This is a genomic window from Streptomyces sp. NPDC058685, assembly GCF_042714725.1.
In the GTDB taxonomy this organism is placed as follows: domain Bacteria; phylum Actinomycetota; class Actinomycetes; order Streptomycetales; family Streptomycetaceae; genus Streptomyces.
The window spans coordinates 1-96,338 of record NZ_JBHXSL010000009.1; the positions used below are offsets into that span (position 1 = coordinate 1).

The window sequence follows — 96,338 nt, forward strand, 5'->3', positions numbered from 1 at the left end:
CCCTTTGTCGAGGCCCTCGACGTCACCGTGCTGGACACGCCGTTCCACTCCGAGGGGAACATCGCCACGGCGGGCGGCTGCCTGGCGTCCCAGTATCTTGCGACGTGGGTGATGACGCGAACGGTCGGGGAGGACGTGGCACGTGGTGTCCTCGACTACGTGGCCCCGGTCGGCGAGAACCAGGAAACGGTGGAGCGGGCGCTGCGGGCCGTGCACGCGGGCGAGGTGGCGGTGCACTGAGCGCCGGCGTGGTGCGCGGGCGGGAGGTGGGACGTCGTGGCGTACCGGCCATCGTCCCAACCGGCGCGTGAGCGCATGCAACACCCCCTGTTCTTCGGCTACTCGGCCCCATGGCGTACCTGCCGTCGCAAGGCCTGTCCATCGCCCCTCCACGGCACAGGGCCCGGACGGCTCACACGATCGCCCAACGCATCGCCGCCACGCCGGCTCCCGACCACCGATCCCCGACTTCGGCCAGGGGGGCGCCCCAGGGACACCCATCGGCGGCGTGCGGCTTAGTCTCCTCGGATGGACGAGTCCCCTTGCTTCTGCCTCCTGTGTGCCCCGACCGAATGGGGCGGCCCCGTGTCGGAGGTACGCGATCGCCATATCGCGAAGAACGTCGCCGACTACGGTTGGCACGTCATGGGTGTGGCCGGCGGTGACTCTCCTGGTGACTGGGGCTACTCCATCGGCCTCTGGCACACACTGCGCAGCCCCGAAATAGGCGTGTTCGGCCTTCCCTCGCAGACTGCGATGCGCGTGGTGAACGCCGCCGGGGCAGCTGTCCGGGACGGCGATCCTCTCGCGCTCGACCAGCGCCGGGGAGACGTCCTGAACGGCCACGACGTGGTCATCCGGCCCGTGGACCCAAGCTGGTACCACGACTTCTTCGGTGCAGGTATCGACTTCTACCAGAGCCCTCCCCTGCCGATCGCGCAGCTCTTTTGGCCGGACAAGGCAGGACGGTTCCCCTGGGACGACGGAGTGAACGAGCACTGCCGCGCGAGCCAACCGCTGCTCTGGGTTCCGAAAAACGAGACCGAGGGCCCATGGGCGGAGATCACATGAGGTCTGGAAGAGACTTCGGGCGGGAGCTGCCATGGGGCGAGCGATCGGGGGCACGTCACGTGATATTCGCCGCCTCGGCTGCCCGGTCGGTCATGCGGTTCGTCCGGGCATCACCGCCGGACGATCAGTCGCCGAAGTAGGCCTTCGCGACGGCGTAGGTGTCCTCGTAGAGGTGGTAGCGGGTGATCCGCCCGTCCTGGACCGTGGTGTGCAGGGCGAACCCGGTGTCGATGTCCCGGCCCGTCTTCTTGACCTCGGAGACCATGTGCCCGATGAACACCACGTCGTCGCCCTGAGAGATGACGTGGAGAAGGTCGAACTCCTTGGGCTGTACATGGGTCTGCAAGAGCTCGAAGAAGGTCCGCATACCTTCCGCCGAGTCGACCTCCGGCACCCAGGGAATGCCCGGCGGATGCGGGATCGAGAACGACACCGAGTCGGCGAACAGCGCCGCCGCCTCGTCTGTCTTCCCCTCGCCTAGCAGCGGGAACAAGCGTTGCACGGTCTGGGCCGGCGACTCTGCTGTCATGTGTGTCGATGCTAGCGGGGAGGACGCATCCGGAACATAACCGGACGCATCGGCCCGGGACCAGAACACGGCCGCTCACATCGATGAGCCGATCCGCCGAGTTCGGCCGGCCGCTCCCCGGGGACCCCGACGCGCCCTCTGGCATGTCAGCGGCACTGGAGGCCGAGCACGCTTGCTCTGGTCTGTACCTCGCACAGCACAGCAACCAAGCGGGCCTTCATGGGAGCCGCTCTCACCGTGCTGGCGGCGGATTGGCACCCAGGGACGGATCCCACCTGAGGCGCTGCCCAGAATTTCGGAGTCCTGCGGTCCGCGGATGTCGAGAACGTGCCACCAGCTCCGTCCCAGGGACATCAGCGGCCATCACCGGCCGCACGAGGAAGGAGAATCCAGCATGGCGATTCAGCGGATGGACAACGTCGGCATCGTCGTCGAGGACATGGATGCCGCCATCGCGTTCTTCGTGGAACTCGGTATGGAGCTGGAGGGCAGGGCGGAGGTCGAGGGCCGCGTCGCCGACCAGTGCACCGGACTTGACGGCGTCCACTGTGACATCGCGATGGTCCGGACCCCCGACGGTCACAGCCGGCTCGAGCTGGCGAAGTACCGCAGCCCCGCCGTGATCAGCGACGGACCGCGCAACCGGCCGCACAACATTCTGGGCACGCACCGCGTCATGTTCGCCGTCGACGATCTCGAGGACACCGTTGCCCGCCTGCGCCCCCACGGCGCCGAACTCGTCGGCGAGATCGCCCGGTTCGAGGACAGCTATGTGCTCTGCTACCTCCGCGGCCCGGAGGGCATCATCGTCGGACTGGCCGAGCAACTGCGCTGAGAAAGAGAAGCCGAACCAGGCAGCCGAAAGGAAGCCATGTACCGGTCACTCTGGCACGGATCTGGCACGACCCCGTCGGCAGGCCGGCCAACTGGGCTAGTTTCTGGGGGTGGATTGGATATCTCCGTTGAGCACCTTGGCCGGTGCCATCGTCGGTGTGAGTTCTGCATTGATCGCTGAACGGATCCGGTGGCGTCGTGACAACGAGAAGGAGACCGCGCAGACCCGCAGAGGCGTTTACTCCGAGTTCCTCATGGCTCTCAGCCAGAGTCACTCGGACATGAGGTCCGTGATCCTCCAAGGTGATGCGTCGTCGACTGAGGTCCGTTACGGCCTCCTCCACCAGGCGCTAGATGGCTCAGGCGTGTGGAGACTCCGTCAAAGCCTGTCGTTGACTGCGCCGGCCGAGATTATTCAATTGGCGGTGAGCACCTGCGATGCGCTTACGGCCATGAGAGACGTGCTCATCGAAATCCCTGACGTGAGGAACGATGCCTACCTGCGTTCCAGGGCAGAGCTCTGGCGCACGAACGCCAACCTCCGCGAGACCATGCGTCGAGATCTAGGCATGGACGGCCCGCCGGACCCAGAGGTCGGTCTGTACCGCTTTCCGGCTCCTCCGTGAACAGGTGGTGCCGGCAGACCGGACAGGGCTCCGGACACGGTGCCACAGCCTTCCCGTGCTTCCCGGTACTGCCGCGCACGCCAGTTGACGGTGGCTATCTGCTCCATCCTGCACGGGGCAGCGCCGACACCTGTCTTGTAAGTTCACCCGGACCTCTGCCACCCCGGGTCGCACCCTCGACGACGCGGCTGCGGCCAGCCTCCCGTTGTTGCTCCTGTTCACCGTCGTCGACGTCTGGTTCGAGGCCGCATAAAGCGCGTCGAAGCTGAGCTGTTCACGGACGGTGGGAACCGCCCAGGTGCTGACCTGGGCAACGCTGGCTTTGTGTCCATGGCGTCCCAGAGCCCCGGCTGGCAGCCGCCGTTCCCCGTGAGTCCCCCGCTCCATCTGGCACGCTGTGGCCCGGCTGACCCTCTTGATGGGAGCCATCGGCGGGGCCAATATGCGGCGGCGCAGCACCGTGGTTGCAGTATGTCCAATCCGTTGTGCAGAAGATCACGTCGCGCCAGACTTCATATATGGACGCAGGGTTGGCAGCCGTGTTGGGGGCAAGTGTGGGCGCTATAGGGACTGGAGGGGCAGCTGTTACAGCGGCGTTGCTCACGCGCTCACAGGCGCGTATGCAGCTCCACGCCGAGCATCTACGAGCACTTCGGGAACCTCGGAAGAGCGCGTATGTCGCCTACGCCGAGTGCTGGAAGAAGCGGTTCAACCTCATCGAGCAGTCCTGGAGCGACCTGTATGTAGCTGACCGACATCCCGGTACCCAGGTCGCTGAAGGCTTGTTGGTGTCGGCGGCCGCTACCCGTAGCGAAGCCATAGACATGTCGGCAGCCATGGGGCCCGTGCAAGCGGTCGTCTATGTCGAGGGCCCTCGCGAAGTTACGCATGCATCAGTTACTGCTTCGTCGAGGCTTGTTGACCTGATCAGCCTTGTGCGTGACTCCAGTGCAGCTGTTCAGAATGGCGAGCCCGCAGAGGAGCATGCAGCTTCTTTCGAACCCGCACGCAACGCTGCATACAACAGCTACCTTGATTTTCTGTATGCGGCATCGGATGCGCTGGGGTCCGACCTGTTGCCTTCCACGTCGTGAGTGGCAGAGCTGCTTTGGCCAGGAGCTGCCACGGGGCGAGAGGTCAGAGCCCATAGGCGTTCAGCGCCTCGGGCAGTCTGTGGACCTGTCTGCTGAAGCCCGATGTGGGCCCCGATCTTCGAGGCTCGCCAATGGCGGCTGCCGAAAGCCGCAGAGCCGACCGCCCCAGCCACAGCGGGTGTTCCCCGACGTTCGCCCGCATGCACACAGCGGGGCGGCGAGCCCGGCCAGCCGGGGCGGAGAGACATGAAGCACGCCGGACCTCTGGGCAGCCCGCGCCCGCGCCGTGCGCCGGCCTTGAACCCGTAGAGAAGATCTCTACTCACTGCCTCCGCGGGCCCATGGCTACGTCGAGCCGCAGCGACTCAGTCTCAGTCATGGTGCCCGCTTCTTCATCCCGCGGTATGTCTTTGCCGCTGTGCCCTAGAGATCCCGCCTCCCAGGCGTGCACGTCGCACGGGCATCCCCGGGACGGTTGATGTGGACTCGATCTGGCATGACGCCCGGCCTCCGCCCTCGCGGCTGAGGAACGAGGAAGGCCCAGGCTCCCGGTTCAGTACCGGTGACCTGGGCCTTTATCGTGCTTCCTGCTGGTGGGCGCGGACGGTTTCGAACCGCCGACATCTGCTTTGTAAGAGCAGCGCTCTACCCCTGAGCTACGCACCCGTGGATGAGTGAACAGGGTACATGGCCCACTGGCCCGCCCCGCAAACCCGTTTCCCGCCCGGCACCGCCTCCGCCCGGCACCACCTCCGCCCCGCGCCACGGGCCCTCGCCGGCCCGCCCACGGGGGCTACCCCCACCCCCGACCCGGTGGTCGGCCGGATCGTACGCGTCGCCCCCTCGCTCCTACCGTGAGAGCGCGTCGGCGGCGCGCAGTCGAGCGCACCGCGCCGCACGACACGCATCGCACGCACCGCACCGCACCGCATCCACAGGGGGAATGATCACCATGGCCGCTCACACCGGTACCCGCGTCACCACCGCTCGCGCCTCCGCGCGGCGTCGTCTCCGGGCCGCCGTCGTCGGGGGTGGGGTCGCCGGGTTGGTCGTCGTGCTGGCGGGGTGTGGGGGTGCCGAGGCCGAGGATGCTCCCGTCGAGAGCAAGAAGTTTCCCCTCGCCGGGAAGACCCTCACCGTCGACAGCGACGACTCCCGTATCGACCTCGTCGCCGCCGATGTGAAGGACGTCGAGGTGACCCGGCAGGTCGACGGGTGGGTCTTCCTCGGGAGCGGGCCCGAGGCGACGTGGAAGATGAAGGGGGACAGGCTCACCCTGCGGGTCAAGTGCGCTGCCGTCGCGAGTGACTGCGAGGCCCGGCACACCGTGAAGGTGCCGCGGGATGTCGCGGTGACCGTGGAGGACGACAACGGGGGTGTCCGCGCCGGCGGGTTCCGTACGCCGCTCACCATCCGGTCCGACAACGGGGCCGTCGAGGTGCGGGACTCCAGTGGGGCGCTGGATCTCGTGAGCGACAACGGCAAGGTCGTCGCGCAGGGCGTCACCGCGCGGACCGTGAAGGCGCGGTCGGAGAACGGAGGGGTGGAGCTCGGGCTCGCCGCCGTGCCGGACACCGTGGAGACCGTCAGTGACAACGGGCGGGTCGTCATCGAGCTGCCGCGCTCCGGGGCGCCGTACGCCGTGACCGCCAAGAGCGACAACGGCGGGGTCGATGTGGACGTGCCCACCGACGCCGGCAGCTCCCATGTCGTGAAGGCTCGCAGCGACAACGGCAAAGTGACGGTGCGAAGCGCGAACTAACCGACCCGTGTGTTCGTCACTACCTGGTGGGAGAATGAACCGGGTACGGCGACACGGCACGGGAGAGGGATGTGACGGCGACACACGCGCAGCCGCACGAAAGAGCGAAAGCGAGTGCCGTCCGGGATGTCCTCGCCCTGGTGCTGCTGCCTGTGCCGATGGTGGCCGTGGCGCTGTCGGGTGTGATGTCGGGATCGTTCGCCGGCGGGGGTACGCGGCGCTGGTTCGGCGGGCGCGGGGAGAGTCAGCGGGCCGACGCGCAGGCCGCGAAGGACGCCGCAGCCGCCGCCTTCTACGAGCTGGACACCGCGCAGCGCGATCTGCGGATCTCCATCGAGACGATCACGGCCGTGGACAGTTCGCCCGGGGCCCGTCGGACGGTGGACGACTTCGCCGCCCTCGGGCGGCGTATCGATGAGGTGAGCCAGCTCTACATCACCGCCGTCGACGCCCATGACCTCGATCGCGACGATCTCGAACCCTCCGTCGCCTCGCAGGCGCGCGGGGAGCTGAACCGTGCGAAGGACGAGCTGGTACGGGTCAAGGGCGAACTCGACCGGTTCGCCGCGGGGCTCGGGCCGCTGCTCGACAAGGCCGAGACACAGCTGGCCCGGCTCGCCCCCGCCGTGGAGCGCGCGCGACAGGCGCTCCTTTCTGCGAGCAATGCTCTCGATTCGGTGCGCGGCTCCGGTCTGCGAGCGGAGGATCTGGCCGCCCGGCTCGCCGCCCTCGCCCCCGAGCTGACCATGCTCAACCAGGGTGCCGGGCGCCACGGCGTCGCCGAGACCCTCCAGCGCGCCGACCGGGTGATGCGCGACGCCGAGGCCGTACGGGCCGAGGCCGAGCGGCTGCCCGAGCTCGCCGCGGAGATCGACAAGCGCCTGGTGTCACTGCGTACGCGCGCCCAGGCCCTCACCACCCGTGCCGGCACCGTCGACCCCGTCCTCAGCGAGCTGCGGCGCCGTTTCTCCGCCGCCTGCTGGCAGGACCTCCAGCCGGTGCCCGACCAGGCCGCGAACAGTGTGCGGCAGGCCGAGGAGAGGCTCCGCGAGGCGGCGAAGGCACGCGAGGAGCAGCGCTGGCCGGACGCGACCGCCCTCCTCAGCACGGTCCGCGCCCTCCTGAACAGCACCGACGAGGCGGTCTCGGCCGCCGGTGACCGGCTCCAGCGGCTGAACGCCGTGTCCAAGGACCCGCAGCACGAGATCGACCGCACGCGCTTCGCCATTCGCGATGCCCAGCGGCTCGCGATGGCCGGGCGCAACACGCCCGATCCCCGTCATGCCCGGCCGCTGGACGACGCGGTCGCCCGGCTGGACCGTGCCGTCACCGGCCTCGAAGGGCGTCACCCCGACTACTGGCACTTTCTGATGGAGACGGAAGCCGTACGGCGTACGGCGGCCCGCGTGGTCGACCAGATCCGGGAGGACCGGGGCGCCCACAGCGGCTGACCGGCGGATCGGGCCCTGCACCTCCGCCGGGCCCCGAGGCGTTCCCTGTGCCCGCCGGGCCGCGCCCGCCCTCCGTACCGCCCCCCGACCGGCCCAGTGGGCCCCCGCTGGCACCCGGCCCCACCGGCCCGCCCTCCGTACCGCCCCCCGACCGGCCCAGTGGGCCCCCGCTGGCACCCGGCCCCACCCACCAGCCCCAGGCGCCCCCGCCCCCGGCCGCACCCACGCGCCCCCGGCCCACTGAGTTGAAGCCCTCCGGTCGCAGGCGGATGCTGGAAGAACGCGTACGTCCTCAAGGAGGCCGGACATGGCCGCTCACGTGCTGCACGGCAGAAGCCGGAACACGTCCGGAGGCAAGCACCTCCGGTTCGACGATCACCTTCCTGTCGACCACCGCCTCAGCCGCGTCTACCGCGTCGGTGCCGGACTGATGGGGCTGATCCTGATCGCCTTCGGCATCCTCGGGCTGATCGACAAGATCGGCTTCTTCGACACCGACGGTGACAAGGTCGCCGGTCTGAGCACGAACGGCGCGCTGAGCGTCCTCTCCATCTGCGTGGGAGCGCTGCTCCTCGTCGGCATGGTCATCGGCGGCAATGTCGCCTCGACGCTGAACATGGTCCTCGGCGTCCTCTTCGTCGCGAGCGGCTTCATCAATCTCGCCCTGCTGGACACCGACTTCAACCCACTCGCCTTCGAGATCCAGAACGTGCTGTTCAGCTTTGTGGTGGGGCTGATGCTGATGACGTTCGGGATGTACGGCAGGGTCAGCTCGACGTTGCCGCACGACAACCCGTACTGGCGCGCGCGGCATCCCGAAGAGGCCGCGCGGGAACTCCACGCCGGTCGCCGGGCCGAAGCGAGGGCGGTGCAGGGGAAGGGGACGGAGCGGGAGCCGGCCGGCCTCGCCACCGGCACCCGTCAGGGACCGGCCACCACCGGCACCCGTCAGGGACCGGCCACCACCGCCACCACCGGTACACCCGGAACCACCCGCACTCCCGGCACCACCGGTACGCACGGCGGCGCCCAGGACTCCGCCCCCGGAGCCCCCGGAGCCCCCGGAGCCTCCGAGTCCCGGCGGGACCCGCCGGGCCCGCGGCCGACCGCGTAGCCTGAGGCCATGCCCCGTTACGAATACCGCTGCCGCAGCTGCGGCGACACCTTCGAGGTCAGCCGGCCGATGGCCCGGTCCGCCGATCCGGCGAGTTGCCCGGCCGGCCACGAGGACACCGTGAAGCTGCTGTCCACCGTCGCCGTCGGCGGTACGAAGTCCTCGTCACCCGCGCCCGCTCCCAGCGGTGGCGGGGGTGGCGGCTGCTGCGGTGGCGGTTGCTGCGGCTGACGGACGACCACCCGGACGCGCCCGCGGACCACACCCCGCGGGCGCCCGGCACGTCCTGAGCACTCGGCGCACCGCATGAACCGGGACGACGCCCACCACCCCGCACCTCACGAACCCCGATGCCTCAGCACCCCACCTCACGAACCCAGATACCTCAGCACCGCCAGCACCCGACGTGAGTAGCCCGTCGTGCCCGTCAGGCCGAGCTTGTCGAAGATCGCGTTGATGTGTTTCTCCACCGCGCTCTGCGAGACATGGAGATGCGCGGCGATCGACGCGTTGGTGTGCCCCTGCGCCATCTCCCCCAGCACGTCACGCTCCCTCGCCGTCAGCCGGGACAGCGGGTCCGTACGGCTGCTGCGGGCCAGGAGCTGGCGGACCACCTCGGGGTCGAAGGCCGCCCGCCCCCGGCCCACCCGCTCCAACGCGTCCAGGAACTCGTCCACTTGGACCACCCGGTCCTTGAGGAGGTAGCCGACACCCTGATGGCCCGCGCCCTGACCCGCGCCCTGATGGCCCACGCCCCGATGGCCCACGCCCCGATCGCTCGCGCCCTGGTGCCCGGCCCGGTGGCCCGCTCCCTGACCCACGCCCTGAGGGCTCTCCGGGTCCGGGGTCAGCAGCTCGGTCGCGTACCGCTTCTCCACGGACTGCGACAGCACCAGAACACCCACCTCCGGCCGCCGTCGGCGGATCTCCAGGGCGGCGCGCAGGCCCTCGTCGGTGTGGGTCGGCGGCATCCGGACGTCCGCGACGACCACGTCCGGCGTGTGCGCCTCGACGGCCGCGAGCAGTTGTTCCGCGTCGCCGACCGCCGCGAGGACCTCGTGGCCCTCCTCCGCGAGCAGGCGTACGAGTCCCTCCCTCAGCAGGGTCGAGTCCTCGGCCAGGATTACGCGCACGGCAGCTCCGCGGTGATCTCGGTGGGTCCTCCGGCCGGGCTGTGCACCGCGAACCGGCCGTCGAGCGCGGCGACCCGGCCCGCGAGGCCGAGCAGTCCGCCGCCCGTCGGGTCGGCGCCGCCCGAGCCGTCGTCCTCGACGCGCAGCCGCAGCGTCCGGGCGCCGGGCTCACGTCGCAGGGTGACGGCGATACGCGTGGCGCCGGAGTGCTTGACCACGTTGGTGACGGCTTCGGAGACGACGAAGTAGGCGACGGTCTGGACCTGGCGGCCGGGAGGTTCGTCGACGGTGTAGTCCAGGTGCACGGGCAGCGGGGTGCGTTCCGCGACGGTCTCCAGGGCGGCGCGCAGTCCGGCTTCGTCCAGCACGGTCGGGTAGATGCGCCAGGCGACCTCGCGCAGCTCGGCCAGGGCGCGACGGCTCTCCTCGTGGGCCTGGAGCAGGAGTTGGCCGGCGCGTTCGGTGTCGCGGCTGCGCCGTGCGCGGCCGATGAGCATGCCGAGGGCGACGAGGCGTTGCTGGACGCCGTCGTGGAGGTCGCGCTCGATGCGACGGCGCTCGTCGTGGACGGCGTCCATCATCTCGGCCCGGCTGGTGGCGAGTTGGGTGATGCGCCGCTCCAACTCGTCCTGATGGCTGGGGCCGAGGAGACGCCCGGCCAGCTGCCCTTCCAGCAGGGCGGTGCCGAAGACGGCCTGGGCGGTGAGGAAGACGAGGAACAACCCGGCCAGACCGGTGGCGACGACCGCCCAGGGGTATTCGATGCCGTGGAAGAACCAGCCGAACAGACCGAATCCGACGTAGAGGATGCCGGTCGCCATGCAGAACAGCACGAGACCGCCGAGCAGCCCGAGGGGCCAGCGGGCCACGACGTAGCGCAGGGCGCGCCCGTCGTCGTAGGTGTCGGAGATCCGTACACCGAGGAAGCGGCTCAGGCGGCGCCGCTCGGTGTCCGCGATCCCCGCGGCGATCGCGCCGAGCCGTCGCAGCACGGCGCGGCGGCCGCGCGGCCATGCGAGGACGAGCAGCAGGGACAGGCCGGCCGGCAGGGCGAGGAGCAGTTCGGCGACGGCGGTCGCGGCCCCGAGGGCCAGCCCCACCGTGTACCGCGCTCCCCGTACCGCCACCGCCCTCATGATCGGTCACGCTAGCCGGTCAGGCACGGCTCGCACACTGCGGAAAACCGCAGGATGGTGTGCGGCGGCCTTCAGTCTCTCTTCAGCTTCGGCTGCCTAGCGTGGCCCGCATGGAAACCGCGATCGAAAGCAGCGCTCCGGGCTGGGTCAACGGCCTGATGGACACCCTGGGCGCCCCGGGGGCGGGCATCGCCATCGCCCTGGAGAACCTCTTCCCTCCGCTGCCCAGCGAGGTGATCCTGCCGCTGGCGGGCTTCGCGGCGAGCACCGGGCAGATGAACCTGATCGCGGCCCTTCTGTGGACGACGGCGGGCTCGGTGATCGGGGCGCTCGCGCTGTACGGGGTCGGCGCGCTGCTCGGCAGGGACCGTACGGTCGCCATCGCCGCGAAGCTGCCGTTGCTGAAGGTCGCCGACATCGAGCGGACGGAGGCGTGGTTCGCGCGGCACGGGGCGAAGGCGGTGTTCTTCGGAAGGATGATCCCGATCTTCCGGTCGCTGATCTCGGTTCCGGCCGGCGTGGAGCGGATGTCGCTGCCGCTGTTCCTGGGGCTGACGACGCTGGGCAGCGCGATCTGGAACACCGTCTTCATCCTCGCCGGCTACCTGCTCGGCGAGAACTGGCAGGACGTGACCGGCTATGTGTCCACCTACTCGACGGTCGTGCTGGTGGCCGCGGCGCTCGGGGTGGTGGCCTTCATCGGCGTACGCCTGCGCAAGCGGGGCACCGGGGTACGGCGCCGCTGACCGACCGGGCGGCGGGGGCGGCGGAACACCACCTCCCCCGCCCCGGTCAGGCCGCCGGCAGCGACGCCACCGGGCCGATCGCGCCGAGCAGCCGCCGCAGGATCTCCTCGCCCGCCGCGACGCCCGTCTCCTCCAGCACCTCGACGTTCGCCGCGCGCCAGCCGCTGTCGGCGAGTTCGCCGTGGCCGGGCCGCCAGCCGCGGTCCGCGGCGTGCAGCAGGTCGGCGTCGAGGAGGGAGTCCCCGGCGGCGAGGATCTGCTCGGCGCCGGTGCGCCGGGCGACCTCACGGACCGCCGCGCTCTTGGTGAGCGGTTGCGGTACGGCGTAGATCTTGCGGCCCTGGAGGGAGACGGCCCAGCCGTGGGGCGCCGCCCATTCGGCGAGCTCCTTGACCCAGCCGTCGGGCAGCAGGGCGCGCTCGACGACGAGATACGCGAAGAGATCCTCGGCGACGCGTTCCTTGAGCAGCCAGGCCGGATCCGACGCGGCGACGAGATGGGCGCGGACCTCGTCCAGCGAGGCGCACTCGTCGCCGAGGCGGGCGGCCACCTGCCGCTGCCAGTCGGGGTCGGAGACACCGTCGACGAGGATGTGCCCGCCGTTGGCGCAGATGGCGAACTGCGGTGTGGGGCCGGGGAGGTGGATCCGGCCGTACTGCTCGCGGGTACGGGTCGTGGTCGGCACGAAGACGCCGGCCGCGGCGAGTTCGGGCAGCAGCCCGGCGGCCGTCTCGGTGATGTACGACAGGGGCTTGCCGCCGTACACCTCCACGCAGAGCAGCCGGGGGGCGTCGGCGTCCGGCATCGTGAGCTGGAGCGCCGCGCTGGAGTAGATGAGTGTGCGGTCGAGGTCGCTGGCGACGAGGGTGGGCGCGGCGCTCACGGCGTCGTCACCGCCTTGCCGTCGGCGCCGGTCGCGCCGCGCGTGTACTGGGGGTGGATCAACCCGACACAGCTGTACGGCAGTTCGTCGACCTCCTCGACCGGTACGCCGCGGTGCTCGGCCAGCAGCCGTACATGGTCCAGGTCGGCGCCCGCGCCGCGCTTGGCGAGGATCTTCCAGGGGACGCGACGCAGCAGCACGCGGGTCGTCTCGCCCACGCCCGGCTTGACCAGGTTCACGTCGTGGATGCCGTACTCCTCGCTGATGCGCTCGACGGCCGCCCAGCCCTCCCAGGTCGGGGCGCGGTCGGCGGCCAGCAGCTCCTTGGCCTCGGCGTCGACCGCGCCGGCGACCTCGTCGAAGCGGGCGGCCACGGTGTCGAGGAAGTGGTTCGAGACGTCGGCGTCCGCGAGCTCGCGGTAGAACTTGGCGCCGTGGAAGTCGTCCGGGCCGACCAGGTCGGAGCGCAGGACGGTACGCGATATCAGGCCGGAGACCGTGGAGTTGAGGCACGCGGAGGGTATGAGGAAGTCCTCGCGGGTGCCGTAGGTGCGCACGCAGCCGCCGGGGTCGGCCAGTACGGCGATCTCCGGGTCGAAGCCCTCGAACTCGGCGACCGCGGTGGCCAGTTCGCGGGTGATCGCGCCCTTGCCGGTCCAGCCGTCGACGAACACGACGTCGGCGGGGTCGTGGTGCTGCTGGAGCCAGCGCAGGGCGTTGGCGTCGATGCCGCGGCCCCGCACGATGGACACGGCGTAGTGCGGCAGGTCGATGCCGTGCCGGTGCCGGGCCCAGCGGCGCATCAGCACCCCGACGGGGGTGCCGGCGCGGGCCAGCGACACCAGGACCGGGCGCGGGTGGGGGTCCGTCCCGCGCCGGCCGCGGCGCAGGGGGACCTCGGCGAGGACGGTCTCGGTGACGGTGCCGACGGCGCGGGCGATGCGGGCCGCGGAGGTGTCCAGCGCGGCTTTGAAGAGCTGCTGGTACTCGGCGCTCGGCTGGTACTCCACCGGCAGCGACTCGGCGTAGTGCGCGCCCCCGCTCTGGATGGCTTCCTCGCGCTCCTCGGTCGGCGCCTCCAGTGCGGCGTCCGAGAGGTCCTGGAGCAGCCAGCCGACCTCGTCGGGGGCGTAGGAGGAGAACGCGGGTCCGCGCAGGGGCTCGGGCAGCATGGACACCCTTCCGGGGGTGTGCGGGGTGTACGAGGTGTGCGGGGTGTACGAGGGCACGACGGCCAGCACGACGTGGGGCGTGTGGGCGGCCAGCTGTGCGAGCAGGCCGTCGGGGGCGTGCAGCCGGGGGGTGTCGGCCACGGAGTCCACGACCGCGACGACGGCGTCGAAGCCGCCGCCGGCGACGTTGTAGGCGTACCGCTCGCCGGGGCCGTCGGCCGGATCGTCGTGGGCGGGGAACACGAGCCGGGTGCGGATCGCGTAACCGGGGTCGTCGACGGCGAGGACGGGTGAGCGGGTGGTGGTGGAGTAGCGCACCTCGGCGTCGGCGATCCGCTCCAGGGCGGTGCCGAGACGCAGGGGCGCGTACATGAGCTCCTCGAACCCGAGAACGAGCACCCGCGGGCGCGGGCGTGCGGCGGCGCCATCCGCGGCCTCGGACGCCCCGGCCTCGGACGCCGACGGGAGGTCGAGAGCCCGCGCGATGCGGTGGGCCATCGCCGGGGCCTCGGCGTCCAGCCGGTCGCGGTGCTCGGGGGTGAAGCCGTGACGTCCGCCGTCGGGCACGCCCTCCGGCCACTCCAGCTCGACGCGCCGCACCTGACCGGACGGCCCCCCGGGAGTCTTTGGCGCCTCGCCGGTACGGGCCTCGTACTGCGCGACCAGGGCCTGCCCCTTCTCCAGCACGCCCTCCGGCAGGCTCACCGTCCCCGAGGCGAGCGGGACGAGGTCGACCCGCGCCCCGATCTCCCTCGCGAAGGACTCCAGCCGGGCCCTGTCCTGCTCCGTGCGCATGTCGACCAGCGCCACGATCACATAGCGGTCGCGCGGATAGCGTTCGTGCAGGTCACGGATGGTGTTGAGGACGGTGTTGCCCGTGGAGAACTCGTCGTCCACGAGGATCAGCGGTCCCTCGCCCGCCAGCAGGTCCGGATCCTCCGGCAGCAGCAGGTGCGAGGTGGCGTGGGAGTGGGACTCCTCGAAGCCTCCGGCGGGCTCCACACCCTCGACCGGGCGCCGGGTGGAGTGCAGATACGGCGCCAGAGCGACTCCGTCCGCCACCGAGTGACCGAGGCCGGTCGCCGTCTCCGCGTAGCCGAGGACGACCGCCCGGGCCGCTTCCTCGTCGCCCAGGAGCTTGCGCACCCGCTCACCGAGGCCGTACCCCGCGTCGTACACGACGGAGGGCGCCTGCGGCACATGCTTGCCCAGCACGTTCGACACGAGCAGATGTGCCCGCTTGGGATTGCGGCGCAGGGCCAGTCCCAGCAGGGCGGGCAGCTGCTCGTCTCCTCGGAGCCCGACGCCCAGCCGCTCCGCGACCCACGTTCCCGACCAGACCACGTCGACGTTCTCTTTCCTCGTCATTCAGCCGGCGAGCCCGGCCGCGAGCAGTTCCACGAAGCCGACCTCTTCCCGGGCGACCCCGAAGACCTCGGCGCGCAGCAGGGTGCGCTCGGCCCAGGCCCGGTGCGGCTTCACTTCGTTCATCTTGTTCGTATACGCGGAGCGCATCACTCCGCCTCCTTCCCGCTCCGGGCGAAGGATGTCCCGCGCATCGCTGAACTCCTCGTGACTGACAACCGACAGAGCGTGTACGGGCAGGACATGCGAGGGGTGGATGCAGGTCTTGCCCTGGAGGCCGTTGGCCCGGTCCAGCTCGATCTCGCGCAGCAGTCCGTCCAGGTCGTGCTCGATCAGCGCGGTGCGCAGCTCCTCCGCCCGGCCCTCCATGAAGGGGCTGCGGCGCAGCTGCGGCTTGAACATGCGCTCCTGGAGCCTGAAGTACTCCCACACCGGGCCGGTCACGGTGAATCCGGTGCCGTCGGCCCTTCCGAGGACGTTCACCACGTCGGCGATGACGGCGGCGACGATCTGTACGTCGTAGGCGGTCATGGCGGGTGCGCGGCGCAGCCCGTAGGCCGAGCAGAAGTCGGTGACGCCGAGCCGGAGCGCGAGGACGCGCTCGCGGTACTTGTCGACGGTGCGGGCGATCCCGGCGAGCGTCTCGGTGCGGGTCTCCAGATGGAGGAGTTCCGGGGATTCCAGGACGGGCATCGCGAAGAGCCGCTGTCCGGTGGCCGTCTCGGCGTCGGTGAGCGCCTCCAGGAAGGGCACTCCACGCTCATCCGTGAACTTGGGAAGTACGAATCCGGACAGATGCCGGACGGAGGAGCCGAGGCGCTGTGCCAGATCGGGGATCTGGCCGGGTTCCCGGACGCGGATGAAGAGGAGCGGGAGTTCGGCGCCGCGCTCGTCGAGGGCGGCGAACTGCCGGACCAGGTTGTCCTCGGCCGCCGGCACATCCGCGTCGTCGATGGAATCCTCCAGGCAGAGGACCATGGAGACCACTCCGTTGCCCGCCAGCTTGATCACGTCGTCGGCGAGGTTCGGACGGGTGGCCGGGCTGTAGAGCGTCGCGCCCAGCGCGGCCGCGAGCGTACGAGCGGGAGCGGCGGTGGTGAACTCGCACGGCTCCTGATGGAACAGACTGTCGCGTACGCCAGGCGGAAGGTGCCCGAAATGACGCATTGATTTCCCCCGTACTGCTCTGGCGGCCGAACTGGCGTGGCCGGTAATAGTACGTATGAATGTGTGTCAAAAGTTCCCCAAGCCTATGAACTCCAGGTAACCCGCTTGCACCATGCCCATGTCCTCGCCGGAGGACAAGGGGCCCCGCGTTGTCCGGGATGCCCCCGGGAGGGCAGGATGACGGGCATGACGCACGCGATGCTGAAGGGCTCGAACGTCCCTCTCGATGCCACGGCTGTACGGGCCGTGCTCCGCTGGACGCCGGGCGCCGGCGTCCCCGACGTGGACGCCTCGGCCCTGCTGCTCGGCCCGGACGCCCGTGTGCGCTCCGACGAGGACTTCGTCTTCTACAACCAGCCGCGCCATCCCTCGGGACTGGTGCGGCGGCTGCCGAAGAAGCGCGTCGCCGAGCATTTGACGGACACGGTCGAGGCGGATCTCTCCTCGCTCGACGCGTCGGTCGACCAGGTGGTGCTTGCCGCCTCCTCCGACGGCGACTCCTTCCAGCATGTACGCGATCTGCGGATACTGCTCTACGACGCCTCCCAGGCCGATGGTGAGCCGCTCGCCGTCTTCGATGTGAAGCCGGAGACCGGCGAGGAGACCGCGATCATCTGCGGTGAGCTGTACCGGCGCGGGGAACGGTGGAAGTTCCGCGCGGTGGGGCAGGGCTATCCGACCGGGCTGGTCGGCCTGGCCACCGATTTCGGCATCTCGGTGGACGAGGCCGAAGCGGCCGCGGACCCCTCGGCCCATCCCGCACCTCCGGCGCACCCGCCCGCGTACGGATTCCCGCAGCCCGCGGGCGCCCAGGCCCCCTACGGCTATCCGCAGCCGTCGTCGGGCCCGGCGCAGCCGGCGTACGGCTATCCGCAGCCGGCTCCCGCGGCCGCCTTCGCGCCCGATCCGAACTTCCGGCTGCCTCCGATGGGGCCGCAGTTCGTCCGTCCCTGACGCGGACGCCCGGGAACGGGAGACCGGCGGCGCTCCACGGAGCCCGTACGGACGGGCCCCGGACGGGCCCCTGCGCGCACGAGCCCGGTACGGGGGCGGCCTACACCCGCGTCTTGTAGCCGCGGCCCCACTGCAGTCCCCAGCCGTACAGCCGGTCGAGCTCCGCCTGGAAGCCGTAGACGAACTTCACCTCGCGGCGCACGATCAGCTCGCCCTTGATGTTCTCCATGGAGAACACCGCGCAGGAGCGGGCCTGCGGCGCCCGCTCGTCGAGCTCTATCTCGACCCGCGGCCCGTTGCTCGGGTAGAGCGTCACATGGGCGTGCGTGCGGTCGAAGGCGGGCGTCTGGTCGTAGATGTAGACGAAGAACAGCAGCCGCTTGATGGACTCGCGGTGGTCGAGGTTCACATAGACGGTCTCGCCCGAGGGGGAGCCGAACCGGTCGTCGCCGCTGAGCTTCACATAGGGCGCCTCGTTGATGGCGCCGAAGAAGCTGCCCAGCGGCTGCACCACGCCCTTGCTGCCGTCCACCAGCTCGTAGAGGCAGCCGAGATCGAGGTCCACATTGACCACGCCCTGGGTGTGGGCCTGGACCACATCGGGCTGGAAGAGCTTGAAGGGGTGGCGCAGCAGACGGCCGCTCTGCCGGGACCGGCCCTCGATGTCGGACGTCCGCATCCGCCAGGACAGGTTGACGCGCAGATTGCCGGTCGCGGCGCCCTGCTTGGTGAGTGACACCGACGGGTGCCGCTTGGTGAGTTCGATCGAGTTGGACGCGGCGCTGCCCGAGTCGAACTGCGCTGCCCTCCCCCGCCACAGACCGTCCCAGAAGGCCATACGTCCCACCCCAGTCGTATCGATGTGCCCCCGCTGCGTGACACGCAACGGGGCGGCGCCGAGGCCGGTGCCTCGAAGCCGCCCCGTTGAGAGCGTTCCTCAATCTCCGCCGGGTCACACCCCGGCGTCGACCGGCTCGCCCTTTTCCTCCTGGGCAGCGAGCGCCTTGTTGCGGCGCACCGAGGACCAGAAGGACGCGCCGATCAGGACGACGCCGATGAGACCGGTGATGATCTCGTTGATCTCGTACTGGATGGTGATGAGCAGGATCGCGGCGAGCGCGCCGATCGCGTAGTGCGCGCCGTGCTCCAGGTAGACGTAGTCGTCGAGCGTGCCCTGGCGGACCAGGTAGACGGTCAGCGACCGGACGTACATGGCGCCGATGCCGAGGCCCAGCGCCATGAGCACGATGTCGTTGGTGATGGCGAAGGCGCCGATGACGCCGTCGAACGAGAACGACGCGTCCAGGACCTCCAGGTAGAGGAACATGAAGAACGCGGCCTTGCCCGCGAGGACCACGGCGGACGGCTTCTTGCCGCTCGCCTTGGCCTTCTCCTCTTCCTCGTGTTCGCGCTCCTCCTCCTCTTCGAGCCTGTCCTCGAAGAAGCCGGAGAGTCCGCCGACGATGAGGTAGGTGATGAGGCCGGCGACGCCGGCGAGCAGCACCGTGGACGACTTGTCGACGTGGGTGCCGCCGTGCTGGTGGGCGTGGGTCGCGACGGTCACCGCGCTGATCGCCAGGACGATCAGGGCGATGCAGACCGACAGCATGTCGATCTTGCCGAGCTTGGCCAGCGGGCGCTCGAGCCAGCCGAGCCACTTGATGTCACGGTCCTCGAAGATGAAGTCGAGGAAGATCATGAGCAGGAACATGCCACCGAACGCGGCGATCGACGGATGTGCGTCGGTCACCAGCTGCTGGTACTGGTCCTTGTCATTGAGTGCGAGGTCGACCGCCTCGATGGGGCCGAGCTGGGCGCTGACGGCGACAATGACGACGGGGAAGACGAGTCGCATGCCGAAGACGGCGATGAGAATGCCGATGGTGAGGAAGATCTTCTGCCAGAAGGCACTCATCTTCTTCAGGATTCCGGCGTTGACCACCGCGTTGTCGAACGACAGCGAGATCTCGAGGACGGACAGGATCGCTACGACACCGAAGGCCGTCCACCCGCCGTAGAGCACCGCCGCGACCAGGCCGAGCGCGGTCACCGCGAACGACCAGCCGAAGGTTTTCAGAACCACTGGTACCCAATCGTGTAATGGGGGTTCCCCCGGGCGAACCTTGGGGGAGGTCTCCCACGCACCAAGGACAGGCTTTACCTGCTCCGTGCGCAGCTTTACGAAACGTTGACCCCGAAGTCTAGAGCGATGCCCCTCAGACCCGACGCGTACCCCTGCCCTACGGCCCGGAACTTCCACTCGCCGCCGTACCGGTACAGCTCGCCGAAGATCATCGCGGTCTCCGTGGACGCGTCCTCGCTGAGGTCGTAGCGCGCCAGCTCCTGGCCGTCGGCCTGGTTGACCACCCGGATGAAGGCGTTGCTGACCTGCCCGAAGGTCTGGCCGCGGTTCTCGGCCTCATGGATCGAGACCGGGAAGATGATCTTGTCGACGTTGGCCGGCACCTGGGGAAGGTTCACCAGCAGCGACTCGTCGTCGCCCTCGCCCTCACCCGTGAGGTTGTCACCGGTGTGCTCGACGGAGCCGTCGGGGCTCGTGAGGTTGTTGTAGAAGATGAAGTACTCGTCGCCCAGAACGCGTCCGCCGTTGCAGAGCAGCGCGCTCGCATCGAGGTCGAAGTCGGCTCCCGTGGTGGAGCGCGCGTCCCAACCGAGCCCCACCAGCACCTGCGTGAGATTCGGTGCGGCCTTGGAGAGGGAGACATTGCCTCCCTTGGCGAGCGTGACGCCCATGATCCTGGTCCTCCCCAGCTGACGATGTGGTGCAAGGCGCGTCCGGCGCCGCACTTCTCAGTGCGGCGCCGGACGGAATGCGGCCTGCTCAGACGTTGACGCCGAAGTCCTGCGCGATGCCGCGCAGGCCCGAGGCGTAGCCCTGGCCGATGGCACGGAACTTCCACTCCGCGCCGTTGCGGTACAGCTCGCCGAAGACCATCGCGGTCTCCGTCGACGCGTCCTCGCTCAGGTCGTACCGGGCGAGCTCGGTGTTGTCCGCCTGGTTGACCACGCGGATGAACGCGTTGCGCACCTGGCCGAAGGACTGCTGACGGCTCTCGGCCTCGTAGATCGAGACCGGGAACACGATCTTGTCGACGTCGGCCGGGACCGAGGCGAGGTTGACCTTGATCTGCTCGTCGTCGCCCTCGCCCTCACCGGTGAGGTTGTCACCGGTGTGCTCCACGGAGCCGTCGGGGCTCTTCAGGTTGTTGAAGAAGACGAAGTTCGAATCATTGGCGACCTTGCCCTCGGTGTTGGTCAGCAGGGCGCTGGCGTCGAGGTCGAAGTCGCCACCGGTGGTGGTTCGAGCGTCCCAGCCCAGACCGACGATGACCGCCGTCAGGTTGGGTGCGGCCTTGGTCAGCGAGACGTTGCCGCCCTTGCTGAGGCTGACTCCCACGAGTCCCTCCATTGGGTATCAGGGGCAGCGCCCCCGTCGTGCGTTGGTGTCGGATCAACGAGTGGATCCTAGTGACCGGTTCCCGCGCAAAACAGACTTTCGCGCGGTCGGTCGCCGGGTGTATCCGTGTGTGGCCGGGTGGAGTCGCGCTTGTCAGAGGGTTCGCAGCGCCTTGACGTACTCGTTCAGGTCGCGGGCGTCCGGAAGGCCGTTGACGACGGTCCAGCGGACGACACCCTCCTTGTCGATGATGAAGGTGCCGCGCACGGCGCACCCCTTCTCCTCGTCGAAGACGCCGTAGGCGCGCGAGACCTCACCGTGCGGCCAGAAGTCCGACAGCAGGGGGTACTCCAGACCCTCCTGCTCACCGAAGACGCGCAGGGTGTGGATGGAGTCGTTGGAGACCGCGAGCAGCTGGGTGTCGTCGTTGACGAACGAGGGCAGTTCGTCGCGCAGCGCGCACAGCTCACCGGTGCACACCCCGGTGAAGGCGAACGGATAGAAGAGGAGCACCACGTTCTTCTCGCCGCGGAATTCGGCGAGCGTCACGGTGCGCCCGTGGTTGTCCTTCAGCTCGAATTCCGGGGCCTCGGTGCCGACCTCGATCGCCATGTCGTGTGGATCCCTTCGGTGAGCCCGTTCGGGTGACGGGTCCACTCACCCTAAGGGCTGTCCCGTGATCCCCGGCGGATCAGCCCTCGCTCACGGCACGGGTACGCAGAAGGCCCCCTCCGACGTGGTCGGAGGGGGCCGGGGCCTGATGCTGGAGGTTCAGCGCTTCGACTTGGCCGCCTTGGGAGTCACCAGCCTGCTGCCGGTCCAGTCCTTGCCGGCACTGATGCTCTTGGTCTGGGAGAGACCCGCGGTCTGGGCGGCTTCGTTGATGTCGCTGGGCTCGACGTAGCCGTCACGGCCGGTCTTGGGAGTCATGAGCCACACGGCACCGCCCTCCTCGATGAGCCCGATGGCGTCCACCAGTGCGTCCGTCAGATCGCCGTCCTCGTCGCGGAACCAGAGGATGACGACGTCGGCGACGTCGTCATAGTCCTCGTCCACGAGTTCCTGGCCGATCACGGACTCAATGGCTTCTCGGAGCTCCATCTCGACGTCGTCGTCGTAGCCGATCTCCTGGACCACCTGTCCGGGCTCGAACCCCAGCCTGGTGGCCGGGTTGGTCCGCTCCTCCGCGTGGTCCGCGGTCGCGCTCACGGCTTGCCTCCTGATCATGTTCGGTAAGTGCTGCAGCCGCGCGCGTACGCGTGGCTTTGGCCGTAGTCCACACGGGCGGGACGGATCGCGCAAGTACCCGGCCGTCCAGACCGCCGAAACGGTGACGTTTGCGCCCGTCTCGACGCAAGCCCGGACACGCTCGGCCCGGGACCGCACCGGACACCCACCCGTTCCGCCATGTTTGCCACCATACGTCCAGTCACTGGGCCATTCGGAACCGAACAGCCAAACGGAACGCTTTGCCGCCTTGAGCGTAAGGTTGCGATTTGACCGGGCCCGAACGGGGCTCCGGACGGGTTCCGACCCTGTTCGGCGGCGAGCTCCGGTCAGGATGTCAGCCAGAGCTGGGGTTACCCCTCAGTAGAGATGACGTTTGCCGCCCCGCGGTCCACGATGGAGGCGGTGCGACACCGCGCAGACATCTTGTGTAGAGGCAGAACTCACCGAACAGCGAAGGAATAGCGTGGCTTCCGGATCAGATCGCAACCCGATCATCATTGGCGGCCTTCCCAGTCAGGTCCCGGACTTCGATCCCGAAGAGACCCAGGAATGGCTGGACTCCCTCGACGCCGCCGTCGACGAGCGGGGCCGGGAGCGCGCCCGCTACCTCATGCTCCGGCTGATCGAGCGGGCCCGCGAGAAGCGCGTGGCCGTGCCCGAGATGCGCAGCACGGACTACGTCAACACGATCGCCACCAAGGACGAGCCGTTCTTCCCGGGCAACGAGGAGATCGAGCGCAAGATCCTCAACGCGACCCGCTGGAACGCCGCGGTGATGGTCTCCCGCGCCCAGCGCCCCGGTATCGGGGTCGGTGGCCACATCGCGACCTTCGCCTCCTCGGCCTCGCTGTACGACGTGGGCTTCAACCACTTCTTCCGCGGCAAGGACGACGGCAAGGGCGGAGACCAGATCTTCTTCCAGGGCCATGCCTCTCCCGGCATCTACGCGCGCGCGTTCATGCTCGACCGGCTGAGCGAGGCGCAGCTCGACGCCTTCCGCCAGGAGAAGTCCAAGGCGCCCAACGGTCTGTCCAGCTACCCGCACCCGCGGCTGATGCCGGACTTCTGGGAGTTCCCGACCGTGTCGATGGGCCTCGGCCCCCTCGGCGCGATCTACCAGGCCCGGATGAACCGCTACATGGAGGCGCGCGGCATCGCCGACACCTCCGACTCGCATGTGTGGGCGTTCCTCGGCGACGGCGAGATGGACGAGCCCGAGTCGCTCGGCCAGCTGTCCATCGCCGCCCGTGAGGGCCTCGACAACCTCACCTTCGTGGTCAACTGCAACCTCCAGCGCCTCGACGGCCCGGTGCGCGGCAACGGCAAGATCATCCAGGAGCTGGAGTCGCAGTTCCGCGGCGCCGGCTGGAACGTCATCAAGCTGGTGTGGGACCGCTCCTGGGACCCGCTGCTCGCCCAGGACCGCGACGGTGTGCTGGTCAACCAGCTCAACACCACGCCGGACGGCCAGTTCCAGACGTACGCCACCGAGACCGGCGCGTACATCCGCGACCACTTCTTCGGTCACGACCACCGGCTGCGCGCCATGGTCGAGAACATGACCGACGACCAGATCCTGCACCTGGGCCGTGGTGGTCACGACCACAAGAAGGTCTACGCGGCCTTCTCGGCGGCCAAGGCGCACAAGGGCCAGCCGACCGTGGTCCTCGCCCAGACCGTCAAGGGCTGGACGCTCGGCCCGAACTTCGAGGGCCGCAACGCGACCCACCAGATGAAGAAGCTGACGGTCGACGACCTCAAGGGCTTCCGCGACCGCCTGCACATCCCGATCACGGACGACCAGCTGGAGAACGGCGCACCGCCGTACTACCACCCGGGCCGTGACTCGGAGGAGATCCAGTACATGCACGACCGGCGACAGGGTCTCGGCGGCTATGTGCCGACCCGTGTCGTGCGGTCGAAGCCGCTGGAGCTCCCGGGCGACAAGACGTACGCGGCTGTGAAGAAGGGTTCCGGCCAGCAGTCCATCGCCACCACCATGGCGTTCGTCCGGCTGCTCAAGGACCTCATGCGGGACAAGGAGATCGGCAAGCGCTTCGTGCTGATCGCGCCCGACGAGTACCGCACCTTCGGTATGGACTCCTTCTTCCCGAGCGCGAAGATCTACAACCCGCTCGGTCAGCAGTACGAGGCGGTGGACCGCGAGCTGCTGCTCGCGTACAAGGAGTCGCCGACCGGTCAGATGCTGCACGACGGCATCTCCGAGGCCGGCTGTACGGCATCGCTGATCGCGGCCGGCTCGGCCTACGCCACCCACGGCGAGCCGCTGATCCCGGTGTACGTCTTCTACTCGATGTTCGGCTTCCAGCGCACCGGCGACCAGTTCTGGCAGATGGCCGACCAGCTGGCGCGCGGCTTCGTCCTCGGCGCCACCGCCGGGCGCACGACGCTGACCGGTGAGGGCCTCCAGCACGCGGACGGCCACTCGCAGCTGCTGGCCTCGACGAACCCGGGCTGTGTCGCGTACGACCCGGCCTTCGGCTTCGAGATCGCCCACATCGTGCGGGACGGTCTGCGGCGGATGTACGGCTCCGACGAGGAGCACCCGCACGGCGAGGACGTCTTCTACTACCTCACCGTCTACAACGAGCCGATCCAGCACCCGGCCGAGCCGGAGAACGTGGACGTCGAGGGCATCCTCAAGGGCATCCACCGCTTCAAGGCCGGCGAGCAGGGCCGGATCCCGGCGCAGATCATGGCGTCCGGTGTGGCCGTGCCGTGGGCGATCGAGGCACAGCGGATTCTCGCGGAGGACTGGGACGTCAAGGCGGACGTCTGGTCGGCGACGTCCTGGAACGAGCTGCGCCGCGAGGCCGTCGAGGTCGAGCGGCACAACCTCCTGCACCCGGAGGAGGAGCAGCGCGTCCCGTACGTCACGCAGAAACTCCAGGGCTCCGAGGGACCGTTCGTGGCCGTGTCGGACTGGATGCGTTCCGTCCCCGACCAGATCTCGCGCTGGGTGCCGGGCACCTACCAGTCGCTGGGCGCCGACGGCTTCGGCTTCGCCGACACCCGTGGCGCGGCCCGCCGGTTCTTCCACATCGACGCCGAGTCGATCGTGCTGGGGGTCCTCACCGAGCTGGCCCGTGAGGGCAAGGTCGACCGCTCGGTGCTGAAGCAGGCCGTGGACCGCTACCAGCTGCTGGATGTCGCGGCGGCCGACCCGGGTCCCGCGGGCGGCGACGCGTAGCAGTCGCAGGGGTGCGGGGCGGCCGGGCTGGATCCGGCCGCCCCTCACTCGTTTCCCGGGCCCGTTCTACGATGCGCGGATGAAGCAGCGAACAGCCCAGGTCCGGTGGGAAGAGCGTATGCAGACGCCCCTGCTGGTGCTCGCCGCCGCGTTCGCGCTCGCGTACGCGGTGCCGATCGTGGCGCCCGGCGCCGACGGCTGGGTGCACACCCTGTGCACGGCCGTCGAGTGGGTGGTGTGGGGCGCGTTCGCCGTCGACTACCTGGTGCGGCTCGCGCTGGCGCCGAGCCGGTGGCTCTTCGTCCGCAGCCATCCGCTCGATCTGCTCGCCGTGGTGCTGCCGCTGCTGCGGCCGCTGCGCCTGCTCCGCGTCGTCTCCACCCTGCTGCTGGTGGGCCGGCGTGCGCGGATGGCGCCGCAGATCACGCTCACGACCTATGTGGCCGGCGCGGTGGTCGGGCTGATGATGTTCGGTTCACTGGCCGTGCTGCACGTCGAACGGGACGCGCCGGACGGGAACATCAAGACGCTGGGCGACGCGGTGTGGTGGTCGTTCACGACCATGACGACGGTCGGCTACGGGGACCACGCGCCGACGACGGGGCTCGGCCGGCTGCTCGCGGTCGGGCTCATGATCTCCGGTATCGCCCTGCTGGGTGTCGTCACGGCGAACATCGCGGCCTGGTTCATCTCCCGATTCGAGCGGGACGACGCGGAGGAGCGCCGGCAGACGGCCCTGCTGGAGGCGCTGACGGCCGAGGTGAAGGCGCTGCGCGCCCAGGTGACCGCGCTGTCGCAGTCCTCGGAGTCATCGGATTCAGGGGCGACAGGGGCGAGCGTGCCGACCGGCACGGCCGGCGAGGGAACGGGCGCGGCCGGGATGGGCTCTGTGCCCACCCCGGCCGGTCCGCCCGACGAGTCCGCGGTGCGAGGCTGATCACCACATCCCGCCGCCGGGAGCCGCGGCTCCCGCCAGCCAGACGATGGCCAGGACGGTGTCGATGGCACCGAGGACCAGCGCGACGAGCGCCGGTATGTGCTGCGTGCCGTTCCAGCTGCGGCCCATGGCGAGCCAGCCGCAGACGACGGCGATCGGGCCGAGGATGATCCCCAGCACGAAGAATCCGGTGATCGCACAGATCAGCCCGATGATTCCCAGTGCCGCGCGGTCCGGCCCGCTCCGCGACCACGTCCGGCCGCGTGAGCGAGGGTGCCTGCGCGATGTGTGTCCGAAGCCCGCCATCATCACTCCCTGAGTTCGACCGATTCGGGGCTACGCAGGCCCGGGTACCCCGGTTCAGCGCTCCCAGACCTTGAACGCCCTGACGCGGTACGGGGACTGGGGCAGCCAGGTGCCCGAACCGGGGTAGGTCTCGAACTCGCCCGTCTCCGCGCACTCCTGGCTCTGATAGGTCGTCACCGGCCGTCCGGTGCGGTTGACCAGGGACTCGGCGGCGGTGCCGGTCGGCAGCGGCACACAGCTGTCGATGTCGAGTCCGGCGAGCTCGTGCGTCTGGCGGGCGCCTTTGAAATCGGCCTTGGCCCAGAGGCAGAGCTGCCCGGCGCCGCAGCTCCCGAGGCGCGGCGGGCCGGCGGCGGTGGCGTGGGCCGGGAGGAGCGCGGTGACGGCCAGGGCGGCCGCGGCGAGCAGTGGTGTCGCACGCATGTCGGTGAACCCCCGTGTGGTGATTGATCGTGTGGTGCGACCACGTGGTGCATGACCGCGCGGTGCATGGCCATGTGATGCATGGCCGCGTGGTGACTGATCACTTGACCGGGAGCCTGGAGCACACGAAGACGCCCGCGGAAGGGGAACGGGCCGAGATCATCCGGATAGGCGACAGCCCCGCCGGAGTCGTCCGGCGGGGCTGTCGGTCACACGAGGTTGACGCCCGTCGAGGGCGGCGACGGCGTCAGATGTGGGCGCCGCCCATACCCGCGTCGGCGTTCGCACCGCGCTTGGTGAGCAGGGCGACGAACACCGCGACGGTCGCGACACCGGCGGCCACCAGGCAGGCGAGGCCCATGCCCGAGATGAAGGTGTCGTGGGCGACACCGACGATCTTCTCGGCCAGCTCGGGCGGTGTTCCCGGAGCGACCGGCGGCACACCCACCTGAACGGCTTCGGACGCCTGGTCCAACTGGGCCGGGCTGAGCGGCGGAAGCTGCGCGTCGGCCCAGTTGCCCGGCAGGTCGTTGTCGACCTTGGACGCCATGACCGCGCCGAGCACCGCCGTGCCGAGGCTGCCGCCGATCTGCATGGCGGCCTGCTGGAGACCGCCGGCGACGCCGGAGAGCTCCATCGGGGCGTTGCCCACGATGACCTCGGTCGCGCCGACCATGACCGGGGCCAGGCCGAGGCCGAGAAGGGCGAACCAGATGGACATCGGCAGGCTGCCGGTGTCGGTGTCGAGGGTCGACATGCCGAACATGGCGACCGCGGTGAGCACCATGCCGCCCGCGAGCGGGACGCGCGGGCCCGTCTTGGTGATCATGGCGCCGGCGAGCGGCGATCCGACGATCATCATGCCGGTCAGGGGCAGCAGGTGGAGTCCGCTGTCGACCGGGCTCATGCCGTGCACGTTCTGGAGGAAGAAGGTGACGAAGAACAGTCCGCCCAGGAAGGCGATGGCCATGAGCACCATCAGGACGGTGCCGGCCGCGAGCGGGACCGAGCGGAACAGCTTCAGCGGGATCAGCGGCTCGGCGACCCGGTTCTCCCAGTAGGCGAAGAACGCGAAGCAGACCACCGAGGCGGCGATGAAGCCCCAGGTCCGGCCGTCGCCCCAGCCCCACGCGGGGGCCTTGATGAGCGCCCAGACCAGGCAGAACATCGCGGTCGACAGCAGCAGGATGCCGAGGATGTCGAAGGACCTCGGGGCGTTCTCGGCGCGGTGGTCCCTGAGGATCAGCACACCGAGGACGAGCGCGATGACGCCGACCGGGACGTTGATGAAGAAGACCGACTGCCAGCTCACGTGCTCGACCAGCAGACCGCCGAGGATCGGGCCGCCCGCGGTGGAGGCGCCGATGACCATGCCCCAGATGCCGATCGCCATGTTCAGCTTCTCGGCGGGGAAGGTGGCGCGCAGCAGTCCGAGCGCCGCGGGCATCAGGAGCGCGCCGAACAGACCCTGGAGCACGCGGAAGGTGACCACCAGGGTGATGCTGTCGGAGAGGCCGATGGCCGCAGAGGCCGCGGCGAAGCCGACGACACCGATGAGGAACGTCTGCCGGTGGCCGAAGCGGTCACCGAGCTTGCCCGCGGTGATCAGCGTCACGGCGAGGGCGAGGAAGTAGCCGTTGGTGATCCACTGCACGTCGGCGAAGGTGGCGCCGAGGTCCTTCTGGATCGCGGGGTTGGCGATCGCGACGATGGTGCCGTCCAGTGCCACCATCATCACGCCGATGGCCACGGCGAACAGCGTCAGCCAGGGGTGGCCGCGGAGCCCCTTGACCTGGGCCGGTATGGGGTCCTGGGGATCCTTCGGCGCCTTTTCGACGGTGGTCTGACTAGTCATGCGTGGGAGGCTAATGTCAGTCGCTGACAGTTGACAAACCAATTCACAAGTCGGTAACTGTCACGTTGCTCACAGGTAGGCTGAGCTGGTCGAAAGCGTCGGAAAGAGGACCCAGGTAGTGACGGCCGAGCCGACCGGACTGCGCGCACGCAAGAAGCAGCTCACCCGTGACGCGCTGGTGCGCGCCGCGCTGGAGCTGTTCACCACGAAGGGGTACGAGCAGACGACCGTCGACGAGATCGCGGACACCGTCGACGTCTCGCAGCGCACCTTCTTCCGGTACTTCACCAGCAAGGAGGAGGTCGCCTTCGCCGTCCAGGAAGTGGTCGAGGCCCACTTCATCGAGGCGGTACGCGAACGGCCCGCGCAGGAAGGCCCGTTCGAGGCGATGCGCAACGCGGTGCTCGACGGCTGGAACACCATCGGCGAGGCGATCGCGGAGATCGTCCCGGTCGAACTGCACATGCGCAGCTATCTCATGATCGAGTCGACTCCCGCACTGCTGGCGGTGCATCTGCGCCGGTCGGCGGACCTGGAGGAGACGATCGCCCAACTGATCGCCGAGCGCGAGGGTCTGGACGTCGACGCCGACCCGCGTCCCCGGGTGGCGGTGGCGGCGCTCAGCGGTGTGATGCGCGTCACGGGACGACTGTGGGGGCAGGGCGAGGACTGGAGCCCGGAAGCGATCCGCAGCCTCACGGCCACCTATCTGGACCGTCTGAAGCCGGCGCTGGCGGACGACTGGCGCACGCAGCGGGCCCCGGAAGCGACGGCACGGAGTGACAGGCCGGAGTGACGAGGCGGACCGGCGCGCGCCGGTGGCGACGGCGCGTGACGAGTCGCAGTCACGCCGCGGGGGGCACGAAGCGGGTCGATGACACGCCGGAGTGCACTCCCCGGCGTGGCTCAAGTCACGGTTCTTCCCCGTAATTACGTTCTGAACACGTGATCTCCCTCACGGTCTTCGCGAGCCACCGCCGGCTTCTCCTAGGGTGTCTCTCAGTGACTTCCTTCGACTCCTCCCCCACCCCCGTCACCGTGCGCGCTTTCCTCGCGCTCACGGTCGTGTTCCTGATGCTGGCGACCACCGGTTGGACGGCCGTACGGCACCAGGGCGGCCCTCGTGACATCTACGAGGCCGAGCTCAGCGGCTGGGGCAAGGCGCGCATAGGAGCAAGGGCCCTGCCCGGCACCGACTCGTCACCGAAGAAGCTCACGGCCTTCTTCGCCTCGCTGCGGGGCGCGGAACGCATGCGGCTCGCCGACGAGTACCCGTACGTGGTCGGCAATCTCAACGGCGCTCCGGTCGCTCTGCGTTATCGGGCGAACCGCAAGGGCCTGGCGCGCGCACTGGAACTCGAACGCAAACGCTTCGCCACCGCCGACCTCACCGCGGACGGCCGGCGCATGGCGACCCGCCGGATCAACCGCTTCGAGTCCCTCATGGACCCCGAGCGGCAGATCCTCGCCTTCGACCCGTCCGGGCCCGGCAAGGTCGCCGAGGTGTTCGGTGATCTGAACCGCGCCGAACGCGTGTCCGTGGTCGTCCCCGGTGTGGACACCAATCTGCTCACCTTCCAGCGGACCGCCCGCAAGTACGCGGCGCCGGTCGGCATGGCCAAGTCGCTCTACGCGGCCGAGCGGGCGGCCTCGCCCCGGGCGCGTACGGCGGTCATCGCCTGGGCCGACTACACGGCCCCGGCGGGGCTCGGCGTCGACTCGGCCATAGGCAGGCTGGCGGAGAGCGGCGCCGTCCGGCTGACGGCGCTGACCGAGGCCCTGCCCGGCCCGGCCCGCGTCGCACTCTTCTGCCACAGCTACGGCTCCGTCGTCTGCGGCGTCGCCGCACGTCAACTGCCCGAGCGCGTCACCGACATCGCGGTGGCCGGCAGCCCGGGCATGCGCGCCGAGAACGCCGCGGCGCTGCACACGCGCGCCCGGGTGTGGGCGATGCGCGACAGCGACGACTGGATCCAGGACGTGCCGCATCTGGCGGTCGGCGGACTGGGGCACGGCGAGGACCCGGTGGCACCGGAGTTCGGCGCGCGGGTGATGTCGGCGGCGGACGCTGTCGGCCACACCGGCTATTTCGAGCCGGGCACGGAGAGCATCACCAACTTCGCGGAGATCGGCGTCGGTTCGTTCGACGGTGTCACCTGTGCGAGCGCCGATGACACATGCCGCAGTGGTATCTACGGCGAAGAAGCGGTCTGACGCGCGTAGAACTTCGTCAACCGGGCTCGGCACCGAGGGAAGACGTGCGGGCGCCCGCCGCCTACGATGAGGCGTATGGGTGACGAACTGGCCGGAATTCAAGCCACGTGGGAGTTCGAGACCGACTCCGTGATCATCCGCTTCGAACGGGGACACCGCGCGCCGAAGCTGTTCCAGACGCTCCGCGAACGCCGCATCCCTCACGAAGCGTTGGCGTCGGTGACACTTTCCCCGGGCAAGCGGGGCACGGTGGTGCTGCATGCGGCACCCAGACCCGGTGCCGATCCTCTGATGGAGGCAGCGGCCGGGCAGTTGAAGGAAGCGTGCGATCCGTACCGCCTGGTGCTGCCGGCCGACCGCGAGACCCTTGCCGAGTACTACGCCGACGAGTTGAGGGCCGTGCTGCCCTCGGACGCCGACCGTCCCGTCGACCGGTACGCCGTGGCCGCGCCCAGCGCGCCCCTGAACTTCAAGGCGTACGACGGCAAAGCCTCCTTCGACGGCTCCCGTGTCGACTTCCGCTGGTCGTGGGCGGGTGCGTCGTCCGCCAAGTGGAAGGCGGGCGACCAGTGTTTCCCGGTCGACGAGCTGAGCGGGGTGGAATGGCGCACGCCCGAGGCCCTCGACGGATATCTGCGGCTCGTCCGGCGCGCGAATCCGCCGGTCGACGACACGGCCCGGCCCGCGCTCGACAAGGACCCGGCCGCGCTGATGTTCGGGCTGAACAAGGGACAGGTGCACGAGTCGCTGCCGTTCGCGGCGGCGGTCCTCGAATCCGTGCAGAACTCCGGCTCGCCGCCCGCGATGGCCATGCAGGCGTGCCGTCGCGACCCGGCGGACATCGCCGAGCGGATCCGGCACCTGGGCGAACTGCATCTGGCGGGTCTGGTGACGGACGAGGAGTTCAGCTCGAAGAAGGCGCAGCTGCTGGCGGAGCTGTGAGCGGGCCGGAGCGGGCGGTGGTGTCATACCGGGGTATGACACCGCGCCCGGCCCCCGGGTATGACGCCCCGGGCCGGCCGGTCTGCCTACGCTGATCAGGCCATGTCCCAGTCTCCCCGGTCCTCCCCCTCGCGACGCTCCCGCGCGTTGCGCGGCGCCCAGGACAATCTGCGTCTCCTCGCCGCCGACCTCCGTACGCCGTCGTCGTCCACCGCCCCGCTCTTCGGCTCGGTCGAGAAGCGGTGGCTGCGGCTGACGCCGTACGTGGTGGTGTTCGCGTTCGTCGTGACTCTGCTGCCGGTCACGGTCAGTGTGCTCGTCAACGACTACCGGCTGAACGGAGCGGTCGCCGGTGCGCTGGCCACCGCCCAGACCGTGCCGCTGCTGCTGGCCCTCACCCGCCCGCTCCAGGCGTGGTGGATCGTGGCCGCGGCGGATGTCGCCGGCGCGTTCGCGCTGATGGGCGCCGCCGGGACCGTGGACCGGAGCTGGCCGTGGACGCCGATGGTGGTCATCGGGTACCTCGTCCTGATGGCCTGCCTCGGGCTGCGGGAGCCGCGCCGTACGCTGCTGGCCGTCTGGCTGGCGACCGGAGCGGTGGGGTGGCTGTTCGAACTGATCTCGCAGGACCGCAGCGACGGCATCCATCTGCTGCTGTTCGTCCTGAGCGGGGTGGTGCTGGTCGTCACCGGCGCGCTGCGCGAACGCGGCGACGCACAGCGCCGGCTGGTCGTGCAGGAAACCATCAGCGAGGCGGAGCGGGCGCAGCGCACGGTCCTGGAGGAGCGGGCGCGGATCGCGCGCGAGCTGCACGACGTCGTCGCCCACCACATGTCGCTGATCACGGTGCAGGCCGATTCCGCGCCGTACCGCATCGAGGGCCTGCCCGACGCGGCGCGCGAGGAGTTCGGGGCGATCGCCGCGGGCGCCCGTGAGTCGCTGACGGAGATGCGCCGGCTGCTGACGGTGCTGCGCAGCGAGGGCACGGAGGGCGAACTGACCCCGCAGCCCGGGCTCGACCGGGTGCAGCAGCTGGTGGAGGCGACCGTACGGGCGGGCGTGCCGGTGGAGTTGGCGCTCGGAGTGCCGGACGACCCGGTGCCGCAGGCGGTCGATCTGTCGGCGTACCGCATCGTGCAGGAGGCGCTCGCCAATGTGGTGCGGCACGCGCCCGGGGCGCCGACCCGGGTCTCGGTGACGTCCGACGGCACGGATCTGACCGTCCTCGTCGTCAACCTCCCGGCGGAGGAACGCACGTCACCGCTGGAGACCACCGGCACCGGACACGGTCTGGTCGGTATGCGGGAACGCGTACGGCTGACCGGCGGAACACTGGACACCGGCCCGCTGCCGGACGGCGGCTTCCGGGTGGCCGCGCGGCTTCCGCTGGCCACTCCCCCCACTTCGGAGGACCCTTCGTGACCATCCGCGTGATCATCGTCGACGACCAGGCCATGGTGCGGGCGGGCTTCGCCGCGCTGCTGGCCGCGCAGTCCGACATCGACGTGGTGGGCGAGGCGCCGGACGGCCGGGCGGGCGTGGACGTGGCGCGTTCCACGCACCCCGACGTGGTGCTGATGGACGTCCGGATGCCGGAGATGGACGGCCTGGCCGCCGCCCGCGAGATCCTCCACCCGCCGGTGGGAGTCGTGCATGTGCCCAAGGTGCTGATGCTGACCACCTTCGACGTGGACGACTACGTGTACGAGGCGCTGCGGGCGGGTGCGTCCGGATTCCTGCTGAAGGACGCGCCCCCGGCGGATCTGATCGCGGCGGTACGGGTGGTGGCGGCGGGCGAGGCGCTGCTGGCCCCCTCGGTCACCCGCCGGCTGATCGCCGAGTTCGCCTCCCAGCGGCAGGCGCCGCGGAAGGACCCCTCCCTGCGGCTGAACGGCCTGACCCCGCGCGAGACCGAGGTCCTGGAACTGATCGCGCGCGGTCTGTCCAACCAGGAGATCGCGGCCCATCTGGTGCTGGCGGAACAGACGGTGAAGACGCACATCGGCAGGGTCCTGTCGAAGCTGGCGCTGCGGGACCGGGCGCAGGCAGTGATCTTCGCGTACGAATCGGGCCTGGTCCGGCCCGGGGCGGCCGACTCCTGAGCCTGCGGGTGCGCCTGTTCCCGTGCCCGGACCTGCTGCCGGGCCTGCGTGTACACGTGCTTCCGGCAGCAGGTTCCTGAGCCTGCTTCCTGCTGCCCGTTCCTGAGGTTGCGGGTGCGCCTGTTCCCGCACTTGCTTCCGTATGTGCTTCCGGCAGCCGGTTCCGGCGGTCCGTTCCTGAGCCTGCTTCCTGCTGCCCGTTCCTGAGCCTTCAGGCGCACCTTCCCGCCCGCCCGTCTCCGCCCGCTCATACCCCGGTAGCACCTTCGACCTGGCTCCCCGGGGTGACGCCCCCTCACCCATCCCCTTCCTACCTTCCCTCCGTCACGCAGACGGACGAGCGAGAGGAAGGGCGGGAGCATGCGCCGCTACAAACGAACCCTGGTGGCTGTTGCGTTGGCGACGACCGTCGTCTCCGGGACCGCCGGCTGGGCCTCCGGGAGCGCGCAACGGCCGGTCACCGGTCCGCCGCCCGGGACCGCCGAGTGGAACGCCGACCGCTCCCTCGGCCGCGCCCTGCCCGACCCCGCCACCGCCGAGCCCACCCAAGTAGCGGACTTCTTCCGCACGTTGGACCCCGCCGCCCGGCAGCGTCTCGCCCACCGCCACCCGCTCGTCGTCGGCAATCTGGACGGCGCACCCGTCGCCCTGCGGTACGAGGCCAACTCCCGTGCCCTGCGCGGCACTCCGCTCGCACGACTGGCGGAGCCCGGGCGGCAGATACTCGCCTTCGACCCCCGCGGCCGCGGCCAGGTCGCCGAGGTCTACGGCGACCTGGAGCACGCCCGCCATGTGTCGGTGATCGTGCCGGGGTCCGACATGGACGCCGGGACCTTCGACCGCGCCAAGGACCCGTACGGCACGCCCGCCGGGATGGCCAACTCCCTCCGGGCGGCGACGGACCCCGGCACCGCCGTCATCGCGTGGACCGGCTACACCACCCCCGTCGGTGTCGGGCTGGACGCCGCCACCGGCGACCTGGCCGAGGCCGGCGCCGTACGCCTGACCCGCTTCGCCGACGGGCTGGCGGCGGTCGACGCACCGCGGCCGAGCCTGTTCTGCCACAGCTACGGCTCCGTCGTCTGCGGTCTCGCCGCCGGTGACCTTCGGGCCGCCGACATCGTCGTGCTCGGCTCCCCCGGGATGCGCGCCGGCTCCGTCCGCGAACTGCGCACCGACGCCCGGGTGTGGGCCGCCAAGGACGCGTCCGACTGGATCTCCAAGGTCCCGCACGTCGAACTCCTCGGGCTCGGCCACGGCAACGACCCCGCCTCACCCGCCTTCGGCGCACGCCCGGTTCCCGCCGAACGGGCCGAGGGGCACACCGGCTACTTCGCCCCCGGCACCGACTCGCTCCGGCACTTCGCCGCCATCGCGACCGGCCGTGCGGCGTCCGCGGGGCCCGCATCCGCGAGGCACGAAGGAGACGTCCGATGAGACTCGCCGAGAAGATCGAGGCCCGCACACCCGCCCACCGCGACCGTGCCGTCGACGGGCTGCGAGCGCTCGCCCTGCTCGCCGTGCCGACCGGGCACTGGCTGCTCGGCGGCTTCACCCTCGACGCCGACGGAGCCCTGCACAACGCCAGCCCGCTCGCGACGTTCGGCTTCTTCGCCCCGGTCAGCTGGGTGCTCCAGATGCTCGGGATCTTCTTCCTGGTCGGCGGCTACGCGTCCGTGCTCTCATACCACCGCCGCCCGGGCTCCACCGCCCAGTGGCTGAAGCAGCGCATCGCCCGCCTCGGTCGGCCGGTGCTCGGAGTCACCGCCGTCTGGGCCGCGATGATCCCCGTCCTGTACGCGCTCGGCGTGCCCGGCACGACGCTGCGCACCGGCTCGACGCTGGTCGTCCAACCCCTGTGGTTCGTGGGCGTGTACACCGTGGTGACGGCGCTGACCCCGTGGTGTGTGCGCCTCGCCCGCCGGCTCGGGGCGTGGGCGGCAGCGCCGCTGCTCGTGAGTGTCGCCGTCGTGGACGTCCTGCGCTACGGGCCGTACGCCGACGCCGTGCCGTCCTGGCTGAGCGTCCTCAACATCCTTCCGGGCTGGCTCTTCGCGTACCAGCTCGGCGTCAGCTGGGGCGAAGGGCGCCTCGGCCGCCGGCACGCCCGGGTCCTGCTCGTCGGCGGCGCGGCGCTCTTCGCCGTGCTGCTGCTGGTCTTCGACTACCCGGCGTCGATGGTCGGTGTGCCGGGCGAGACCCGTACCAACTCCCATCCGCCGTCGCTGCTGGTGCTCGCCCTGGCCTCGGTGCAGAGCGGCGCCGCGATCCTGCTCCGCGACCGGATCGCCCGGCTGCTGACGCGGCCGGCGCTCTGGGCCCCGGTCGTGGTCGTCAACCTGTCGGCGATGACGATCCTGTGCTGGCACCAGACGGCGATGCTGGCGGCGGCGGTCCCGGGAGCGTTCGCCGGTGCCGTACCCGGTCTGACGACCGCACCCGACTCGCTCGGCTGGATCCTCGCCCGGCTGGCGTGGCTGCCGCTGTTCGCCGGGCTGCTGGTCCTCATCGGCCGGTACGCGCGCCGGTTCGAGACCCCGTGGACGAAGACGACGAGAACCCGCCGCGCGGCAGCGGGGCTGCTCGCGGCGGGCTTCGCCGTCTTCGCACTGGGCCTCGCGTAGTCGGCTCAGGCTTCTGGGCTCAGGCGCGGGTCGTAGACGGCTCAGGCTTCTGGGCGCAGGCGCGGGTCCTACACCTCCCGCGCCGCCGACGTCGACGACATGTCCGGGTAGCGGTCGCCCGCCACCTGCCCGGCGATCGGCTCCAGCAGCGCCAGTTCCTCGTCGGTGAGCGTCAGCCTCGTCGCCCCGAGGTTCTCCCGGAGCCGGGACGCCTTGCGGGTGCCTGGGATCGGAACCACGGGCAGCCCGTGCACCCGGGACTGCTGCTGCACCCAGGCCAGTGCCACCTGGGCGAGGGTCGCGTCGTGCGCGTCGGCGATCTTGCGGACCGGTTCGAGCAGCGCCGCGTTGTTCCGGGCGTTGTCCCCGGTGAACCGGGGCTGGTACTGCCGGAAGTCGCTCTGCGACAGGTCCTTCGTGGCGTCGGCGAAGGCACCCGTCAGGAATCCGCGTCCGAGCGGGGAGTACGGCACCAGCGCGACACCCAGCTCGGCCGCCGCGCCCACCGCGCTGCGCTCCACGTCCCGGCTGAACAGCGACCACTCCGACTGGAGGGCCGCGATCGGGTGCACGGCGTGCGCCTCGCGCAGTTCGGGGCCGGTGACCTCGCTCAGCCCGAGGTGCCTGACCTTGCCGGCGGCGACCAGCTCGGCCATCGCGCCGACGGACTCGGCCAGCGGAACGCCCGGGTCACGGCGGTGCATGTAGTAGAGGTCGATCACTTCGGTCTTCAGCCGCGAGAGGCTCGCGTCGACGGCCTGGCGGATGTACGCGGGGTCGTTGCGCACAGCCCGGTACTGCGGGTCGTCGGTCCGCTCGATGGCGAACTTGGTGGCCAGGGTTATCTCGTCGCGGTGCGCGCCGAAGAAGGGTGCGAGGAACTCCTCGTTGGCGCCCCGCCCGTACACGTCGGCCGTGTCGAAGAGCGTGACACCTCCTTCCAGCGCCGCTTCCAGGGTTTCGCGGGCGGCCGTCTCGTCGGTGTCGCCGTAGAACTCGCTCATGCCCATGCAGCCGAGGCCCTGCACGCCGACCAGCGGGCCCCCGGTCCCGAGACGAACCTGTTCGATCTTGGTGGTGCTCATCAGGGTTCAGACCCTCTCCGGCGCCCGGTGGGCGCCCGCGTAGAACTCGATCTTGTGGTCCAGCACGGCGAGGGTGTCCTGGAGTTCCGCGATCCGCGCGAGAACGTCACGCCGGGTCTGCTCCAGCAGCTCCTGCCGGGCATCGAAGGTGTGCTCGCCGGCCCGCACCATCTCGGCGTACCGGACCATGTCCGCGACGGGCATTCCGGTCAGCCGCAACTTGCCGACGAAGGCGAGCCAGTCGAGGTCGCGATTGGTGAAGCGCCGCTGCCCGGTGTGCGACCTGTCGACATGCGGCATCAGCCCGATCCGCTCGTACCAGCGCAGGGTGTGCGCGGTGAGTCCGGTGAAGGCGGCGACCTCGCTGATCGTGTAGCGGTCCTGCCCCTCCGGGCGCGGGTGCGCGCGGGGAGCCGCTTTGCAGAGATCCGTCCGTACGGGAGTGCTCTCGATCAGCGTCATACCTCCACGCTAAAACCTTCGAGTGCACTCCAAGCAAGCAGAATCCGATGGCAGTTTTGCGGGTGCCCGCATTAGCGTCCCGCTCATGACTGCCGCCCGCCGGGCAACGCCCGAAGACGCCCTGGAACTGGTCCGCCTCCGCAAGGTCATGCAGGACTCGTGCCACGGCCCGAACCCCGACGTCAGCTGGCAGCCCGCGGCCGTCGCGACCCTGCGGGCCAGGCTCGCCGAGCCGGACGGCGATCTGACGGCGTTCGTCGTCGACCGGCCGGGCGGGCTCGCGGCCTGCGCGGTCGGCATCATCGAGCACCGGCTCGGCGGTCCGGGCAACCCGCGGGGTGTCAGCGGCTACGTGTTCAGTGTCGCGACCGACGCCGACATGCGTCGGAGGGGCCACTCCCGCGCCTGTATGGAAGCGCTGCTGGCCTGGTTCGAGGAACGCGGCGTACGCAAGATCGATCTGCGGGCCTCCTCCGAGGGCGAGCCGCTCTACACCTCGCTGGGCTTCGCCCGGACCCCCGACCCCGCGATGCGGCTCACCCTTTAGGGCTGCGGGGGCGCGGGCACGCGGTGTCGTCCCCGGCGGTACGGCCCGGCCGGGGCAAGATCGGGAGGTCCGCGGCACAGGCGCCGGGGCGAGACCGGAGACACCGTCAGGAGCCAGCCGTGCACGATGATCCGATGCCGCGACGGCTCCGGGGGCCCGGTCTGCGTTGACGGACTTCCGTGAGCGAGCCGTACTGGGGGCCCTGTCCCTGCTGTCCGTGACGACGGGCGCGGTCGACGCCCTCAGTTTCCTGGTCCTCGGCCATGTCTTCACCGCGCTGGCGACCGGGAACCTGCTGTTCCTGGCCTTCGCCCTCGGCGGCACGAGCGACATCCCGTCGGCCGTCCCCTCGACCGTGTCGCTGGCCGCGTTCGTCCTCGGTGTGGTCTGCGGCAGCGCGCTGATCAGACTGCTCCGTCGGCGCCGCCCGTTCTGGCTCCCCCATACGCTGGCGGCCGAAGCGGTCCTGCTGGCCGTGGCGGCGGTGGTGGCCCTCGGCTGGCCCGGGGACGGTTCCGTGTCCTCCGGGCAGCGCTACGCCGTGATCGGCCTGGTCGCCCTGGCGATGGGTCTGCGCAACATCGGGGTGGTGCGGGCCCCGATCACCGGGATGACGACGCTGCTCATCCAGATCCCCCTGGTCACCCTGATCGGCACCCTGCTGGTCCCCGGGACCACGGCATCCGGCGGGCGGGAGATCCGGTTCGTCCGGCCCGTCGCCACGGTGGCGGGCATGTTCCTGGGCGGGCTGGCCGGCACGCTGATGGTGCCCTGGGGTCCCTCGCCCGCGCTGTTCGTGCTGTCCGGCGTGGTGGCGCTCATCGCGGCCTCCGGCCTGCTGCTGTCCCCCGGCGACGCGGAAACGGTCGCCGGGCGGTCGGTGTGACGCCCGCCCGGCGGTCCCGGCTGACACGCGGCTAGGCTCGCAGGCATGCAGAGCCTGGCGAAGATCGAGAACTGGCCCGTACCGACCGCGGCTGCCGCCGTCGTCCGAGCGGACGGAACCGTCGCCGGCTCGCACGGCCCCGTCGCACAGCGCTTCCCGCTCGCCTCGGTCACCAAGCCGCTCGCCGCGTACGCGGTACTCGTGGCGTACGAGGAGGGCGCGGTCGAGCTGGACGAGCCCGCGGGTCCCGAGGGGTCCACGGTGCGCCACCTTCTCGCCCACACCTCCGGGCTCGCCTTCGACGAGCACAAGCAGACCTCGGCGCCCGGCACGCGCCGGATCTACTCCAACGCCGGCTTCGAGCAACTCGCCGACCATGTCGCCAAGGCCACCGAGATCCCCTTCCCGGAGTATCTGCGCCAGGCGGTGCTGGAGCCGCTGGGGATGACGGCGACGACGCTCGACGGCTCCCCGGCGAAGGACGGCACCTCGACCGTGGACGACCTGGTGCGCTTCGCCGCCGAGGTACAGGCGCCCCGGCTGCTGGACGCGCGGACCGTGCTGGAGGCGATGAGCGTCGTCCATCCGGGTCTGTCGGGCATCCTGCCCGGCTACGGGAACCAGAAGCCGAACGACTGGGGTCTCGGCTTCGAGATCCGCGACGGCAAGTCCCCGCACTGGACGGGCAGTTCGTCCTCACCCCGCACCTTCGGCCACTTCGGCCAGTCGGGCACGTTCCTGTGGATCGACCCGGACGCGCAGGCGGCGTGCGTGGTGCTCACCGACCGCGCCTTCGGGCCGTGGGCGATCGAGGCGTGGCCGCCGTTCACGGACGCGGTCCTGGCGGAGCTGCGGGGCTGAGCCGTCCCGGCCGGTCGTCCGGTGACGAGGCAAGGCACTCGAACCACACGGTCTTGCCCTGCCCGCCGGCATGCGGCTGCACGCCCCACCGGTCGGTGACCGCCTCGACCAGCAGTAACCCCCGTCCGCCGTCGGCCAGTTCGTCGCGTGCCGCCGGCTCGGGCAGCTTCGGACAGTCGTCGGCCACCTCCACGCGTACGCCGTCGGCCCGCAGAAGGATGCAGGTGCGGCAGCGGCGCCCGGGGACATGCCGTACGACGTTCGCGATCAGCTCGGTGAGCGCCAGCTCGGCCGCGTCGGCCACATCGAGCAGCCCGGAGCCTTCGAGGTAGAACCGCAGGATGCGCCGCAGGTGCCGGGCGGAATGGTCGGCCACCGCGAAGTCGGTGCGGTACCGGGCGGCGGCCTCGTTCACCTGCGGATCGGTTACGTGATTCATGTCACCAGCGTGCGATGCGCCGGTTACGCTCGGCTACGAACCGAAACGAACGCCGCGAGGCGTTGCAGGCCGGAGGTGCCCCCGTGGCCAACATCCAGTCACTCGACCCCAGCGCATCCCCGCTCGACTACTACGGCTGGGAGCTGCGCCGCCAGCGCGAGGCCCACGGGCTCAAACAGGGCCAGTTGGGCGAGATCATCTTCTGTACGGGCTCGCTCATCGGCCAGATCGAGACGACGAAGAAGGTCCCCACCCGCGACTTCTCCGAGCGGGTGGACGCGGCTCTCGGCACGGACGGGGTGTTCTCGCGCCTGGCCGGTCTGGTGCTGCGCAGCCAGCTGCCCCACTGGTTCCAGCCGTACGCGGAGATGGAGGCGAAGGCGGCGTACATCTCCACGTACCAGGCGCAGTTGGTGTACGGGCTGTTGCAGACGGAGGAGTACGCGCGGGCGGTGCTCGCGACGGGAATGCCGGACGACCTCGACGGGCTGGTGGCGGCCCGCGTGGAGCGCCAGCGCATCCTGGAGCGGGAACGGCCGCCGCTGGCCTGGGCGATCCTCGACGAGGCGGTGCTGCACCGGCCGATCGGCGGGCGTGAGGTGATGCGAAGGCAACTCGGGCGCTTGTTGGAGTTCGTGGGCCACCGCTGGATGCGGATTCAGGTGCTGCCGAATGCAGCTGGTGAACACACAGGTCTGGCGGGGTCGTTCAACCTGCTGCGCTTCGACGACGACCCGGACATCACCTACACCGAGGACATCGCCTCCGGCCATATGACGGCCAACCCCGAGACCCTCAGGGAAGCGGCCCGCCGTTACGCTCACTTGCAGGCCGCCGCCCTCTCCGTAGGGGATTCGGCGACTCTGATCAGGCGTGTGATGGAGGAGCGTTATGCAGACCGGTCCGGAGTTGAGCAACGCGCAGTGGCGCAAGTCCAGTTACAGCGGTAACACCGGTGGCGACTGCGTCGAGTGCACCGTCACCGGCGGCGCCACGTGGCGCACATCCACGTACAGCGGCACCAACGGCGGCGAATGCGTCGAGGTCGCCGACAACTGCCCCGCCGCCGTCCCCGTCCGTGACAGCAAGAACCCCTCCGGCCCCGTCCTGATCCTCGGCGCCGACGCCTGGCGGTCGTTCGTCAGCAGCCTGTGAAGCTCCCGTAGCATCCCCGGATGCGAGACATCGAGGCCCTGATCCCGCAGGCCGGACGCGAAGACGCCGCCGCCCTGCGCGAGTTCGACGCCGACGCGCTCGCGCGGTACGTGGCCGACCGGGCACACCCCTGGTGGCGGCGCAGGCCGTGCGCGCTCGCGCTGGCCGGGCGGGTGCCGGAGGCACGGGTGCCCACGCTGCTCGCGCGGGTCCGTGACTGCGGTGATGTGGGCGAGGTGCGCCGCGCGCTGCTGGACGTGCTCGCGGACCGGGACGAACTCCTGCCCTGGCTGCGGCACGAGGACCGGCGGACGGAGAAGTCGTTCGGCATGCCCGAGGCGTTCCTCCAGGCACGCGGCAGACTCGGCGACCGTACGGCCGTGCGGGAGCTGGCGACGCTCGCGGCCGACCCGTGGCCGCGGAACCAGGCCCTCGGCGAGGCCGGACTCGACGCACTCATCGACCGGTTCGGGCTCGACGCGGTGCTGCACGACCTCGGTGACGCGCGGCCCGAGGACCGTGCCTTCCGGGTCCGTATGCGGGCCCGCGCCGGTGAGGACGTGACCGACGCGCTCGCGGACCCCGACCGCCTTGTCGCTCATCTCGCCCAGTCGCTCGCCGACGACGCGGACCGGCTTCGGCTCTACCTCGATGAGGCCCCGACGACCGAGGCGAAGCTGTGGGCCGCGTACGCGCTGTACCGCCTGACCGAGGACGCCGCCGAGACGCGGGCGATCCACGAGGCGCTCGGCCGTCCCCGGGTCGAGGTCCCCGGTCTGGACGAGGAACTGCGCTCCGCGATCGTGCACGCGTACGCACCGGGCTGCCGTACACAGAGCGACCCGCGCTGGCGCGTCGAGGTGCTGTGCACCGAGCCTCCGCCCCGCGTCGACGTGGACGAACAGCTTCGCCGCGCCACCGCCGCTCTCACCGCGGCCGGGCTCGCACCCAGGAGACCGGTGAGCGCCGGCGAGCACCACCACCAGGGCGACGGCACCTATCACGTGATCGCGTACGGCGGCGGGAAGGAGCTGATGGTCAGTACGCTCGGGCGCTTCGCCACCGATCACGACTGCGACCCCGTTGCCCGCCGGGCCCTCGAATCGGCCGGCTTCCGCTGGATCGACGGGGCCACCGGCGCGATCCGCGTCACCGATCTGTGCGTCTACCACTTCGGCGACCGTGCCCCGCTCGACGTCGCCACGCTGCTGTTCTACTGGCAGGACTGAGGGGCCGGCCGCGCACTCAGCCCAGTTCCCAGACGAGGACCTCCGCCGCCCCCGCTCCCGCCGTCAGCTCCAGGTGCTCGGCGTCCGTGATCCGCGCCGAGTCGCCGGGGCCCAACTCCGCCTTCTCCAGGCGCACTTCACCGCGCACCACATGGACGTACACCGCCGCCGCGTCCGGGACCGCGCTGCGTTCCCCGGCGGACAGACGGCGCACATGCAGCATCGCGCCCGCCTCGGGCAGTGCGTACGGCGTCGAGTCGGCGATGCCGTGGACTATCTCGTACGACGGATCGCCTCCCGGTGCCAGCGGCGCGAGCCACATCTGTACGAAGACCAGGTCCTCGTCGCCGTCGTTGCGCTCCACGTGCCGCACCCCGCCCGCCGCGCTGAGCCGCTGCACGTCCCCGGGGCGTACGACCGTCGCGTGTCCCTGCGAGTCGCGGTGGGTCAGCTCGCCCGAGACGACCCAGGTGACGATCTCGGTGTGACTGTGCGGATGCTCGTCGAAGCCGGCGCCGGGCCGTAGCCGCTCCTCGTTGCACGCGAGGATCGCGCCGAAGCGGAGGTTGTCGGGGTCGTAGTGGCGCCCGAAGGAGAAGGCGTGCAGGGATTCGATGCCCGATCCGGGTGCGCCGCCGCGGTAGCGGTCGGCGGAGCGCCGTACGTCAATCACGAATCCACGGTAGCCCCGGCCCCAGGGCCTCCGGCGCAGGACAACGAACCCCGCCACTTAGCGCCCGCGTCCTGATAAGGCAGTCTTGTCCCGTGCCCGAACCTGCAGCGAACGCCCCTCATCCGCACTCCGCGACCCTGCGCCGACTGGAGCAGTCCTCCGGCCGGCTGGCCGGAGACGCCATCGCACGCATGGACGAGACGCTGCCGTGGTACCGGGCGATGCCGCCCGAGAACCGGTCGTGGATCGGTCTGGTCGCCCAGGCCGGTATCGCCGCTTTCACCGAGTGGTTCCGGCACCCGGAGACCCCGCAGGCCATCTCCACCGACGTCTTCGGCACCGCGCCGCGGGAGCTGACCCGGGCCATCACGCTCCGCCAGACCGTCGAGATGGTGCGCACCACCATCGAGGTCATGGAGACGGCGATCGAGGAGGTGGCCGCGCCGGGCGACGAGTCCGTGCTGCGCGAGGCGCTGCTCGTCTACGCCCGCGAGATCGCCTTCGCGACGGCCCAGGTGTACGCGCAGGCCGCCGAGGCGCGTGGCGCGTGGGACGCCCGGCTGGAGTCCCTCGTGGTCAACGCGGTGCTGTCCGGGGAGGCCGACGAGGGCGCAGTCTCCCGCGCGGCGGCGCTCGGCTGGAACTCGCCCGAGCATGTGTGCGTCATCCTCGGCACCGCGCCGGACGGTGACAGCGAACTGACCGTGGAGGCCATCCGCCGGGCCGCCCGGCACGCCAAGCTCCAGGTCCTCACCGGTGTCCTCGGTGACCGGCTCGTCGTCATCGCGGGCGGCAGCGACAACCCGCTCCAGGTCGCCAAGGCTCTGATCGGGCCTTATGCCGCCGGTCCGGTGGTCGCCGGGCCCGTCGTGCCCGACCTGCTGGCCGCGACCAGGTCCGCCCAGGCCGCCGCCGCGGGTCTCAAGGCGTGTTCCGCCTGGCAGGACGCGCCGCGCCCGGTGCTGGCGGACGATCTCCTGCCGGAGCGCGCGATCGCCTCCGACCCCGCCGCGCGCGAGCAGTTGGTGGAGGAGATCTACAGACCGCTGGAAGAAGCGGGCTCGGCACTTCTGGAAACTCTGAGTGTCTATCTGGAGCAGGCGAGTAGCCTCGAAGGCGCGGCGCGGATGTTGTTCGTCCACCCCAACACCGTCCGCTACCGGCTGCGACGTGTGACAGACGTCACCGGCTGGTCACCCTCCGATGTACGCTCCGCTTTCACACTGCGGATCGCACTCATCCTGGGGCGTCTGGCCGACGGGGATACCCAGTCCTAGACTTTTGTGGGACACCAACAATTCCCCTGACGGTTCTTCGTCCCTGTCCCCACGGGCGTCCGGAGCCGTATACAAGAGAGAGTGTGAGGGTGCTCGTACTCGTCGCTCCCGGCCAAGGCGCTCAGACGCCCGGCTTTCTGACCCCCTGGCTCGAACTCCCCGGCGCCGCCGACCGCATCGCGGCCTGGTCGGACGCCATCGGACTCGACCTCGTCCACTACGGCACGAAGGCCGACGCGGACGCGATCCGCGACACCGCCGTCGCCCAGCCGCTGCTGGTCGCCGCCGGTCTGCTGTCGGCGTCCGCGCTCGGTGACGTGGCGCCCGGCGCCGTCGCCGGCCACAGCGTCGGCGAGATCACCGCCGCGGTGTTCGCCGGTGTCCTCGACGACGTGGCCGCGCTCGGCTTCGTACGGACGCGTGGCCTGGCGATGGCGGATGCCGCGGCCATCACGAAGACCGGTATGTCGGCGCTGCTCGGCGGCGACCCCGAGGTCACCGTGCCGCACCTGGAGAGCCTCGGCCTGACCCCGGCGAACGTCAACGGCGGCGGTCAGATCGTGGCCGCCGGAACGATGGAGCAGCTCGCCGCGCTCGAGGCGGACAAGCCCGAGGGCGTCCGCCGCGTGGTGGCCCTCCAGGTCGCCGGTGCCTTCCACACGCTCCACATGGCCCCGGCGGTCGACAAGCTCGCCGAGGCGGCGAAGACGCTCACGGTGTCCGACCCGAAGCTGCCGTACGTCTCCAACCGTGACGGCGCGGTCGTCAGCTCGGGCGACGAGGTCGTCGAGCGGCTGGTCGGCCAGGTGGCCAACCCGGTCCGCTGGGACCTGTGCATGGAGACGTTCAAGGAGCGCGGTGTGACGGCGCTGATCGAGGTGTGCCCCGGCGGCACGCTCACCGGTCTGGCCAAGCGCGCGCTGCCGGGCGTGCAGACGCTCGCCCTCAAGACCCCAGACGATCTCGACGCGGCCCGCACGCTCGTCGCCGAGCACTCAGCAGCCTGACAAGGAGCCGTAGAGCATGTCGAAGATCAAGCCCAGCAAGGGCGCCCCGTACGCGCGGATCATGGGTGTCGGCGGCTACCGCCCCACCCGGATCGTGCCCAACGAGGTGATCCTCGAGACGATCGACTCCTCCGACGAGTGGATCCGCTCCCGCTCCGGCATCGCGACCCGGCACTGGGCCTCCGACGAGGAGACCGTCGCCGCGATGTCGATCGAGGCGTCCGGCAAGGCGATCGCGGACGCGGGGATCACCGCCGAGCAGATCGGCGCCGTGGTCGTCTCGACCGTCTCGCACTTCAGCCAGACCCCGGCCATCGCCACCGAGATCGCCGACCGGCTCGGCACGGCGAAGGCCGCGGCCTTCGACATCTCGGCGGGCTGCGCCGGCTTCGGCTACGGCCTCACGCTCGCCAAGGGCATGATCGTCGAAGGCTCCGCCCAGTACGTCCTGGTGATCGGCGTGGAGCGGCTCAGCGACCTGACCGACCTGGAGGACCGCGCGACGGCCTTCCTGTTCGGTGACGGCGCGGGCGCGGTCGTCGTGGGCCCCGCCGAGGAGCCGGAGATCGGTCCGACGGTCTGGGGTTCCGAGGGCGACAAGGCCGGGACGATCAAGCAGACCGTGACGTGGGACCGCTTCCACAACGGCGACGTGTCGCAGCTGCCGCTCGACTCCAAGGGCGAGATCAAGTTCCCCGCCATCACGCAGGAGGGCCAGGCGGTGTTCCGCTGGGCCGTGTTCGAGATGGCGAAGGTCGCCCAGCAGGCGCTGGACGCGGCCGGGATCACCTCGGCCGACCTGGACGTCTTCATCCCGCACCAGGCCAATATGCGGATCATCGACTCGATGGTGAAGACCCTCAAGCTGCCGGAGCACGTCACGGTCGCCCGTGACGTGGAGACCACCGGCAACACCTCGGCCGCCTCGATCCCGCTCGCCATGGAGCGGCTTCTGGCGACCGGGCAGGCCAAGAGCGGCGACACGGCGCTCGTCATCGGCTTCGGGGCGGGTCTCGTCTACGCAGCCACGGTCGTTACCCTCCCCTAGGCAACCGGATCTTCCGGGCACCGCCCAGATCAACCCTCTGATTAACACCGAAGGAGCGCCACATGGCCGCCACTCAGGACGAGATCGTTTCCGGTCTCGCGGAGATCGTCAACGAGATCGCCGGCATCCCGGTCGAGGACGTCCAGCTGGACAAGTCCTTCACCGATGACCTGGACGTCGACTCGCTGTCCATGGTCGAGGTCGTCGTCGCCGCCGAAGAGCGCTTCGACGTCAAGATCCCGGACGACGACGTCAAGAACCTGAAGACCGTCGGCGACGCCGCGGACTACATCGCGAAGCACCAGGCCTGAGCCTGAGACGCGCCTGTCGCCACCTGACCGTGGCGTCGTGAACATTCAGCACCCCCTACACGTGGAGAAAGAATTCCTGTGAGCTCGACCAATCGCACCGTGGTCGTCACCGGTATCGGCGCAACCACACCGTTGGGTGGCGACAGCGCATCGACCTGGGAAGGTCTGCTCGCCGGGCGCTCCGGAGTGAAGCCGCTCGAAGGCGAACGCTTCGCCGAACTCCCGGTCCGGATCGCCGCGCCCGCGGCGGTCGACCCCGGCGAGGTCCTGCCGCGCCCGCTCGCCCGCAAGCTGGACCGCTCCGCGCAGTTCGCGGTGATCGCGGCCCGCGAGGCGTGGGCGGACGCCGGCTTCACCGCTCAGGCGGGCGAGGACGAGAACATCGAACCCGCCCGGCTGGGCACCGTGATCGCCTCCGGCATCGGTGGCGTAACGACTCTGCTCGACCAGTACGACGTGCTCAAGGAGAAGGGCGTACGCCGCGTCTCCCCGCACACCGTGCCCATGCTCATGCCCAACGGCCCCTCCGCCAACGTCGGCCTGGAGGTGAACGCCCAGGCGGGCGTGCACACCCCGGTGTCCGCGTGCGCGTCCGGCGCCGAGGCGATCGGCTACGCCGTGGAGATGATCCGCACCGGCCGCGCCGACGTGGTGGTGGCCGGCGGCACCGAGGCTGCGATCCACCCGCTGCCCATCGCCGCGTTCGCCAACATGATGGCGATGTCCAAGAACAACGACGAGCCCGAGAAGGCGTCGCGTCCGTACGACACGGCCCGTGACGGCTTCGTCCTCGGCGAGGGCGCCGGCGTCGTCATCCTCGAGTCGGCGGAGCACGCCGCGAAGCGCGGCGCCAAGGTCTACTGCGAGGTGCTGGGCCAGGGTCTGTCCGCGGACAGCCACCACATCGCGCAGCCGGAGCCGACGGGCCGCGGCATCGCCGCCGCCATGCGCAACCTGCTGGAGACGACGGACCTCAAGCCCGCGGAGGTCGTGCACCTGAACGCGCACGCCACCTCGACGCCCCAGGGCGATGTGGCCGAGGTCAAGGCGCTGCGCCAGGTCCTCGGCGCGGACCTCGACCATGTGGCGGTCTCCGCCACGAAGTCGATGACCGGTCACCTGCTGGGCGGCGCCGGCGGCATCGAGACCGTCGCGACGGTCCTGGCGCTGTACCACCGCACGGCCCCGCCGACGATCAACGTCGACGACCTGGACGAGGCGGTGGACGCCGACATCGTGCGCGGCGAGCCGCGTGCGCTCCCTGAGGGCACGATCGCGGCGATCAACAACTCGTTCGGCTTCGGCGGCCACAACGTGGTCCTGGCGTTCCGCACCGTCTGACCGCCCGTCACAGCCAAGGGGCCCGGCCCCCCTCGGGGGGCCGGGCCTCGGTCGTTCTCGTGCGCGGGCGGCTCGGGGGCGCTCTCGCGCCGGGCGCGCGGGCCGTTCTCCCGCGCTGACGGGTGCCCTGCGGGCTCAGACCACCTGGTGCAGCCAGCGGACCGGGGCACCTTCGCCCGCGTACCGGAACGGCTCCAGCTCGTCGTCCCACGGCTTGCCCAGCAGCTTCGCGATCTCCGCCTCCAGATCCGTCTCCCCCTGGACGGATCGGGCGAGCGCGGCCCGCAGCCGGTCCTCGGGGATCAGGATGTCGCCGTGCATCCCGGTGACGGCGTGGAAGATGCCGAGGTCGGGTGTGGCGCTGTACCGCTCGCCCTCCGCCTTCGCGCACGGCTCGGCCGTGACCTCGAAGCGCAGCAGCTGCCAGCCCCGCAGCGCGGACGCCAGCTTGGATGCGGTGCCCACCTCGCCCTGCCAGGAGAACTCGGCTCTCCAGGTGCCGGGGGATGCGGGCTGTCTGATCCAGTCGAGCTGGACCCGTACACCGAGCACACCCGCGACCGCCCATTCGACGTGCGGGCACAGCGCACGGGGGCTTGAGTGAACGTACAGAACGCCACGTGTCGTCACCGGGACCTCCAGAGTGGGACGAGGATCGCCATTCCCAGCGGCCTCAGTAAACAGCATCAGGAGTTAATCTCCGCAAAAGGGACACCATGTGACGTGATGTAATTTACCGGGACCGATGGGCACGCGGCCTCTGGTCGACGGGGAAAAGCTACCGCGCGCGGGTGGCCGAGGGGTGACGTAATGTCGGTCCTGGGGGCCGTACGCACCAAGCTTTCACCCGCGAGGACGCCATGAACGGGTGATACGGAGGGGAAACGGGGATGCGCGAGACCGTACGAGGCCGCCGTGTGCGCACGGCGGCCGCGGCACTGACGGCCGTCGCGCTCCTGGCGACCGGCGCCCTGACGGGATGTGACTCCTCGTCGGACAACCGGGCGAACGGCTCACCCGCCAAACGGCGGCCCCCGCCCGCCCCGGTATGGGACCGCAGCCCGGACTCGATCGCCGCCGTCGGTGACTCCATCACCCGGGGCTTCGACGCCTGTGTGGTGCTCTCCGACTGCCCCGAGGTGTCCTGGGCGACCGGCTCCGACGCCACGGTGAACAGCCTCGCGCTGCGGCTGATGGGCGCGCCCGCCGTCGCCGAGCGTGCCTGGAACTACGCCCGGTCCGGCGCGGAGGTCTCCGATCTGCCCGCGCAGATGACCCAGGCGGCGGCCAGGAAGCCGGAACTGGTGACGGTGATGGTCGGCGCGAACGACGCCTGCGCGGACACCACCGCGAGCATGACGCCCGTCGAGGAGTTCCGTACGTCCTTCACGGGCGCCCTGCGGGAGCTGCGGCGCACCGCGCCCAAGTCCCAGGTCTACGTCTCCAGCGTGCCCGACCTGAAGCGGCTGTGGTCGACCGGGCGGGGCAATCCGCTGGGCCGGCAGATCTGGAAGCTGGGGATCTGCGCCACGATGCTGGGCGACGCCGAGGACGAGAGTGTGCGGGCGCAGCAGCGGCGGACCGAGGTGCAGGACCGGGTGAAGGCGTACAACGGCGTGCTGAGGGACGTGTGCGCCAAGGACCGGCGCTGCCGTTACGACGGCGGGGCGGTCTTCGACTACCGGTTCAGCGGCGACCAGTTGAGCCGCTGGGACTGGTTCCACCCGAGCAAGAACGGCCAGGGGCGGCTCGCCGAGATCGCGTACCGCAACATCACCGCGGTGCGTCCGCCGGTCTGACCGGCCGGAGGCACGACCTGTGGCTGTTGGGGCTGGTGCGGCCGGAATGAGGCGGTAGCCAGGGCGGCACTCCTGTGGTGGTATTTCCGCGACCCCCCGACGGAAGGATCGCCGTGTCCCGGATACGTGCGCGCGTGACCGTAGTTGGCGCCGCCGCCCTGACCCTCGCCCTCGCGGCTCCGCCGCTCGTCGCCGCCGAGCCGGGCGCTGCCGCGCCGGTCACCGTGGAGGAGGCCCGGCTCGACCGGGCCGTGCCCCAGGAGATTCTGCGGCGCAGCGGATTCGACACGGTGGCACCGGAGTTCGCCGGGGCGCTGGGCCACGCACGGAGCTACCGGCAGGCCGAGCGGGCCGTCGTACGGCATGCCTCCTCGCTCTGGGACCGTGCGGTCGACCGCGCGCAGGGGCGTGGGCCGGTACGCGGCGATCTGAGCCGGGACGACGACCGGCCGCTGTACTGGGCGCGGCTCACGATGACGCGTGAACTGCGGCAGTGGGAGCCCGGGTTCGGGCTGACGACCGCGCAGCGCGACCGGCTCGTCGACCGGCTGGAGCGCTCCTCGCGCGGCCAGGACTCGATGGACCTCCCGGCGGGCAAGGGCGTCAAGCGCATCGTGATGACGGGCTTCGACCCCTTCACGCTCGACCGGGACATCCGGATCAGCAACCCGTCCGGCGCGACGGCGCTCGCGCTGGACGGGACGTGGATCCGTACGGCGGACGGACCGGCCCGTATCGAGACGGCGGTCTTCCCGGTGCGCTGGCAGGACTTCGCGGACGGCACGGTCGAGCGCACCCTGCGCGAGCAGCTGCCGAAGGCGGACCTGTTCACCACGGTCAGCCAGGGGCGCGTGGGCCGTATCGACATCGAGCGGACCAACGGGGCGTGGCGGGGAGGCTTCGGCGACAACCTGAACGTCTCGCGCACCGAGACGGTGCCGGTGAGCGATCCGGCGACGCAGCCGCAGTGGACGACGACGACCCTGCCGTACGCGGCGATCGTGGCCGCGAGGACCGGGCCCTTCCCGGTCTTCGACAACACGGCGGTCACCGAGATCCCGGCGGGCTCCACGACACCCGTGGCCCGCCCGGACGGGCCGACGCCGGGCTCGACCGCGCGGGCGGGCGGCGGCGGCGACTACCTCTCGAACGAGATCGCCTACCGCGCGACGCTGCTGCGGGACAGGCTGGGGCTGAAGATCCCCGGCGGACATGTGCACACCCCGGTCCTCCAGTTCGACGCGGCCAACACGACGGAGATCACGGACCCGGTGTTCGTGAAGAACCGGCTGGAGATCATCGCGCAGGTGCGGGAGATCATCCGGGTCGCGGCCGACGCCTCCTGAGGCAGGGCTCCTCCCCCGCTCCGGCTGACGGGGCGGGGGCAGGCGCGGGGGCAGGCGCGGGGGCCGCGGGTGCGGGAAAGGCGTGGTGCGGGCTGCCGCCGGGCGGTGATGATGGCCGTATGAGGATTGCCGCCGCACAGTTCCGCTCCGCCCCCGGTGACATCGGCGCGAATGTGCGCGCCGTGCGTGACCTCGTCGACACGGCGTCCGGGCAGGGCGCACGGCTGGTCGTCTTCGCCGAGCTGGCGGTGACGGGGTACGAGCCGGATCTCATCGCCGCCGACCCCGCGCTGGTGCTCGCGGAGGACGACGCGCGGCTCGACCCGGTGCGGGAAGCGTGCCGGACGGGCGGCACGGCCGCCGTGCTCAACGCCGCGGTCCGTACGGCCGGCGGCAGGCCCGCCATCACCTCGCTGGTCATCGGGCCGGACGGCGAGCTGCTCGCCCGCTACGACAAGCAGCATGTGCACGGCACGGAGAACGACGTCTTCGACGCGGGCTCCGAGGACGGCCGGTTCACCCTCGACGGCATCGGCTTCGCGACGGCGGTGTGCTACGACAACCGCTTCCCGGAACTCGCCGAGCGGGCACGGGCGGACGGCTGCCGGGTGTACGTGGCGAGTTCGGCGCTGGAGATCGGCAACGACTCTTTCGCGACGGTCTATCCGGTCCGCGCGCGGGACAACGGTCTGTATGTGGTGCTCGCCAACGCGGTGGGCCGTTGCGGTGTCGGGGAGTGCCCGGGCGACAGTGCGGTGTGGGGCCCGGACGGCGCACTGCTGGCCACGGCGGCGTCGAGCGCTCCCGGGCTCGCGCTCGCCGAGCTGTCACCGGCGACGGTGGCGCCGTGAGCGCCGTACCGGTCCCGCCCGGCTCATGTGCCCTGTCGCGGACCACGGTGGACGGGGTGAGGATGCGGTGAGCCGCGCCGCGGAAGAGACCAACCGCCGCATGCTGCGGGCCCGGGACGCGATGGACCGCGCGTACGCACAGCCGCTGGACGTGCCGGCCCTGGCCAGGATCGCCCATGTGTCCCCGGCGCACTTCGCACGCACCTTCCGGGCCACGTTCGGCGAGACGCCGCACCGCTACCTCCAGCGCCGCCGTGTGGAGCGGGCGATGTATCTGCTGCGGGAGACCGACCGCAGCGTGACGGACATCTGCTTCGAGGTCGGCTTCGGCAGCCCGGGGACCTTCAGCCGTACGTTCCGTGACATCGTCGGCCGGCCGCCGAGGGCGTACCGCAAGGAGGCCGCGGCGGCGGACGTGCCGACGTGCTTCACGAAGGCGTGGACGCGGCCGGTCCTGTGAGCGGCGGCCCGCCCGGCGGTCCTGCGCGGACATCCCCGGACCGAGCAGTTCTGGATAAGTTTTCGTCCGCCGCGGCCCGTAGCGTGAGGGCCATGTTCAACGCCATCACGCACTCACAGATCTACGTCCTCGACCAGGACGAGGCCCTCGACTTCTATGTCGGCACGCTCGGCCTGGAGGTCGGCGCCGATGTCGACCTCGGCTTCATGCGCTGGCTGACCGTCAGCGTCCCCGGCCACCCGGAGCGGCAGATCCTGCTGGAGCGGCCAGGCCCTCCGGCGATGTCGGAGGAGACGGCCCAGCAGGTCCGCGAGCTGGTGACCAAGGGCGCCATGGGCGGCTCCCTCATCTTCAGCACGGACGACTGCCGCGGGACGTACAAGACGCTGCGGGACAAGGGCGTCGAGTTCACCGAGGAGCCCACCGAGCGCCCGTACGGCATCGACTGCGGCCTGCGGGACCCGTTCGGCAACAGCATCCGCTTCACCCAGCCGAAGACCTGAGGGCCGGAAGGAGCCGGGCGCGGAACCCGGAGGGGGCCGCGGCGATCAGGCGCGGAACCCGAGGCTCGCCGCCGTCAGGATCGGTACCCGCCCCGTCCGGCGTCGTTGAGGCCCCGGTCCTTGTCGAGGCTGTAAGGGGCCGGGGCCTGCGGTGACGGCTCGTCGGACTCCGTGCCCGCCAGGTCGCGCACCATCAGCGTCGCGCCGGCCACCGCGCCCGGCATCAGGAACACCGCGACGAGCGGCACGATGAACGCCAGCGTGAGCGGCACACCGAAGCCGAGGACCATCATCCGGCGGCCCCGCAGCAGGACGAGCCGCTCCTTCAGTTCGACGCCCCGGCGCTGGAGGGCCACGGCGGTGAGCTCCTCGGCGAGGAAGAAGCCGGAGACCGCGAAGCCGAGCGCGGGGACCACCGTCTGGCCGACGACCGGCAGGAAGCCGGCCGCGAACAGCAGAATCCCGTAGAACACCACACGCGCCACGACCCGCAGCGAATCGCGCGCGGAGATCCACAGCTCGCGCCAGAGGGGCAGCCCCGATCGGGGAACCCGGCCGCCCTCGGTGCGGTCGACCTGTTCGGAGAGCGACTCGTAGAAGGGCTGACCGATCAGCAGGGTCACGGCCGTGAAGGTGATCACCGCGACGAACAGGCCGAAGGTGAAGACGAGGGCGGTCAGAAAGCCGCGCAGCAGCCCGAGCCACGGCGAGGACCAGCCGTCGGCGAACGGTGTCGCCCAGCCCACCAGATTGTCGGCGCCGTAGCCGAGGCCGACGAGCGCGCCCGCGTACAGCACGAGGGTCACCAGGCCGGGCAGCAGCCCGAAGCCGAGCCAGCGGCCGTGTCCGGCGACCCAGCGCTGGCCCTTCATCAAATAGCCGAAGCCGACCACCAGATCACGCATACGCCCAGCCTAACGGGCCGCCGGGAGGGACAGGCCGGCCGGTCGGGGCGCGGCGAAGAGGGCGAACGGCCGATCTTCTTCCGGACATCTGTTGCCCCCGGCACGGCGACACGGTAGACCCTCCGTTCATGGCACTCCTCAGACCAGTCCTGTTCACCACCAGTACCGCCGTCCTCGGAGCCTTACTTCTCAGCCCGCTGTCCGCGTCCGCGGCACCGGGGCGCGACGAACCGCGGCCGCACCCCGTACGCGAAGGGGCCGGGCGGGACACCGCGCGGGACTCCACGCCCGTGGGAGCCGCTGCGCTGCGAGCGCTGGAGCGCGCGACGCCGGGGCTGCGGAAGGACGCCGGCTACCCGCGGCGCACCGTCCTCGACGCACCGCCCGTCAACGCCGCCGACAAGTCGATCAAGCTGGGGCTCGCCCCGTACCACTCGCTCGCACCGCGGCTCAACGCCCTCCAGAAGCTGGGCAACCGGGTGAGCGTGGAGGTCGCCGGGCACTCCGCCGGCGGGCACGAGCTCTACCTGGTGACCGTCACCGCGCCGGAGAGCTCCGGGCAGGCCCGCGACCAGGAACGCATGCGGGAGCGGATCGAGAACAGCCCGGCCGCGGCCGCCCGGGACAAGCACATCAAGGCCGCGTACAAGACGCCCCTGTTCATCAACAACAACATCCACGGCAATGAGTGGGAGGGCACGGACGCGGCCCTGAAGCTCATCGAGGAGCTGGCGAAGGCCAAGGACGCGAAGACCGCCGGGCTGCTCGCGAAGAACCGTGTCTATCTGAACGTGACCGCCAACCCGGACGGCCGGATCGCGGGCACCCGCGCCAACGCCAACGGCTTCGACCTGAACCGCGACTTCATCACCGCGACCCAGCCCGAGGCACGGGCGATCCGCCGGATCGCGATCGACAAGCAGCCCGCCGTGATGCTCGACCTGCACGGCTATGTCAACGGCACGCTCATCGAGCCCACGACACCGCCGCACGGCGAGAACTACGAGTACGACCTGTTCCTGAAGAACGCGTACGCCAACGCGCTCGGTATGGAGAAGGCCGTCAACGGCCTCGGCTACACCCCCGCCGCCGACGGCGTGCAGCCCGCCGTGATCCCCTTCCGGGACGAGAAGGAGGGCTGGGACGACTGGCCGCCCATCTTCACCCCGCAGTACATGCCCTTCCAGGGCGCGGTCGCCTCGCACACCATCGAGTTCCCGATGACCGTCAACAACGCCCAGTACGACAGCCTGCCGGTCGCCGAGCTGCGCCGCCGCGCGGTGATCAACACGGCGATCGCGGGTGCGGCGATGCGCGCGACGCTGGAGTACACGAACAGCCACCGCGCCTCGGTGATCGCCGACCAGATCGAGACGTTCCGGCGGGGCGCGGCCGGTGAGGCCCAGCGTCCGGTCTCGTCCGAGACGGTGCCCGGGGTGCCCGGTATCGGGCCGGAGGACGTCTACACGACGACGTTCCCGCGGGCGTATGTGATCCCGGCGGGCCGCGGACAGCGCTCGGCGGTCGCCGCGGGCCGTCTGGTGGACCACCTGGTCGCCAACGACGTCCGGGTGGAACGGGCCGTCCGCCCGTTCCGGCTGGCCGGCCGTAGCTACCCGGCGGGGTCGTACGTCGTCGATCTGCGGCAGCCCAAGCGCGGGATCGCCAATGTGATCCTGGCCGAGGGCAGGGACATCAGCGCCGACGTCTCCACCATGTACGACATCTCGGGGTGGAGCCTCGGGCTGCTGTGGGGCGCGACGGTGGACAAGGCCGCCCGGGGCGATCTGCACGTGGTCTCGCGGCCGGTCACCGCCGCCGCGCCCACGGGGTACGTCGCGCCGCGCGGTGATCTGAAGCTGCGGCTGGACGACCCGAAGGAGCTCGCGGCCGTCAACACCCTGCTGGCCCAGGGGGTCGCGGTGCGCCGGACGTCCGACGGCGCGGCGATCGTGCCGGGCTCTGCGCGCAAGGCGGCCGCCGTGCTCGCCGACCGGTTCGGCGTCGTCTTCTCGGCGACGAAGGAGCGCGGGACCGCGCCCCTCGCGCGCACCCGGGTCGCGGCCGCCGTGACGGCGGGCGAGCAGTTCGCGCTGCGCGAGATGGGCTTCGACGTGGTGCCGGTGTCGACCGCGATCCTGAACGCGGGCTTCGACTGGTCGCGTGCCGACGTCCTGTACGTGTCGACGGGCCTCGACCACGGCCGGCTGACGCCGGCCGCACGGGAGGCGTTCGCCGGGAGCGGTGTCGGCGTGGTCGGCCTCGGGTCGGCCGGTGCGGCCTTCAACGCGGCCGCCGGACTGATCCCGGCGACGGCGGCCGAGGGCAACGGCGACGCCAACGGTGTGGTGCGGGTGACCAACAGGGGCGGCGCGATCACCGGCGGCGCCCCGGCCCACACCTTCGTCTACTCCCCGCTCTGGTTCACCGGCCTCGGCGCCGGCGTCCGGGCGGAGCAGTCGTACGGCACCGGCAATCCGCTGGTGGCCGGCCACTGGCGGGCGGCGGAGGACGGCAGCGGCGGCCCGCAGGCGGCCGCGGGCCGGGCGTCGGTCGTCAGCGGTACGACGGCGAAGGGCGCGCCCGTCGTGCTGTTCGGCACGGAGCCGTTGTTCCGTGACCACCCGAAGGGTGTGTTCGCGCAGGTCGGCCGGGCACTGCTGACCCGCTGACCACGCACCGAGGGCCGCACCCCGGACGGGGTGCGGCCCTCAGTCGTGCGTACTGCTGGTGCCTCGGCCGTGCGTGCCTGAGGTGGGACTCAGACCGCGAGGTCGACCGTGATGTTGCCGCGGGTCGCCTTGGAGTACGGGCAGACCTGGTGGGCCTTCTCGATCAGGGCCTTGGCCGTGGCGGCGTCGACGTTCGGGATGGACGCCGTGATCTTGACGATGATCCCGAAGCCCTCGTCGTTCTTGCCGATGCCGACCTCGGCGGTGACCGTCGAGCCGGTGATGTCGGCGTTCTCCTGGCGGGCGACGACGCCCAGCGCACCCTGGAAGCAGGCGCTGTACCCGGCGGCGAAGAGCTGCTCCGGGTTGGTGCCCGCCCCGGAACCGCCCATCTCCTTCGGCGGGTTGACGACCACGTCGAGCTTGCCGTCATCGGTGGAGACGCGGCCGTCACGGCCGTTCTCCGCGGTGGCGACAGCGGTGTACAGGACGTCGGACTGCTGAATGGACATGAAGAGGTTTCCTCCTGTGGTTCGCCGCGACTCGCGCCCACGACCGCGACGGCTCGGCACGAGCCTAGCGTCTCCGCCGGACCGGCAGACATGGCCGGTCACGGCACTAGCGGGTGCACTAGCGGGTGAGGGAAACAATCATCTTTCCGGTGTTCTCACCGCGGAGCAGGCCGACGAAGGCGTCGTAGCCGTTCTCGATGCCCTCGACGACGGTCTCGTTGTACTTGAGCTCACCGGAGGCGATCCAGCCGGCGACGTCCTTCACGAACTGCGGCGCGAGGTCGTTGTGGTCGTTGACGAGCATGCCCTGGAGGCGCAGGCGCTTGCCGATGACCAGGGCGAGGTTGCGCGGGCCGGGGGCCGCCTCGGTGTTGTTGTACTGGGCGATCATGCCGCAGATGGTGGCGCGGCCGTGCACGTTGAACGAGGACAGCGCGGCTTCGAGGTGCTCGCCGCCGACGTTGTCGAAGTAGACGTCGATACCGTCGGGGGCGGCTTCCTTCAGCTGCTGGGCGACGGGGCCGTTCTTGTAGTTGAACGCGGCGTCGAAGCCGTACTCCTCGACGAGGAGCTTGACCTTCTCGTCGGAGCCCGCCGAGCCGATGACGCGGGAGGCGCCCTTGATCCGGGCCAGCTGGCCGACCTGGCTGCCCACCGCTCCGGCCGCGCCGGAGACGAAGACGGCGTCGCCCTCCTTGAAGGAGGCGACGTCGAAGAGACCGGCGTAGGCGGTGAGGCCGGGCATGCCGAGGACGCCGAGGTAGGCCGAGAGCGGGGCGACGGAGCCGTCGACCTTGGTGGCGTGCTTCGCGGGGACGTCCGCGTACTCGCGCCAGCCGAGGCCGTGCAGGACGTGGTCGCCGACGGAGAAGCCCTCGGCGTTCGAGGCGATGACCTCGCCGACCGCGCCGCCCTCCATGGGACGGTCGAGCTGGAAGGGCGGGGTGTACGACTTCACGTCGTTCATCCGGCCGCGCATGTACGGGTCGACCGAGAAGTACAGGTTGCGGACGAGGACGCGGCCCTCGCCCGGCTCCGACACCGGTACCTCACGCAGGGCGAAGTCCTCCGCCTTGGGCCAGCCGTGCGGGCGGGCGACGAGGTGCCATTCACGGCTGGTCTCCGGAAGTGCGGACATGCTGCGTTCCTCCTAGAAAAGCTTCACTACCTGAAACAACCATGCGCACCGATATTTCATGTTGTCAAGTAACCGGGTACCCTGGCGTGCATGGCCACCCCACGTACCGATCCCCTGACCGTCGAGGTCGTCGACCTCATCGGCTCCGTCGTGGCGCGGTACTACACGGAGTACGAGCAGGTCGCGGCCCAGCACTCGCTGACCGGCGCGCAGGCGCGCGTCCTCGGGCTGCTCACGCTGGAGCCCATGCCGATGCGGCGTATCGCCGTGAAGCTGAAGTGCGAGCCGTCGAACATCACCGGCATCGTCGACCGGCTGGAGAGCCGCGGGCTGGTGGAGCGCCGGCCGGACGCGCACGACCGCCGGGTCAAGCTCGCCGCGCCGACCGACGACGGTCTGGAGACGGCGCGGCGGCTGCGGGAGTCACTGGACTTCGCCCGTGAGCCGCTGGCGCAGCTGACGGACGAGGAGCGGACCGTCCTGCGGGACCTGCTCAGGCGGATGCTCGGCGAGGACGCCGCGGCGACGGGCTGAGCACGCGCCGGGCGGGCTCCCGGGGCGCTGATCCCCGGTGTGCGGAGTCGCGGGTCACGAAGACCCGGGACACGGAAACCGACGGAACGGAAGCCCGGGGCGTGGGATCGTGGTGCCCGGGCCCTGGCGCGCGGACGGCGCACGGGTCGCCGCCACCGGAATCCGGCCCACCGGGACCGGAACACGGCTCACAGGCACCAGAACAGGAAACGGTTGCAGGTCGGCGTAGGGGTCGGCGACGGCGTGGGGGCGCCGGGCGGAGGATTCGTGGGCGACCCGCCGGGGCCGGACGACTCGCTCGGCTGCGCGGAGGACGACGGCGACTCGTCGGGCTCGGACGGCTCGTCGGCGCGCGACGAGGGCGGCGGACCCTCCCCCTCGTCCGGACCCTCCGCGGCCGGACTACCGGTGCCGGCGGTCCCCGCGACGGTGACGGTGGAGGTGGGACGTCCGGACGTGGCCGTGGCCTCGACCGGCTGTTCGGTGACGCCGTCGGGACCCTCCGGGGTCTCGTTCGCCTCCGGAGGCTGCGGAGCGAACTCCGTCTCCTCGCTGTCCGCTTCCTTCACGGCCGTCGCCGCTCCGTCGTCGCCCGGGTTCTCCAGGGCCAGTTCGGCGAGGCTCAGCGCGCCGGCCGCGAGCACCAGTCCCACGACGCCGATGAGCACCTTGCGGCCACGCCGCTTGCGCCCCCGCCGGCCCGAGGACTTCGGACGCGGAGGGGCCTGGCGGCGCGAACGCCGATGCCCCGCCGGCGCGGACACCTCGTCCAACTCGAGGACGTGCTCCGCCGCGGGGGCGCTGGGGCTTCGATGCCTGAGCTCCTCGACGGGCGTGCCGCAGCCTGCACAGGCCAGGGCGCCGTTGAGGTGCCGTTGACACTGGTAGCAGTAATCCATGGCGCCCGCAGATTATGCGGCGGGGGTGGGCCAGAGGTGAATGAGACTGTGAGGATCTTGTGTGGAATCTTCACTTCCGCGGCGCGTCCGGTCGCCCGGTTGACGACGCGTCGTGTCCGGTCCGCGGGGCAGGATGTCGGACATGACCGCAGCCGCACCCTTCGGACCTCACGACTTCCAACTGGTCCTTCTGCGCCGGATGGCCGACCACCAGCCGGAGTTGGTGGAGGCCGCGCGCCGGGAACTGGGCGCGTCGATCGCCGACATGCGCGAGGCGAACCGCCGCTGGCAGGCGATGGTGCGCGCACCGCGCGGACGAGGCGCCCTCGCCCGCTACCGCTCGGTGCTCGGACCTGCCGAGCGCACCGAACGCCGCCGGATCGGCGACCTGGAGTGCGACGCCCTCCAGTGGCCCGTACCGCTCTGGCCGGATCTGCGCTTCGAGGTGATGGCGGCGGACGGCGGAGCGGTGTGGAACGAGTGGCTGGTCCGCGCTCCCGGCGCCCCGGGCCCCGAACTGCGGACCCTGGATGACCTCACGGCCTGGTCGTGCACGGTGGACGAGGCGGCTCGCGCGTTTCCCCCGGCCCTGCCGATGGAGGGATCGGCCCCGACCCGCTGGCAGCTGCGGCTGACGCTTCCTGACGGACAGACATGTGTGGCGGAGTTCTGCTGGGGGCTGCTCCAGCGCTTGCTCTAGAGGCCGTACCGACCGTCGGCGTACCACCCCGGACGCGCACCGCGGCCTGCCCCGGCCGTCGGCGTGCCGCCGCGGCCGTGCGACGACCCCTGCGCGCGGAGATCGCCCGGCCCGGCAACGCCCACCCCCCGAATGGCGGCACAGATCTGGCGGATCGTCAGTTTCGTACCCCCGACCGGCTCACCCAGCGCGCGCACTGCTCCCGACGATCGCACGATGCCATCACGAACCGCACTCGGGAGGATCTGCCGTGACCGTCAGTCTTGAGCAGTTGCGCCGTTGCCATGTCGCCGTCGACCTGGGAGCAGCACGGACCAGGGTCTTCGTGAAGGGCGCCGGACTCGTCGTCGACGAGCCGAGCGTCGCCGCCGTGAACACCCGTACGGGCGCGCTGATCGCGGTCGGCGCGCTCGCCGAGAAGATGACGGGCCGTACGCCCGACTACATCCGCGTCGTCCGGCCCGTCTCCGGCGGCACCGTCGTCGACATCGAGATGGCCCAGCGGATGCTCCGTCACCTCTTGGGCGAGAAGCTGCGCCGGCAGCTGCGCCGCAAGCCGCGGCTGCGTGCCGCCGCCTGCACACCGCACGACAGCGACCCGCTGGCGCAGCGCGCCGCGGTCGAGACCCTGGTCGGCCTCGGCGCCCGCCGGGTGGAGCTCGTCGACACCCTGATCGCGGCGGCCGTCGGCTGCGGGCTGCCCGTCGAGCAGCCGACCGCGAGCATGATCATCGTGTGCGGCGCGGCGACCACCCAGATCGCCGTGCTCTCGCTCGGCGCGATCGTCACCGCCGAACGGATCCCCGTGGGCGGCAACGCCATCGACTACGCGGTCATCCAGCACCTGCGCCACCAGCACGAGCTGATGCTGCCGAGCCAGTCGGTACGCCCCCTGCAACTCGCCCTGCGCGGCAACGGACTGACCCCCCAGGGGCCGACTTCGACCGAGATCCACGGGCGGGACGTGGCCACCGGCCTCGCGCGTTCCGTGCGGGTCGACACCGCCGCCGTGCGGGACGCCATCCACACGCCGCTGACCTCGGTGCTCGACGGGATCGGCAAGGTCCTGCGGGAATGCCCGCCCGACCTGGTCGCCGACCTGGCGGAGCGGGGCATCATGATGGTCGGCGGTTCGGCGCTGCTGCCGGGCCTGGACGAGATGCTGCACGAGGCCACGGGTATGCCGGTGCAGATCGCCGAACGCCCCGACATCTGTGCCGTGCTGGGCCTCGGCGCGATGCTGGAGGGCAAGGTCCAGCCGCTGGTCCTCAACCCGCTGGCCGAGGCCGAGGCCGGCTGAGGCAGGGAGCGGGACGAGGGGCGGCCCGCGGTGGGCGAGGCGGGGCCGGCACGGCGTCTCACGATGCTGCTGGAGGCCGTGCTCAGTGTCGGTACCGACCTCGAACTGCACACCACCCTCCAGCACATCGTCGACTCCGCGGCCGGCCTCACCCGGGCGGGCCACGGCGCTCTCGGGGTCCTCGACCCCGAGAGCGGAACGATCACCGAGCTCTACACCGCCGGCGCGGCCGCCCGGACGGAGGGCGACGAGGACTGCCTCTCCCCCGAAGACGGCCGGGCCGCCCCCCTGCCTGCCGGGGACGACGGCCTCATCAGCGCCTTCATGCGCGATCCGCGGCTGCTGAACCCCGACGGCCCCGACGACCCCGCCGGGGCGCCCTCGCCCGGCGCTCCCGGCGGCCGTCCCGGGACGTACACGTACCTCAGGGTTCCGATCCGGGTGCACACCCAGGACTTCGGGCTCCTGTGTCTGACCGAACGCCGCGACGGCTCCTTCACCGAGGACGACGTCGCACTGCTGCGGATGCTCGCCGCACAGGCGGGCATCGCGATCGGCAACGCCCGGCTGTACGAGAGCGCACGGCAGCGGGAGCGCTGGATCGAGGGCGCGGCCGCCGTCACGACCGCGCTGCTCACCGGCGAGAGTGCCCAGGACGCCCTGAAGACGGTGGCCGAACAGGCCCGCGTCCTCGCCGACGCCTCCGCGGGAGTCGTGCTCCAGCCCACCGAGGACGGCGGTATGGAGATCGTCGCCGCGTCCGCGGCCGACGACCCCGGTGACATCGTCGGCACCACCATCGCGCCCGGGTCGCCGGTGCTCGTCCAACTCCTCGGCGGCGAGCCGGTGTTCATCGACGACTCCGCGACCGATCCGCGGATGACCACGCATGTGCGCAGCCGGTTCGGACCGTCGATGATGCTGCCGTTGCAGAGCGGCGGTCGGCTGATCGGCACCCTCGCCCTGCCACGCAGGCGGCACGGCCCTCCCTACACGGCGGCCGAACGGCGGCTGGCGATCCGCTTCGCCTCGCACGCCGCGCTGGCGCTGGTCCTGGCGGACGCCCAGCACAACCGCCGGCAGCTCGCGGTCTACGAGGACCGCGACCGTATCGCCCGGGACCTGCACGATCTCGTCGTCCAACGGCTGTTCGCCACCGAGATGATGCTGGAGTCGACACGGCGGCGCGCACCGGGCGACGAGAGCGACGAGCTGCTCGGCCGGGCCGTGGACGAGCTGGACTCCACGATCCAGGAGGTCCGCACCACGATCTTCGCGCTCCAGCAGCCGCCCGCCGAAGCCCCGGCCGGTTTCCGTGACCGGGTGCTGCGGGAGACCGCGGGGGCGGCCGCGCTGCTCGGCTTCCAGCCGTCCGTGCAGTTCCGGGGCGCGGTCGACGCCCTCGTACGGGAGCCGGCGGACCAGCAGCTGCTGGCCGCGCTGCGCGGTGCGCTGGCGGCTGCGCACCGGCGACCGGACGTCACCGCGATCGACGTGGAGGTGGACGCGACCGTACTGCTGCCGGACGGCCGGCCCGGGGTTCGGCTGGTGGTCGCGGACGACGGGCGCCCCGGTGAAGGAGGGGACGGCGGGGGCGGCGGGCACCGCGAGGACGGCGAGGACCGCGGGCACGGCGAGGACGGCGAGGACCGCGGGCAGGGCACCACGGTCACCTGGCAGGCGCCCCGGTAGGGATACGGGGTACGGACGTCCGCGGCACCCGCGTCGCGCCGGCCGTCCGTACCGGTCAGGGGTGGCGTCCCGCCGCCCGTGCCGTGATCCGGCGGGGGACAATGGTGTGTGCGAGGACCGGCTTGTGTGCGGGCGGGTGCGACGGCGGACGTCGGGACGGCACCCGGCCCAGCGCGGCACAGACACGCTGCATCAGACGGAGGACGACGAGTGACTGACCTCTTCCCGGCGCTGACCGCCGGCTCGGACCGGCCCGCCCTGCGCTTCGGCGAACGCGGTCTGACCTACGGGGAACTCGCCGGCGCGGCGGGCTCGCTCGCCGTACGGATCGGCGGAGCGTCCCGGATCGCGCTGTGGGCCACGCCGACGCTGGAGACAGCGGTGGGAGTGGTGGCCGCGCTGCTGGCCGGGGTCCCCGTCGTGCCGCTGAACCCGAGAACGGGCGAGCGCGAGCTGGCGCACATCCTGGCGGACAGCGAACCGGCGGCCGTCCTGGCGGCAGCGCGAGAGCAACTGCCGGACGGGCTGGACCGGTTGCAGCGCATCGACATCCCGGTGACGGGCGAGGCGGGACCGCCGCCCGTGGTGCCGTCTCCGGGGAACGCGGCCCTGATCGTCTACACCTCGGGGACCACCGGCGCGCCGAAGGGCGCCGTGCTCCCGCGCCGGGCCATCGCGGCGAGCCTGGACGCCCTGGAGGACGCCTGGGAGTGGACGGACGCCGATGTGCTGGTGCACGGACTGCCACTGTTCCATGTGCACGGGCTGATCCTCGGCATCCTCGGCCCGCTGCGCCGGGGCGGCCAGGTGCGGCACCTGGGCCGGTTCTCGGTGGAGGGTGTCACCCGGGAGCTGACGGACGGCGGCACGATGCTCTTCGGGGTACCGACGATGTACCACCGGTTGGCCGAATCACTCGACGAGGACCGGGAGTTGGCGAAGGCGCTCACGGGCGCGCGGCTGCTGGTGTCCGGCTCGGCGGCGCTGCCCGTGCACGACCAGACACGCATCCGTACGGCGACGGGCCGCCCGGTGATCGAGCGGTACGGCATGACCGAGACCCTGATGAACACCAGCGTGCGGGTCGACGGCGAGCCTCGGCCGGGGTCGGTCGGGGTGCCGCTGCGGGGGGTGGAGCTGCGCCTCGTCGAGGAGGACGGCACGCCGGTCACGACGTACGACGGCGCGGCCATCGGCGAGATCCAGGTCCGCGGGGAGAACCTGTTCACGGAGTATCTGAACCGGCCGGACGCCACGGCCGCGGCCTTCGACGGCGACTGGTTCCGCACCGGGGACATGGCGGTGCGCGACCCGGACGGGTACGTGCGGATCGTCGGCCGCAAGGCCACGGACCTGATCAAGAGCGGCGGTTACAAGATCGGCGCCGGCGAGATCGAGAACGCGCTGCTGGAGCACCCGGGCGTCCGCGAGGCCGCCGTCACCGGAGAGGCCGACGCCGATCTGGGCGAGCGGGTGGTGGCGTGGATCGTGCCGGTGGACCGCCGGTCGCCGCCCACCGAGGCCGAGTTGGCCGACCATGTGGCGGCCCAGCTCGCTCCGCACAAGAGGCCGCGGACGGTGCGTTTCCTCGACGCCCTGCCGCGCAACGACATGGGCAAGATCATGAAGCGGGCGCTGCATGGCTGACCGGCTGAGCGCATCCGCGGCGATCGCGTTGATCTGCGACGACTTCACCGAGGCGGCGCCGGTCGAACAGCGGGGCGCGCTCGACGGACAGCGGGACGCGCCGGACGGTCCGATCGGCTGGGAGGGGTACGGCGACCAGCGCGCGGCGGCGGCCCGGCGCACGGGGTCCACCGAGTCCGTGGTGTACGGCGAGGCCACGGTGGGCGGCCGTGCGTGTGTGGTGATCTCCTTCGAATTCGGCTTCCTCGGCGGCTCGTTGAGCAGCCGGGCCGGCGACCGGCTGGAGGCGGCGTACGACAGGGCCCGCGAGCTGGGCAGTCCGCTGGTGTCGCTGATCGCGACAGGCGGCAGCCGGATGCAGGAAGGCATGATCGCGCTGACCCAGCTCCAGCGGGTGGCGGCCGCGTCGGTGCGGCTGCGTGCCGCGGGAGTGGCGCAGATCGCGGTCCTGCGCGATCCGACGACGGGCGGCGGATGGGCGACGCTGGGCGCGGGAGCGGATGTGATCCTGGCCCTCCCGTCGGCCCAGGTCGGCTTCGCGGGCTCCCGTGTGCGGCCCCAGGACGCGGACCCGTCGGCGTACACGGCGGAGGCACAGCTGGCCGCGGGCCAGATCGACGAGATCGTGGCGCCGGAGGACCTGCGGGAGGCGGTGTCGTTCTGGGTGGCGGCGGCCGGGGGTGCGGGCCGGGCCCGCTTCGAGGCGGACGAGGACCGTGCGCCCCTGGACGCGGCCGGTCGGGGCCGCTCGGACACGGTGGAACCTGTCGGCGGTGGAGCGGAGACGGGGGCGGCCCCGTCCGGTCCCGCGCCTCTCCCCTTCGCGCTCGGGGCGCCGTCCCTCCCTCGCACCGGCTGGGACGCCGTCACCCAGGCCCGCGCACCGGGGCGTCCCCATGCCCGGGCCTATCTCGACGCGTACTTCGGCCGGCGCAGGACCCTCAGCGGCGACCGGTGCGGCGGGGTCGACCCCGGGATGCTCTGCGGGGTGGGGACGCACGAGGGGCGGGCCGTCGCCTTCGTCGCACAGTGCGGCACCGCCACCCTCCCGGCCGGCTACCGCACCGCCGCACGCGTCGTGCGCATGGCCGGCCGGCTCGGGCTCCCCGTGCTCACCCTCATCGACACACCCGGCGCCGCCAACGACGCCGCGGCCGAGCGCTCCGGCGCGGGCGCCGCCATCGCCGAGCTGTTCGCCGCGGTCGCCGAAGCCCGGACGCCGGTCACCAGCCTCCTCATCGGTGAAGGCGGTTCGGGCGGCGCCCTCGCCCTGGCCGCACCCGGCAACACCTGGGCCACCCCCGACAGTTACTTCTCCGTCATCGCGCCCGAGCTCGCCGCCGCGATCCTCAAGCGGCGGCCCGAGCAGGTGCCCGGGACCGCCGACCAGTTGCGGCTGCGTCCGCAGGATCTGGTCGAACTCGGCGTCGTCCGCGGGATCGTCGCCCCGCGGGAATGACATCGGGCCCGCCGCTCGGGCGGGCCTACGGCTGAGGGTCCCGTGCGTCGTACCGGGCGAAGCCGCGCCAGCGCAGTGCCAGCAGCGAGACCGCCAGCACACAGGCGATCCCCCCGCCGGTCACCGTCACCGACGGCGAGCTGAGATCCGCGGCGCTGCCCGCGAGGAAGTCGCCGAGCCGCGGCCCGCCCACGACCACCACGAGGAACACGCCCTGGAGCCGGCCGCGCAACTCGTCGGGCACGGCCGCCTGGAGCATGGTGCTGCGGAACGCCATCGAGATGGCGTCAGCGAACCCGGCGAGGCCGAGGAAGAACAGCCCGAGCCACAGATTGCGGGTGAGCCCGAAGACCGCGATCGCCGCACCCCAGGCCCCGACGGCGAGCAGGATCGCGAGCCCCTGCCGCCGGATCCGCCCCTGCCAGCCGGAGAACACCCCGCCGAGCACCGCGCCGAGGGCCGGGGCCGCGACCAGCAGGCCCGCGGTGCGGGCGTCGCCGTCGTACCAGAGGACGGCCACGGCGGGGAACAGCGCGCGCGGATGGGCCAGGATCATGGCGCAGAAGTCGGAGAAGAACGTCATCCGCAGATTCGGCCGGGTCGCCAGAAACCGCAGTCCCTCCAGGACGGATGCCTTCTTCGCGCCCTCGGCACGGTCCGGCAGCATCGAGGGCAGCCGCCACATCGCGTACAGGGACGCGGAGAAGGCGACGGCGTCGATGGCGTACGCGGTCTGGTATCCGGCGAACCCGACGACGAGCCCGCCGAGCATCGGGCCGATGAGCGTCCCGGACGTCATGGTCATCGAGGTGAGGGCGTTGGCCGCGGGCAGCTGCTCGACCGGCAGCAGTCGGGGGATCATCGCGCTGCGCGCCGGGGAGTTGACGGCGGCGCACACGGACTGGAACGCGACCACGCCGTACAGGAACCAGACATGGTGGAAGTCCGCGAACGCCGCGGCGGCCAGAGCCGCCGACAGCACCGCTGAGCCGCTCGCGCTGATGAGCCCGAGCCGGCGCCGGTCCACGGTGTCCGCGATCGCGCCGCCGTACAGACCGAAGGCCAGCAACGGCACGAGCGAGCACAGTCCGACCAGCCCCACCGCGAAGGTGGAGCGGGTGATGTCGTACACCTGGAGCGAGATCGCGAGGGTGGTCATCCCCTGTCCGATCCAGGAGATCGTGTTGCCGAACCAGAGCCGCCGGTAGTGGACGGAGGTGCGCAGCGGGGTGAGGTCGGCGAGTATTCGCGGGCGCACGGAGGGGGCGGGGCTGGTCTGCGGCATGGCGGGAAGTCTATGACCGTGGCCCGGCAAGCCCCTTACATTTTCTGGGAGGCGTGGAGTTCCCGCTTCGCCGCGCGGGGGTCTTCGGGGACGAATAGCGTGAGGGGACAGCACGCCCGTCGACGGGAGGCAGGGATCCCATGGCCGTACGACCGGAAGGCACGCCCTGCTGGGCGGACGCGATGTTCCTCGACCTGGAGGCCGCGAAGAGCTTCTACGCCGACCTCCTCGGCTGGACCTTCGGCGAGGGCCAGGAGGAGTACGGCGACTACACCCAGGCCTACTCGGACGGGAAGGCGGTGGCCGCGCTCTCCCCGCAGATGCCGGGCATGGACAGCCCCGCGGCCTGGAACCTCTACTTCGCCACCCCGGACGCGGCCGCGACCGCCGCGAGGATCCGGGAGTACGGCGGCACCCTGATGATGGAGCCCATGGAGGTCGGCGGGTTCGGCACCATGGTGAGCGCCCAGGACCCGAGCGGTGTGTTCTTCAGTGCCTGGCAGGCGGCCGCCCACGAGGGCTTCGAGAAGACCGGGGAGCCCGGCGCCTACGCCTGGGTCGACGTCCACACCCGTGACGCGCGCAAGGCGGACTCCTTCTTCCCGTCCGTCTTTCCCTTCGAGGTCCAGCGCATGGACGTCGACGACGTGGACTTCCATCTGTGGAGCATCGGCGGTGCCCCGGTGGCGGGACGGCAGAAGACGGAGGAGGACGCGTCCGACGGACTCCCGCCGTTCGCCAACGTCTACTTCGCCGTGTCCGACTGCGACACGGCGGTGACCGCGGCGGTCAAGCTCGGCGGACGGCTGCTGAACGATCCGGCGGACAGCCCCTTCGGCCGGTCGGCGACGGTCGCGGACCCGCAGGGCGCGGTCTTCTCGGTCATCGATCTGCAGAACACCAAGGGTGAGATGCCCACGTTCTCCTGACCGGGCCGGCCGGCGGCGTCCGGCCGCCACGGAAGGTTCGTCGCGCTGTGACCGTCACCCGGTGTGGATGCGCGAGCCGGGGCCCCGCCCCCGAGGTGGGGCCCCGGCTCGCGCATTCCCCCGGAACCTGCGGGGACCACTCTGCCCGGCCGGGGCCCGCCGCTCGTCATCCGCCGGCAGGAGTGGCCTCCTCCGTACGGAGGAGGGATCCGGCCGGTTCGAGAAGGTCGTGGTCCACGGCTTCGACGAGGCTTCCCACGACGGCGGGCAGCTGCTGGAGCGCGGGCTCCAGGCCGGGGAGCGTGGCGGCGTGCTGAGCGGTGCCGGGCGGTCCCGCCGCTCCCCCGTCGTCGCTGACACTGCGCAGATCGGCGTTCGGCACGCCCTGGCGCGTCTGCCCCTCCGAGGTGTGCCGCTCACCGTCCGCCGGCGCTGACGAACTGCCGCGCCCCGAAGGCCCGTTGACCTCCTGCGTGTTCGGGGCGTCGGCGCTCGGACGCATCCTGGGTGTGCCGACGGCAACGTTGTCCGTCGCCCATTGCTGCGCCGCCGAACCGTCGCGGACCTTGACCACGACCGGCGCCCCCGCCCCGGTGGAGCTGGGGACGACCGCCAGCGACTCGTTCCAGCGGGGGACCACATGGCCCTGGATGGTCAGGTCGTACCGGACGTCGGACGCGTCGGGCGCCGAGGACTCGGGGCAGGAACCGAGCACGAGCACACCGTCGAGCTCGTGGGAGTTCAGGCACAGTTCGAGGGCCGCGCCGCTGCGCAGCAGGCCGTCGTTCTCGTAGACCCACTGCTGGGTGACCGATGTGGTGCAGGCGGCCATCGTGGCCTCGGTGCCGAACTGCGCGCGACGGTCGCGGATGTCGAGGCACAGACCGGCCACGGTGTTGCGCAGTCGTGTGCTGAAGGGCCCGGTCGGGTGGGCGGCCGAGGTCGTCGACGGCTGCGGGCCCGGAGTGGCCGGGGTCCGGCCACCCGGTGCGGGGGGCGCGGAGACGGAGCCGCCCGGGGCGGGCGGACCCGCGGTGCTGCCGTCGTCCACCCACAGCTGGCTGACGAGGGTCGCGACGACCAGAAGACCGGCGACGACGCCGAGACCGGTGAGGACGGCGCCCCGGCCGCGCTGCGGCAGGGTGATCCGGCGGCCCCGGAAGGTGAGAGGGAACAGCGTGCGGGCGTGTCCGCCGCGCGAGTGCCGGCCGGGACCGCGTACCGGGCCGTGCACGGCGGCCGCCCGTGCCTGGTAGCGGGCGTTGTTCCGGGCGGGCCGGGAATCGAGATAGGGCTGGGCGGCCCAGCCGAGCAGTCCCTCGGCCAGCAGCAGGGCGAGCCGGCCGCCTCCGTGGTCGAGCTGTTCGGCGGCGAATCGGCAGTGCCGGCACGTGGCCAGATGCGCCTGGATGTCGGGTATCAGCGTGCCGCCGCGGCGCAGGGATACATCGAGCAGCCGGTTGTAGTGGCGGCATTCCTTGTCCTGCGCGAGTTCGAGATGGGACCGCAGGATGCCCACCCGGAAGATTTCCCGTGCCTGATCGAGCTGCCCGGCCGCGGTGCGCGGATCTGTTGCCAGCAAACCGGCCGGTACGGATATGCCCTCTGCCTCCACCTCGACATGCCACAGGAGGCATTGGGCGGGGCCGGGCATTGCCTGGAATGACCTGGCGACCAGGGCCCGGTTTTCGGCCAGGGTGAACATGTCGACCGGTACGGTGCGGCCCGTCTCGGGATTCCGTAGTTCGGGCAGGGCGGTGACCCGCTCGTCGGCCGCCCACGCCTTGGCGGTCTGCCGTGCCGTGAGCAGCAGAAGGGGCCGCAGAGCGGCGGTCGTCCGCGCGTGCCGCAGATTTTCGAGCACCTTGTTGAACGCCGCCGTGGCCAGCATGGACGCCGCTTTGGCCGAAGGGGTGCCGATCGACGCGTAGTCGAAGACGGGTTGCCAGTGCCTCGCGAGCAGCACGGCCACCGAGCGGGTCTCGGCGTCGCCGTCGCCGCTCCGCAGCTCGGCAGCGAGGCCTTCGTCGGAGCCCCCGGGGTCGAGACCGGTGCGGGCAGGTGGGACGGGACCCTGAGTGCGGGGCTTCTGCATGAGACGTCTTTCCATCCAGGGCAATGCGGTGGGGGGTTGAGCAGTGCCGTCCCCGGCCCGTAATCGGCCGGGGATTCCGGTTGGTGAAAGGTGGTGCGCGCCTACTTGGTCTGTACCGCGATCCATTCGAACGGTTGAACAAAAGTTGCCATGTTCGGACGTGAGGAAGCTCACCTTGGCACAACCGCCGGGCACTGAACAAGAGTTCTCGAACCGCGGCCATTCGGGCCCTCGACGGGAATGAAAAGAACTGCTCCGGTCTTGCGCGGAGTTGACTGGTTCCCCGATGACAAGAGTGCAGCGGACCTCTCGTTCGAGCATCGAGTTGTCGAATACCGACAGCGCGTCGGCTTCTCGCCAACTCCCCTGGTACTACTGGCCGTTCGGGCGAACTCAGGGCGGTTGGGATGTGGCCCGACAGATCGGGGAGGGTCACAAAGTGACGACGACTGCCTCGGTCGCCTTGACGCTTGTCCAAACGGAAGTGCCGTCCGCCAGCCCGAGTTCGGCGGCCGCCTGGGGAGTGATCTCCGCCACCAGGTCCGGGGCCCGAGAAGAAGTGACGAGAATACGCAAACGGCTGCCCGTCGCGGTGATTTCCCGGACCGTGCCGGGCCACACGTTCCGGGGACTGCCACCCGGCTTTTCCCGGTGCACGGAAACGGCCTCGGGGGCGATGACGGCCAGTGCCTCGGTACCGGCCGGCAGCGGCTCGGCGATCACGAGGAAACCGCCGCCCGGCAGCCTCAGTCCGTTTCCGTCGGCGGTACCGGTCCAGGCGTTGCGGCCCAGCATCCGGGCCACCCACGGGGAGCGGGGGTGCCGGGTGACCTCCGCGGGCCGGGCGTCCTGGAGTGCGCGCCCCTCCTCCAGGACGAGTACCCGGTCGGCGAGCGAGACTGCTTCGACCGGGTCGTGGGTCACCATCAGACAGACACCGCCGAAACCCTCCAGGTGCCGGCGCAGGGTGTGGCGCACATGGGCGCGGGTGGTCTGGTCGAGCGCGGCCAGCGGCTCGTCGAGCAGCAGCAGCCGCGGCCGGGCCGCCAACGCCCGCGCCAGGGCCACTCGTTGGGCCTGACCTCCGGAGAGCTGGGCGGGCCGGCGGTGCGCGAGCCCGCCCACCCCGAGCCGGTCCAGCCACGCCTGGGCGCTGCGTCGCGCCTCGGCGCGCGGGACACCGTGGGCGCGCAGCCCGTACGCGGTGTTGCCGAGCGCGCTCAGGTGCGGGAACAGCGCGCCGCTCTGCGGCACCCAGGCGACGCCCCGCCGGTGCGGAGGCAGCCCGGTCACGTCCGCGCCGCCGAGCCGGAGTGCGGCATGGGCACGCGGCGTGAGCCCGAGCAGGGCGCGCAGCAGGGTCGTCTTGCCCGCGCCGTTGGGGCCGACGACCGCGACGGTGGTACCGGGTCCGGCGTTCAGCGCGAGCTCGACGAAGCCGCTGACCTCCGCCTCCAGCGAGCAGTCCTGCCGCACCTGCGCGATCTCCCGCGGGAGTTCCTCGGCGAGGGGAACGGGCTCGGGGCCCGCGCCCATCGGCACCACGGGGTCGGCGGCGTCGACGGCACTGCGCCGGCCCGCCGAACGCCCCGGGGAGCGAACCGCCGTCGGGCCACCCGTCCACCGCCCCCGCAGAGCGATCAGTACGGCCATGGCGATGGCGAGCAGCAGCAGGGACACGGAGGTCGCCGCCTCGGGCCGGTCCTGGAGCAGCAGGTACACCTGGAGCGGCAGCGTCTGCGTGGAGCCCGGGAGGTTTCCGGCGAAGGTGATGGTCGCGCCGAACTCGCCGAGCGCGCGGGCCCAGGTGAGGGCGGCGCCGGCCATCAGGCCCGGGGCGACCATCGGCAGCGTGACGGTGAGGAACACCCGTACCGGAGAGGCCCCGAGCGAGGCGGCCGTCTCCTCGTAGGCCGGGCGGAGTCCGCCGAGCGCGCCTTCGAGGCTGATGACGAGGAAGGGCATCGCGACGAAGGTCGCGGCGACCACCGCGCCCGAGGTGTGGAAGGGCAGGGTGATGCCGAACGTGCCCTCCAGCCAGGGCCCGAGCAGTCCGCGGCGCCCGAACCCGAGCAGCAGGGCCACACCGCCCACGGTGGGCGGGAGCACCATCGGCAGCAGCACCAGGGAGCGGACGAGCACCTTTCCCCGGAACTCGACCCGGGCCAGCAGCCAGGCGAGCGGCACTCCGAGGACCAGGGACAGGCCGAGCGCCCAGAAGGAGACGAGCAGCGACAGCCGGAGCGCCTCCGTGACCCCCGGGCTGGTCAGATGCGTGACGAGGCCCGCCCATTCGGTACGCGCGAGGATGCCGATCAGCGGCATCAGCAGAAACGCGATCGCCAGCAGCGCGGGCACGGCGAGTGCGACGGGGGTGCGCATCCCGGAGGAGCGCCCGCCGGCCGTCGGGGAGGCAGCGGCGGCGGGGCGCCCGTCCGTACCCGGGGCGTCGTCGTCGGCGCGGATGCGAAAGCGTTTCATCGGGGTTCCTGGAGTGCTGGGTCGTGTCCGCAGGGCCTTCCGTGGCCGGTCACGCGGCTGCCCGGCCCCCGGCCCGGGCAGCCGCGCGAGAGGGTCACGGCTGCTGGAAGCCCGCCTCCTGAAGGATCTTCTGCGCCTCGGGCGTGCTCAGCCACTGCACGAACGCCGCCGCGGCCTGCGCGTGTTCGGAGGACTTCAGCGTCGCCGCCGGGTAGGCGGCGACGGCGTTCTGCGCGTCCGGGATCTCGACCGCGTCGACCTTGTCCGCCGCGGTGGAGGCATCGGTCTTGTAGACGAGTCCGGCGTCGGCCTCGCCGAGCTCGACCTTGCTCAGCACCGCCCGGACGTTCGGCTCCTGGGAGACGGGCTTCACCGTGATCTTCTGGGCGTCCAGGATCTTCTTGCTGTAGCGGCCGACCGGCACCTCGGGCGCGGCCAGCACGACCTTCAGCTTGCTGTCGGCCAGGTCCTTCAGCTCATCGATCTTCTCCGGGTTCCCCTCACGGGTCGCGATGACCAGCCGGTTCCTGGCGATGACGGTCGGCTTCCCGGTGTCGGCCTTCAGCCCGTCCATGGTCTTGGTGTCGGCGGTGACCAGGGCGTCGGCGGGCGCGCCCTGCTTGACCTGGGCGGCCAGCTCCTGGGAGCCGGCGAAGGAGAAGGTGATCTTCGTCCCGGGGTGGGACTTCTCGTACGCCGCCCCGGCCTTCTTGAAGACATCGGTGAGCGAGGAGGCGGCCAGCACGGTCAGATCCGCCGCGGCGGTCCCGGAGGCGGTGGTGCCCTCGGCCGCGGGGCTGCCCTTCGTGTCGTCGCTGCCACAGGCGGCGAGCGGTACGAGAAGGGCCGCCGTCAGCAGGGCGGCCGCGGTACGGCGGCGGGTGAAGGGGAAGGACGAGGCAGTCATGCGGTGGCACTCCTGGTGATGCGTTCGGAGCAGTCCGCGCCGGTGACGGGCGACGCCGCTGCGGGGCGACGGGCGATCCGGAGCGATCCGGAGGGCCCGGTGGGACGGGACGAGCGGGAGAAGCGGTCAGGCGCGGTCGATGTGCACGCTGGTCGACTTCACGCGGGCGGTGGCCTGCATGCCGACCTCGAGCCCCAGCTCCTCGACGGCCTCCCTGGTCAGCAGCGAGACGAGCCGGTGCGGCCCGGCCTGGATGTCGACCTGGGCGGCGACGTCGCCGAGTTTGACCGCGGTGACGATGCCGGGGAAGGAGTTGCGGGCCGAGGTGTAGGAGACGTCCTCCTCGCCGGCGCCGCTCTGGGCGACCTCGATCGAGAACGCGGCCAGGTCCCGGCCGTCGATGAGGCGGCGGCCGCTGTCGTCGCGATGGGTCGCGACCCTTCCGGCGTCCGCCCAGCGGCGCGCGGTGTCGGGGCTCACGCCCAGCAGACGGGCCGCCTGGCCGATGGTGTAGGACTGCATGTGCGCCACGTTAGGCGCCACGGAGCCGCATCTACAAGGTGCAAGCTGCGTTTCCGTAGCAAATGCCAGCCTCCTTGGATGATGCCCCAAGGAGCCCGAAAACGCGGCCACCCCCCGGTATCCGAAGGTGCCCGGGGGCCGAGGCCTGGTTACGCTGCGTCAAGACGGCACATGTCCGACACGTCCGAAGGGACGAGGCCGTGAGTACTGACGTGGTCACCCTGGAACGGCCCATAGCCGCCCGGCCCGAGACGGTGTTCTCCTTCCTCACCGACCGGAACAAGTGGCTGCTCTGGATGGGTAAGGACGGCCGGTTCAGCTTCGAGCCCGGCGGCGCCTACCGGACGAACATCGTCGGCGACAACGTCGCCGAGGGCCGCTTCGTCGAGATCGATCCGCCCGAACGCCTTGTCTTCACATGGGGCTGGACCGAGGGCGCGCTGTCCATCCCGCCCGGCTCCACGACGGTCGACATCACGCTCGAACCGGTGCCCGACGGCACCCTGCTCCGTCTCGTCCACAGCGGCCTGCCGACCCCCGAGGCATGCGCCGCGCACAAGGAGGGGTGGACGCACTACGTGGACCGGCTCGCGACTCTGGCGGCGGGCGGCAATCCCGGTTCCGACAACTGGAGGTGAGCTGCCCGGCAGGGCGTGCCGCGGACCCATGTGGGCGAGCGGTTCGCTCCCACGCAGTCGCGACGACCGAAGACGCCCGGCACACAGGTGCTGCTTCGGTCAGGGATGCTCGAAGAACTGGAACAGGCCGCCGACGAAGAAGCACGCCGCTCCCGTGAGCGTTCCCCAGTTGGCGACGACGATGTTCACCACGCTTCCCGTCGAGGGGTGCGTGAAGGCAGCCAGTGCCGAAACCAGGAAGAGGACGGATCCGAGCTGATTGACCGCGACGATCCACCATCCGAGGTCCCGGGGACGGACGCCCGGCCGGCCGTGGCAGACCTCGACCAGGGCGAGGTGCCCCGAGATCAGGAACAGGATGCACCCGACCATGTCGGGGGCCCAGATCAGCCGGTTCACCTGCTGGACCGAGAGCCCTTGCAGCAGAGAATTCAGCAGATTGATGCCGAACACCAGCGTTCCCACGAACAGCAGGAAGGTACTGAGCCAATCGATCCGCTGGGGCTCGTAGCTCCACCATTTCCAGCGCTGTGCGGCCAGCGCACCGGCCCGGCTGTCCCGGCGGGGAGCGTTGACCGCCTGGAGCAGTGAGGCGTAACCGCCGGTGTTGAAGAACAGGCCGCCGACGAAGTAGACCCAGGCGCCCGTCGCGCCGGGCGGACCGAACTGAGCGATCCCCGCCCCGAGGGCGAACAGGGCGCCGCCGACGGTGAACGCACCCGCGGCGATGGCATTCAGCCGGCGCAAGCGGCCGACCGACACACTGTCCGCTCTTCTGGAACGGGGCTCCGGCTCGCCCGCGACCCGTACGGTGAGCAGACCGCGCTTGCGTGCCGGACGCGATTCCCAGACCGCGGTACCGCCGTCCAACAGCCGCCAGGTCAGGCGGGTTGTGAACGGCCCCGCGCCCTCGACGTGCTCCTCGGTTCGGCTCACGCGCCGACCTTAGCCCCGTGACGGGGAAAGATCCTCTGGGATCGATCAGCGGTACAGCAGGTGAGAACGTTCCTGCACCCGCGGCGTGCGGTGGGGCGGGTGGGACTCGAACCCACGGCCGACGGATTATGAGTCCGCTGCTCTAACCGGCTGAGCTACCGCCCCTAACGGCGCGTCGCGCACAAATGTGCGCGCCGTCTGCCGCAGCATAGCCGCTCATACGATCTCCTGCCTCGGATGGTCGGCAACGCCCAACCATGAGGACTGCGCTGCCTGCTGCCCGGTTCCAGGAGATGTCGATCAGCCTCCGGGCACACGAAAAAGGACCCCTCGACGGGGTCCTGTTCCGGTATCTGCTCCCCCGGCTGGACTCGAACCAGCAACCCTCCGGTTAACAGCCGAATGCTCTGCCAATTGAGCTACAGGGGATCGCGCTCCCCCGACTGGACTCGAACCAGTAACCTGCCGGTTAACAGCCGGCTGCTCTGCCAATTGAGCTACAGGGGATTGCTGCGTGTGCACCGAACGTACCCAACCCGGGCGTCCCGGAGGGCGTGCGCTCGCTGCGACACATACATTAGCGCAAGCAGGGGGGTGCTCCGCCAATCGGTATGCCCCCGGGTGATCAGGGGCGATCACGGGTAGGCGCCCAGCACCGACGTAAGGGAAGGGTGGCAGACATGCGGTACAAGGTCACGTTCGTCGTCGGACTGGCTGTCGGCTATGTGATCGGCACACGGGCCGGCCGTGAGCGCTACGAGCAGCTGAAGAAGTCCGTGCGCCAGCTGTCGCAGAACCCCGCCGTGCGCAATGCCGCGGAGTCTGCGGCGCACAACGGTCGCGAGGTGGCCGGCAAGGCCTTCCACGCGGTGAGCGACAAGGTCGGGGACCGGATGCCGGACTCGGTCTCCGAGCGGGTCAGGTCCCTGCGGGAGCGCAGCTCCGGCAGGGAGGACGAATGGGGAACGACCAACACGTGACGCCGCCGCTCCACATGTGCGGCAGAATCTTTCCCCATGGGGATAGTCGCCGGTCTGGACAGTTCGTCTGCATTCACCCGCATCGTCGTCTGTGACGCGGACACGGGTGCCGTGTTGCGGCAGGGCTATGCCCCGCATCCGGTGGAGCCCAAAGCCACCGAGGCCGATCCGCAGGCGTGGCTGCTCTCGCTCGGCGAGGCGGCGGCCGGTGGCCTGCTCGAAGGTGTGCAGGCCATCGGCGTCTCCGCCCAGCAGCACGGCATGGTCCCGCTGGACCGTCAGGGCGGACTCGTCCGGCCCGCGCTCCTCGGCAACGACAAGCGCGCGCAGGTCGCCGCGGCGGATCTGATCGACGCACTCGGCGGGCGTCAGCCCTGGGCCGAGGCGGTCGGCTCGGTGCCGCAGGCCGCGCACCCGGTGGCGAAGCTGCGCTGGATGGCGCGCTCCGAGCCCGAGGCGGCCCAGCGCGTGGCCGCGGTGCTCCAGCCGCACGACTGGCTGGTGTGGCAGCTGCTCGGCCGGCCGGTCCGCCGGACCACCGACCGTGGTGGCGCCTCCGGCACCGGGTACTGGTCGGCGGGCACCGGTTCCTACCGTCCCGACCTGGTGGAGCTGGCTCTCGGCCATCAGTGCGCGCTCCCCGAGGTGCTCGGCCCGGCCGAAGCGGCGGGCACCACTCCCGAAGGTCTGCTGATCTCCGCCGGCACCGGCGAGACGATGGCCGCCGCCTTCGGTCTCGGCGTCGGCGTCGGCGACGCCGTGGTCTCGCTCGGGGCCTCCGGCTCCGTGATGGCCGTGCACCACGAGGCGCTGGCCGATCCCAGCGGAATGATCACGTCGTACGCGGACGCGACCGGCATGCATCTGCCGGTCGTGCACACCTCCAACGCGGTACGGGCCCTGCGCGGCACCGCCGACCTGCTGGGGGTCGACGGCCTCGAGGAACTCTCCGCGCTGGCCATGAAGTCCACGCCCGGCTCCTCCGGGCTGGTCCTGCTGCCCTATCTGGAGGGCGAGCGGACCCCCCAACTGCCGCACACCGCGGGCACCCTGACCGGTCTGCGCCGGGAGTCGATGCGACCCGAGCATCTGGCGCGGGCGTCCTTCGAGGGCATGCTCTGCTCGCTCGCCGACGCGATGGACGTACTGCGCGCCCGCGGCGTCGAGGTGCGCCGGGTCTTTCTGCTGGGTGCGAGCGCCGAGCTGCCGGCCGTGCAGTCCGCGGCCCCCGGGATCTTCGGCGCACAGGTGGTCGTGCCGCAGCCCGCCGACTACGCGGCACTCGGCGCGGCACGGCAGGCGGCCTGGGCGCTCGGGGCCTCGCGGGGGATGCTGTCCCCCGCGTCCCCGCCGATCTGGCAGGACGCCGCGGCGCAGCTCTTCGAGCCGGGCGACGAACTGGCGGTGGGTCAGGCCGTGCGCCAGCAGTACACCGCGACCCGGGAGCAGTTGCACCCCGGCGCCTTCGGCCCGACATCTTGACCCTGCTTTGAATCAAACCCGTGGGGTTCGGGGGGCGGAGTGCCGCAAGATGGGGTGACCCCCCGATCTTGCCGAGCCCGAGAGACAGCGCGTGCTGATACGACTGCTGCGGACCCATCTGAGTCCGTACACACGACCCATCGCCCTGCTGGTGGCGCTGCAGTTGCTGCAGACCAGCGCCACTCTGTATCTGCCCACGCTCAATGCCGACATCATCGACAACGGTGTCGTGAAGGGTGACACGGGCTACATTCTGCGGCTCGGCGCACTCATGATCGGCATCAGTCTCGTGCAGGTCACCTGCAACATCGGTGCCGTCTACTACGGGGCGCGGACCGCGTCCGCCCTCGGACGGGACGTGCGGGCGGCCGTCTTCGACCGGGTGCAGAGCTTCTCGGCCCGCGAGGTCGGGCGCTTCGGAGCACCGTCGCTGATCACACGGACGACCAACGACGTCCAGCAGGTGCAGATGCTGGTCCTGATGGCGTTCACCCTGATGGTGTCGGCTCCCATCATGTGTGTCGGCGGCATCGTGCTGGCGCTCGGCCAGGACGTGACCCTGTCCACCGTGCTGCTGGCGGTGGTGCCGGTGCTCGGCATCGCGGTGTCGCTGATCGTCAAGAGGATGCGGCCGCTGTTCCGGACCATGCAGGAGCGGCTGGACACGGTGAACCGGGTGCTGCGGGAGCAGATCACCGGCAACCGCGTGATCCGCGCCTTCGTCCGGGACGGCTACGAGAAGGACCGCTTCCGCGGGGCGAACACGGAACTGACCGATGTGTCCCTGGCCACCGGCCGGCTGATGGCGCTGATGTTCCCGACCGTGCTGACCGTCGTGAACGTCTCGTCCGTCGCCGTGGTCTGGTTCGGTGCGCACCGCGTCGACAGCGGCGCCATCCAGATCGGCGCGCTGACCGCGTTCCTCGCCTATCTGATGCAGATCGTGATGGCCGTGATGATGGCCACCTTCATGTTCATGATGGTGCCGCGCGCCGAGGTCTGTGCCGAGCGGATCGACGAGGTCCTGGCGACGGAGTCGAGTGTGGTGCCGCCCGCCGCGCCGGTGCGGAAGCTGCACCGGCGGGGGTATCTGGAGGTGCGCGGCGCCGAGTTCCGCTACCCCGGGGCCGAGGAGCCGGTGCTGCGCGATGTCTCGCTGTCGGCGCGGCCGGGCGAGACGACCGCGATCATCGGCTCGACCGGCAGCGGAAAGTCGACGCTGCTCGGTCTGGTGCCGCGGCTGTTCGACGCCACCGGCGGCGAGGTGCTCGTCGACGGGGTGGACGTCCGCGAACTCGAACCGGCGCTGATGGCCCGGACCGTGGGACTCGTCCCGCAGAAGCCGTTCCTCTTCTCCGGCACGGTGGCGACGAACCTGCGGTACGGCAAGCCCGACGCGAGCGACGAGGACCTGTGGCAGGCGCTGGAGGTCGCGCAGGCCGCCGACTTCGTCCGCGAGCTGGAGGGCGGGCTCGACGCGCCGATCGCGCAGGGCGGCACGAACGTCTCCGGCGGTCAGCGCCAGCGGCTCGCGATCGCCCGGACGCTGGTGCAGCGCCCGGAGATCTATCTGTTCGACGACTCGTTCTCGGCGCTGGACTACGCGACCGACGCGGCGCTGCGGTCCGCCCTGTCGCTGGAGACCTCGGAGGCGACGGTGGTCATCGTCGCCCAGCGGGTGTCCACCATCCGTGACGCGGACCGGATCGTGGTCCTGGACGAGGGGCAGGTCGTGGGGGCGGGAACCCACCGCGAGCTCATGGCGGGAAACGAGACCTACCGGGAGATCGTGCTCTCGCAGCTGACGGAGGCTGAAGCCGCATGAGCGGGCCGGGTGGACGCATGATGATGGGCCCGGTCGAGCGGTCCATGAACTTCAAGGGCTCGGGCAAGCGGCTGCTGAAGCGGCTCGCGCCCGACCGGAGACTGCTGTGGGTGATGCTCGCGGCGGGTGTGCTGAGCGTCGCGTTCTCGGTGGTCGGGCCGCTGGTGCTGGGCCGGGCGACCGACCTCGTCTTCGCGGGTGTCGTCGGCCGGGACATGCCGGAGGGGACCACCAAGTCCCAGGCGATCGACGGTCTGCGGGACAAGGACCAGGGCGGGCTCGCGGACATGCTGTCCGGGGTGGACTTCACGCCCGGCGAGGGCATCGACTTCACCACCGTCGGTCATGTGCTGCTGGTGGCGCTCGCGCTGTACGTGATCTCGGGGCTGCTGGCGCTGGTCTCGACCCGGCTGTCGATCCGGGTGATCAACCGGGCCGTGTACCGGATGCGTGAGGACGTCCAGGCGAAGCTGTCCCGGCTGCCGCTGTCGTACTTCGACCGGGCCAAGCGCGGCGAGGTGCTGAGCCGGGCGACCAACGACATCGACAACATCTCGCAGACTCTCCAGCAGTCGATGGGCCAGCTCATCAACTCGCTGCTCACCATCGTCGGTGTGCTGGCGATGATGTTCTGGATCTCGCCGCTGCTGGCGCTGGTCGCCCTCGTCACCGTGCCCGTGTCGGTGTTCGTGGCGACGAAGGTCGGCAAGCGGTCACAGCCGCACTTCGTGCAGCAGTGGAAGTCCACCGGGACGCTCAACGCCCACATCGAGGAGATGTACACCGGCCACGCCCTGGTGAAGGTCTTCGGACGGCAGGACGAGTCCGCCAGGGACTTCGCCGAGCAGAACGAGGCGCTGTACGAGGCCGGATTCAAGGCGCAGTTCAACAGCGGTGTGATGCAGCCGCTGATGTTCTTCGTCTCGAACCTCAACTACGTGCTGGTGGCGGTCGTCGGCGGACTGCGGGTCGCGTCCGGCGCCCTGTCGATCGGTGATGTGCAGGCCTTCATCCAGTACTCCCGGCAGTTCTCGATGCCGCTGACCCAGGTCGCTTCCATGGCGAACCTGATCCAGTCGGGTGTCGCGTCCGCCGAGCGGATCTTCGAACTGCTGGACGCCGAGGAGCAGGAGGCCGACGCACCCTCCGCCGGGCGCCCCGAGCGGCGTCTCGGCCGCGTCGCGCTGGAGAAGGTCGCCTTCCGCTACGACCCGGACAAGCCGCTCATCGAGGATCTGTCGCTGACGGTGGAGCCGGGCCACACGGTCGCGATCGTCGGCCCGACCGGCGCCGGCAAGACCACGCTGGTCAATCTGCTGATGCGGTTCTACGAGGTGACCGCGGGGCGGATCAGCCTCGACGGCGTCGACATAGCGGACATGTCGCGGGAGGAACTGCGGTCCGGTATCGGCATGGTGCTCCAGGACACCTGGCTGTTCGGCGGCACCATCGCGGACAACATCGCCTACGGCGCCGCCCGGGACGTGACGCGGGCCGAGATCGAGGAGGCGGCGCGCGCCGCGCACGCCGACCGCTTCATCCGTACGCTGCCCGAGGGCTACGACACGGTGCTCGGCGACGACGGGGCCGAGGGCGCGGGTGTGAGCGCGGGCGAGAAGCAACTGATCACCATCGCGCGGGCGTTCCTGTCCGACCCGGTGATCCTGGTGCTCGACGAGGCGACGAGTTCGGTCGACACGCGTACGGAGGTCCTGATCCAGAAGGCGATGGCACGTCTCGCCCACGGCCGTACGAGCTTTGTGATCGCCCACCGGCTCTCCACCATCCGGGACGCGGACGTGATCCTGGTGATGGAGAACGGGGCGATCGTCGAACAGGGCACGCACGACGGCCTGTTGGCGGCGGAGGGCGCCTATGCGCGGCTGTATTCGGCACAGTTCGCGCAGGCGGTCGTCGAGGTGGAGTGAGAGCGGGAGCCCCGCGGCTGCCCGGAGGTCCGGGGTGTCAGTCCAGGTAGCCGCGGAGCTGGTCGGCGAAGGCGTGGTCGCGCAGTTTGTTGAGGGTCTTGGACTCGATCTGGCGGATGCGTTCGCGGGTCACACCGAAGATCCGGCCGATCTCCTCCAGGGTGCGCGGGCGGCCGTCGACCAGCCCGTACCGCAGCTGCACGACCTTGCGTTCGCGCTCACCGAGGGTGGAGAGCACCGCTTCGAGGTGTTCGCGCAGCAGCAGGAACGCGGCGGACTCCACGGGTGACGCGGCGTCGCCGTCCTCGATGAGATCGCCGAGGGCGACGTCGTCCTCCTCCCCCACCGGCGCGTGCAGCGAGACCGGTTCCTGGGCGAGCCGCAGCACCTCGCCGACCCGCTCGGGCGCCAGGTCGAGCTGGGCGGCGACCTCTTCGGCGGTGGGTTCGTAGCCGCGCTCCTGGAGCATCCGGCGCTGGACCCGCACGACACGGTTGATCAGTTCGACGACATGCACCGGGACGCGGATGGTGCGGGCCTGGTCGGCCAGCGCGCGGGACATGGCCTGCCGGATCCACCAGGTCGCGTACGTCGAGAACTTGTAGCCGCGGGCGTAGTCGAACTTCTCGACCGCCCTGATCAGGCCGAGGTTTCCCTCCTGGACCAGGTCGAGCATGGTCAGCCCGCGGCCGACGTAGCGCTTGGCGACCGAGACGACGAGCCGCAGATTCGCCTCGATGAGCCGGCGCTTGGCCATCCGGCCCATCACGACCAGTTTGTCGAGGTCGACGGCGAGCTGGGAGTCGTCGATGTCGGGGGTGCCCGCGAGCCGCTCCTCGGCGAACAGGCCCGCTTCGACCCGCCGTGCGAGGTCCACCTCCTCGACCGCCGTGAGCAGCGGGATCCTGCCGATCTCCCGCAGGTACTGGCGGAACAGGTCGGAGGACGGCCCGCCGGAGTCTGCTCGGGCGGCGGGGGCGGGTTCGGGCGGATCGGGTACTTCCACTGCGTCCTCGACGACGGTCTCCGCGACCGTTTCGGGAACGGCCTCGGGATGGTGTGCGGGCAGGCTCTGGGCGGGGACCTGCGCGGAGACGTCGGCGGCAGCCTCGGTCTCGGTCAGGGTCTGGGTCTGCACGGGGGCGACCTCCAGGGTGATCGCTGCCGGATCGGGGGCGTACGGCAGCGGGACGGGGGCGGCCGGGCCGCTTTCCGTCCCGTACACGATGAGCGGATCCGCGGGGTCGAGAGGCCCACTCGGTGTGGACCGGCCGCGCTCCGAGGACTCAGGCACCGCCCCCAGTGTGGGGTACGACACACAGCTGCCACGAGGGGCGTGCGACGACTTTTTGAGTCCCGTGCGTGACCGGACGGTTACGGGGACGGGGTCCGGGGGCCGTGGGCCACGGCCCCTAGAGGGCGTCGGCGCCGCGGTTGCGCAGGGAGCGGGCGTACTGCTGGAGGACCCACAGCTCGTTCGCCACGGCGGTGTGCTGCTCGGGGTCGGCGTGCTGGCCGAGGCGCGCGAGCGTGCCCTGCACCTCGCTGATGCGGCGGTCCACGGCACGCAGCCGGACCGAGACGAGCTGGACGCCCGCATAGGTCTCGTCGACGATCTTCGAGTGCACGGCCTCGACGGCCAGTTCGGTGACCAGCGCGCGCACCGTGTCGTTGGAGGCGGCGTCGCGGACGCGGGCGAGATAGCCGGAGCTGTCCTGCGTGCCCTGTTCGGCACCGCCCGCCTCGGCGATGGTCTGGCGGACCGCGGCGTACGGAGGGGCGGTGAACTCGTCCACTCCGTACGCGTCGAACGCCGGGGAGACCAGGCCCGGGTGCTGGAGCGCCAGCTTGAGCAGTTCGCGCTCGGTGCGGTGGGCCGGGCTGCGGAGGTTGAGCGCGGGGCCGGACGGGAGCGCGGGGGCCTGGGGCTCCTGCTGCCGGGCGGAGGGGCGCGTCGGGGCCGGGCCGCGGCCGCCGCGGTCCCGGGCCCAACGGGCCAGCTGCGCCACGCGCTTGACGACGAACTGGGTGTCGAGGATGCCGACGATGCCGGCGAGCTGCACGGCCGACTCGTGCTGGATCGCGACGTTCTTGATGCCCGCGACGATGGGCGCGGCCTCGTCGAGCGCGGCGGCGCGGCCGGCCGGGGTCTCCAGATTGTGACGCAGCACGACCTGGCGGATCGCGAACTCGAAGAGCGGAGTGCGGGTCTCGACCAGCTTCTGCACCGCGTCGTCGCCCTGCGCGAGCCGCAGCTCGCAGGGGTCCATCCCGCCCGGGGTGATCGCGATCGACGTCTCGGCGGCGAACTTCTGGTCGTCCTCGAAGGCGCGCAGCGCGGCCTTCTGGCCGGCCGCGTCACCGTCGAAGGTGAAGATCACCTCGGCGGTGGCGTTGTCCATCAGCAGCCGGCGGAGGATCTTGATGTGGTCGCCGCCGAACGCCGTGCCACAGGTCGCGATCGCGGTGGTCACACCTGCGAGATGGCAGGCCATCACGTCGGTGTAGCCCTCGACGACGACCGCGCGGCTGGCCTTGGCGATCTCCTTCTTGGCCAGATCGATGCCGTACAGCACCTGGGACTTCTTGTAGATCCCCGTCTCGGGGGTGTTGAGGTACTTCGGGCCGTTGTCGCTCTCGTACAGCTTGCGGGCGCCGAAGCCGACGACGTCGCCGGAGATCTCGCGGATGGGCCACATCAGCCGGCCGCGGAAGCGGTCGATGGGGCCGCGGCGGCCGTCCTGGGAGAGACCGGAGAGGATCAGCTCCTTGTCGCTGAAGCCCTTGCCGCGCAGAAAGCGGGTGAGGTGGTCCCAGCCCTGCGGGCTGTAGCCGACGCCGAAGTGCTGGGCGGCGCCCTGGTCGAAGCCGCGCTCGGCGAGGAAGGCACGGCCGGTCTCCGCCTCGGCGCTGTTCTCCAGCTGCTCGATGTAGAACTGCGCCGCGATCTTGTGCGCCTCCACCAGCCGGATCCGCTCGCCCCGCTGGTGGCTCGGGTTGTACCCGCCCTCCTCGTAGCGCAGGGTGATGCCCGCCGTGGCGGCGAGCCGCTCGACCGTCTCCGAGAAGGTGAGATGGTCGATCTTCATCACGAAGGCGATGGTGTCGCCGCCCTCCTGGCAGCCGAAGCAGTGGAACAGGCCCTTGCTCGGACTGACCTGGAAGGAGGGGGACTTCTCGTCATGGAAGGGGCAGAGCCCCTTGAGATTGCCGCCGCCGGCATTGCGCAGCTGGAGGTACTCGGACACGACGGCGTCGATCGGGACGGCGTCCCGCACCGCCTTCACGTCGTCATCGTTGATCCTGCCTGCCACGCGTGAAGTCTACGGTGGCGCGGTGACACTCCTGCCTGCTCCCGTCATCCCGTGAGGGTGGTGAGGGGGACGGACGGGTCGCCGAGGGCGTCCGGGTCCACCTGGGCACCGGAGCGGATGAGGTCCTGGACGGGTCCGGTGACGTCCCACACATTGACGTTCATCCCGGCGAGCACCCGGCGGTCCTTCAGCCAGAAGGCGATGAACTGCCGCTTGCCGGCGTCCCCGCGCAGCACCACCTGGTCGTAGCTGCCGGCCGGCGCCCAGCCCGAGTACTCCAGGCCCAGGTCGTACTGGTCGGAGAAGAAGTAGGGGACACGGTCGTAGCTCACGTCCTGGCCGAGCATGGAGCGCGCTGCCGCCGGGCCGCCGTTCAGCGCGTTCGCCCAGTGCTCGACCCGCAGCCGGGAGCCGAGCAGCGGGTGGTGCGCGGCGGCGACGTCGCCCGCGGCGTAGATGTCCGGATCGGAGGTGCGCAGCTGCGCGTCGACCGCGATGCCGCCGCCGTGCGCCCGGTCGGCGAGGGCGAGGCCGGCGGCTTCGGCGAGGGCGGCGCGCGGTGCGGCGCCGATCGCGGCGAGCACGTCGTGGGCCGGGTGCTCCTCGCCGTCGTCGGTGCGGGCGGCGAGGACGACGCCGTCCTGACCGGTGATCTCGGTGAGGCGGGCGCCGAAGTGGAAGCGGACGCCGTGCTCCTTGTGCAGTTCGGTGAAGACCTGGCCGAGTTCGGGGCCGATGACCTGGTGCAGCGGGGTGGGCTCGGGTTCGACGACGGTGACCTCGGCGCCGTAGCCGCGGGCCGCGGCGGCGACCTCCAGGCCGATCCAGCCGGCGCCCGCGATGACCAGATGGCCGTTGTCGCGGCCGAGTGCGGCGAGGACCCGGCGCAGCCGGTCGGCGTGGGCGAGGCGGCGCAGATGGTGGACGCCGGCGAGCTCGGTGCCGGGGATGTCGAGCCGGCGCGGCTCGGAGCCGGTGGCCAGCAGCAGCTTGTCGTAGTGGAGGACGGTGCCGTCGCCCAGCCGGACCGATTTGGTCTCCCGGTCGACGGCGACGACGGTCTGGCCGAGATGCAGCTCCACATCGGCCTGCGCGTACCAGCCGGGCTCGTGGACGAAGACGCTGTCGCGCTCCTCCTTGCCGGAGAGATAGCCCTTGGACAGGGGCGGGCGCTCGTAGGGGTGGTCGCGCTCGTCACCGATGAGGATCACGCGTCCGGTGAAGCCCTCCGCACGGAGGGTCTCGGCGGCCTTGGCCCCGGCCAGACCACCACCGACGATGACGAACGTCCGATGTGCGTCGACCACTTGATGCCTCCTCTTTGCTTGTACGCTGCGCAGCCTTCAGCGAGCGTCCCGCACGCAGCGTGATGGCGGAAGAGGGGGTGACCATCGGGCGTGTCATCCCGGACACCCCGCGCGGGCCGCTCCGGCCGCTCAGCGGCGGGCCGTGAGCTGCGCGTGCAGACTGCGGGCGGTGGCGTCGGTGAGTGACGCGAGCTGGTCGACGACGACCCGGGCGCGGGCCCGGTCGTCGCCCGCCGCGGCGAACAGGGCGCGGAACTGCGGGTCGAGGGTGTCGGGGGCGCGGGCGGTGAGGGCCTCGGCCAGTTCGGCGAGCACGATGCGCTGGTCGGCGCGGAGGGTCTCCTGCTCGGCGCGCTGCATCACATAGCGGTCGGCGACCGCCTTGAGAACGGCGCACTCGTTGCGTGCCTCGCGGGGGACGACGAGCTCGGCGGCGTAGCGGGTGAGCCTGCCGGTGCCGTACGCCTGGCGGGTCGCGCCCTCGGCCGCGAGGGCGAAACGGCCGATGAGCTGGCTGGTGGCGTCCTTGAGGCGGGCCTGCGCGACGGCCGAACCGTCGTAGTGGTGCGGCCACCATTCCTGTTCGAGGAGGCGGTCCAGCGCCTCGGCGAGCTCCTCGGGGTCGGTGTCGGAGGGTACGTACCGGCCGATCGCCACCTGCCAGATGTCGCTGCGCTCCGGTTCGGCGAGCAGCAGGCCGGGGTCGAGATGGCCGGCGTGCAGTCCGTCCTCGAAGTCGTGCACCGAGTAGGCGACGTCGTCGGCCCAGTCCATGACCTGGGCCTCGAAACACTTGCGGTGTTCCGGCGCGCCGTCGCGCACCCAGGCGAAGACGGGCAGGTCGTCCTCGTACACCCCGAATTTGACCGACGCGGGGTCGGTGGGGTGACCGCCGCGCGGCCAGGGGTACTTGGTGGCGGCGTCCAGCGTCGCGCGGGTGAGGTTCAGACCGACGCTGACCACATCGCCGTCGTCGGTGGGGACGAACCTCTTGGGCTCGATACGGGTCAGCAGGCGCAGCGACTGGGCGTTGCCCTCGAAGCCGCCGCAGTCCTTGGCGAACGTGTTGAGCGCCTGCTCGCCGTTGTGCCCGAAGGGCGGATGGCCCATGTCGTGGGCGAGGCAGGCGGCCTCGACGAGGTCGGGGTCGCAGCCGAGCGCGGCGCCCAGCTCGCGGCCGACCTGGGCGCACTCCAGGGAGTGGGTCAGCCGGGTGCGCGGGCTGGCGTCCCACGCCTGGTTGCGGGTGCCCGGGGTGACGACCTGGGTCTTGCCCGCGAGGCGGCGCAGCGCGGAGGAGTGCAGCACACGGGCGCGGTCGCGCTGGAACGCGGTGCGCCCCGGACGCTTGTCGGGCTCGGGCGCCCAGCGCGCGGAGGCCGCATCGTCGTAGCCGTCGTCGTGGAGGCCGTTTCCGTCGTAGGTGCCGGGCCCGGGCGGGGTGGTGCTGGTGGTGCCTGCCATGCACCGAAGGTAACCGGAGCGGCCGAGGGACGGTCGACCCGGTGGGCTACGCGGAGGCGAGTTCGCGCCGCTGAGCCGCGTACGGGACGGTCAGCGCCTCGTCGTAGCGCTGGAGCAGCAGCCGGGCCAGCGCGGGGTGCGCACCGAGCGGGGCGGCGGCGATCCAGGGTGTGGCGGCGGCGCTGCGGGCGGCGAAGAGACCGGGGGCCGCGAAGTAGGAGGCGACGGCGATGCGGTGGCGGCCGCGGGCGGTGAGCGCGCGGACGGCGGCCGGGACCGTGGGGGACGCGGCCGAGGCGTACGCGGCGACGACCGGCACTCCGCCGAGGCGCTCGCTGAGCATCGCCGCCGTGCTGCGGGCGTCGGCCGCCGATTCGGGGTCGCGGGATCCGGCGGCCGCCAGGACGACACCCGTGCTGCGGCTGGTGCCGTCGCCGGGCTGCCAGCCGGCGTCGGCGAGCCGGGAGCAGAGCGCCTCCACCAGCAGGGGATGAGGGCCGAGCGGGGCGGCGATGCGGATGTCCGCACCGGGGACGGCGGCCGCCGCCTGCGGCAGGTCGTGCTTGATGTGGTACCCGCGGCCGAGCAGCAGCGGTACGAGGACGGCCGCGCCGTCCCGGGCGTGCGGTGCGGGGGCGAGACCGGCGAGGGTGTCGTCGAGCAGCGGCTGGTTCAGCTCGATGTGGCCGAGCCGTACGTCGAGGCCGGGACGCAGCTCGCGGACACGGTCGAGGAGGTCGAGGACGGTGTGGAGGGCACGGGGCTCGCGGCTGCCGTGGGCGACGGCGACGAGGATGGGCCGTTCGTTCGGGGGCATGGGCTGCGGGTTCCGTTCAGTCGCACATGGCTGAGTTGGGTGCCCAGCTGGTCGGTGATCCGTGACAGCAGCTGAGCGGTGGTGTCGAGGGGCAGTGGCCGGCCGTCTGGTACCTGTACCTGCTCCGTCATGAAGAGATCCTGGCGGATCGACATTGCGAGGCCGTTGCACGGCGGTGACAGGTGTTTTCCACCGCCTCACCGCCGCCCCGCGGCCGGTGTCAGGACCGTCGTGCCGGACCGAGGGCCGCTCGTCGTCGCCGACAGGACAGCCCTCGGGCGAACGAACCGATCCGGTCCGTTCCGCGTCTGACCGGGTGTGAAGGGATCACGACTCAGACCTCGCCTGCCCGGGCTGCCCCGCTCGCGCCGCTCTCAGCGGCGCCTCGTGCAGGCCGCGATGCTCGGCTGTGTGCTCGCTCTCGCCCCGGCGACCTGGATGCACGCCGTGGCGGACAGCCGGGTGAGGACCGTAGCGCAGGTGCCCGCGCAGGATGTGGCCGTGGTCTTCGGGGCGGGCCTGTGGAAGGGCCGGCCGACGCCCTATCTCGCGCACCGGCTGGACGCGGCCGCCGAGCTGTACCGGGCGGGCAAGGTGCGGGTCGTCCTGGTCACCGGGGACAACAGCCGGGTGGAGTACGACGAGCCCGACGCCATGCGCACCTATCTGACCGCCCGGGGCGTGCCGGACGGGCGGATCGTCAGCGACTACGCCGGGTTCGACACCTGGGACTCCTGTGTGCGCGCCAAGAAGATCTTCGGCGTGGACCGGGCGGTGCTCGTGACGCAGGGCTTCCACATCCGGCGGGCCGTCGCGCTGTGCCGTTCGGCGGGGGTCGAGTCGTACGGCGTCGGGGTCTCCGAACCGCACGACGCGACCTGGTACTACGGCGGCGTCCGCGAGATGGCCGCGGCCGGCAAGGCCGCGCTGGACGCGGCGGTGAAACCCGATCCGCGGTTCCTGGGCGCCGAGGAGAAGGGTGTGCACGAGGCGCTGGCCGCGTCCGGACGGTGATCGTCTGCGGGTGACACACGGCGGGCCGCTCGCTTCGGGATGCGCGGCGCGCGACAGTGATCGGTATGGAAAACGACGTGGCGACCCTGCTCAGCCGGCACACCGAGGCGCTCGCGCTCTTCTCCGACCGGGTGCACGCCGTGCGCCAGGAGCAGTGGGACGATCCGACACCCTGTACCGAGTGGTCGGTGCGCGATCTCGTGAACCATCTGACCGCGGAACAGTTGTGGGTGCCCCATCTGGTGGTCGAGGAAGCGGATCTCGACGAGGTGGGCGAGGCGTACGACGGCGACGTCCTCGGCGCACATCCGCGCCGGAGCTGGGACGCGGCGGCGCGCGCCGCCCGGGAGGCGTTCGCGGAGCCCGGGGCGCTGGAGCGTACGGTGCGGCTCTCCTACGGCGAGACGCCCGCGGTGGCCTACTGCGCGCAGATGACCACGGACGCGGTCGTGCACAGCTGGGACCTCTCCCGTGCGATCGGCGCGCCCGAGCAGCTGCCGGACGCGTTGGTGGCCTTCGCGCTCGACGAGGTGAGTCCGTACGCGTCGGAGCTGGAGGCGTCCGGGCTGTTCGCCCCGCCGATCGAGCCGCCGCCGGCCCACAGCCACCAGGCCAGGCTGCTCGCGCTGCTGGGCCGCCGCGCCTGACCGGCCGCGGCGTGCCTGCGGTGGCGGCGCCTCACAGGGCGCGGCAGGGCATGCGGAGGGGCGCGTACCCCGGCCGTAATGGGGCACGAGGGCCGGCGTAACAGAGGCCGCGCACGCTGGCCGTATGTCCGAGCTCACCGCCCCCGCCGCCCCGCTCACCGCGACGCACTGTCCGTACTGCGCCCTTCAGTGCGGCATGAATCTGCGCGCTCCCGGGGCCGGCGAGGAGACGGTGCAGGTCGTGGAGCGGCCGGACTTCCCGGTGAACCGGGGCGCGCTGTGCGGCAAGGGCCGTACCGCCCCCGCGCTGCTCTCCTCCCGGGTACGCCTGACCGAGCCCCTGGTCAGGTCCGCTGTCACCGGCAGACTCGAACCGGCCGGCTGGGAAGAGGCCCTGGAGAGGGTCGCGGAAGGGCTGCTGCGGACCCGGGCGGCCCACGGCCGGGACGCGGTCGGTGTGTTCGGCGGCGGCGGGCTCACCAACGAGAAGGCGTACACGCTCGGAAAGTTCGCCCGGGTGGTGCTCGGCACCTCGCAGATCGACTACAACGGGCGCTTCTGCATGTCGTCGGCCGCTGCCGCCCATCAGCGTGCCTTCGGGCTGGACCGGGGGCTGCCGTTCCCGCTGGAGGACATTCCGCGGACGGGCTGTGTGGTGCTCGTCGGCTCCAACCCCGCCGAGACCATGCCCCCGGCCCTGCGCTTCCTCACCGAACTGCGGGAGAACGGCGGCACGTTGATCGTCATCGACCCGCGCCGCACCCGCACCGCCGAGCAGGCGGACCTCCATCTCGCGCCCCGGCCCGGCACGGATCTGGCGCTGGCGCTCGGCCTGCTGCATCTGGTGGTGGCCGAGGGGCGCACGGACGAGGCGTTCATCGCGGACCGCACGAGCGGCTGGGAGGAGGCCAGGTCCGCGGCGATGGCGTACTGGCCGGAGCTGGTCGAACGGATCACGGGGGTGGGTGTGCCCCAACTGCGCGCGGCGGCCGCCCTGTTCTGCGACGCCGCATCGTCGATGGTCCTCACCGCCCGCGGCCCCGAGCAGCAGTCCAAGGGCACGGACACGGTGAGCGCCTGGATCAATCTGTGCCTCGCCACGGGGCGGGCCGGGCGCCCGCTGTCCGGCTACGGCTGTCTGACCGGGCAGGGCAACGGCCAGGGCGGCCGCGAACACGGCCAGAAGGCCGACCAGTTGCCCGGCTACCGCAAGCTGGACGACCCCGCGGCCCGCGCGCATGTGGCCGAGGTGTGGGGTGTGGCGCCCGAGTCGCTGCCGGGGCCGGGCCGCAGCGCGTACGAACTCCTCGACGCTCTCGGTACCGACGTGAGGTCGCTGCTGGTGATGGGCTCCAACCCGGTGGTGTCGGCGCCGCGGGCCGCCCATGTGGAGGAGCGGCTGCGGTCGCTGGACTTCCTCGCGGTCGCGGACGTGGTGCTCTCCGAGACGGCGGCGCTGGCCGACGTGGTGCTTCCGGTGACCCAGTGGGCCGAGGAGACGGGCACGACGACGAACCTGGAGGGCCGGGTGCTGCTGCGCCGCCGCGCGGTGTCCGCGCCGGCGGGTGTCCGCAGCGATCTCGAGATCCTCGGCGGACTGGCGGCGCTGCTCGGTCACGAGAAGGGCTTCCCGGCGGACCCCGAGGAGGTGTTCGAGGAGCTGCGGCGGGCGTCCGCTGGCGGACCCGCGGACTACTCGGGCATCACGTACCGCCGTATCGCCGAGGAGGACGGGGTGTTCTGGCCCTGCCCCGAGAACTCGGCGACGCTCCGGCACCCGGGCACGCCCCGGCTGTTCCTCGACCGGTTCGCCACCCCCGACGGGCGGGCCCGCTTCGTACCGGTCACGCACCGGGCGGCGGCGGAGGAGCCGGACGACGACTACCCGGTGCTGCTGACGACCGGCCGGGTCGTGTCCCAGTACCAGTCCGGGGCCCAGACGCGGCGCGTGGACGAGCTCAACGCGGCGGCGCCGGGGCCCTTCGTGGAGCTGCATCCGCTGCTCGCCGAACGCCTGGAGGCGGTCGAGGGCGACCGGATCGCCGTCGTCTCGCGGCGCGGGCGGGCGGTCGGGCCGGCGCGGATCACCACGGGGATCCGGCCGGACACCGTGTTCATGCCGTTCCACTGGCCGGGCGAGGGCCGGGTCAACTCGGTGACGAACCCGGCGCTCGACCCGACGTCCCGGATGCCGGAGTTCAAGGTGTGCGCGGTCCGGGTGGAGCGGGTGGGTGACGGGGCCGGGGCGCGGGAGGCGGGGTAGCCCCCTTCGGGCCTCGGGATGGCGGTGGCGGTGCCGGCAGGGTGGGCGCCGCGGCGGGGGCCGGGGTCAGGCGACCGGGCGGGCGCACCAGTCGCCGCCGGGGATGGCGGTGCCGTGCGCGCGGAGCCTCCCGGCCACGTCGGGGGCCGCCACGTAGACCCACGCCCGTACCGCCGTGCCGTCCGGGCGCAGCACGTCGAGCGCGACCCGTTCGTACAGATTGCGCGGGTGTCCGGGTGCGACGTACTCCTCCAGCCGGTCGAGCACGGTGAGCAGATCCCCGTACTCCCCCGGCGCGGCCGTCAGCAGATCGCCCATGACGCCGGAGGCACCACGGGTGCGGGACTCGACCGCGTACGGGTAGCCGGGGCCGTCGTAGAGCACCGCTCCGGGGAGGCGTGCCGGTTCCTCGGCGGCGGTGCGGCCGTGCAGGAACAGATGGTGGTTGCACTCCCCCGGCCGGAGGGTGCCGTAGACGAAGAAGGGCAGGTCCTGGCCGTTCATCGGGCCGAGGTCTCCGTGTCGATCCACGACAGGTAGTCCGCGCCGCCGGCCACCACCGGGGTGGCGATGATCTCCGGCGTCTCGTAGTCGTGGGCCGCCCGCAGATGCGCTTCCAGCTCCGGGTAGCGCTCCTCGGACGTCTTGAACAGGATCTGCCACTCCTGCGCGGTCTCGATCGTCTCCTGCCAGCGGTAGACCGAGGTGACCGGCGCGGAGATCTGCGCGCAGGCGGCGAGCCGTGCCTCCACGGCTCCGCGCGCCAGCTCCTCCGCCTTGGCGGCGCTGTCGGTGGTGGTCAGAACGGTGAGTGCCAGGGCCACAGGCGGACTCCGATCGCTACGGGGGTACTCACGGGCGGGGCCTCACGGCCCCTGCCCGGCCGGTCCGGCCCACCGTACGGGAGCCCCGCCGGCGCCCCGCCACCCGCCGGGTTCAGCCGGTGTACGGATGGGCCGACTTGGCCGTCCGCAGGGCACGGCCCCACCACGCGAGCTGGTCCAGCATCGCCTTCGCGGCGGCGTCGGGGCCCGCCGGGTCCCGGTGCCGGCCCTCGTCGTCGAAGTGGCCGCGCGCGTTGTGGAAGGACACCGTGTCGCGGACGGTCACGGCATGCATCTCGGCGAAGACCTGCCGCAGCTGCTCGACGGCGCGCAGCCCGCCGGACATACCGCCGTAGGAGACGAAGCCGACGGGCTTGGCCTGCCATTCGGTGAAGTGCCAGTCGACGAGCGCCTTCAGGGACGCGGGGAAGGAGTGGTTGTACTCGGGGGTGAGGACGACGACGGCGTCGGCGCGGGCCAGGACGGGCGAGACCTTGTCGAGCTCGGCGCGGACGGCGGGCGAGGGATCGTGGGAGATGGCGGTGGGGAGGTCCACCTCCCCGAGATCGACGAGCTCGGCCGCGAAGTCCTCCCGCTGCCGTGCGTTGACGAGGAACCACTCGGCGATGACGGGGCCGAAGCGCCCGTGTCGGTTGCTGGCAAGGATGACGGCGAGCCGGAGGGGGACGACGCGGGAGGCGTCCGTGGAGGGGTCTGTCTGCGGATTCTGCTGCGTGATGAGGTCCATGGGCACGAGGGTGGTACCTCAAGCTTGCTTGAGGTCAAGTGGACGGAAGTGGGGGTGTTCTGGCCTGCGGCCGGCGGGGTGTTGGGCGCAGGGGCGTGTGGGGCCGTGGGTGGGCGCGGGTGCCCCGTGGGGGCGCTCGGCCGCGGTGAGGGATCGACGCTGCGGCGGGAGTACGCGGGCCGGCCGCGGTCCAGGGTCCTACGGGCGGAGACGCCCGGCCATTCCACGGCCGCCGGCGAGCAGTGGGCCCCTGACAGCGGGGCGTCCATGCCTGCCACCCGGGGGCGCCCCGGCCCGCCGCCGGCGAAGGGCGTCCGCCCGCGACGCACGCCCCCCCCAGCCCGCCGTCGGCGACATGCGGGCCCCGGGGGCGCAGCCCGCAGCAAGTGACCCCCGGCGCGCAGGTCCGCGTCACCCATTCAGTCCGGGCGACCGCGATTCGCCTCGGCCCGCCCTGACCTGCGACAACCTCCGCTGTCCAGCGCGACACGCCAGGAATGGGCCCATATCTGATGCGGCATCAGCAGGCGTGCGACACGCGCTGCGCCTTACCTCGAAGAAGACGACCTCAGTCGCACCGTTCTTCCCGGAGGAACCTCATGCGTACCGCCGCCCCCCTGCCGACCGGCCTCGCGCCGGCACCTGCCCTCATAGGCACCGGTGCCACCGGAACGTCGGCCGGGACTCTGGGGAGCGGCCACGGCGCCGGTGACGTGGTGGTCGGGCTCCGTGGCGGGCCGGGCGGCCACGGACCCACCGGTCCCGGCCGCAGCGCCGGCCCGGACATCACCCAGATCGCGGCGGGGGGGGGGCGGCGGGCCCCCCCCCCCCCCCGCGGGGCCGGGGGGGACGGGCCAGGGGCGGGCGGGGGGCCGGGCCCCAGAAGAGGGGGCGC

At 71.2% G+C, this 96,338-nt stretch carries 88 protein-coding genes, 4 tRNA genes and 2 pseudogenes; 52 read left to right on the forward strand and 42 right to left on the reverse strand.

The genetic code is table 11. From position 1 onward, the window contains the following. Nucleotides 1-240: pseudogene (locus ACFWU3_RS10780) on the forward strand (AraC family transcriptional regulator); the annotation flags it as partial. A 288-nt stretch (nt 241-528) separates the two neighbouring features. Next, nucleotides 529-1,071, forward strand: coding sequence for a DUF4262 domain-containing protein (locus ACFWU3_RS10785; protein ID WP_384434315.1), 543 nt, complete (start codon nt 529-531; stop codon nt 1,069-1,071). Between the two features lie 124 nt (nt 1,072-1,195). On the opposite strand, the gene ACFWU3_RS10790 is transcribed toward ACFWU3_RS10785, so the two are convergent. Then, nucleotides 1,196-1,600: a nuclear transport factor 2 family protein gene (locus ACFWU3_RS10790; RefSeq protein ID WP_384434317.1), complete on the reverse strand. Its 405-nt coding sequence runs from the start codon at nt 1,598-1,600 to the stop codon at nt 1,196-1,198. 394 nt (nt 1,601-1,994) lie between these two features. Here ACFWU3_RS10790 and ACFWU3_RS10795 point away from each other — a divergent pair, with 394 nt between their 5' ends. The 3 genes from ACFWU3_RS10795 to ACFWU3_RS10805 all read left to right on the forward strand — a co-directional run bounded on the left by ACFWU3_RS10795 (nt 1,995) and on the right by ACFWU3_RS10805 (nt 4,154). Next, nucleotides 1,995-2,435: a VOC family protein gene (locus ACFWU3_RS10795; protein ID WP_384434320.1), complete on the forward strand. Its 441-nt coding sequence runs from the start codon at nt 1,995-1,997 to the stop codon at nt 2,433-2,435. A 127-nt stretch (nt 2,436-2,562) separates the two neighbouring features. Continuing rightward, on the forward strand, nt 2,563-3,060 hold the full coding sequence (locus ACFWU3_RS10800; RefSeq protein ID WP_384434322.1) for a hypothetical protein: 498 nt from the start codon (nt 2,563-2,565) through the stop codon (nt 3,058-3,060). A gap of 620 nt (nt 3,061-3,680) precedes the next feature. Next, the gene (locus tag ACFWU3_RS10805; protein WP_384434325.1) at nt 3,681-4,154 is read left to right on the forward strand and encodes a hypothetical protein; all 474 of its coding nucleotides are present in this window, start codon (nt 3,681-3,683) and stop codon (nt 4,152-4,154) included. A gap of 591 nt (nt 4,155-4,745) precedes the next feature. Here the strand turns inward: ACFWU3_RS10805 and ACFWU3_RS10810 are convergent. Continuing rightward, nucleotides 4,746-4,820, reverse strand: a tRNA-Val gene (locus tag ACFWU3_RS10810). 286 nt (nt 4,821-5,106) lie between these two features. On the opposite strand from ACFWU3_RS10810, the gene ACFWU3_RS10815 reads away from it, so the two are divergent. The 4 genes from ACFWU3_RS10815 to ACFWU3_RS10830 all read left to right on the forward strand — a co-directional run bounded on the left by ACFWU3_RS10815 (nt 5,107) and on the right by ACFWU3_RS10830 (nt 8,712). Continuing rightward, a complete protein-coding gene (locus ACFWU3_RS10815; protein WP_384434328.1) occupies nt 5,107-5,916 on the forward strand; it encodes a DUF4097 family beta strand repeat-containing protein in 810 nt (269 codons plus the stop codon). Between the two features lie 71 nt (nt 5,917-5,987). Beyond that, nucleotides 5,988-7,367 carry a hypothetical protein gene (locus tag ACFWU3_RS10820; RefSeq protein ID WP_384434331.1) on the forward strand — a complete coding sequence of 460 codons (1,380 nt, stop codon included), beginning with the start codon at nt 5,988-5,990 and terminating at the stop codon, nt 7,365-7,367. Nucleotides 7,368-7,674: 307 nt separating this feature from the next. Next, entirely contained in the window at nt 7,675-8,481 is an 807-nt protein-coding gene (locus ACFWU3_RS10825) for a DUF4383 domain-containing protein (RefSeq protein ID WP_384434334.1), read from the forward strand. Nucleotides 8,482-8,490: 9 nt separating this feature from the next. Then, a complete protein-coding gene (locus ACFWU3_RS10830) occupies nt 8,491-8,712 on the forward strand; it encodes a zinc ribbon domain-containing protein (protein ID WP_384434337.1) in 222 nt (73 codons plus the stop codon). A gap of 137 nt (nt 8,713-8,849) precedes the next feature. On the opposite strand, the gene ACFWU3_RS10835 is transcribed toward ACFWU3_RS10830, so the two are convergent. After that, nucleotides 8,850-9,614 carry a response regulator gene (locus ACFWU3_RS10835; protein WP_384434340.1) on the reverse strand — a complete coding sequence of 255 codons (765 nt, stop codon included), beginning with the start codon at nt 9,612-9,614 and terminating at the stop codon, nt 8,850-8,852. Further along, nucleotides 9,605-10,750 (reverse strand): sensor histidine kinase, encoded by a 1,146-nt coding sequence (locus ACFWU3_RS10840; protein ID WP_384434344.1) that lies wholly within the window; start codon nt 10,748-10,750, stop codon nt 9,605-9,607. The genes ACFWU3_RS10835 and ACFWU3_RS10840 overlap by 10 nt, the downstream gene beginning before the upstream one ends. A 110-nt stretch (nt 10,751-10,860) precedes the next feature. Between ACFWU3_RS10840 and ACFWU3_RS10845 the strand changes: the two genes are divergently transcribed. Continuing rightward, nucleotides 10,861-11,496, forward strand: a complete 636-nt coding sequence (locus ACFWU3_RS10845) for a DedA family protein (protein WP_384434347.1) — start codon at nt 10,861-10,863, stop codon at nt 11,494-11,496. Nucleotides 11,497-11,542: 46 nt separating this feature from the next. On the opposite strand, the gene ACFWU3_RS10850 is transcribed toward ACFWU3_RS10845, so the two are convergent. From ACFWU3_RS10850 to ACFWU3_RS10860, 3 genes are read right to left on the reverse strand one after another with little or no spacing between them, the layout of a single operon-like run. After that, nucleotides 11,543-12,379, reverse strand: coding sequence for an HAD family hydrolase (locus ACFWU3_RS10850; RefSeq protein ID WP_384434350.1), 837 nt, complete (start codon nt 12,377-12,379; stop codon nt 11,543-11,545). Continuing rightward, nucleotides 12,376-14,919 carry a phosphoribosyltransferase gene (locus tag ACFWU3_RS10855; RefSeq protein ID WP_384434353.1) on the reverse strand — a complete coding sequence of 848 codons (2,544 nt, stop codon included), beginning with the start codon at nt 14,917-14,919 and terminating at the stop codon, nt 12,376-12,378. The genes ACFWU3_RS10850 and ACFWU3_RS10855 overlap by 4 nt, the downstream gene beginning before the upstream one ends. Continuing rightward, nucleotides 14,920-16,083, reverse strand: coding sequence for an HpcH/HpaI aldolase/citrate lyase family protein (locus ACFWU3_RS10860; RefSeq protein WP_384434356.1), 1,164 nt, complete (start codon nt 16,081-16,083; stop codon nt 14,920-14,922). Nucleotides 16,084-16,269: 186 nt separating this feature from the next. On the opposite strand from ACFWU3_RS10860, the gene ACFWU3_RS10865 reads away from it, so the two are divergent. Next, entirely contained in the window at nt 16,270-17,037 is a 768-nt protein-coding gene (locus ACFWU3_RS10865; RefSeq protein ID WP_384434359.1) for a TerD family protein, read from the forward strand. A 100-nt stretch (nt 17,038-17,137) separates the two neighbouring features. On the opposite strand, the gene ACFWU3_RS10870 is transcribed toward ACFWU3_RS10865, so the two are convergent. The 6 genes from ACFWU3_RS10870 to ACFWU3_RS10895 form a co-directional block, all read right to left on the reverse strand. Continuing rightward, complete coding sequence (locus ACFWU3_RS10870; RefSeq protein WP_313946521.1) at nt 17,138-17,875, reverse strand: Tellurium resistance; 738 nt, start codon at nt 17,873-17,875, stop codon at nt 17,138-17,140. Between the two features lie 114 nt (nt 17,876-17,989). Further along, a complete protein-coding gene (locus ACFWU3_RS10875; protein ID WP_313946520.1) occupies nt 17,990-19,120 on the reverse strand; it encodes a DUF475 domain-containing protein in 1,131 nt (376 codons plus the stop codon). A gap of 95 nt (nt 19,121-19,215) precedes the next feature. Then, nucleotides 19,216-19,791, reverse strand: a complete 576-nt coding sequence (locus ACFWU3_RS10880; protein WP_340472934.1) for a TerD family protein — start codon at nt 19,789-19,791, stop codon at nt 19,216-19,218. An 88-nt stretch (nt 19,792-19,879) separates the two neighbouring features. Continuing rightward, entirely contained in the window at nt 19,880-20,455 is a 576-nt protein-coding gene (locus tag ACFWU3_RS10885) for a TerD family protein (protein WP_384434362.1), read from the reverse strand. Nucleotides 20,456-20,608: 153 nt separating this feature from the next. Further along, nucleotides 20,609-21,067, reverse strand: a complete 459-nt coding sequence (locus ACFWU3_RS10890) for a peroxiredoxin (RefSeq protein WP_384434365.1) — start codon at nt 21,065-21,067, stop codon at nt 20,609-20,611. Nucleotides 21,068-21,226: 159 nt separating this feature from the next. Beyond that, nucleotides 21,227-21,664 (reverse strand): DUF3052 domain-containing protein, encoded by a 438-nt coding sequence (locus tag ACFWU3_RS10895; protein ID WP_313946516.1) that lies wholly within the window; start codon nt 21,662-21,664, stop codon nt 21,227-21,229. A gap of 484 nt (nt 21,665-22,148) precedes the next feature. Here ACFWU3_RS10895 and aceE point away from each other — a divergent pair, with 484 nt between their 5' ends. Continuing rightward, on the forward strand, nt 22,149-24,896 hold the full coding sequence (gene aceE / locus ACFWU3_RS10900; protein WP_384434368.1) for a pyruvate dehydrogenase (acetyl-transferring), homodimeric type: 2,748 nt from the start codon (nt 22,149-22,151) through the stop codon (nt 24,894-24,896). A 79-nt stretch (nt 24,897-24,975) separates the two neighbouring features. After that, nucleotides 24,976-25,833 carry a potassium channel family protein gene (locus ACFWU3_RS10905; RefSeq protein WP_384434371.1) on the forward strand — a complete coding sequence of 286 codons (858 nt, stop codon included), beginning with the start codon at nt 24,976-24,978 and terminating at the stop codon, nt 25,831-25,833. Here ACFWU3_RS10905 and ACFWU3_RS10910 read toward each other — a convergent pair whose 3' ends face one another. The 3 genes from ACFWU3_RS10910 to ACFWU3_RS10920 all read right to left on the reverse strand — a co-directional run bounded on the left by ACFWU3_RS10910 (nt 25,834) and on the right by ACFWU3_RS10920 (nt 28,417). Then, the gene (locus tag ACFWU3_RS10910) at nt 25,834-26,142 is read right to left on the reverse strand and encodes a small hydrophobic protein (RefSeq protein ID WP_327684432.1); all 309 of its coding nucleotides are present in this window, start codon (nt 26,140-26,142) and stop codon (nt 25,834-25,836) included. It lies immediately after the preceding gene. Nucleotides 26,143-26,193: 51 nt separating this feature from the next. After that, entirely contained in the window at nt 26,194-26,562 is a 369-nt protein-coding gene (locus ACFWU3_RS10915; protein WP_384434374.1) for a peptidase inhibitor family I36 protein, read from the reverse strand. Nucleotides 26,563-26,809: 247 nt separating this feature from the next. Beyond that, nucleotides 26,810-28,417 (reverse strand): MFS transporter, encoded by a 1,608-nt coding sequence (locus ACFWU3_RS10920; RefSeq protein WP_384434377.1) that lies wholly within the window; start codon nt 28,415-28,417, stop codon nt 26,810-26,812. Between the two features lie 118 nt (nt 28,418-28,535). On the opposite strand from ACFWU3_RS10920, the gene ACFWU3_RS10925 reads away from it, so the two are divergent. The 7 genes from ACFWU3_RS10925 to ACFWU3_RS10955 all read left to right on the forward strand — a co-directional run bounded on the left by ACFWU3_RS10925 (nt 28,536) and on the right by ACFWU3_RS10955 (nt 36,299). Continuing rightward, nucleotides 28,536-29,213: a TetR/AcrR family transcriptional regulator gene (locus tag ACFWU3_RS10925; protein WP_384434380.1), complete on the forward strand. Its 678-nt coding sequence runs from the start codon at nt 28,536-28,538 to the stop codon at nt 29,211-29,213. 206 nt (nt 29,214-29,419) lie between these two features. Next, nucleotides 29,420-30,631 carry an alpha/beta hydrolase gene (locus ACFWU3_RS10930; protein WP_384434383.1) on the forward strand — a complete coding sequence of 404 codons (1,212 nt, stop codon included), beginning with the start codon at nt 29,420-29,422 and terminating at the stop codon, nt 30,629-30,631. Nucleotides 30,632-30,706: 75 nt separating this feature from the next. Beyond that, the gene (locus ACFWU3_RS10935; RefSeq protein ID WP_384434386.1) at nt 30,707-31,573 is read left to right on the forward strand and encodes a DUF4429 domain-containing protein; all 867 of its coding nucleotides are present in this window, start codon (nt 30,707-30,709) and stop codon (nt 31,571-31,573) included. 102 nt (nt 31,574-31,675) lie between these two features. Next, nucleotides 31,676-32,995, forward strand: a complete 1,320-nt coding sequence (locus ACFWU3_RS10940) for a sensor histidine kinase (protein ID WP_384434389.1) — start codon at nt 31,676-31,678, stop codon at nt 32,993-32,995. After that, on the forward strand, nt 32,992-33,675 hold the full coding sequence (locus ACFWU3_RS10945; RefSeq protein ID WP_313946506.1) for a response regulator transcription factor: 684 nt from the start codon (nt 32,992-32,994) through the stop codon (nt 33,673-33,675). The genes ACFWU3_RS10940 and ACFWU3_RS10945 overlap by 4 nt, the downstream gene beginning before the upstream one ends. A gap of 360 nt (nt 33,676-34,035) precedes the next feature. Continuing rightward, nucleotides 34,036-35,112 (forward strand): alpha/beta hydrolase, encoded by a 1,077-nt coding sequence (locus ACFWU3_RS10950; RefSeq protein ID WP_384434393.1) that lies wholly within the window; start codon nt 34,036-34,038, stop codon nt 35,110-35,112. Further along, entirely contained in the window at nt 35,109-36,299 is a 1,191-nt protein-coding gene (locus tag ACFWU3_RS10955; RefSeq protein WP_384434396.1) for an acyltransferase, read from the forward strand. The genes ACFWU3_RS10950 and ACFWU3_RS10955 overlap by 4 nt, the downstream gene beginning before the upstream one ends. Before the next feature lie 68 nt (nt 36,300-36,367). Here ACFWU3_RS10955 and ACFWU3_RS10960 read toward each other — a convergent pair whose 3' ends face one another. Both ACFWU3_RS10960 and ACFWU3_RS10965 read right to left on the reverse strand, forming a co-directional pair. Beyond that, nucleotides 36,368-37,384 (reverse strand): aldo/keto reductase, encoded by a 1,017-nt coding sequence (locus ACFWU3_RS10960; protein ID WP_384434399.1) that lies wholly within the window; start codon nt 37,382-37,384, stop codon nt 36,368-36,370. A gap of 6 nt (nt 37,385-37,390) precedes the next feature. Continuing rightward, complete coding sequence (locus ACFWU3_RS10965) at nt 37,391-37,846, reverse strand: MerR family transcriptional regulator (RefSeq protein ID WP_313946502.1); 456 nt, start codon at nt 37,844-37,846, stop codon at nt 37,391-37,393. Nucleotides 37,847-37,931: 85 nt separating this feature from the next. Between ACFWU3_RS10965 and ACFWU3_RS10970 the strand changes: the two genes are divergently transcribed. The 3 genes from ACFWU3_RS10970 to ACFWU3_RS10980 all read left to right on the forward strand — a co-directional run bounded on the left by ACFWU3_RS10970 (nt 37,932) and on the right by ACFWU3_RS10980 (nt 40,140). Further along, a complete protein-coding gene (locus tag ACFWU3_RS10970; protein WP_384434404.1) occupies nt 37,932-38,393 on the forward strand; it encodes a GNAT family N-acetyltransferase in 462 nt (153 codons plus the stop codon). Nucleotides 38,394-38,559: 166 nt separating this feature from the next. After that, on the forward strand, nt 38,560-39,279 hold the full coding sequence (locus ACFWU3_RS10975) for a DUF1275 family protein (RefSeq protein WP_384434407.1): 720 nt from the start codon (nt 38,560-38,562) through the stop codon (nt 39,277-39,279). A gap of 45 nt (nt 39,280-39,324) precedes the next feature. Next, the gene (locus ACFWU3_RS10980) at nt 39,325-40,140 is read left to right on the forward strand and encodes a serine hydrolase domain-containing protein (RefSeq protein ID WP_384434410.1); all 816 of its coding nucleotides are present in this window, start codon (nt 39,325-39,327) and stop codon (nt 40,138-40,140) included. Here the strand turns inward: ACFWU3_RS10980 and ACFWU3_RS10985 are convergent. Beyond that, a complete protein-coding gene (locus ACFWU3_RS10985) occupies nt 40,106-40,579 on the reverse strand; it encodes an ATP-binding protein (protein WP_384434414.1) in 474 nt (157 codons plus the stop codon). The two genes, ACFWU3_RS10980 and ACFWU3_RS10985, sit on opposite strands and share 35 nt — an antisense overlap. A gap of 83 nt (nt 40,580-40,662) precedes the next feature. Between ACFWU3_RS10985 and ACFWU3_RS10990 the strand changes: the two genes are divergently transcribed. From ACFWU3_RS10990 to ACFWU3_RS11000, 3 genes are read left to right on the forward strand one after another with little or no spacing between them, the layout of a single operon-like run. Then, complete coding sequence (locus ACFWU3_RS10990; protein WP_384434417.1) at nt 40,663-41,529, forward strand: helix-turn-helix transcriptional regulator; 867 nt, start codon at nt 40,663-40,665, stop codon at nt 41,527-41,529. Further along, a complete protein-coding gene (locus tag ACFWU3_RS10995; RefSeq protein ID WP_384434420.1) occupies nt 41,471-41,734 on the forward strand; it encodes a DUF397 domain-containing protein in 264 nt (87 codons plus the stop codon). The genes ACFWU3_RS10990 and ACFWU3_RS10995 overlap by 59 nt, the downstream gene beginning before the upstream one ends. A 20-nt stretch (nt 41,735-41,754) precedes the next feature. Continuing rightward, a complete protein-coding gene (locus tag ACFWU3_RS11000) occupies nt 41,755-42,963 on the forward strand; it encodes a hypothetical protein (RefSeq protein ID WP_384434423.1) in 1,209 nt (402 codons plus the stop codon). A 16-nt stretch (nt 42,964-42,979) separates the two neighbouring features. On the opposite strand, the gene ACFWU3_RS11005 is transcribed toward ACFWU3_RS11000, so the two are convergent. Next, on the reverse strand, nt 42,980-43,636 hold the full coding sequence (locus ACFWU3_RS11005; protein WP_384434426.1) for a pirin family protein: 657 nt from the start codon (nt 43,634-43,636) through the stop codon (nt 42,980-42,982). Nucleotides 43,637-43,728: 92 nt separating this feature from the next. Between ACFWU3_RS11005 and ACFWU3_RS11010 the strand changes: the two genes are divergently transcribed. The 5 genes from ACFWU3_RS11010 (at nt 43,729) to fabF (ending at nt 48,620) form a co-directional block, all read left to right on the forward strand. Then, the gene (locus ACFWU3_RS11010) at nt 43,729-44,913 is read left to right on the forward strand and encodes a helix-turn-helix domain-containing protein (protein ID WP_313946493.1); all 1,185 of its coding nucleotides are present in this window, start codon (nt 43,729-43,731) and stop codon (nt 44,911-44,913) included. Between the two features lie 89 nt (nt 44,914-45,002). Continuing rightward, a complete protein-coding gene (locus tag ACFWU3_RS11015) occupies nt 45,003-45,920 on the forward strand; it encodes an ACP S-malonyltransferase (RefSeq protein WP_313949023.1) in 918 nt (305 codons plus the stop codon). A gap of 16 nt (nt 45,921-45,936) precedes the next feature. Continuing rightward, nucleotides 45,937-46,968 carry a ketoacyl-ACP synthase III gene (locus ACFWU3_RS11020; RefSeq protein WP_384434431.1) on the forward strand — a complete coding sequence of 344 codons (1,032 nt, stop codon included), beginning with the start codon at nt 45,937-45,939 and terminating at the stop codon, nt 46,966-46,968. A gap of 62 nt (nt 46,969-47,030) precedes the next feature. Then, on the forward strand, nt 47,031-47,279 hold the full coding sequence (locus ACFWU3_RS11025; RefSeq protein ID WP_313946491.1) for an acyl carrier protein: 249 nt from the start codon (nt 47,031-47,033) through the stop codon (nt 47,277-47,279). Between the two features lie 78 nt (nt 47,280-47,357). Beyond that, complete coding sequence (gene fabF, locus ACFWU3_RS11030; RefSeq protein WP_327684411.1) at nt 47,358-48,620, forward strand: beta-ketoacyl-ACP synthase II; 1,263 nt, start codon at nt 47,358-47,360, stop codon at nt 48,618-48,620. A gap of 135 nt (nt 48,621-48,755) precedes the next feature. Here the strand turns inward: fabF and ACFWU3_RS11035 are convergent, their stop codons facing one another. Further along, entirely contained in the window at nt 48,756-49,250 is a 495-nt protein-coding gene (locus ACFWU3_RS11035) for a DUF3145 domain-containing protein (RefSeq protein ID WP_313946489.1), read from the reverse strand. 260 nt (nt 49,251-49,510) lie between these two features. Between ACFWU3_RS11035 and ACFWU3_RS11040 the strand changes: the two genes are divergently transcribed. The 5 genes from ACFWU3_RS11040 to ACFWU3_RS11060 all read left to right on the forward strand — a co-directional run bounded on the left by ACFWU3_RS11040 (nt 49,511) and on the right by ACFWU3_RS11060 (nt 53,579). After that, nucleotides 49,511-50,419, forward strand: a complete 909-nt coding sequence (locus ACFWU3_RS11040) for an SGNH/GDSL hydrolase family protein (protein WP_384434436.1) — start codon at nt 49,511-49,513, stop codon at nt 50,417-50,419. 134 nt (nt 50,420-50,553) lie between these two features. Beyond that, the gene (locus tag ACFWU3_RS11045) at nt 50,554-51,765 is read left to right on the forward strand and encodes a pyroglutamyl peptidase (protein ID WP_384434439.1); all 1,212 of its coding nucleotides are present in this window, start codon (nt 50,554-50,556) and stop codon (nt 51,763-51,765) included. A 119-nt stretch (nt 51,766-51,884) separates the two neighbouring features. Beyond that, the gene (locus ACFWU3_RS11050; RefSeq protein ID WP_384434441.1) at nt 51,885-52,616 is read left to right on the forward strand and encodes a carbon-nitrogen hydrolase family protein; all 732 of its coding nucleotides are present in this window, start codon (nt 51,885-51,887) and stop codon (nt 52,614-52,616) included. A 67-nt stretch (nt 52,617-52,683) separates the two neighbouring features. After that, nucleotides 52,684-53,076: an AraC family transcriptional regulator gene (locus tag ACFWU3_RS11055; protein ID WP_327684407.1), complete on the forward strand. Its 393-nt coding sequence runs from the start codon at nt 52,684-52,686 to the stop codon at nt 53,074-53,076. Between the two features lie 92 nt (nt 53,077-53,168). Continuing rightward, nucleotides 53,169-53,579 carry a VOC family protein gene (locus ACFWU3_RS11060; protein ID WP_383242422.1) on the forward strand — a complete coding sequence of 137 codons (411 nt, stop codon included), beginning with the start codon at nt 53,169-53,171 and terminating at the stop codon, nt 53,577-53,579. A gap of 74 nt (nt 53,580-53,653) precedes the next feature. On the opposite strand, the gene ACFWU3_RS11065 is transcribed toward ACFWU3_RS11060, so the two are convergent. Further along, a complete protein-coding gene (locus tag ACFWU3_RS11065; protein ID WP_384434445.1) occupies nt 53,654-54,484 on the reverse strand; it encodes an EI24 domain-containing protein in 831 nt (276 codons plus the stop codon). Between the two features lie 128 nt (nt 54,485-54,612). On the opposite strand from ACFWU3_RS11065, the gene ACFWU3_RS11070 reads away from it, so the two are divergent. Then, a complete protein-coding gene (locus ACFWU3_RS11070; RefSeq protein WP_384434448.1) occupies nt 54,613-57,156 on the forward strand; it encodes a M14 family zinc carboxypeptidase in 2,544 nt (847 codons plus the stop codon). An 89-nt stretch (nt 57,157-57,245) separates the two neighbouring features. On the opposite strand, the gene ACFWU3_RS11075 is transcribed toward ACFWU3_RS11070, so the two are convergent. Beyond that, a complete protein-coding gene (locus ACFWU3_RS11075; protein WP_313946481.1) occupies nt 57,246-57,668 on the reverse strand; it encodes an organic hydroperoxide resistance protein in 423 nt (140 codons plus the stop codon). A 118-nt stretch (nt 57,669-57,786) separates the two neighbouring features. Next, entirely contained in the window at nt 57,787-58,806 is a 1,020-nt protein-coding gene (locus ACFWU3_RS11080) for an NADP-dependent oxidoreductase (protein WP_384434452.1), read from the reverse strand. Nucleotides 58,807-58,896: 90 nt separating this feature from the next. Between ACFWU3_RS11080 and ACFWU3_RS11085 the strand changes: the two genes are divergently transcribed. Continuing rightward, nucleotides 58,897-59,340: a MarR family transcriptional regulator gene (locus ACFWU3_RS11085; protein ID WP_327684402.1), complete on the forward strand. Its 444-nt coding sequence runs from the start codon at nt 58,897-58,899 to the stop codon at nt 59,338-59,340. 188 nt (nt 59,341-59,528) lie between these two features. Here ACFWU3_RS11085 and ACFWU3_RS11090 read toward each other — a convergent pair whose 3' ends face one another. Then, nucleotides 59,529-60,239 carry a hypothetical protein gene (locus ACFWU3_RS11090; RefSeq protein WP_384434456.1) on the reverse strand — a complete coding sequence of 237 codons (711 nt, stop codon included), beginning with the start codon at nt 60,237-60,239 and terminating at the stop codon, nt 59,529-59,531. A gap of 133 nt (nt 60,240-60,372) precedes the next feature. Between ACFWU3_RS11090 and ACFWU3_RS11095 the strand changes: the two genes are divergently transcribed. From ACFWU3_RS11095 to ACFWU3_RS11115, 5 genes are all read left to right on the forward strand, one after another. Further along, entirely contained in the window at nt 60,373-60,939 is a 567-nt protein-coding gene (locus ACFWU3_RS11095) for a hypothetical protein (protein WP_384434459.1), read from the forward strand. Between the two features lie 250 nt (nt 60,940-61,189). Beyond that, the gene (locus ACFWU3_RS11100; RefSeq protein ID WP_384434462.1) at nt 61,190-62,239 is read left to right on the forward strand and encodes a rod shape-determining protein; all 1,050 of its coding nucleotides are present in this window, start codon (nt 61,190-61,192) and stop codon (nt 62,237-62,239) included. A gap of 63 nt (nt 62,240-62,302) precedes the next feature. After that, nucleotides 62,303-63,931: a GAF domain-containing protein gene (locus ACFWU3_RS11105; protein ID WP_384434796.1), complete on the forward strand. Its 1,629-nt coding sequence runs from the start codon at nt 62,303-62,305 to the stop codon at nt 63,929-63,931. 210 nt (nt 63,932-64,141) lie between these two features. Next, complete coding sequence (locus ACFWU3_RS11110; protein ID WP_384434465.1) at nt 64,142-65,578, forward strand: acyl-CoA synthetase; 1,437 nt, start codon at nt 64,142-64,144, stop codon at nt 65,576-65,578. After that, nucleotides 65,571-67,037 (forward strand): carboxyl transferase domain-containing protein, encoded by a 1,467-nt coding sequence (locus ACFWU3_RS11115; protein WP_384434468.1) that lies wholly within the window; start codon nt 65,571-65,573, stop codon nt 67,035-67,037. The genes ACFWU3_RS11110 and ACFWU3_RS11115 overlap by 8 nt, the downstream gene beginning before the upstream one ends. Nucleotides 67,038-67,062: 25 nt before the next feature. On the opposite strand, the gene ACFWU3_RS11120 is transcribed toward ACFWU3_RS11115, so the two are convergent. Next, entirely contained in the window at nt 67,063-68,322 is a 1,260-nt protein-coding gene (locus ACFWU3_RS11120; protein ID WP_384434471.1) for an MFS transporter, read from the reverse strand. Nucleotides 68,323-68,462: 140 nt separating this feature from the next. Here ACFWU3_RS11120 and ACFWU3_RS11125 point away from each other — a divergent pair, with 140 nt between their 5' ends. Further along, the gene (locus ACFWU3_RS11125; protein ID WP_384434473.1) at nt 68,463-69,251 is read left to right on the forward strand and encodes a VOC family protein; all 789 of its coding nucleotides are present in this window, start codon (nt 68,463-68,465) and stop codon (nt 69,249-69,251) included. A 166-nt stretch (nt 69,252-69,417) separates the two neighbouring features. Here the strand turns inward: ACFWU3_RS11125 and ACFWU3_RS11130 are convergent, their stop codons facing one another. From ACFWU3_RS11130 to ACFWU3_RS11145, 4 genes are all read right to left on the reverse strand, one after another. Beyond that, entirely contained in the window at nt 69,418-71,346 is a 1,929-nt protein-coding gene (locus ACFWU3_RS11130) for an RICIN domain-containing protein (RefSeq protein WP_384434476.1), read from the reverse strand. A gap of 432 nt (nt 71,347-71,778) precedes the next feature. Continuing rightward, nucleotides 71,779-73,728, reverse strand: a complete 1,950-nt coding sequence (locus ACFWU3_RS11135; protein WP_384434799.1) for an ABC transporter permease — start codon at nt 73,726-73,728, stop codon at nt 71,779-71,781. 193 nt (nt 73,729-73,921) lie between these two features. After that, nucleotides 73,922-74,734, reverse strand: a complete 813-nt coding sequence (gene modA, locus ACFWU3_RS11140; protein WP_384434480.1) for a molybdate ABC transporter substrate-binding protein — start codon at nt 74,732-74,734, stop codon at nt 73,922-73,924. Between the two features lie 126 nt (nt 74,735-74,860). Then, nucleotides 74,861-75,256: a helix-turn-helix transcriptional regulator gene (locus ACFWU3_RS11145; protein WP_352209040.1), complete on the reverse strand. Its 396-nt coding sequence runs from the start codon at nt 75,254-75,256 to the stop codon at nt 74,861-74,863. Nucleotides 75,257-75,456: 200 nt separating this feature from the next. On the opposite strand from ACFWU3_RS11145, the gene ACFWU3_RS11150 reads away from it, so the two are divergent. Further along, nucleotides 75,457-75,894 (forward strand): SRPBCC domain-containing protein, encoded by a 438-nt coding sequence (locus ACFWU3_RS11150; RefSeq protein WP_384434484.1) that lies wholly within the window; start codon nt 75,457-75,459, stop codon nt 75,892-75,894. Nucleotides 75,895-75,993: 99 nt separating this feature from the next. Here ACFWU3_RS11150 and ACFWU3_RS11155 read toward each other — a convergent pair whose 3' ends face one another. The 4 genes from ACFWU3_RS11155 to ACFWU3_RS11170 all read right to left on the reverse strand — a co-directional run bounded on the left by ACFWU3_RS11155 (nt 75,994) and on the right by ACFWU3_RS11170 (nt 77,337). Continuing rightward, nucleotides 75,994-76,830 carry a hypothetical protein gene (locus ACFWU3_RS11155; RefSeq protein WP_384434487.1) on the reverse strand — a complete coding sequence of 279 codons (837 nt, stop codon included), beginning with the start codon at nt 76,828-76,830 and terminating at the stop codon, nt 75,994-75,996. A 91-nt stretch (nt 76,831-76,921) separates the two neighbouring features. Continuing rightward, nucleotides 76,922-76,995, reverse strand: a tRNA-Ile gene (locus ACFWU3_RS11160). Nucleotides 76,996-77,186: 191 nt separating this feature from the next. Then, a tRNA-Asn gene (locus ACFWU3_RS11165) sits at nt 77,187-77,259 on the reverse strand. A gap of 5 nt (nt 77,260-77,264) precedes the next feature. Next, nucleotides 77,265-77,337, reverse strand: a tRNA-Asn gene (locus ACFWU3_RS11170). Between the two features lie 173 nt (nt 77,338-77,510). Here ACFWU3_RS11170 and ACFWU3_RS11175 point away from each other — a divergent pair. The 4 genes from ACFWU3_RS11175 to ACFWU3_RS11190 all read left to right on the forward strand — a co-directional run bounded on the left by ACFWU3_RS11175 (nt 77,511) and on the right by ACFWU3_RS11190 (nt 83,045). Beyond that, a complete protein-coding gene (locus ACFWU3_RS11175) occupies nt 77,511-77,810 on the forward strand; it encodes a YtxH domain-containing protein (protein WP_384434490.1) in 300 nt (99 codons plus the stop codon). A gap of 36 nt (nt 77,811-77,846) precedes the next feature. Further along, nucleotides 77,847-79,292, forward strand: a complete 1,446-nt coding sequence (locus tag ACFWU3_RS11180) for an FGGY family carbohydrate kinase (RefSeq protein WP_384434493.1) — start codon at nt 77,847-77,849, stop codon at nt 79,290-79,292. Nucleotides 79,293-79,383: 91 nt separating this feature from the next. Continuing rightward, on the forward strand, nt 79,384-81,117 hold the full coding sequence (locus ACFWU3_RS11185) for an ABC transporter ATP-binding protein (protein ID WP_384434497.1): 1,734 nt from the start codon (nt 79,384-79,386) through the stop codon (nt 81,115-81,117). After that, nucleotides 81,114-83,045, forward strand: a complete 1,932-nt coding sequence (locus tag ACFWU3_RS11190) for an ABC transporter ATP-binding protein (protein WP_384434500.1) — start codon at nt 81,114-81,116, stop codon at nt 83,043-83,045. The genes ACFWU3_RS11185 and ACFWU3_RS11190 overlap by 4 nt, the downstream gene beginning before the upstream one ends. 37 nt (nt 83,046-83,082) lie before the next feature. On the opposite strand, the gene ACFWU3_RS11195 is transcribed toward ACFWU3_RS11190, so the two are convergent. The 5 genes and pseudogenes from ACFWU3_RS11195 to ACFWU3_RS11215 all read right to left on the reverse strand — a co-directional run bounded on the left by ACFWU3_RS11195 (nt 83,083) and on the right by ACFWU3_RS11215 (nt 90,078). Continuing rightward, nucleotides 83,083-84,339 carry an RNA polymerase sigma factor gene (locus ACFWU3_RS11195; RefSeq protein WP_384434503.1) on the reverse strand — a complete coding sequence of 419 codons (1,257 nt, stop codon included), beginning with the start codon at nt 84,337-84,339 and terminating at the stop codon, nt 83,083-83,085. Nucleotides 84,340-84,457: 118 nt separating this feature from the next. Next, nucleotides 84,458-86,359, reverse strand: coding sequence for a DNA primase (gene dnaG / locus ACFWU3_RS11200; protein WP_384434506.1), 1,902 nt, complete (start codon nt 86,357-86,359; stop codon nt 84,458-84,460). Nucleotides 86,360-86,403: 44 nt separating this feature from the next. After that, nucleotides 86,404-87,666, reverse strand: a complete 1,263-nt coding sequence (locus tag ACFWU3_RS11205) for an NAD(P)/FAD-dependent oxidoreductase (protein ID WP_384434509.1) — start codon at nt 87,664-87,666, stop codon at nt 86,404-86,406. 129 nt (nt 87,667-87,795) lie between these two features. Continuing rightward, a complete protein-coding gene (locus ACFWU3_RS11210) occupies nt 87,796-89,130 on the reverse strand; it encodes a deoxyguanosinetriphosphate triphosphohydrolase (protein WP_384434512.1) in 1,335 nt (444 codons plus the stop codon). Nucleotides 89,131-89,176: 46 nt separating this feature from the next. Continuing rightward, a pseudogene (locus tag ACFWU3_RS11215) lies at nt 89,177-90,078 on the reverse strand (sirohydrochlorin chelatase). Nucleotides 90,079-90,346: 268 nt separating this feature from the next. Here ACFWU3_RS11215 and ACFWU3_RS11220 point away from each other — a divergent pair. The 3 genes from ACFWU3_RS11220 (at nt 90,347) to ACFWU3_RS11230 (ending at nt 93,871) form a co-directional block, all read left to right on the forward strand. Continuing rightward, nucleotides 90,347-90,961: a vancomycin high temperature exclusion protein gene (locus ACFWU3_RS11220; RefSeq protein WP_384434802.1), complete on the forward strand. Its 615-nt coding sequence runs from the start codon at nt 90,347-90,349 to the stop codon at nt 90,959-90,961. A gap of 65 nt (nt 90,962-91,026) precedes the next feature. Further along, complete coding sequence (locus ACFWU3_RS11225; protein ID WP_384434515.1) at nt 91,027-91,608, forward strand: TIGR03086 family metal-binding protein; 582 nt, start codon at nt 91,027-91,029, stop codon at nt 91,606-91,608. 124 nt (nt 91,609-91,732) lie between these two features. Continuing rightward, nucleotides 91,733-93,871, forward strand: a complete 2,139-nt coding sequence (locus tag ACFWU3_RS11230; protein WP_384434518.1) for a molybdopterin oxidoreductase family protein — start codon at nt 91,733-91,735, stop codon at nt 93,869-93,871. Nucleotides 93,872-93,937: 66 nt separating this feature from the next. On the opposite strand, the gene ACFWU3_RS11235 is transcribed toward ACFWU3_RS11230, so the two are convergent. The 3 genes from ACFWU3_RS11235 to ACFWU3_RS11245 form a co-directional block, all read right to left on the reverse strand. Next, nucleotides 93,938-94,375, reverse strand: coding sequence for a gamma-glutamylcyclotransferase family protein (locus tag ACFWU3_RS11235; protein ID WP_384434520.1), 438 nt, complete (start codon nt 94,373-94,375; stop codon nt 93,938-93,940). Next, nucleotides 94,372-94,695, reverse strand: coding sequence for a divalent-cation tolerance protein CutA (cutA, locus tag ACFWU3_RS11240; protein ID WP_384434523.1), 324 nt, complete (start codon nt 94,693-94,695; stop codon nt 94,372-94,374). The genes ACFWU3_RS11235 and cutA overlap by 4 nt, the downstream gene beginning before the upstream one ends. A gap of 112 nt (nt 94,696-94,807) precedes the next feature. Further along, complete coding sequence (locus ACFWU3_RS11245) at nt 94,808-95,443, reverse strand: NADPH-dependent FMN reductase (RefSeq protein WP_384434526.1); 636 nt, start codon at nt 95,441-95,443, stop codon at nt 94,808-94,810. Nucleotides 95,444-96,338 lie beyond the last annotated feature (895 nt).

What these genes read in the sequence shown, in the direction of transcription:
- ACFWU3_RS10785 (WP_384434315.1), top strand. Translation starts at nt 529, where the DNA reads ATGGACGAGTCCCCTTGCTTCTGCCTCCTGTGTGCCCCGACCGAATGG.
- ACFWU3_RS10790 (WP_384434317.1), bottom strand. Translation starts at nt 1,600, where the DNA reads ATGACAGCAGAGTCGCCGGCCCAGACCGTGCAACGCTTGTTCCCGCTG.
- ACFWU3_RS10795 (WP_384434320.1), top strand. Translation starts at nt 1,995, where the DNA reads ATGGCGATTCAGCGGATGGACAACGTCGGCATCGTCGTCGAGGACATG.
- ACFWU3_RS10805 (WP_384434325.1), top strand. Translation starts at nt 3,681, where the DNA reads ATGCAGCTCCACGCCGAGCATCTACGAGCACTTCGGGAACCTCGGAAG.
- ACFWU3_RS10815 (WP_384434328.1), top strand. Translation starts at nt 5,107, where the DNA reads ATGGCCGCTCACACCGGTACCCGCGTCACCACCGCTCGCGCCTCCGCG.
- ACFWU3_RS10825 (WP_384434334.1), top strand. Translation starts at nt 7,675, where the DNA reads ATGGCCGCTCACGTGCTGCACGGCAGAAGCCGGAACACGTCCGGAGGC.
- ACFWU3_RS10830 (WP_384434337.1), top strand. Translation starts at nt 8,491, where the DNA reads ATGCCCCGTTACGAATACCGCTGCCGCAGCTGCGGCGACACCTTCGAG.
- ACFWU3_RS10840 (WP_384434344.1), bottom strand. Translation starts at nt 10,750, where the DNA reads ATGAGGGCGGTGGCGGTACGGGGAGCGCGGTACACGGTGGGGCTGGCC.
- ACFWU3_RS10845 (WP_384434347.1), top strand. Translation starts at nt 10,861, where the DNA reads ATGGAAACCGCGATCGAAAGCAGCGCTCCGGGCTGGGTCAACGGCCTG.
- ACFWU3_RS10855 (WP_384434353.1), bottom strand. Translation starts at nt 14,919, where the DNA reads ATGACGAGGAAAGAGAACGTCGACGTGGTCTGGTCGGGAACGTGGGTC.
- ACFWU3_RS10860 (WP_384434356.1), bottom strand. Translation starts at nt 16,083, where the DNA reads ATGCGTCATTTCGGGCACCTTCCGCCTGGCGTACGCGACAGTCTGTTC.
- ACFWU3_RS10865 (WP_384434359.1), top strand. Translation starts at nt 16,270, where the DNA reads ATGACGCACGCGATGCTGAAGGGCTCGAACGTCCCTCTCGATGCCACG.
- ACFWU3_RS10870 (WP_313946521.1), bottom strand. Translation starts at nt 17,875, where the DNA reads ATGGCCTTCTGGGACGGTCTGTGGCGGGGGAGGGCAGCGCAGTTCGAC.
- ACFWU3_RS10880 (WP_340472934.1), bottom strand. Translation starts at nt 19,791, where the DNA reads ATGGGCGTCACGCTCGCCAAGGGAGGCAATGTCTCCCTCTCCAAGGCC.
- ACFWU3_RS10890 (WP_384434365.1), bottom strand. Translation starts at nt 21,067, where the DNA reads ATGGCGATCGAGGTCGGCACCGAGGCCCCGGAATTCGAGCTGAAGGAC.
- ACFWU3_RS10905 (WP_384434371.1), top strand. Translation starts at nt 24,976, where the DNA reads ATGAAGCAGCGAACAGCCCAGGTCCGGTGGGAAGAGCGTATGCAGACG.
- ACFWU3_RS10910 (WP_327684432.1), bottom strand. Translation starts at nt 26,142, where the DNA reads ATGATGGCGGGCTTCGGACACACATCGCGCAGGCACCCTCGCTCACGC.
- ACFWU3_RS10915 (WP_384434374.1), bottom strand. Translation starts at nt 26,562, where the DNA reads ATGCGTGCGACACCACTGCTCGCCGCGGCCGCCCTGGCCGTCACCGCG.
- ACFWU3_RS10920 (WP_384434377.1), bottom strand. Translation starts at nt 28,417, where the DNA reads ATGACTAGTCAGACCACCGTCGAAAAGGCGCCGAAGGATCCCCAGGAC.
- ACFWU3_RS10935 (WP_384434386.1), top strand. Translation starts at nt 30,707, where the DNA reads ATGGGTGACGAACTGGCCGGAATTCAAGCCACGTGGGAGTTCGAGACC.
- ACFWU3_RS10940 (WP_384434389.1), top strand. Translation starts at nt 31,676, where the DNA reads ATGTCCCAGTCTCCCCGGTCCTCCCCCTCGCGACGCTCCCGCGCGTTG.
- ACFWU3_RS10950 (WP_384434393.1), top strand. Translation starts at nt 34,036, where the DNA reads ATGCGCCGCTACAAACGAACCCTGGTGGCTGTTGCGTTGGCGACGACC.
- ACFWU3_RS10955 (WP_384434396.1), top strand. Translation starts at nt 35,109, where the DNA reads ATGAGACTCGCCGAGAAGATCGAGGCCCGCACACCCGCCCACCGCGAC.
- ACFWU3_RS10960 (WP_384434399.1), bottom strand. Translation starts at nt 37,384, where the DNA reads ATGAGCACCACCAAGATCGAACAGGTTCGTCTCGGGACCGGGGGCCCG.
- ACFWU3_RS10965 (WP_313946502.1), bottom strand. Translation starts at nt 37,846, where the DNA reads ATGACGCTGATCGAGAGCACTCCCGTACGGACGGATCTCTGCAAAGCG.
- ACFWU3_RS10970 (WP_384434404.1), top strand. Translation starts at nt 37,932, where the DNA reads ATGACTGCCGCCCGCCGGGCAACGCCCGAAGACGCCCTGGAACTGGTC.
- ACFWU3_RS10980 (WP_384434410.1), top strand. Translation starts at nt 39,325, where the DNA reads ATGCAGAGCCTGGCGAAGATCGAGAACTGGCCCGTACCGACCGCGGCT.
- ACFWU3_RS10985 (WP_384434414.1), bottom strand. Translation starts at nt 40,579, where the DNA reads ATGAATCACGTAACCGATCCGCAGGTGAACGAGGCCGCCGCCCGGTAC.
- ACFWU3_RS10995 (WP_384434420.1), top strand. Translation starts at nt 41,471, where the DNA reads ATGCAGACCGGTCCGGAGTTGAGCAACGCGCAGTGGCGCAAGTCCAGT.
- ACFWU3_RS11000 (WP_384434423.1), top strand. Translation starts at nt 41,755, where the DNA reads ATGCGAGACATCGAGGCCCTGATCCCGCAGGCCGGACGCGAAGACGCC.
- ACFWU3_RS11020 (WP_384434431.1), top strand. Translation starts at nt 45,937, where the DNA reads ATGTCGAAGATCAAGCCCAGCAAGGGCGCCCCGTACGCGCGGATCATG.
- ACFWU3_RS11025 (WP_313946491.1), top strand. Translation starts at nt 47,031, where the DNA reads ATGGCCGCCACTCAGGACGAGATCGTTTCCGGTCTCGCGGAGATCGTC.
- ACFWU3_RS11040 (WP_384434436.1), top strand. Translation starts at nt 49,511, where the DNA reads ATGCGCGAGACCGTACGAGGCCGCCGTGTGCGCACGGCGGCCGCGGCA.
- ACFWU3_RS11050 (WP_384434441.1), top strand. Translation starts at nt 51,885, where the DNA reads ATGAGGATTGCCGCCGCACAGTTCCGCTCCGCCCCCGGTGACATCGGC.
- ACFWU3_RS11060 (WP_383242422.1), top strand. Translation starts at nt 53,169, where the DNA reads ATGTTCAACGCCATCACGCACTCACAGATCTACGTCCTCGACCAGGAC.
- ACFWU3_RS11065 (WP_384434445.1), bottom strand. Translation starts at nt 54,484, where the DNA reads ATGCGTGATCTGGTGGTCGGCTTCGGCTATTTGATGAAGGGCCAGCGC.
- ACFWU3_RS11070 (WP_384434448.1), top strand. Translation starts at nt 54,613, where the DNA reads ATGGCACTCCTCAGACCAGTCCTGTTCACCACCAGTACCGCCGTCCTC.
- ACFWU3_RS11075 (WP_313946481.1), bottom strand. Translation starts at nt 57,668, where the DNA reads ATGTCCATTCAGCAGTCCGACGTCCTGTACACCGCTGTCGCCACCGCG.
- ACFWU3_RS11080 (WP_384434452.1), bottom strand. Translation starts at nt 58,806, where the DNA reads ATGTCCGCACTTCCGGAGACCAGCCGTGAATGGCACCTCGTCGCCCGC.
- ACFWU3_RS11085 (WP_327684402.1), top strand. Translation starts at nt 58,897, where the DNA reads ATGGCCACCCCACGTACCGATCCCCTGACCGTCGAGGTCGTCGACCTC.
- ACFWU3_RS11090 (WP_384434456.1), bottom strand. Translation starts at nt 60,239, where the DNA reads ATGGATTACTGCTACCAGTGTCAACGGCACCTCAACGGCGCCCTGGCC.
- ACFWU3_RS11095 (WP_384434459.1), top strand. Translation starts at nt 60,373, where the DNA reads ATGTCGGACATGACCGCAGCCGCACCCTTCGGACCTCACGACTTCCAA.
- ACFWU3_RS11105 (WP_384434796.1), top strand. Translation starts at nt 62,303, where the DNA reads ATGCTGCTGGAGGCCGTGCTCAGTGTCGGTACCGACCTCGAACTGCAC.
- ACFWU3_RS11115 (WP_384434468.1), top strand. Translation starts at nt 65,571, where the DNA reads ATGGCTGACCGGCTGAGCGCATCCGCGGCGATCGCGTTGATCTGCGAC.
- ACFWU3_RS11120 (WP_384434471.1), bottom strand. Translation starts at nt 68,322, where the DNA reads ATGCCGCAGACCAGCCCCGCCCCCTCCGTGCGCCCGCGAATACTCGCC.
- ACFWU3_RS11125 (WP_384434473.1), top strand. Translation starts at nt 68,463, where the DNA reads ATGGCCGTACGACCGGAAGGCACGCCCTGCTGGGCGGACGCGATGTTC.
- ACFWU3_RS11130 (WP_384434476.1), bottom strand. Translation starts at nt 71,346, where the DNA reads ATGCAGAAGCCCCGCACTCAGGGTCCCGTCCCACCTGCCCGCACCGGT.
- ACFWU3_RS11135 (WP_384434799.1), bottom strand. Translation starts at nt 73,728, where the DNA reads ATGCGCACCCCCGTCGCACTCGCCGTGCCCGCGCTGCTGGCGATCGCG.
- modA (WP_384434480.1), bottom strand. Translation starts at nt 74,734, where the DNA reads ATGACTGCCTCGTCCTTCCCCTTCACCCGCCGCCGTACCGCGGCCGCC.
- ACFWU3_RS11145 (WP_352209040.1), bottom strand. Translation starts at nt 75,256, where the DNA reads ATGCAGTCCTACACCATCGGCCAGGCGGCCCGTCTGCTGGGCGTGAGC.
- ACFWU3_RS11175 (WP_384434490.1), top strand. Translation starts at nt 77,511, where the DNA reads ATGCGGTACAAGGTCACGTTCGTCGTCGGACTGGCTGTCGGCTATGTG.
- ACFWU3_RS11180 (WP_384434493.1), top strand. Translation starts at nt 77,847, where the DNA reads ATGGGGATAGTCGCCGGTCTGGACAGTTCGTCTGCATTCACCCGCATC.
- ACFWU3_RS11190 (WP_384434500.1), top strand. Translation starts at nt 81,114, where the DNA reads ATGAGCGGGCCGGGTGGACGCATGATGATGGGCCCGGTCGAGCGGTCC.
- ACFWU3_RS11210 (WP_384434512.1), bottom strand. Translation starts at nt 89,130, where the DNA reads ATGGCAGGCACCACCAGCACCACCCCGCCCGGGCCCGGCACCTACGAC.
- ACFWU3_RS11220 (WP_384434802.1), top strand. Translation starts at nt 90,347, where the DNA reads ATGCTCGGCTGTGTGCTCGCTCTCGCCCCGGCGACCTGGATGCACGCC.
- ACFWU3_RS11225 (WP_384434515.1), top strand. Translation starts at nt 91,027, where the DNA reads ATGGAAAACGACGTGGCGACCCTGCTCAGCCGGCACACCGAGGCGCTC.
- ACFWU3_RS11230 (WP_384434518.1), top strand. Translation starts at nt 91,733, where the DNA reads ATGTCCGAGCTCACCGCCCCCGCCGCCCCGCTCACCGCGACGCACTGT.
- ACFWU3_RS11235 (WP_384434520.1), bottom strand. Translation starts at nt 94,375, where the DNA reads ATGAACGGCCAGGACCTGCCCTTCTTCGTCTACGGCACCCTCCGGCCG.
- ACFWU3_RS11245 (WP_384434526.1), bottom strand. Translation starts at nt 95,443, where the DNA reads ATGGACCTCATCACGCAGCAGAATCCGCAGACAGACCCCTCCACGGAC.